This is a genomic window from Streptomyces aurantiacus, from assembly GCF_027107535.1.
In the GTDB taxonomy this organism is placed as follows: Bacteria; Actinomycetota; Actinomycetes; order Streptomycetales; family Streptomycetaceae; genus Streptomyces.
In genome coordinates this window covers 287097-401038 of the sequence record NZ_CP114283.1, presented here as the reverse complement: position 1 = coordinate 401038, position 113942 = coordinate 287097, and the positions used below count along the sequence as shown (strand labels likewise).

The following is a 113942-nucleotide window of genomic DNA, read 5'->3' as shown; positions in this document are numbered from 1 at the left end:
CGGACGAAGACCCGGGCTCCGCCCGGCGCCGCCTGCCGGGCGGTCTCCATGACCGTGCCCGGCGGTTCCTGCCGGGCCGCCGCACGGGCGCCCGCCCGGGCCGCGTCCACGCACTGGATCAGCGCGGCCGCGGCCAGCAACGCCCAGACCAGGGCCATCGTGAACGCGACCAGCACCGGCAGCACCACGGCCGCCTCCGCCGTCACGAAACCGCCGTCACCGGCCGCCGGGGGCGGGCCCGGCCCCCGGCCCCGGCCGGGATCGGCCCGCCCGGTGACCGAAGCCGTCGCCCCTGCCTCAGAACTGCCCATTGAGCGCCCGCCCCACGATGTCCTGCAGAGCACCGCGCACCTGCCCGCTGGTCAGCACCTCGTAGAGCAGCGCGGCGAACCCCACCGCCGCGATCAGTCCCATCGCGTACTCGGAGGTGACCATCCCGGCATCCCGCCGCGCCACCCGCGCCCGCCCCGCACAGGCCCTGCCCACAAGGACCCACGCCCGCACCCGCATACGTACCCGCACTGCCTTGTCCATCCGAACCCCCGTACAGCTCTGTTCCGTTGACCTTCATCACTCGTCCATGGCTCGTCGTGCAGCCCTTTCAGCCGGTCGTCAGTCGCCTCCTCCCAACACGCCGCCCGCCAGCCCGAGCACCACCGGCAGTACGCCGATCGCGATGAACGCGGGCAGGAAACACAGCCCCACGGGGGCGGTGATCAGCACGCCCGCCCGTCGCGCCCTGGCCGTGGCGGCACGCCCGCGTTCCGTGCGGGCCTCGGAGGCGAGGCGCGCCACCGGTACCGCCGCCGGCACGCCCGACTCACCGGCCCGCTCCAGCAGCCGGGCCAGTGGCCGGGCCCCGGGCAGCGCTGCCAGTCCTCGCCACGCCTCGCCCGGTTCGCCCCCGAGCCGCACCTCGGCGGCTCCCCGCGCCAGGCGCTCCCCCACGGGGCCGTCCAGCGCCTCACCCACCGCCCGGGCGGCCAGGACGGGACTCGCGCCCGCAGCGATGCAGGCGGCCAGCAGATCCGCGGCGAGCGGCAGTTGCCGCTCGGCCCGCGACGCGTCGAACTCCTCCACCGGCGCCGGTCTCCGCTGCCACCGCCACATCCCGAACCCGGCCGCAAGTCCCACCACGGCCCCGGTCGCGCCGCCGACGAAGACCCAGCAGGCGCTCACGGCACCGACCACCGGCAGCCATCGCCGCACGGCGCCACGCATCTGTGAGCGCCGCCCGGTGGAGATCCGCCCCGAGAGGATCCGTCCCCCGGAGACCGGTCCCGCGGACGATCCGGCCTCACCGGCCCACCGCGCCGACAGCGCCTTCGACCGCCTGCGCGTCCGCCGCTCCCGCCGCGCGTGGCTCAAGGCCCGGGTCAGCGCCCACACCGCCGCCACCACGCACACCGTCACCCCCAGCCTGTGGACTACCTCCGTACTCATCCCGCCTCCGCTCCCCGTACGATCCGCAGCGCCCACCACAGTCCGGCGCTCTCCAGAAGGCCGCCGACCAGCAGACAGCCGAGGCCCGCGCCGGTGTGCAGCACGACGTGCAGCGGGTCGGCCCCGAGCGCGGTGCCCAGGAGCAGCCCGAGCACCGGCAGCCCCGCGAGCAGCACCGCCGTCGACCGGGCGCCCGCCAACTGGGCACGCAGGTCGGCACGCTGGTCACGCTCCGCGCGCAGTGCCCCCTCCAGCCGGCCGAGCCCGGCCGCGAGTCCGGCGCCCCGGTCCACAGCGACGCGCCAGCACGCGGCGAGGCCCAGCAGTCCCTCGGCCCCGGGCTGCCGGGCCGCGTCGGTGAGTGCGCCCGGCACGTCCCCGCCGAACCGGGCCGCCGCCAGGACCACCGCCTGCGCGTCCCCGAGCCCTCCCGAGTCCCGGGCGGCGCCCAGCAGGGCCTCACCCGGCTGCCGCCCCGCCCGGACCTCCCCGGCGAACGCCCCGCACAGCGCGATCACCGAGTCGGCCCGCCGCTCCCTCGCCCGCCGCGCCGCTCCGGCCCGGCGGGCTCGCCGTACCAGCGGAACTCCGAGCCCGCCCAGGACCACCGGCACGACGGACGTCCCCAGCAGGGCGACCAGCACTCCGGCGACCAGTGCCCACCACTCGCCGTGCGTCGCGTGCAGCCGCCGCAGTCGCTCCCCGGTCCGTGTCGCCCGCTGCCACGAGGGCGGCCCGGCCCCCGCCTCTCCGCCACCCGCGCACAGCAGTTGAGCCCGTCGCGACCCCGGCCCCGGCCCGCCCATCAGCCAGGCCGCCGCTCCGGCACACGCCATCGCCGCGCCCATCGACACCTCGGCGATCCCCGTCACAGCCCCTCCCTCCGCCCGCCCGCGTCATCGATGCCACCGAGCAGCTCCCGCAGCCGCTCCCACCCACGCCCGTACGAGAAGGCCCTGGCGCCCCACCGCAGCGCCGGCACCGTCACGACCAGCCCGGCCGGATCGCGCTCCAGGACGTGCACCTCGGCGATCCGCCGCCGTCCGGCCCGGTCGCGCACGAGATGGAGCACCACGGACAGCGCGGCCGCCACCTGGCTGTGCAGCGCCGCCCGGTCGAGCCCCGCGGCCGTGCCCAGCGCCTCGAGCCGGGCCGGCACTCCCGAGGCCGCGTTGGCGTGCACGGTCCCGCAGCCACCTTCGTGCCCCGTGTTCAACGCGGCCAGCAGCGCCACCACTTCAGGTCCACGCACCTCACCGACGACCAGCCGGTCCGGCCGCATGCGCAGCGCCTGGCGCACCAGGTCCTGGAGCGTGACGAGCCCGGCGCCCTCCTGGTTTGGGGGTCTGGATTCGAGCCGTACGACGTGCGGATGGTCGGGGCGCAGCTCCGCCGAGTCCTCGGCGAGCACGATCCGCTCGCCCGGTCCGACGAGGCCGAGCAGGGCGCTCAGCAGCGTCGTCTTGCCGCTGCCCGTGCCGCCGCTGATCAGGAACGAGAGTCTCGCGTCGAGCAGCGCCCGCAGCAGCCGGTCCCCGCCGGGCGGTACCGTCCCCGCGGCCACCAGTTCGTCGAGCGTGAACGCCCTCGGCCGTACGACCCGCAGCGACAGGCAGGTCGAACCGACGGCGACCGGTGGCAGCACCGCGTGCAGTCGGGTGCCGTCGGGAAGCCTGGCGTCCACCCAGGGGTGCGCGTCGTCGAGCCGCCGTCCGGCCACGGTCGCGAGGCGCTGTGCCAGGCGTCGTACGGCCGCCGCGTCCGGAAAGGGCACCGCTGTCAGTTCCAGGCCGCCGCCGCGGTCCACCCACACCCGGTCGGGCGCCGAGACCAGCACGTCGGTCACCGAGGGGTCGTCGAGCAACGGCTCCAGCGGCCCGCTCCCGATCAGCTCCGACCGCAGGCGCTCGGCCGCACCGAGGACTTCGGCGTCCCCGAGCACCCGCCCCTGCTCCCGCAGAGCCTGCGCCACGCGCGCGGGGGTCGGTTCGCCGCCGCTCTCGGCGAGCCACTGCCGGACCCCGTCGAGCAGCCCCGTGTCGGCGGACACGCTCACGCCCGTCGGCCGGCCCGCCGGCGAACCGATGCCCGTGCGCCCGCCCGGCGGCCCCGCCTGCACGGGCGCCGTGCCCCGCAGGCCCGTGCCCCCGCTCATACGCCGCCTCCGGCAACCGCGGCCCGCTCCCAGAACGCCGAGCAGAAGCGCGCGAGCGGCCCGCGGCCGTCCCCGCCGGGCGGAGCGCCCCGCTCCTGGGCCGCCGGCAGCCCCGGTTCCCCGGGCACTTCGCCCATGAGGGGCAGTCCGAGGAGCCGTGCGACCTCCCGGTCGTCCAGTCCTGGCGCGTACGGCCCGCGGACCGCGACGCGCAGGTCCCGCAGGACCATGCCGACCGCGGACGCCACTCGCCCGGCCGCCGCGACGGCGCGCAGCTCGGCGGGGACCACGAGCAGCCCCAGGTCGACCTGTGCGAGGGCCTCCGCGGCCCCTTCGTCGATCCGGCGCGGCAGATCCACGACGACCGCCCCGCCGCGCCTTCTGGCGGCGGCCAGGACCGCCCGGACGGCTTCGGGCGCGATGGTGACGGAGTCGCCACGGTCCCAGCTGAGGACCCGCAGGGCGTGCAGTGAGGGCAGCGACTCCTCCAGGGCTCCGCCGCCGACCCTCCCGTGCGAGGCGGCGAAGGCCGGCCAGCGGAGTCCTTCCGCGGCTTCTCCGCCGAGCAGTACGTCGAGTCCGCCGCCCAGTGGATCCGCGTCGACGAGGAGGGTGCGCCTTCCCTGGCGCGCCGAGGTGACCGCCAGCGCGCAGGCGAGCGTGGACGATCCGGCGCCTCCGCGGCCGCCGATCACGCCGACGGTCAGGGCGGGCGGTCCGACTCCCTCGGCCACGTCGGCGATCCGGTCGACCAACCATTGTTCGCCATCCGGCAGCAGCAGCACATGGTCGGCGCCGATCTCCACGGCCCGTCGCCAGACCCCGGCGTCGTCCTGATCCCGCCCCACCAGAACCACGCCACGTCTGCGCGCGGCGCCCCGCACCCGCCGCGCCGCGTCGTCGCCGACGAGCACCAGAGGTGCCGTGTCCCAGCCGCCGCCCCGCTCCGGCACGCCGTGGTGGACTTCCGGCCGGGCGCCGGCCGCGGCGCACAGCCGCAGCAGGTCGTCCAGCAGATGCGCGTCCTCCGTGACGATCAACGGTCCGCCCTGCCGCCCCTCGGCGGCCGACGGCCGGTCGTGTGTGATGGCCCCCGTCATGCTCTCCAGCTCCCCTCGCTGCTTGCTCGCGGAGCCCCTGCGGCCCCGCGATTCCCGCTCGTGCGCGAGAACCGGCAACCGGTCCTCCATATGAACCGCCGATACGAACCGGCCATAGCCGCCGGACAAACGGAACCGGCCATGAACTTCCGCGAGCGGTACGCGCTGGAATCACGGTGCAGCGATGCTGGAAATCGTGTGGATCTTGGTCGATAACTGTGGACAACTAGACGGTTGTGAATATCGCCTTCACCCAAACAGGTGACCGTTGTACGACTTCCCTAGCGCAGTGCGTCAACTACACACAGTGACCAATCCTGTGCGGGCGCAGAGAAACGCCGGGCCCCGCAGTGCGGGGCCCGGCGTCCTGGAAAACGGAAGGGAAAACCCATCCGGACATGCGACGACCCCCGCCGGGGGGGAGAGCGGGGGTCGTCCCCACGGTCTGACTCGGGGGGGGAGGAGCCGGACCGGGTTAGCACGGTCGCGAACGATCCGTGACTTCCATGGTGTACCCGAGAGGCCTCTCAGGCAAACCCACGCGCCCCACACTAGCCCGAATGGCGGGCGCATATGCTCAACCCCGTGGAAAACCACTCCTTGCCTCGTACAGCGGCCTTCTTTGACCTGGACAAGACGGTCATTGCGAAGTCGAGCACGCTCACCTTCAGCAAGTCGTTCTACCAAGGCGGCCTGATGAACCGCCGGGCGGTGCTGCGTACCGCATATGCCCAGTTCGTCTTCCTCGCGGGCGGTGCCGACCACGACCAGATGGAGCGCATGCGCGCGTACCTGTCCGCGCTGTGCCGCGGCTGGAACGTCCGACAGGTGAAGGAGATCGTCGCCGAGACCCTGCACGACCTGATCGACCCGATCATCTACGACGAGGCCGCCTCCCTCATCGAGGAGCACCACATGGCGGGACGCGACGTCGTGATCGTCTCCACGTCCGGGGCGGAGGTCGTCGAGCCGATCGGTGAGCTGCTGGGCGCGGACCGGGTGGTGGCGACCCGCATGGTCGTGGGCGACGACGGCTGCTTCACCGGCGAGGTGGAGTACTACGCGTACGGCCCCACGAAGGCCGAGGCGATCAAGGAGCTGGCCGCGTCCGAGGGGTACGACCTCGCGCGCTGCTACGCGTACAGCGACTCGGCGACCGACGTCCCGATGCTCTCGGCGGTCGGCCATCCGCACGCCGTGAACCCGGACCGCACGCTGCGCCGCGAGGCCACCGCGCGCGGCTGGCCCATCCTCGACTTCCACCACCCGGTGCGGCTCAAGCAGCGGCTGTCCGTACCGCCGCGGCCGGCGCTCGTGGCCGCGGCGGCGATAGGAGCGGCGGCGGCCACGGCGGGCCTGGTCTGGTACGCCAGCCGCCGTCGCGCGGCGGTGGGCTGAGCCCTCCGGGGTGCCCCTGCCGCCTCCCCCGTCCGCGCCGCCCCTCCTGACACGGCCCTCAGGGCCGGGCGACCGATTCACTCCCTTTGGGCATAAAAGTAAAGAAGTACAGGGAGGGGTTCCGCTTCCTCCGGTCCAGGAGTACAAAGGGGTTAACGGCCCGCGAGACCAAGGACATCCGAAAGGATCACCTTCAAACGCAAACCGAGGCCCCACGGACCGAGCATGAACACCGGGCACCCACGCGACGTCGACCCGTCGATTACGGGCCAGCCGCACCAGGTGACGGGCAACAGTTCCCGACCTGATGGGCAAAACTACGAGGACGCTTGGTACCCCAGTGAACATGCCAGCGGCGGTACGGAAATCCGTACCGCCGCAACCCTGTTCAGGGGCCTATGCGGCGCCTCGCTGCAGCGCCTCGCACACCGCCGTCGACTCCCTGGCTCCGAGTTCGACCGCCTTGCCGCAGTGGGCGATCCAGGCCGCCATCCCCTCCGGGGTCCCGGAGGCGTAGCCGTCGAGAGCGGCGGCGTAGGCCGCCCGGCCGAGTTCCGCGTGACCGACCTCCGGCGGGCAGACCGACTTGGGGTCGAGACCGCTGCCGATCAGGACGATCCGTTCGGCCGCGCGCGCGACGAGGCCGTTGTGGGAGCCGAAGGGGCGCAGCGCGAGGAGTTCGCCGTGCACCACGGCGGCGGTCACCAGGGCGGGTGCCGAGCTTCCCGCGATGACCAGCCGCGCAAGACCGTCGAGGCGGCCCTCGACCTCCGCCGCGTCCGGCACCGGAAGCCCGATCAGCGGCGGCCCGGCGGCGCCCGCCGCGGTCTCCGTGACGGGTTCCCCGTCCTGCCGCGGACGCCCGACCGTGTCCCCGTTGTCGGCGGCGGCCACCAGGTGCAGCCTCGCCAGTACCCGTAGGGGCGACTGCCGCCAGATGGACAGGAGTTCGCCCGCCTCCGCGGTCAGCCTGAGGGCCGCGCCCACCACCCTGGCCTCGTCGTCGCCGCTGAAGTCGGTCCTCCGGCGCACCTCTTCGAGGGCCCAGTCGGCACCGGACAGCGCCGCCGATCCCCGGGAGCCCCGCAGAGCGGCCTCCCCGGTGATCTCGTTGCTGCGGCGCCGCATGATGCGGTGCCCGTAGACGCGGTCCACGGCCTTGCGCACGGACTCGACGGATTCCGCCACGCCCGGCAGCGAACCCAGCGCCGCGAGGGGGTCGGCGTTCGCACCTGTCGTACTCATGGGTACGACCCTACGCACACCCGGCCCCCACCCCGCTGACGAGTGGTCTTCTTCACGTCCGACAGCCCTCGGACGCGGGCACATCACTACGCTTCATGAACATGATGGTCACCGGCCTCCTTGAGGTGAGGCCGGCGACGACCTGCCGCCGACGGTCGGTCACTCGGACCGGGTGCGTGCCGCGGCCCCGGCCGGTCCGGGCGGATGCCCGCCCGGACGCCTGCCAGGAGCTACGGCCTGCCCGCCGGCGCGCCCGGCACGCCCTTCGGGGCCGGAGCGGGCCGGTCGGACAGGAACGACGCCCAGTCCTGCTCCGGAGCCTGGCCCACCTTGAGGGTGCGGAGCTTGTCGAGGGTCTTGGGGTCCTGGGCGTCGAGCCAGTCGGCGAGCTGCCGGAAGGAGACACAGCGCACCTCGCGCTGGGTGCAGACGCGTTCGATGGTCTCCTCGACGGCGCGCATGTACGTGCCGCCGTTCCAGGACTCGAAGTGGTTGCCGATGATCAGGGGCGCGCGGTTGCCGTTGTAGGCGCGGGAGAAGCCCGCGAGCAGGCCGTCACGCATCTGGTCGCCCCAGTACGCGTGTTTGGCGGGATCGCCCTTGGACGTGGTGCCCGACTGGTTGACCATGAAGTTGTAGTCCATGGTCAGCGTCTCGAAGGCACGGCCCGGGACCGGAACCAGCTGCAACGACAGGTCCCAGAGGCCCTTCTTCTTCTTGGGCCAGACCTGGTTGTTGACGCCGCTGGTGTCGTAGCGGAAGCCGAGCTCGCGGGCGGCGCTCATGAAGTTCTTCTGCCCCTCCAGGCAGGGCGTCCGGGCGCCGACGAGCTCCTTGTCGTAGTCGAAGGGCAGCGGGGAGGCGTCCCTCGCGCCCGTGTTGGTCTTCCAGGACTTGACGAAGGCCTTGGCCTGGGCGATCTCGTCCTTCCAGTCCTCGACCGACCATTCGCCCACTCCGCCCCCGCTGCCGCAGAAGTGGCCGTTGAAGTGCGTGCCGATCTCGTTGCCCTCGAGCCAGGCGCCGCGCAGCTGCTCCGCGGTGTCCTTGACGCCCTGCTCGTCATTGAAACCGATGTCGGAGCGGCCGGGTGAGTGCTGCGGCGGCCGGTACAGGTCGCGCTTCGCCTCCGGAAGCATGTACACGCCGCTGAGGAAGTACGTCATCGTCGCCCGGTTGTCCTTGGCCACCTTGCGGAAGTGCGAGAACAGCCGCTGGCTGTCCTCGCCGGCCCCGTCCCAGGAGAAGACCACGAACTGCGGCGGTCGCTGACCGGGCTTCAGCCGCTCGGCCCGGGGCTGCCGCGGCTGCGCGCCGGTGTACGCGGTGGAGCCGTCGCCGATCAGGCGGACCGCGTTCTTGGGCGCGGGCGCGGGTGCGCCCACGGCCTTCTTCGCGCCGTGCGCGCCTTCGTCCTGCGCGCCCTTCTTGGCACCGGTGCCGTCGAGCGCGCAACCGGCGAGCGCCGCGGCGCAGACAGCGGCGAGGGTGACGCCCGCGGTGATCCTCTGAGTGGCGGCCATGTTCCGCCCACCTTCTTCCTTCGATCGGGACAAAACAGACAGCGACGCCAAGATCGCAAGAGTCCGGGAAGAGGGCGGTGCGACAAGCCGATCAAAATGATTAATCACTCTCCGGAATGAACTGTTGACCCATTTGCGCTACTTTTTCTGAGACGTCCTTTACTCTCCATTACGATTCATTTACTGAGCGTTGATAAATCCCGCCGCTGTACGCCGTGACCCACGGCCGCGCCCCAAGCGACCGCGTAGCCCCGGAGGAGACGGGAACCATGCCTGCCTGCGTCCCCACCCGCACCGACGACTCTTCGCACACACCGGACGAGGGGCGGCCGCACAGCCCGCCCGGGCCCGGCCGCCGCGGCCCGCGCGTTCCCCGGATCCCCCGGATCGCGGCCGCCGACCTGTCCGCCTCGATCGCCGTCTTCCTGATCGCCCTGCCCCTGTCCCTGGGCATCGCCCTCGCCACCGGAGCACCACTGCAGGCGGGGCTCGTCGCCGCCGCCGCGGGCGGGCTCGTGGTCGGCCGGCTCGGCGGCGCCCCGCTCCAGGTGAGCGGACCCGCCGCGGGGCTCACCGTGGTCACCGCCGACCTCATCCAGAAGTACGGATGGCGCACGACCTGTGCCATCACCGTCCTCGCCGGACTGGCCCAACTCGGCCTCGGCCTCCTGCGGGTGGCCCGTACCGCCCTGGCCGTCAGCCCCGCGATCGTGCACGGCATGCTGGCCGGCATCGGCATCACCATCGCCGTCGCCCAGCTGCACATCGTGCTGGGCGGATCACCGAGCAGCTCGGTCGTCGACAACGTGCGGGAGCTGCCCGCCCAGCTGGCCCACCCGCAGGTGGCGGCACTTTCGATGAGCGCCCTGACACTCGCCGTCCTGCTGGTGTGGCCCCGGATCCCCGGACGCGCGGGACGGGTCCTGCGCACCGTGCCGGCCGCGCTCGTCGCCGTCACGGCGGCCACCGGGACGGCCGTCCTCGCCGGGCTCACCCTGCCCAAGGTGGACCTGCCGTCCTGGCGGAGCCACGCCCTGGCCGGACTGCCCGAGGGCCCGGCGCTCGGGCTCGTCGCCGCCGTGCTCACCACCACGCTGGTGTGCAGCGTCCAGTCGCTCCTCGGCGCCGTCGCCGTGGACAAGCTCACGGCCAGGCTGCCCGCCCAGCAGGGGCGCTCGGACCTCGACCGCGAGCTGCTCGGACAGGGCGCCGCCAACATCGTCTCGGGGTCGCTCGGCGGGCTCCCCGTCGCGGGCGTGGCCGTACGAAGCTCGGCGAACGTACAGGCCGGCGCCCTCAGCCGGAACTCCACGATGCTGCACGGCGTCTGGGTGGTGGTGGCCGCGCTGCTGATGGTCCCGCTCCTGGAGCTGATCCCCCTCGCCGCACTCGCCGCCCTGGTGATGGCCGTCGGCATCCAGATGGTGTCCCTGCACCACATCCGCACGGTCACCCGCCACCGTGAGGTGCTGGTGTACGCCGTCACCACGCTCGGCGTCGTCGTTTTCGGAGTACTGGAAGGCGTCACGCTCGGGGTCGCCATGGCCGTCGGCGTCGCCCTGCACCGCCTCACGCGTACCCGCATCACGCACGATGTGGGCCCCGACGGCGTCCACCATGTGCGGGTGCGCGGGCAGTTGACGTTCCTCGCCGTACCCCGCCTCAGCCGGGCGCTGCACCTGGTGCCACCGGGGGCCGAGGCCGTCGTCGAGCTGGACGGGTCCTTCATGGACCACGCGGCGTACGAGTCGCTGCACGACTGGCAGAGCGCGCACACCACGCGGGGCGGCACCGTCGAGCTGACCGGGCGCACCGGAGCACGGCTCACGGAACCGCACCTCAAGGACGGCCACGGGCCGACGTCGCACTGCCACTGCCGGCCCTGGACCCCCTGGCGCAACCATCACTGTGAGAACCCCGAGACACCGCCGCCCGGCAGGCGCCCCAGCGGGCATCAGCTGGCCAGCGGGATCAGCACGTTCCAGCGCAACACCGCGCCCCTGGTGCGCGACGAGCTGGCCCGGCTCGCCCGGGAGGGGCAGCGGCCCTCACAGCTCTTCCTGACCTGCGCCGACTCCCGGCTGGTGACATCGATGATCACCTCCAGCGGGCCCGGCGACCTCTTCGTCGTACGCAATGTCGGCAATCTCGTGCCGCCGCCCGGCGAGGAGAGCGGCGACGACTCCGTGGCGGCCGCGATCGAATACGCGGTGGAGGTGCTGCAGGTGCGGTCCATCACCGTGTGCGGGCACTCCGGATGCGGGGCGATGCAGGCACTGATGAACACCGAGCCGGGAGGCGCCCGGACGCCGTTGAAGCGGTGGCTGCGGCACGGACTGCCGAGCGTGGAGCGGATGTCGGCGAAGAACCGGCCCTGGACACGCATCGCGGGACGGGCGCCCGCCGACGCCGTCGAGCAGCTCTGCCTCACCAACGTGGTGCAGCAGCTGGAGCATCTGCGGGCGCACGAGGCCGTGGCGCGGGCCCTGGAGGAGGGCGCGCTCGAACTGCACGGGATGTACTTCCACGTGGGTGAGGCCCAGGCGTACCTGCTCACGGAGGCCACGCCTCACGAGGGTGAGGTCTTCGACCGGGTCGCGGCGACGGCCCTGCACGACACCCCGGCCTGAACCGCTCCCGTCCCGCGTCCGTGGAAACGAGTGGCCCCCCGTGTCCGCGGGCGGGCCACACGCACACACGACCCCGGGAACAGGTCTAAACCAATTCTCGGACGGCCCTTGTCACCAGGGGCCCGCGTCTGATGAGCTGTGGCCTGGGACACAACGGTCGCCCACCGGCCCAGCACCGTAAGGGAGATGTCGTGAGCAACGAAAGCCTGGCCAACCTGCTCAAGGAAGAACGCAGGTTCGCGCCGCCCGCCGACCTGGCCGCGAACGCCAACGTCACGGCGGAGGCGTACGAGCAGGCCAAGGCTGACAGGCTCGGCTTCTGGGCCGAGCAGGCACGCCGGCTGACCTGGGCCACCGAACCGACCGAGACCCTGGACTGGTCGAACCCGCCGTTCGCGAAGTGGTTCAAGGACGGCAAGCTCAACGTCGCGTACAACTGCGTGGACCGGCACGTCGAGGCCGGGCACGGCGACCGCGTCGCCATCCACTTCGAGGGCGAGCCGGGTGACAGCCGCACCATCACCTACGCCGAGCTCAAGGAAGAGGTCTCCAGGGCCGCCAACGCCCTGACGGAACTGGGAGTCGGGAAGGGCGACCGGGTCGCCGTCTACCTGCCGATGATTCCCGAGGCCGTCATCTCGATGCTGGCCTGCGCCCGGATCGGCGCCGCGCACTCCGTGGTCTTCGGCGGCTTCTCCGCCGACGCCATCGCCACCCGCATCCAGGACGCCGACGCCAAACTGGTCATCACCTCGGACGGCGGCTACCGGCGCGGCAAGCCGGCCGCCCTCAAGCCGGCCGTTGACGAGGCGGTCTCCCGGGTCGACGGCGTGGACAAGGTGCTCGTCGTGCGCCGTACGGGCCAGGAGGTCGCCTGGACCGAGGGGCGTGACGTCTGGTGGCACGAGATCACGCAGAAGCAGCCCGCCGAGCACACGCCCGAGGCGTTCGACGCCGAGCACCCGCTGTTCATCCTCTACACCTCGGGGACGACAGGTAAGCCGAAGGGCATCCTGCACACCTCCGGCGGATACCTCACGCAGACCGCGTACACGCACCACTCGGTCTTCGACCTCAAGCCGGAGACCGACGTCTACTGGTGCACGGCCGACATCGGCTGGGTCACCGGGCACTCCTACATCACGTACGGGCCGCTGGCGAACGGCGCGACCCAGGTGATGTACGAGGGCACGCCCGACACCCCGCACCAGGGGCGCTTCTGGGAGATCATCCAGAAGTACGGCGTGACGATCCTCTACACGGCTCCGACGGCCATTCGTACGTTCATGAAGTGGGGCGACGACATCCCCGCGAAGTTCGACCTGTCCTCGCTCAGGGTCCTCGGCTCCGTGGGTGAGCCGATCAACCCCGAGGCATGGATCTGGTACCGCAAGCACATCGGCGGCGACCGCACCCCGATCGTGGACACCTGGTGGCAGACCGAGACCGGCTCGATGATGATCTCGCCGCTGCCGGGTGTGACCGAGACCAAGCCGGGGTCCGCCCAGCGGGCACTGCCGGGCATCTCGGCGACCGTCGTCGACGACGAGGCGCGGGAAGTGCCCGACGGAGGCGGCGGCTACCTCGTCCTGACCGAGCCGTGGCCGTCGATGCTGCGCACCATCTGGGGTGACGACCAGCGGTTCATCGACACCTACTGGTCGCGCTTCGAGGGCAAGTACTTCGCGGGTGACGGCGCCAAGAAGGACGAGGACGGCGACATCTGGCTGCTCGGCCGGGTGGACGACGTGATGCTCGTGTCCGGGCACAACATCTCGACCACCGAGGTCGAGTCCGCGCTCGTCTCCCACCCCTCGGTCGCCGAGGCGGCGGTCGTGGGCGCGGCCGACGAGACGACCGGCCAGGCGATCGTGGCCTTCGTGATCCTGCGCGGCACGGCGACGGAGACCGAGACCCTCGTGGGTGAGCTGCGGAGCCACGTCGGGACGGTCCTCGGCCCCATCGCCAAGCCGAAGCGGATCCTTCCGGTGGCGGAGCTGCCCAAGACCCGTTCCGGCAAGATCATGCGCCGGCTGCTGCGCGACGTCGCCGAGAACCGCCAGCTCGGTGACGTCACCACGCTCACGGACTCGACGGTGATGGACCTCATCCAGACGAAGCTCCCGGCAGCGCCCAGCGAGGACTGACCCACAGCACTGCGGGGCACCCGGCGCAGGACGCGCCGGGTGCCCCTTCCACGTCTACCGTGAAGATCACCGGATCGACCCGGCCGTACCTTGGGTAGGCTCAGGAACGTCAACAACGCGACAGGAGAACCTCCGGGGTCCCGGAGTTCTCCAGAGCTTCATAGGTGCGCCGGGAAGTCTGGTCGGCATGTGCTCAGCCCTGCCCACCGACCGGAGGTCGACCCCGTGCCCGCGCCCGCCCCCTCCCCCACTCCCGGCGAAGACGGCCGTTCCACCAGGAACCACAAGGCCCTCGGCCGGCTCTCACTGCCCGAGCGGACCTTCGTCGCCGACGCGCTGCGCACCGAGACGGTCGGCGGCGTCCTCCTGCTCATCGCCGCCGTCGCCGCACTGATCTGGGCGAACTCCCCCGTCCGGGAGAGTTACGAGTCCGTCCGCGACCTCCATGTCGGTCCTGCCGCACTCGGCCTGAACCTCTCCGTCGAGCACTGGGCGGCCGACGGGCTCCTCGCGGTCTTCTTCTTCGTCGCCGGCGTCGAGCTCAAGCGCGAACTGGTCGCCGGTGACCTCAAGGACCCGCGGGCCGCCGCGCTCCCGGTCGTCGCCGCCCTCTGCGGGATGGCCGTGCCGGCGCTCGTCTACACCCTGGTCAACGTCACCGGCGGCGGCTCGCTCGCCGGCTGGGCCGTACCCACCGCGACCGACATCGCCTTCGCGCTGGCCGTCCTCGCCGTCCTCGGCACGTCGCTGCCGAGCGCCCTGCGCGCCTTCCTGCTCACGCTCGCCGTCGTCGACGACCTCTTCGCGATCCTGATCATCGCCGTCTTCTTCACCGACGACCTGAACTTCCCGGCGCTGGGCGGCGCCGCCGTCGGCCTCGCCGTCTTCTGGCTGCTGCTGCGCAAGGAGGTACGCGGCTGGTACGTGTACGTGCCGCTCGCCCTGGTCATCTGGGGTCTGATGTACAACAGCGGCGTCCACGCCACCGTCGCCGGCGTCGCGATGGGCCTGATGCTGCGCTGCACCACCCGCAAGGACGAGGGCGAGGAGCACTCGCCCGGCGAGCACATCGAACACCTCGTACGTCCCCTGTCGGCCGGCCTCGCCGTACCCCTGTTCGCGCTGTTCAGCGCCGGGGTCGCGGTGTCGGGCGGCGCGCTCGGCGACGTGTTCACCCATCCGGAGACCCTCGGCGTCGTCCTCGGTCTCGTCGTCGGCAAGACGGTAGGGATCTTCGGCGGTACGTGGCTGACGGCCCGCTTCACCAGGGCGTCGCTCTCCGACGACCTCGCCTGGCCGGACGTCTTCGCGGTGGCCTCACTCGCGGGCATCGGCTTCACGGTGTCGCTGCTCATCGGCGAACTCGCCTTCGCGGACGACGCCGCGCTCACCGACGAGGTCAAGGCCGCCGTCCTGACGGGCTCCCTGATCGCGGCCGTTCTGTCGGGGGTCCTGCTGAAGATGCGCAACGCCAAGTACCGCAGGCTGTGGGAGGACGAGGAGCGCGACGAGGACCTCTCCGGCGTCCCCGACATCTACGAACAGGACGACCCGGCCTACCACCTGCGCATGGCCGAGATCTACGAACGAAAAGCCGCCGAGCACCGAAGGCTTGCCGAAGTGACGGGCGGGGCAGGCGGGGAGCACGACGGTCCGGCATGATCTGACACGCACGGTCCGATACGTACGGGCGCAAGACCCGGCCCGGCACGTACGGTCCGACACGTACGCATGACGCCCACGGCGCCGAAGCGACGACGACAAGACAACGGCGACAAGACAACAGGGAGAACGCGATGAGCGCACCCGACGGCAGCCCGGTCGGCGCCGAACGCAGCATCGGCCAGCTGGTCGCCTCGGCGACAACCGAGATGTCCGCACTGGTGCACGACGAGATCGCGCTGGCGAAAGCGCAGCTCAAGCGGGACGTCAAGCGCGGGGCGGTCGGCGGTGGCGCCTTCTCGGCGGCCGGCGCGGTACTGATCTTCTCCCTGCCGATGCTGAGCTTCGCCCTGGCGTACGCCATCCGCACCTGGAGCGACTGGAACCTGGCCGTCTGCTTCCTGCTGTCGTTCGCGGCGAACGTCCTGGTCGCCGGGGTGCTCGTGCTGATCGGCGTGGTCTTCGCGAAGAAGGCCAAGAAGGGGAAGGGCCCGCAGAAGACCGCGGCCTCGGTCAAGGAATCGGCAGCCGTACTGCAGAACGTCAAGCCGCACCCCCGTCAGGTGACCGCGGCGGACCGGGTCGGTGACGGAGTCGAGGCTGTGGCACGCTCGTCCTCATGACGGGCTCCTCCCTCCCTGCGGGGCAATCACCCTCGGCGCAACCCACCTCGGTCGTACGGCTGGACGTCCCCGGCGGGCAGGTGACCCACCGGGACGTCGCCGCGAACGGCGCGCGCTTCCACATCGCCGAGATGGGCGACGGGCCCCTGGTCCTGCTGCTGCACGGCTTCCCGCAGTTCTGGTGGGCCTGGCGGCATCAGATGGTGGCGCTCGCCGACGCGGGCTTCCGCGCGGTCGCGATGGACCTGCGGGGCGTCGGCGGCAGCGACCGCACACCACGCGGCTACGACCCCGCGAACCTCGCGCTGGACGTCACCGGGGTCGTACGGTCCCTCGGCGAGCCCGACGCGGCGCTCGTCGGCCACGACCTCGGCGGCTACCTGGCGTGGACGGCGGCCGTGATGCGCCCCAAGCTGGTGCGCCGGCTCGTGGTCTCCTCGATGCCGCATCCCCGGCGCTGGCGCTCGGCGATGCTCTCGGACATGAAGCAGACCGCGGCGGGTTCGTACGTCTGGGGCTTCCAGCGGCCCTGGGTCCCGGAGCGTCAACTCGTCGCCGACGAGGGCGCCCTGGTCGGCCGGCTCGTCCGGGACTGGTCGGGGCCGCGGCTGCCGGAGGACGACGCCGTGGAGACGTACCGGCGGGCCATGCTCATCCCCTCGACCGCGCACTGCTCGGTCGAGCCGTACCGGTGGATGGTCCGCTCGATGGCCCGCCCCGACGGCATCCAGTTCAACCGGCGCATGAAGCGGCCGGTGCGGGTGCCGACGCTGCATCTGCACGGATCGCTCGACCCGGTCATGCGCACGCGGAGCGCGGCCGGGTCCGGGGAGTACGTCGAAGCGCCGTACCGCTGGCGGCTGTTCGACGGGCTCGGGCACTTTCCGCACGAGGAGGACCCGGTGGCTTTCTCCACCGAACTGGTGAACTGGCTGAAGGACCCCGAGCCGGACCGCTGAAGCCGCCGCACCGCGGGCCCGGTGCCGCTGCACCGCAGGTCCGGGGGCACCCGCGGCCGCCCTTCGTACCGTGCGTCCCACGGGCCTCAGGAACGCCTGTCCTACGAACGCCACTTGCCTCGCGCATAGGCCAATTGGGGGGCGTGGGGGCGGTTATGGACCTTGGGGCTGGGGCAGAGGTCGGGGTATGGGCTGGACGCACGACTACAGTGACGCAGCACGCAACCGCCGCTCGGCCGGCGGGCTGAGCTCCCACCGGAGGGGCGCCCCGCAGTTGCAGGGCACGGATCCCCGGCTGGGAATCCCGCGCATTCTGAGGCGCCGGGCCCGCTGGGTCTCGGCCCGCCTGCGCCATCCCCGCGACTGAGCCGCTCAGGACCTCACCCGCGTTCGCCTCGTGACCGGCGCCGGGCCGGTCCCGTCCGCCGGTGCCCGGCGGACGGCTAGAGCGCGCAACTGTCGCTGTCCACCTGCTGGTTGGCGGTGCGGCCCTTGGCGATGTCCTCCCGGACCTCGTCCACGGTGAGCGCGTACCCCGTGTCGTCGTCGTCGAGGGACTTCGCGAACACCACGCCGTACACCTTGCCGTCCGGCGTGAGCAGCGGGCCGCCCGAGTTGCCCTGGCGCACGGTCGCGAACAGCGAGTACACCTTCCGCTCCACGGTGCCCCGGTGGTAGATGTCCGGGCCGTTCGCGGTGATGGGGCCGCGGACCCGCGCCGCGTTGATCGTGTACGAGCCGTTCTCCGGGAAGCCCGCGACGATCGCGCCGTCCCCCCTCGACGCCTCCCGGGTGGCGAACTGCAGGACGGGCGCGTCCAGATCGGGCACGTCCAGCACGGCGATGTCGCGCTCCCAGTCGTAGAGCACGACCTTGGACGCGTACCGCTTGCCCTCTCCGCCTATCTGGACGTACGGCTCGTCCACGCCGCCCACCACATGGGCGTTGGTCATCACGCGGCGCTTGTCGAAGACGAAACCGGTGCCTTCGAGCACCTTGCCGCAACTCTGGGCGGTGCCGGTGACCTTGACGATGGAGCGCTGGGCGCGGGCGGCCACCGGACTCGTCGCGAGGGCCGGGTCGGGCGGGTCCACCGGGTCGATCTGCTCGTCCGAGAAGGGGCTGAAGACCTGCGGGAAGCCGTTCTGGGCGAGGACCGAGGAGAAGTCCGCGAACCAGGTGTCGGCCTGGGCGGGCAGGGCCCTGTCCACGCTGAGCATCACCTTGGAGCCGCGGACCTCCTTGCCGAGGGTCGGCAGCGTCGTGCCGGCCAGGGCCGAGCAGATCAGCCAGGCGACGAGGAGCATCGCCACGACGTTGACGAGGGCGCCGCCCGTGGCGTCCAGGGCGCGGGCCGGGGACCAGGTGATGTACCGCCGCAGTTTGTTGCCGAGGTGGGTGGTGAGGGCCTGGCCGATCGAGGCACAGACGATCACCACGACCACGGCGACGACGGCGGCGGTCGTGCCCACCTGCGCGTCGTCCGTCACCGCTCCCCAGACGACGGGCAGGAGGTAGACGGCGACGAGGCCACCACCCAGGAAACCGATCACCGACAGGATGCCGACGACGAAACCCTGGCGATAGCCCACGATCGCGAACCACACGGCGGCGACCAGCAACAGGATGTCCAGCACGTTCACTGCTTCGAGCCTCGCCTCATCACTTTGCGGTTGCCGCGTCCTGGCCGGAGGGCCGGCCGCAGGGGGGCGAAGAGCCTCCCGGGAGGACACAGCACAGGTGCCACCCTGTCATGCGCGCCAGTCGAGCGGGACCTGCTTGTCGCGGTCCCACGGTCGCTCCCAGTTCGCGTAGTGCAGCAGGCGGTCGATGATTCCGGCCGTGAAGCCCCAGACCAGGGCTGATTCGACCAGGAATGCCGGACCTCGGTGGCCGCTGGGGTGGACCGCCGTCGCGCGGTTGGCCGGGTCCGTGAGATCCGCCACGGGCACGGTGAAGACCCTCGCGGTCTCGTTCGGATCGACCACGCCGACCGGTGTCGGCTCGCGCCACCAGCCGAGGACCGGGGCGACCACGAAGCCGCTCACCGGGATGTAGAGCGTCGGGAGCACGCCGAAGAGCTGGACGCCCCGGGGGTCGAGCCCGGTCTCCTCCTCGGCCTCGCGGAGAGCGGCCCGCAGCGGCCCGTCGGTCTTCGGGTCGCCGTCCTCGGGGTCGAGGGCGCCGCCCGGGAAGGACGGCTGCCCGGCGTGCGACCTGAGGGAGCTGGCGCGCTCCATGAGCAGCAGCTCGGGGCCGCGGTCGCCCTCGCCGAACAGGATCAGTACGGCCGACTGGCGTCCCGCCCCGTCCTCCGGGGGCAGGAAGCGGCTCAGCTGGCGCGGCTGGACCGTCTCGACGGCGCGCACCACCGGGTCCAGCCACCCGGGCAGCCCGGCCTTGGTCAGGGCCAGATCGCCGTCCTGCATGTCGTGCGTGTGGCTCGCGCGCGTCATCGCCACCCCCGTTCTGCTGATCTCAACGCCCGCGGGTCCGCAGATCGTTCCGTCATCCGGTGCCCCGCGCGGGTGAACCCGACACGGGTGAACCGGCCCCGGGCGCACCGAGCGGCGGTGCGGGGATGCCGCCCGCGTCCAGGTACGCCTGCGGAGGGTTGAGGCGCTGGCCCGGGAAGCCGCCCTTCTCGTACTTCAGGAGCTTCTTCGCCTTGTCCGGGTCCGTCTCGCCCTCCCCGTACGCCGGGCAGAGCGGAGCGATCGGGCAGGCGCCGCAGGCGGGTTTGCGGGCGTGGCAGATACGGCGGCCGTGGAAGATCACGTGGTGCGACAGCATCGTCCACCCGGTCTTCGGGAAGAGCTCGCCGACGGCCGCCTCGATCTTGTCCGGCTCCTTCGCGTCGGTCCACTGCCAGCGCCGTACGAGCCGCTGGAAGTGGGTGTCCACGGTGATGCCGGGGCGGCCGAAGGCGTTCCCGAGGACCACGAAGGCGGTCTTGCGGCCGACACCGGGCAGCTTGACCAGGTCTTCGAGCCGGCCCGGGACCTCGCCCCCGAAGTCGTCCCGCAGGGCTCTGGAGAGGCCTATCACCGACTTGGTCTTGGCCCGGAAGAACCCGGTCGGCCGGAGGATCTCCTCGACCTCCTCCGGGTCGGCCGCCGCCAGGTCCTCGGGCGTGGGGTACTTCGCGAAGAGCGCCGGCGTCGTCTGGTTCACCCTCAGGTCGGTCGTCTGCGCCGACAGGACGGTGGCGATCACCAACTGGAACGGGTTCTCGAAGTCCAGCTCCGGGTGGGCGTACGGGTACACCTCGGCGAGTTCACGGTCGATACGCCGGGCCCGCCGGACGAGAGCCGTGTGCGACTCACCGCGGGGAGGCTTGGCGGGGGCGACTCGGGCGGGGCTCACTTCGGCAGGCACGGCTTTCTTCACGGAGGCGGACTTCTCGGCGGGCGCCGACTTCTTGGCCGGCGTGAGCTTCTTGGCGGGCACGGCCTTCTTGGCGGATGTGGCCTTCGCGGCGGGCGCCTTCGCAGCCGCGCTCCTCGTCACGGCCGCCTGGGGCACCGCGACCTTCTCGGCGGGCGTGAGCCCCTCGGCCGGCACGGCCTTCTTGGCGGGCGTCCTGGACGCCGGGACCTTCTTGGCGGCGGCCTTCGACGCCGCAGCCTTCCTCGCGGCCGTCCCGGATGCCGCAGTCTTCTTGGCGGCCGCCTTGGACGGTGCGCTCGTCCCGGTGCCGCTCCCGGCGCTGCCCTTGGCGGTCCTCTTCGCGGCGGCGGCCTTCTTGGCGACGGCAGCCTTCCTCGCGGCCGCGGCCATCTCCGAGGCCGCGGCCCCGACCGCCTTCCCCGCGGCCCCCGCCGCGCTCCTCGCCGGCTTCGCCGCTGCCGCTTTTGTCGTTTTCTTCGTTCCGTCGGAGCCCTGTTCGCCCACAGCGGAATTGCGACGTACAACCACCCGTCCAGCCCCCTTGGCCTGTGCTCTCACCGGCGATTTGGACACCCGGCCAGCCTAAAGCCCACCGCCGACATTGGCCCCGGCCCCAGAAGATCGGCCCCCAATTGGCCCCCTGCCGCACTGCCGGACACGCCCGTGCGGCAGACTTGTGACTGATCACACTGTTTGGACCGTCCGGCAAGATGGGGAACACGGTCCCCTGGTACACCGGGGAGCAAGATCCCCTGAGCAGGTCGACAAGGAGAGAACTCGTGGACGACGTTCTGCGGCGCGCCCCGCTCTTCGCGGCGCTCGATGACGAGCAGGCCGCGGAGCTCCGCGCCTCCATGAGTGAGGTGACCCTCGCACGTGGTGACGCCCTCTTCCATGAGGGTGACCCGGGTGACCGGCTGTATGTGGTCACCGAGGGCAAGGTGAAGCTCCACCGCACATCCCCCGACGGCCGCGAGAACATGCTGGCGGTCCTCGGCCCCGGCGAGCTCATCGGCGAGCTGTCGCTGTTCGACCCGGGCCCGCGCACGGCGACCGCCAGCGCACTGACCGAGGTGAAGCTGCTCGGCCTCGGCCACGGCGACCTCCAGCCCTGGCTGAACGTGCGGCCCGAGGTGGCCGCCGCCCTGCTGCGTGCCGTCGCCCGGCGACTGCGCAAGACCAACGACCAGATGTCCGACCTGGTCTTCTCCGATGTGCCGGGCCGGGTGGCCCGCGCGCTCCTGGACCTCTCGCGCCGCTTCGGCGTGCAGTCCGAGGAGGGCATCCACGTCGTGCACGACCTGACCCAGGAAGAGCTGGCCCAGCTGGTCGGCGCCTCCCGGGAGACGGTCAACAAGGCGCTCGCCGACTTCGCGGGCCGCGGCTGGCTCCGCCTGGAGGCCCGCGCGGTGATCCTGCTGGACGTGGAGCGCCTCGCGAAGCGCTCGCGCTAGCCGTACCTCACGACTTCTTACTGAAGGGCCCTGCCGCACGGTGGGGCCCTTCGTCGTCGTCCCGTACCGCCGGAAATGACATGACCCCGCGGCCCCGCCCGGGCACAGTGGTCCCATGCCGAACAGAGGGCTCGACACCCTGGGGTACATCGAACGCGAGGGGTCCTCGGCGCGGATCCCGCCGGCGTTCCGGCCCGTCGTGGCCGCGGCCCGCGACCGCGTGCTGGACGTCTTCGGGGCGCGGCTGCACAGCGCGTACCTGTACGGGTCGATTCCGCGCGGCACCGCGCGCGTGGGCCGCTCCGACCTCGATCTGCTGCTCGCCCTGCGGGAGGAGCCCACGGACGCGGACCGCTCGGAGGCCCGCTCGGTCGACGAGGCGCTCGACAAGGAGTTCGCGCAGATCGACGGGGCGGGGACGCTGCTGGTCAGCCGGTCGCAGGTGCTGAGCGACCTGGAGAGGCACGACCTCGGCTGGTTCGTCGCCTGCCTCTGTACGCCGCTGCTGGGCGAGGACCTCGCCGAGGAACTGCCGCGCTACCGGCCCGATGCCCTCCTCGCCCGCGAGACGAACGGCGACCTTGCGCTGCTCCTGCCGCGCTGGCGCGAGCGGATCGCCGGGGCGGGCGGCTCGGAGGCGGATCTGAGGCCCCTGGTGCGCTTCATGTCGCGCCGTCTCGTCCGGACGGGCTTCACCCTCGTCATGCCCCGCTGGAACGGCTGGACGAGCGATCTGACGGAGATGGCCGAGGCGTTCGGCACGTACTACCCGGAGCGGGCCGCGCACCTGCGGGCGGCGGCCGTCCTCGGGTACGAGCCGAAAGGCGACCCCGCCGTCCTGCGGTCGTACGTCGACGATCTGGGGCCGTGGCTGGCCGAGGAGTACGCGCGCGTGCACGGCGTCAAGAAACCGCGCCCCTAGGGAGGGCGTTCCCCACCAGTTCTCGTAGAGGTCTCCTGCGAGTTCCCGCAAGAGGCGTCCTCCGGCTTCTCACACCTCGCCGATGAGCCCGTGTTCCCGGAGGTAGTCCAGCTGCGCCCGTACGGACAGTTCCGCCGCCGGCCACAACGAGCGGTCGACGTCCGCGTAGACGTGCGCGACGACCTGGGACGGATCCGTGTAGCCGTCCTCGACGGCCGTCTCGACCTGGGCGAGGCGGTGGGCACGGTGGGCGAGGTAGAACTCGACGACTCCCTGGGCGTCCTCCAGGACGGGCCCGTGGCCCGGCAGGACCGTGTGCACGCCGTCGTCGACCGCGAGGGACCTGAGCCGCCGCAGCGAGTCCAGGTAGTCGCCCAGCCGTCCGTCGGGGTGGGCGACGACGGTGGTGCCCCGGCCCAGGATCGTGTCGCCGGTCAGGACGGCCCGGTCGGCGGGGAGATGGAAGCAGAGCGAGTCGGCGGTGTGGCCCGGCGTCGGTACGACACGCAGTTCGAGGCCGCCCGTGGTGATCACGTTCCCGGCGGCCAGGCCCTCGTCACCGAGCCGCAGCGCCGGGTCGAGGGCCCGCACCTTCGTGCCCGTCAGTTCCGCGAACCGGGCGGCGCCCTCGGCGTGGTCCGGATGCCCGTGCGTCAGCAGGGTCAGGGCCACCCGCCTGCCCGCCTTCGCGGCGGTGTCGACGACGTTGCGCAGGTGCACGTCGTCCAGGGGCCCCGGGTCGATCACCACCGCGAGTTCGGAGTCGGGCTCGGCCACGATCCAGGTGTTCGTGCCGTCCAGGGTCATCGCCGACGCGTTCGGGGCGAGGACGTTGACGGCACGCGGGGTGGCGGGGCCGGAGAGCACCCCGCCGCGTGGCTGGCCGGGGAGTGCTGCGGCGTCGGTCATGCGGGGGCTCCACCGGTCGGGATGTGCTTGGTGAACTCGTCGTGGCCCGGCCAGCTGAGGACCAGCTCGCCGTCCTCCAGCCGGGCCTGGGCCAGGACGGGTGTCATGTCCCGCCCGGGTGCCGCCGCGAGAGCCTCGGCGGCGCTCGCGTACGCGCCGAGCTGGCGCAGGGTCGCAACGGTGGGCGGCATCATCAGGAGGTCGCCCTTGTCGTAGCCGTCCATCGCGTCCGCCGGGCGGATCCAGACCGTGCGGTCGGCCTCCGTGGAGGCGTTGCGGGTGCGCTGGCCCTGCGGGAGGGCGGCCACGAAGAACCAGGTGTCGTAGCGGCGGGGTTCGAACTCCGGGGTGATCCAGCGCGTCCAGGCACCGAGGAGGTCGGAGCGCAGGACGAGGCCCCGTCGGTCGAGGAACTCCGCGAAGGAGAGGTCACGGGCGACCAGGGCCGCACGGTCGGCCTCCCAGTCGTCCCCTGTGGTGTCGCCGACCACCGTGTCGGGCGCCGGGCCGGCGAGCAGGACGCCCGCCTCCTCGTACGTCTCACGGACCGCCGCGCAGACGATCGCCTGGGCGGAGGTCTCGTCGACGCCCAGCCGGGACGCCCACCACGCGCGCGTGGGGCCCGCCCAGCGGACGTGGAGGTCGTCGTCCCTGGGGTCGACGCCGCCGCCGGGATACGCGTACGCGCCCCCGGCGAAGGCCATGGAGGCGCGTCTGCGCAGCATGTGCACGACGGGGGCGGTATCGGTGTCCTTGAGGAGCATGACGGTGGCCGCCCGCCGGGGAGTGACCGGTGTGAGCGTGCCCTCCGCGAGTGCGCGGATCCTCTCGGGCCACTCCGGGGGGTACCACTGACCGTTCGCCATGGGCGGAGGCTATCCCGGAGTGAGCTGATGTTCGAGGGGCAACAACCGGTCCCCCCGGAGAGCCGCACCAGCGCGGCGGCTCCCCGTACCGGCAGGCGGAAGCGTGCCTACGCCTGCGTGAGCTCCACCTGGATCTCGACCTCCACGGGCGCGTCGAGCGGCAGCACCGCCACGCCGACCGCGCTGCGCGCGTGCACGCCCTTGTCGCCGAGGACCTCGCCCAGCAGTTCGCTCGCGCCGTTCAGGACGGCGGGCTGGCCGGTGAAGTCGGAGGCCGAGGCGACGAAGCCGACGACCTTCACCACGCGGGCGATGCGGTCGAGGTCGCCCGCGACCGACTTGACCGCCGCGAGGGCGTTCAGCGCGCAGATGCGGGCCAGTTCCCTGGCCTCCTCCGGCGTGACCTCCGCGCCCACCTTGCCGGTGACGGGAAGCTTGCCGTCCACCATCGGGAGCTGGCCGGCCGTGTAGACGTACACGCCCGACTGCACCGCGGGCTGGTACGCGGCCAGCGGCGGGACGACGCCCGGCAGGGTCAGTCCGAGTTCGGCCAGTTTCGCCTCGACAGCGCTCACGCCGCCCTCTCCCGCTTCAGGTAGGCGACGAGCTGCTCGGGGTTCGGCCCGGGCACGACCTGGACGAGTTCCCAGCCGTCCTCGCCCCAGGTGTCGAGGATCTGCTTCGTGGCATGGACGAGCAGCGGCACAGTCGAGTATTCCCACTTGGTCATGAGGGCGACTGTATCCGCTGGCGCGCCACGGCCTCCGCTCAGCCCGCGCACGGGGTCCCCGTGCGTCCGTGGCCGCTCCCGGACGGCGGCGGAGCCCGCGGGGCGTCCGCGCGGCCCGCTGTCCGGCGCAGCGGCCGATGACTGGGAGGGGCGCTTGCTGGGCACCCGTATGCGAGGCGGGGCCGTCGGGTTTCGTGGCTCGAAGGCCTCCGTGACCCCACCCACGGCCACCGCGGCACTCAGTGAGGAATTAGGCTCGAAGACGTGAGCAGGCTTCAGGTCGTCAGCGGCAAGGGCGGTACCGGAAAGACCACGGTCGCCGCAGCACTCGCGCTCGCCCTCGCGACCGAGGGCAAGCGCGCCCTTCTGGTCGAGGTCGAGGGCAGACAGGGCATCGCGCAGCTCTTCGAGACGCAGGCGCTGCCCTACGAGGAGCGGAAGATCGCGGTCGCTCCCGGTGGCGGGGAGGTGTACGCGCTCGCCATCGACCCCGAACTGGCCCTTCTGGACTACCTCCAGATGTTCTACAAACTCGGCGGCGCCGGACGTGCCCTGAAGAAGCTGGGGGCCATCGACTTCGCGACCACCATCGCGCCCGGTCTCAGGGACGTGCTCCTCACGGGCAAGGCCTGTGAGGCCGTACGCCGCAAGGACAAGCGCGGGCGGTTCGCGTACGACTACGTCGTGATGGACGCCCCGCCGACCGGACGGATCACCCGCTTCCTGAACGTGAACGACGAGGTGGCCGGGCTCGCCAGGATCGGCCCGATACACAATCAGGCGCAGGCCGTCATGCGCGTGCTCAAGTCGCCCGAGACCGCTGTGCACCTGGTGACGCTCCTGGAGGAGATGCCCGTCCAGGAGACCGCCGACGGCATCGCCGAACTGCGTGCCGCGCGGCTCCCGGTGGGGCGGGTCATCGTGAACATGGTGCGGCCCGCGATCCTCGACGAGGCCGACCTGGACCTCACGCGCGAGGCGCCCCGTACGGCCATCGCCAAGTCGCTGTCGGCCGCCGGACTCGGCGGCGCGCGCCGCGGCGGGGTCGCCGAGCGGCTGGTGGACCCGCTGCTGGACCAGGCGCGGGAGTACGCCGAGCGGTACGCGCTGGAGCGCGACCAGCGGGCCGTGCTCCAGGACCTCGGCCTGCCGCTGCACGAACTCCCGCTGCTCGCCGAGGGAATGGACCTCGCGGGCCTGTACCAACTCGCCAAGGAACTGCGTCAGCAAGGGATCTCATGAGTCAGGACCCGGCCCGCGCAAACGATCCGGCACATCCGTCCGACCCGGCCGACGTGTCCGATCCGGCCCACGCCATCGACTCCGCCGCCGTCCTGGGCGTCGACCCGTTGATCGACGATCCCGGGACGCGCATCGTGGTCTGCTGCGGTTCGGGCGGCGTCGGCAAGACCACCACCGCGGCGGCTCTCGGGCTGCGGGCCGCCGAACGCGGCCGCAAGGTGGTCGTCCTCACCATCGACCCGGCGCGCAGGCTCGCCCAGTCGATGGGCATCGACGCGCTCGACAACACCCCGCGCCGGGTGAAGGGCATCGACGACTCCGCGAGCGGCGAACTGCACGCGATGATGCTCGACATGAAGCGCACCTTCGACGAGATCGTCGAGGCGCACGCGGACCGCGAGCGGGCGGCCACGATCCTGGCCAACCCCTTCTACCAGTCGCTCTCGGCCGGCTTCGCGGGCACGCAGGAGTACATGGCGATGGAGAAGCTGGGGCAGCTGCGGGCCCGCGAGGAGTGGGACCTCATCATCGTCGACACCCCGCCCTCGCGGTCGGCGCTCGACTTCCTGGACGCGCCGAAGAGGCTCGGTTCGTTCCTCGACGGCAAGCTGATCCGGCTGCTGACGGCACCGGCGAAGCTGGGCGGCCGCGCGGGGATGAAGTTCCTGAACGTCGGGATGTCGATGATGACCGGCACCCTCGGCAAGCTGCTGGGCGGCCAGCTCCTCAAGGACGTCCAGACGTTCGTGGCCGCCATGGACACCACCTTCGGCGGCTTCCGCACCCGCGCGGACGCCACGTACAAGCTGCTCCAGGCGCCCGGTACCGCCTTTCTCGTCGTCGCGGCCCCGGAGCGGGACGCGCTGCGCGAGGCGGCGTACTTCGTGGAGCGGCTGGCCGCCGAGGACATGCCGCTCGCCGGTCTCGTGCTGAACCGGGTGCACGGCAGCGGCGCCACCCGGCTGTCCGCCGAGCGGGCGCTCGCCGCCGCGGAAAATCTTGACGAGGCCCGCATTGTGGATCAGGTGGACGGGAAAGCTGGACTTCGTAACTCTCCCGACACGTACGGCAGTTCAGAAGCATCCGCTACCCGGACCACTGATCCCGAGGCTCCCGAATCCGACGCAGGCTCCCCCGCCGCGGACCGGAACACCGCCGACGGAGCAGGACCGGAGGACCGCACCGTCGAACAACTCACAGCAGGTCTGCTGAGGCTGCACGCCGAGCGCATGCAGCTGCTCTCCCGCGAGCAGCGCACGCGTGACCGCTTCGCCGCACTCCACCCGGAGGTGGCGGTGGCCGAGGTGGCCGCGCTGCCCGGCGACGTGCACGACCTCGCTGGGCTGCGGGACATCGGGGACCGGCTCGCGGCCGGTACCTCGCCGGCCGGAGCTTCCTGAGCCTCTCGGGGGGCCACCGAAGGCCCCTGGCGCGTACGTCGGTGACGTACGTCGCCGTACGAGGGTCGCGTGGACGTCCCGCGTAGTGCCGAGGACGCCACTCGCACCCCTGGCGCGTACGGACCCGCTGTGGGCCCGGTGCGCGCGGCGGTCCGGTCAGCCGACCGCCGCGTAGTGCTCGTACACCTCTTCCTCGTCGAGGGGCAGGATTCCCGCACCTCGCTCGTATTCGATACGCGCTGTTTCAAGCAGCCTGCGCCAAGAGGTGACGGTCGGTCGCCTGCGCAGCAGTGCGCGGCGCTCCCGCTCCGTCATTCCTCCCCACACTCCGAACTCGACGCGGTTGTCCAGCGCGTCGGCCAGGCACTCCGTGCGCACCGGGCAGCCGGTGCACACCGCCTTGGCCCGGTTCTGCGCTGCTCCTTGAACGAACAGTTCATCCGGATCGGTAGTGCGGCAGGCCGCCTGCGCACTCCAGTCGGTTACCCAGCCCATACCGGCGCCGTCCTCTCCCGAATCGAGGCTCCCCCACGGCGGCAGCGGCATATTCACCGCCGCCAGTTGAGGACGTTACGGAAGGCGGGCACAGTCAACCAGCCCCTTCGGGCCCAATCTTGAATGGCCCGAATGGACTATGGGTACGCGACAGATCACCCAACGGAGTGACCCGACGACATGCGTGACCTTCCCGGCAAACCGGGACAGTTGACTTGCGTCACAACGGACGACAGCTGACACATGAGGCGGATTCGGGCACGTCCTCAACGAAAAAGCTGAGTGCCGACCGGAACGATTCGGGGTCGCCGGACGTATTGATACGCAGCCCTACTGCTGTGACAGTTGAGAGCAGCTTAGGCCAAGGCCTATACGCGTGTCCGGCGAATGAGAACGTAGGCTGCCCTCATGCCAAAGAAGCGCTCGGGTGGTGGTCTGTCCCCTACGCAGCAGGCCGCCAAGTTCCTCGGTGTCAGCGTGCTCGCGGGTGCCGTCATGGCCGGAATCGCCGTTCCGGCGTTCGGCGCGCTCGGTCTCGCGGCCAAGGGTTCGGTCGAGGGGTTCGACGAGATCCCCGCCAACCTGAAGCGGCCGCCACTGAGCCAGCGCACCACGATCCTGGACAACCAGGGCGGCCAGATCGCCACGGTCTACTCACGTGACCGCACGGTGGTCGACCTCAAGGACATCTCGCCGTACATGCAGAAGGCGATCGTCGCGATCGAGGACGCGCGGTTCTACGAACACGGCGCGGTCGACCTCAAGGGCGTCCTGCGGGCCCTCAACAAGAACGCGCAGAGCGGCGGCGTCTCGGAGGGCGCCTCGACGCTCACGCAGCAGTACGTGAAGAACGTCTTCGTGGAGGAGGCGGGCAACGACGCGACGAAGGTCGCCCAGGCCACCCAGCAGACCCTCGGCCGTAAGGTCCGCGAGCTGAAGTTCGCGATCCAGGTCGAGGAGGAGCTCGGCAAGAAGAAGATCCTCGAGAACTACCTGAACATCACGTTCTTCGGCCAGCAGGCCTACGGCGTCGAGGCCGCGGCCCAGCGCTACTTCTCCAAGTCCGCCAAGGACCTCGAGCTGGGGCAGGCCGCGCTCCTCGCCGGCATCGTCCAGTCACCGAGCCGGTACGACCCGGTCAACGACGAGGCCGAGGCCAAGAAGCGGCGCAGCATCGTGCTGCAGCGCATGGCCGACGTGCACGACATCTCGCAGGCGGAGGCCGACAAGGCCAAGAAGGAGCCGCTCGGCCTGAAGGTCAGCAAGCCGAAGAACGGCTGCATCACGGCGGTCAAGGGCGCCGGCTTCTTCTGCGACTACGTCCGCGAGGTCTTCCTGAACGACCCGGTCTTCGGCAAGACCCAGAAGGCCCGGGCCAAGGTCTGGAACCAGGGCGGTCTCACGATCCGCACGACGCTCGACCCGCAGTCGCAGAAGTCGGTGCAGCAGTCGGTCAAGGACCACGTCTACAAGAGCGACGCCGTGGCGACCGCCGCGACCATCGTCGAGCCCGGCACCGGCAAGATCCTCGCGATGGGCCAGTCGCGCCCGTACGGCTTCGGCAAGAACGAGACGCAGCTCAACCTGTCGGTCGACGGCAGCATGGGCGGCGGCGCGGGCTACCAGCCCGGTTCGACGTTCAAGCCGATCGTGGCCGCCGCCGCCCTGGAGGGCGGCAAGCCCGCGACGCAGGTGTACTCGTCGCCGTACGAGATGGACTACCCGAGCCCGGTCTCGGCGTGCAACGGCGCCAGCTGGAACGAGAAGGGTGTCCCGGTCGCCAACGAGAACGAGAGCGAGGTCGGCCCGTACGACATGCGGGACGCGACCGCGAAGTCGGTCAACACCTACTACATCCAGCTGATCAGCGACATCGGCATCTGCCCCGTGACCGAGATGGCGGGCAAGATGGGCGTCGAGCGCGCCGACGGCAGGAAGATGAACCAGGCCCCGTCCATCGCCCTGGGCACGCAGGAGATGTCCCCGCTGACGATGGCCAACGCCTACGCGACCTTCGCCACGCGGGGCACGTACTGCTCGCCGGTCGCCATCGAGTCGATCAGCCAGACCGTCGGCGGCCAGAAGAAGTCGCTGTCCGTGCCGAAGACGAGCTGCAAGCGCGCCATGTCCGAGACGACCGCCGACACGATCAACACCCTGCTCAAGGGTGTCGTCGAGGACGGTACGGGTACGGAGGCGGGCCTCGGCAGCCGGGCGAGCGCGGGCAAGACCGGTACGACGGACGAGCGTTACGCGGCCTGGTTCGTCGGCTACACGCCGAACATGGCGGGCGCGGTCTGGGTCGGCGACCCGGCCCACAAGCGGCGGATGGTCAACATCACCATCGGCGGTGTCCCGCACGACAAGGTCTTCGGCGGCAAGGTCCCCGGACCGATCTGGCGCGACATGATGAGCGGCGCGCTGGAAGGCAAGCCCGCGCCCCCGTTCAACCTCGTCCACATCCCCAGGCCCGACACCGGCAAGGGTGACGGCGGCGGTGACGAGGACGACAACGACGACGGCAACAACGGGGACAACCGCGGCGGGAACAACGGAGGCAACGGCAACAACGGCGGGAACGGCCAGCCCGAGATCCCGACGCCGTCCTTCTCGATCCCGGACGAGTGGACGATCGGCGGGAACGACGGGAACAACGGCGGCGGAAACGGCAACGGCGGCAACTTCCCGTAGACCGGAACGCCAGGCCGACCCCGGCAGACCGAGTCCGGCAGGCCTCCTCCGCACGTACGCCGATGGGGCGCCCTTCGTCTGAAGGGCGCCCCATCGGCGTACGACGGCTACTTCTGCTTTTACTTCTACCGCTACCTCTTCGGGGACCGGAGCGGGGGCTGCGGGTGCTGCTCGCGGTGCTCGGCGCTCAGCGCTCAGCGCTCGCCGCTCAGCCCGCGAGCAACTGCTTGACGACCGAGGCGACACGGCCGCCCTCGGCCTGCCCGGCCACCTTCGGGTTCACGATCTTCATGACCTGACCCATGGCCCGGGGGCCCTCCGCGCCGGCCGCTCTCGCCTCCTCGACCGCCTGCGCGACGATCTGCCGGAGCTCGTCGTCGGAGAGCTGCTTCGGCAGGTAGTCGGCGAGGATCTCGCCCTCCGCCTTCTCGCGCTCGGCCGACTCGGCACGGCCGCCCTGCGCGAACGCGTCGGCCGCCTCGCGGCGCTTCTTGGCCTCCTTGGCGATCACCTTCTGCACCTCGTCGTCGGAGAGCTCGCGCTTCTCCTTGCCCGCGACCTCCTCCTTCTGGATCGCGGCGAGGGTCAGCCGGAGCGTCGAGGAGCGGAGCTCGTCGCGCCCCTTGATCGCGGCGTTGAGGTCAGCCTGCAGCTTCGACTTGAGCGTGGTCATGGGGTGATTGTCGCAGGTGTGGCACGACGGCCGCCCATGGATTTCGGGCGCGCGGCTCCGGTGGGGTTCGGGGTGTCCGCGGTCTGACACGATGGACGTATGCGTGCGCGATACGGAGTACCTCTGGGAATCGCGGCGGCTGGTGCCGCCGGTCTGCTCTATTCGGCGGGGTTCGAAGCCCGCTCCTTCCGTCTCCGACGAGTGACCGTCCCGGTGCTGCCGCCCGGGATGCGGCCACTGCGCGTGCTCCAGGTCTCCGACATCCACATGGTCAGCGGTCAGCGCAAGAAGCAGCGCTGGCTGCGCTCGCTGGCCGGGCTGCGCCCCGACTTCGTCATCAACACCGGGGACAACCTCTCCGACCCGGAGGGCGTACCGGAGGTCATGGACGCCCTCGGCCCCCTGATGGAGTTCCCCGGGGCGTACGTCTTCGGCTCGAACGACTACTTCGGGCCCACCCTGCGCAACCCCTTCCGCTACCTGCACGAGAAGGCGCAGGGCCGGCACGGCCTGAACGGCAACGCGCCCGCCGTCGACGTGGTCCACAACCCGTGGGAGTCGCTGCGCGACGGGTTCGACGCGGCGGGCTGGCTGAACCTGACGAACGTGCGGGGTTCGTTGAAGATCGACGGCTTCGAGATCGAGCTGACCGGGCTCGACGACCCGCACGTCAAGCGTGACCGGTACGCGCGCGTGGCCGGCGGCCCGTCCGACTCGGCCGACTTCTCGATGGGCATCGTGCACGCCCCGTACCTGCGCGCGCTCGACGCCTTCACCGCGGACGGCTACCCGCTCGTCCTGGCCGGCCACACCCACGGCGGCCAGGTCTGCATCCCCTTCTACGGCGCCCTCGTCACCAACTGCGACCTGGACACCGACCGGGTCAAGGGCCTGTCGACGTACACGGAGGCGGAGTCCGGGCGGACGGCGTTCATGCACGTCTCGGCGGGCTGCGGAACGAGCCGCTACACACCGGTGCGCTTCGCGTGCCCGCCGGAGGCGACGCTGCTCACGCTCACGGGACGGGAACCCGTCTAGCCGAGAGGTGGCGGGGCGGATCAGGCGGGCGGAGCGGCGGGGCCGAGTCCGGGGCAGGGGTTGGGCCGGAGAAAGGCTGGGGCCGGGCGGGGGGCGGGCTGGGCTCGGACGCGGGAAAGGGGGTGGGCGCGCCTCGGTCCGAGACACGACCGGCTCGGGCAGGGCGGAGCGCGAGACCCTCACGTCGGCGGGACCCCGAGACCCCGACACCCCCGACCGGTTCAATCCATCTCGCCGCTTTTGTCCGATCCGCTTAGCGTGAAGGCATGACCGCCCCCATACCTGCGGATATCCCGGACATACCCCGGATTCCCGGCATCGCGGCCAGCGCCGCCGCTGCCACAGTCTCCGTCGTGCCGGCGGACGCGGTGGTCCCACGCGTCCGTCGCCCCCTGGTCGCCGTCTACCGCCTCCTCGTCGCGCTCGCGGCAGCCGCGGGCGTGGCGCTCGACCTGGTTCTGGGCAGCCCGTCACGCGTCCTGAGCTACTTCACGATCCAGAGCAGCATCCTGGTGGCCGTGGTGTTCACCTTCTCGGCCTGGCGGGCCTGGAGCGCGCGCCGCCCGCTGCCGCCGGCCGTCACCGCCTGCACGCTGCTGTACGCGGTGGGCACGGCCCTGGTCTACCACCTGCTCCTGGCCGACAACCCGAGCACCTTCTCCATGACGGGTGACATCGAGACGCTCACCGGCTGGCACGCGCTCACGAACCAGCTCCTGCACTCGGCGATCCCCGTCGCGGTCGCGCTGGACTGGCTCCTGCTGACCCGTCCGGGGCCGCTGCGACTCCACAGCGCGGCCGCGTTCCTGGTCCTCCCCGTCGCATACCTGGCCTTCACCCTGACCCGGGGCGTACTCCTGCCGCCGAGCACGCCGGCCCGCTACCCGTACCCCTTCCTCGACGTGTCCCAGCACGGCTTCGTCGTGGTCCTGGGCAACGCCACCGTCCTTGGCCTCGCCTGCTACGCCCTGGCCGTCCTGCTCGTCGCACTGGACCACGTCAGACCGGGCCCACGCCGCCGCCGACGCCCCGAAAACCGGATTTCGTCTCCGGCCACCAGTGGGCTAAAGTAAACGACGTCGCCACGGCACACACCACGAAAGTGGCCTGCGGTAAGCGACATCGGGGTGTAGCGCAGCTTGGCAGCGCGCTTCGTTCGGGACGAAGAGGTCGTGGGTTCAAATCCCGCCACCCCGACAGCCAAAACAGCAGGTGAGGCACCTACGGATTTCCGTAGGTGCCTCACCTGTTTGTGCATGCGTGTCTATCTGCGTGACTACCGCTCTGGGACTCGCTTGAAGATGCCGTCCATGACCACGGCGCCGGTCTGGATCACAGGGCGAATCTGCTTGCGGTACACCTCCTCGGTCACAGCGGTGCCGGAGTGACCGACGAGGCGGGAGATCTCTTCCAGGGGGACGCCGCTGTCCGAGAGCAGCGAGACGAAGCTGTGCCGGAGCTCCCGAGGCGTCCACTCGTCCGCGTCGATCCCCTTGGCCCCCTTGAGCGCCGCCCGGAAGGCACGACGGACGTTGGTCGCGTCCAGCGGCTTGCCGACGGTCGAGGAGAAGACCAGCCCATGCTCCTCCCAGTCGTCACCAGCTGCGAGACGTTCCCACCCCTGATCCTCGAACTGGGCCCACAGGACCTCTACGCAGCGTGCAGGAAGAGCGAGCGTGCGCCGGGACTTCCGTGTCTTGGTGTCCCCACCACGTCGAACCGACCGCCACACAGCGATGTGCGGAGGCTGTGGCGGATTGGCGTTCGGCCTGCCCTTGAGGAACACGTGATCCCAGGTCAGCGCGCGCAGTTCCTCTGTGCGGGCGCCGGTCAACAGGGCGAGGACGATGTACGCGTACATCGAGGTTCCCTCAGCCGCCTTGAGCACAGCCTCCGCCTGGACCAGGGTGAGCGCCTTGGACGGGCGACCCGGACGGCCGGCCGGAACTGCGCACAGCTCGACGACGTTGCGCTTCACCTTGTCCCGCGCCATGGCCCGCTTGACCGAGCGGTTGAGGCAGGAGTGCAATCCCTGCAAGGTGCGCGTACTGAGCGTACGAGCCTTCACCGCCAGCCAGCGGTCAACGTCCTCAGCGCTTAGATCACGCAGCTTGCGCGCTCCCAGGCTTGGGATCACGTGAATCCGGCTCAGCCCGGTGACGGTCTCGACCGTGCGCTCGTCACGGCCCGCCAAGCCGTAAGCGAGCCAGTCGTTCACCGCGTCGGCAACGGTGTAGTTCGTAGGGGCGATGGCGAGGCCGTCTTCGTAGTCCCGCAACACCTCCTTGAGCTTGTTCTTCGCCTCCGTCTTGGTCTTGCCACTCCCCCGCCGAACGATGCGTTTGCCGCTGGGATCGAAGCCGAGGTTCGCCGTGGCGATCCACCGTTGCCTTTTCTCGTCCCAGTGCAGGCCGCCGTCACCACGGCTACGACGCTTGGTCATCAGGCGGCACGCTCCATCTGAGCAGTGATGAAGTCTCCGAGCGCGGCCGCAGGAATGCGCCGACACCGTCCAATGGCGACAGATGGCAGACGCCGCGTGCGGATCAGGTCGTAGACCGTCGACCGCCCCACCTTCAGGCGAGCCATGACATCAGCCACGGTCAACAGCTCGTCATCACGCATGAGTCGGTTCTCCTTCGGTTCCGGGGGCGGGTGCGAGGGTTTCGGCAAGCCAGGCTTCGGCGTCGGTGAGGCCGGTTCCGGCGTAGACCCAGTGGGCGAGGACGAGGGTCGTCTCGACCACCTCCGAAATTTCGGAAGTGGTCAGGCCGTCAGTGGCCGATGCACCTTGGGCTGCGCGCCATTCGGAGCGGGCCGTGCGGAGGGCACCGAGGGTGGTGGAGTACCGGCGTGACTTGGTGGAGAAGTGGCCCCGGAAGCCGAGCATGTGGGCCCAGGCCCGGAGCCGGAGTTCTTCGAGGTCCTTGCGGGCGCCGAGGGTCCAGGCGGTACGCACCAGGCGCCGGGCATGGTCGCTGATGTCGAGTTGGGCCAGTTCGGCGAGGAACTTGAGCGGGCGGTCGAGAGCTCCCGTGGCCGCTTCGGCGCCCTTGGTGGCGTACTTGGCGATGTACGCGGCGACGGCCCGGTCGGTCAGCTCCTGGCCGCCGTCGAAGTCGGCGCCGCGGATGGTACGTACGTCGAGTTGCCGCCCGAAGGCGAAGACGTGCGCGCGGCCGTCGATGGATGGGCCGTCCACACGGGCTCCGGTTGCGGCGGCGCGGATGGCGTCGGTGAGCAGCTCGGCGGTGGCCCAGGCCGGAGGCGGAGTGTCGCCGCCCTCGGGGCCGTCGATGCGGATGACCGCGTGGAAGTGAACGGCCCCGCGCTTCTGGTACTCAGCGACCTTGGCGAAGGACACCCGGGCGTATTCGCGGAACTCACGCTGTGAGAGTCCGGCCCTCTTGGCGACTTCCCGGCGCAGGTAGGTCGAGAAGCGTCGCCACAGAGGACCGGCGTGCGCGTTCCAGAGCACGGCTGCTTCGTAGTCGTAGGTGTCCGGGTCGAGCGGGGTGCCGAGTACGTCGTCGTCCTGGTCGTGGAGGACGCCGCACCGGCAGCGGCGGACCGAACCGGCGGAACCGGTGGGGCGGTTGTGGACGGGGCCGAAGCCCGGGGCGGTGAAGGTGGCGAAGACACGCGGGTGAGCGGCGACTCGTTCGGGGACGCCCTTGCCGCCGCGTAGGCCGGACGTGATCAGGTGGAAGGTGTCGCGGCGGTAGACCTCCGAGCAGGCCGCGCAGCGGGTGGTGCGGCGGTTGTTGCAGCGGACCAGGAGGTGACCGGCCGGGAGGCCGGCGGAGTCGAGACGGTGGAGGAGGGTGCCTATCTCGCCGGTACGGGTGTTCACGTCGTACTCGGCGCGGTGGCCGTCGAGGCGGATCGGCCGGGTGCAGCCGCCGAGGCCGGAGAGCTGGCGCAGGAGGCCGGGCATGGTGCCGAGAGAGGCCAGCTCGCCGAGTTCGGCCAGCGGGGGCGGGGTGGCGCGGGTGATGATGGTCTTCTCCTTCTGGCTTCGGTCAGGAGGGGCAGGGCCCCCGGGGCGGCGGATGCTTGGCGGTGTCGGTCCACCCCGGGGGCCTGGTGTCGTTGTCTGGTGTCAGCGGCGACGCTGGTCGCGGAGCATCGAGCGCAGGACCACGGCGGCGACGGCTACGGAGATGGCCGTGACGGCGACGGCGGCCAGGAGCGCGGTCAGTACGACTCCGCCGACGAGGACGGCCGCGACCGCTCCGGCACTGACGGATATCTGCGGGACCGGACGCCGTACGGGAGCCGGATCGGTCGGTGCGTGCATGTGTGCGGGCGGCGGTGTCGGGCTGTCGGGGTACTTGGGCAGGAACACGGCGAAACTCTCCTTGCCTACTCGTCTAGTCATGTGAGCCGTTTATGACGTCCACGCCGGAACGCGTACCGGATTCGATGGCGGGGGCCATGAAGGTCTGTGAGAGCCAGAAGCCGAACAGTGCGATCACGACGACGATCCAGGTACGGACGCCGAGGAACTTGACCGCTCCCCAGGCGAAGAAGCCGAGGACGACGACAAGCGGCAGGCTGACGGTCACGGGTTCGGGGTCCTTTCAGCGGGCGGGGCAGCGGTGGGTACGGGCGGCGAGTTCGGCGGCGGCACGGCTGTCGTAGTCGGCGGAGAAGCCGCAGCGAGGTGCGGTACACGCGGCGGTGTGCTTCTCACGGCCGCGACCGTCGTAGGCCGTGCCGACCTGGACGGGGCCGATGCGGGTGACGGAGCGGAAGCGGCGGTTGGCGGTCATGCGAATCTCCTTCCTGGGCTGGTCAGATCTGGGCGGAGATGGCTTCGGCCATGGGTGCGGGGACGCCGAGGCGAGCGCGGAGGGTGGGGGTGTCGATGGCTGCTCCGGTACGGGTGTGGTGCTCGGCAGCGACCTTGCGGGCGTGCTCGACCAGGGCGGCCGGAACGGATACGGCAGGCGGAGCGGACGCGGCCGTCTGAACGGGTGCCGGATCTGCGGCCGGTAGTGCGGGCGGCTCAGGGGCGAATTCGGTGTCGTCCACCTGGTCCGCGTCCTCTGCGGCGCTGTCCACGTCCTCAGCCGCTTTCGGCACAGAGTGCGCAAGGAGCGTTCCGCCGAGGAAGGCGACCGCGGGCCAGCCTGCGACGAGGATGCGCAGCCAGGCCGGCACGTCGTCGAGGTCGAGCAGCCCGGCGGTGGCGACGTTGGCCCCGAGCGACGCCGTCAGAGCGATGACGAACCAGCACCACCCGGACGCTTTGGCGTCGCCGGTCCGCAGTTGGCGCCAGGCGGCGACGAGCAGCAGGTCGACCGATACGGGGTACGCCCACGCCTTCCACCCGTCCTGACCGGCCGCAAGGGCGATGTCGTGCAGGTGGGCGAAGGACAGCGCGGCGGCGATGACCGCTTGGACGAGCACCGCGTCGACGCGGGCCAGTAGGGCGCGCACGTGCGGCTCCTTCCTGTTCCAGGCATGGCAGGGGTAGGGACGTGGCGCGAGGCGGTCACGCCGACCGAGGTGGAGCGATATGCGGCTAGCGGCTCAGTCGGTCACGGGTCGCGGCTGCAGGACCGGGGCCGGGGACTCGACCGGCCGTACGGGCACAGCGGGCCGGAAGGGCTTAAGCGCGGGCAGGTCGGGGACCAGGTCGGCCGACTCGTGGCAGATGTCGGCGGCGTCGCCGAGGGAGAGGTAGGGAGTGCGGATGCGGGACCAGCCGCCGGAGGTGTCACCGGCGACGGCGAGGCCGGGCCGTTCGGGAGCGATGGCGCAGGCGGCGGAGACCGCTTCGGAGGCGATGTCGCCGAGTGCCATTTTGGCGGAGGCTTCGTCGTTGACGCGGTGGCAGACACGTCCGGTGAGCTGGGCCCGCAGCATGGTTGCGCCCTTGCCCAGTTCGGCGCCGAAGCGCTGTCCGCAGACCTCCAGGTAGATCCCAGCGGCGCGGCCGAGCTGGGCGAGGCGGATGAGCTGGGTGACCATCTCGTCCCGCCGTTCCTCGTCCTTGCGCGTGGCGACGAGAAAGAGTTCGGCCACCTCGTCGACGAAGAGCACGACGGGCACGGGCCGTTCGTCCTCGGGCAGGCCCCAGATGTCGGAGGTGATCTCCTCGTCCGGCGTACCCGACGCGATGCCCTGCCGGGCCTTGATCAGGTCGTAGCGGTCCTCCATTTCCTTGATGAGCACGGGCAGAAGTTCGGCGGCCTGCTCGGGGTCGGTGGCAAGCGCCGAGAGCCGGGCGGCGAAGGGGGCCAGTTCCACACCGCGCTTGCAGTCGATGCCGACCAGAGCGACGGGCTGCCGGGCGAGTCCGGCGACGAGATGGCGCAGGTACATGGACTTGCCCGACAGCGTGGCGCCGAGGGTCAGTTGGTGGGGAACGGTCCGGTAGTCGCGTACAAAGGGCGTGGCGTCTTCCCGTAGCGCGACCGGTATTCGCAGGGGCCCGGTCGGGGACTTGCGCGGCATGCGGACCTTGCGCAGCACGTCGAAGCCGACGAGCCGCAGTTCGACGACACCGGGCTTGACCGTCGTCACGTACACGGCGTGGACGCCCCAGGCGTGCCGGAGCCGTTCGGCCGAGGCGGCGACGTCGGCAGGTTCCTGTCCCGGGGCGAGCCGCAGACGGAGCCGAAGCCCGGTCGAGGTGGGCCGGATGATGCCCCGACGCGGCGGAACGGGCCGGACCTCTCGCCGAGTGGTGGCCTTGACCGCCAGGACCCGCAGCCTGGAAGGGGCGACTGTCAGGCCGCAGGCTTCCATGACCGAGCTGTACGAGCTGAGCAGCCGCGCCGTGGAGAGCGGCAGCCCGACCGCGGACCAGTAGACGCCGGGGTGTTGGGCCCGGGCGTAGGCGGCCCCACCGCCGAGTGCGGCGACGGGACCACCCACCTCCAGAAGCGTTGCCAGGTCGGTCATCAGGCCGTGGCCCCCATGGCGGCCGGGAAGGCGGCCGGAGTGACGGCTGCGGCGCGGTAGGCGATGCCGTGGCGCTGCTGTCCGTTGAACACGCTCTCCCACGGCCGGGCCACCAGGCCGGGCAGCGCGACCGGAGCTCCCAGCGCCAGTCCTTCAGAGACTCCGCTCTCCGGGATGGTGACCTTGATCAGGGCCGACTCCCCTTCCTCGATGTAGACGACGCCGATCGTCATCAGTGCCTCGCCGCTGTTGACGTCCTTGGCGATCTCGCCGGTCTGCCGGTCGCGGACCTTGGGCTCGGGTGCCTCAGTCAGCAGGATCGTCGCGGCCGAGGTCTCCACACGGATGGTGCGCAAGATTTCTTCCTATCTACTCGTCTAGATGAGTTGCAGTCTGCGAACCCGGTGACTCCGGGAACGCGGCCCACTCTGACACACAACTTACCCACTCGTCTATACGAGTATGCGTGTTGGGCTATACGAGTCCGAAGAAGTGGCCTCGTGCACCGCCGGTTACGTGGCCGGAAGCTGGTACGACAGCACGTACGCGTCCGCCGCCATGACGGTGTCGCAGACCTCTACAGGCCGCTTTTCGGTGTCGTACGCGGTTCGGATGAGGTGGATCACCGGGACGCCCGAGGCGAGGTGCAGTGTCTTGACCTCGGTCGGCGAGGGCATCCGAGCTCGGATCTCTTCCTCGAAGTGGTCGAGTCGGTGGCCCAGTTCCTCAAGGCGGGCGTAGATGCCGCCGGGGCCGGGGTTGGGTTCGGCGATCTGCGTACCGCGGGCGATGTCGAGGGGAAGGTAGGAGGTGGCGAACTCGACCGGACGGCCGTCGAGGAGGTACCGGCGCCGCCGGGCGAGCACGCGTCGTACGGACCCGAGCCGGGCGGAGATGTCCTGCGTGGCCTTCTCCTCCTTGACCTCCAGGCTGTCCACCTTCGGGTGACTGCCGGCGGCGTCCGCTTCGACGATGAACGCGGACTTCCCCTGTTCACGATGACGCCTGGCGAACCGGTCGGAGGCGAGCCGCCGCACAGGCGGTCGCGGCCGGACGAACACTCCCTTCCCGTGCTCTGCGTGCACCAGGCCCTCGCCCTGGAGGACGGAGAAGGAGTTGCGGACGGTCATCCGGGACACGCCATAGTGCTCGACAAGCTCAGCTTCCGAAGGCAGCTTCTCCCCTTCGTTGAATCGCCCACGATCGATGGCCTCGCGCAGCTGGTCGGCGATCTGCCGGAACACCGCACGATCGCTCGTTGGATCCAGGCCACCGAGCAGGGACGGTAGAGAGGTCACGAGTACTCCTTTAGGTATCTAGACGAGTGGGCGAGTGTTGTTGCTACGGTTGAGAGCCTAGCGATCTGAGAGGGCCGAGGAACGTGACCGCTGACCGTCCGCACTCCGTGAGCGTTGCCGGAGTCATCATCGACGACCAGGGCCGAGCCCTCTTGATCCAGCGGCGCGACAACGGCCAGTGGGAGCCCCCGGGCGGCATCGTCGAGCCGGAGGAAACCCTCCCCGAGGCGCTTCAGAGGGAAGTCCTCGAAGAGACCGGCATCAAGATCGCACTTCCCGCGACCCTCACCGGGATCTACAAGAACATGACGGGCCTGATCGTCTCCATGGTCTTCCGCTGCGAGGCCGCCGACGGCACACCCACCACCGGGGACGAGACCCGCGCACTGCGATGGGCCACCCGCGAACAAGTCACCGACCTCGCCGACGAGGCGTACGCGATCCGTGTCCTGGACGCTCTCGACGCGTTGTCCCCGCCAGCCGTCCGCGCACACGACGGCGTCAAACTCGTCTAGCCCGAACCCGCTGCACATGGCGGCCTACCAGCACGAAGGAACTTGTATGCACGAGTATACGAGCACCGCCCGGGTCTGGGGACTCACTTGCCCAGGATTCCCCGAAGAGGTCAGCAGGGCCCGCCGCTGGACACGGGACATCCTCAGAGGCTCGCCACTGGCCGACGACGCCGCAGTGATCGTGAGCGAGCTGAGCGCGAACGCGATCCTCCACACCGCCAGCGGCCGGCAGTCGGGCAGCTTCCATCTGGCTCTCGCGATCTCACCGCAGATGATCACCCTGTCGGTCACCGATGACGGAGGCACCGGTGAGGCCCCCAAGGTCGAGCACCAGGACCAGGAGGCGGAACACGGCCGGGGACTGGGCATGGTCAGCGCGATCGCGCACCGGGTCGTGATCCACGACAGCGACGGCGGCCACACGGTCACCGCGGAACTCTTTACCGAGGTCCGCCCAGGGGGCCACCCATGCTGATGGACAAGCCGCAGTGGGGCTACTGGTGTGAGTGCTGGACGGAAGACCTCACGGAGGGAGGGGCGCCAGAGCTCCGAGCATCCTTCGATGCGCACTCAGCCCCGCAGGCCGACAGGTGGGTAGCGGTAGCTCTCCGCACGATCTCACCGGCACTCGATGCCGACGCATCCGACGAGGCTTGGGGGTGGCTGTACGAGGGCCGCATTCAGACCCGCCGAGCGCTCTTACGGATGCAGCCCTGCACAGTCTCAGTGACCCACGCCGGCACCCGCATCACTTGGACGATACGCCCAGTCGTCTTCCTGCCCCTCGCGCACAGACAGGGCATCGAACTGCCATCCTGCGCATACGACTTCAAGCCCCAGCAGACCTACTGAGTTACAACTTTCTCTACTGGTTCAAGGCGGCTCGCTCCGCTCCCCGCGCGCGGCCCGGCCCCCGGCCGGGCCTGCGCTCCTGTCTCCGCCCCGCTCCAGCCCGGCCGGGGGCCGGGCCGCGCACTGAGCATTCAGCCGCCCTATGCCAAAGAAGGGGTTCGTCGTGGCTGGGGCGGTCGGCTCCGCGGCTTTACGCAGCCACTTTGGCGCGAGCCTCGAAGATCATGGCCCCAACGTCGTGCTTTACCGGGCAGGTCCACAGACTGCCCGACGCGCCGGAAGCTTACGGGGCCATGATCACTCGCGCCAAAGCAGCTCCAGCCCAAAGCCGCTCCGCCGACCTCACCGTTTCTCTCCCCTGCTTCATATCTCAGGGATTCAAAATACTCATGAACTAAGGCTCATTCATCCCGCTCAGACAGGGCGCATCTCATTGAATGAGATCTCAGTCCAATGACTAGCCTGATAACTCAGGAGAAAGTCGTATGCGAAACGAAGATCATCGGTCCTCGGCAAGTCCCTTGCCGAGTCGATAAGGTCAACGACGAAGGAGTAGTCGCTGGGTTCCTGTCCAACCTTCATCAGAGAGAGCACCTGATGAAGCGAAAACTCTTTCTCGCCGATGCCTTGCCTCAGCACTTGCAACAACAGCCCTCTGTCGTCTCGCTCATGAGGCGGATCCATAGCCAGAACCGCCAAAGCGACGAGGCACTTGCTCACAAAGTCGGACGTGGGATCACACTTAACACGCTCCCACTCAGCCTTTATGAGGAGAGCATTTCGCTGATGAATAGGCGAAAATGAGGGCCTCGACAAAGCCATGCGTCCGAGTCCTACCTTGCTGAAATCCGCGACCCAACAATCCACCACGAATTCTGGACATCGCGGGATCCAAACGAAACCTGGTCGTAAGCCTTGTCCCTGGATGTTCAGGAGGTCTGCCCAGCCTTCGTCAGCGCCCAGAGCATCTAGCCACGACAAAAACCGTGACTGCCCATCAGGAAAGCAGTCCAAGATCCTTTCAAACATAGGCCTAGAGATGTCGATCCTGAAACGAGCACTATGCCGCACCGGCATATTCACGATTGCGTTCGCCAATTTTCGGCGCGATCTCAGATCCTGAATGGACTCTGCAATGTCGAGGAGCAGGGAAAGGTCAGTCGAATTCCAGACGCCAGAGTCGTATGCAGCTACGCTGAAGTTCGATGCCTCAAATGGAAAGAATGGCTCTCGGTCTTCACGCCAGGACTGAAAATTTGATTGAGCCAGATCCTGCAGATCATCTCGATCCCAAGCTTCTTCCAATGAGTGCCAGTCCGAAAGATCACCCATGTATCCAGATCGGATCAGGTCCGCTGCACTGTCCCCAACTTCCTCACGCAATCCAAATGCATAGAGGATCACCCATGGAAATCTTGCTGCGTGCAACATGTACTGATCCAGATCCGGGCCTTCGACACGAACCACTTCGGCCAGAGTGTCCTTGCTAGGATCCTCTGCAAATCGATGAATCTTTGCGAACCAGTGCTCCTCTGGGAAGCCCAATTCCATAGTCTCCCGGGCTCGTGAATTAACTGCATGACACGAATTTACAAGGAGTTGCAAGCCAAGACTTGGCGTATCAATTTTCAATCTGGTTGTCGGGCGCCCGATTGCACTATAGAAAGCTTGAGAGAGAGGCATTGCCCATTCGGGGAATTCGAATAAGCCACCAGAAGCGGGCAGTCCACGTCGAGCCCTAGACGGATCCGCCATCGCGCGCCTGCTTGCCGTAACCATCCGAATTGTCCGCACGGTGTCGATGGTGTTCTTAGGCTCGGTCGCGCTCGCCGTAACCCAGGCCGTGAGCGTCAAATTTTCGGCGTCTTCAGCAATGTTGACGAGGCTTCTGCGGTCGCGCTCTGTGCTTCTCCCGTAGATTTCACGCAGCACTTCGCCAGCCCACCGATCTTCATGGCCGGCACGAACGCCCAGAAAGATCAGGATGGACTCGCTAGGGATCCCACTCTTGCAGAGCTCCGGCTGCAAGAAGTCACGTGCTACTTCCATACCATCCGCGCTAATGGAGGCTGCCAGCAGCGACACGTGGCTGTTGGGCGGAAGGTGAAGGACCTTAAGTGCCTGCTCTAGAAGCATAGCTTCGTAACGAGGGGCTCTGACCATGCCGTCTCGCAGAATCTCCACTGCCAGTCGAGACCCTGTCAGAACTCGCCTTTGCAAGTGTCCGTAATGATCCGAGGCAGCGTTGAGCTCAGTCACGAGAGTAACAACCACATCGCGCAATGGCTTCCGGTTCTCGAAGATGTTGCCGAGCGCAAAGAGTAGTACGTTACGCCAGTGAGCGCTTACGGACATTGCTCTGAGGCGCTTCGGGATTTCCGCTTCAAAGCAGTTCATTATGGCATGCGCTGCCCAGAACTCCTGAAGCGAGCGGATCTCGAAACTTACCTCGTCTCTGCGCGACGGTACAAGGAAAACCAGACGATCGGTCGCCGCTCGACTGATCGCGGCTGTCAGCGAGTTTAGAGAATCACCCTTAAAACCCTCGCCCTTTAGTCGGTCGGCGATGATCATGTTGAGCTCTTCAAGAGTAAGGCGCGATGCCGTGTCACCGCTCCTCTCGCTTTTCGTCTGAAGTAACAAGCCAATATCAGCGTGAATTGAATTGATATCTGCCCGCCTGTCACGTAGCAGGTTACTCGCTGGCCCCTCTTTTTCAAGCTCCCGCTCATAAATGACTCGGTAATAATCAGCGAAGAGAGTGAACCTATCCTTCGGCGCTTTACCCATCCTGTCGAGCAGTACAGCCATGATGGTGACCTGAAGAGGAGTTGTCATGAGATGGGCTGTGGAATCTTCTGCAACAGCTTGCCGCAGCCGATCCATCAAGCGATCAACTTTATCATCCGCAGCCGACCCGTATCTTGCCTGAGCTAGTTTATGGCCATATGTAAGGGCGTTTTCGCTATCAAGCGGCATCAACGAGTAGTGCCGGTAGTGCATTGGGGAAAATTCTTCGGCATACCCTTGCGGCCTTGTAGTCGCAACAACAACAAGATCGGCATTTACTTCATCGGCGTCGAGTAGGAAATCATTGACGCAGTTGAGTACCTCATCTCGATTGCTCGATCCTGGAACCTCATCAAGGCCGTCGAGGATGAGCAACCAAGGGAAGTCTGCTAGCCAATTCTTTAGTTCACTTGACGTTACGTTGATCGCGCTTACCGCCGAAACTCGATAAGCCGCATACTCTAGAATGCTACTGAAATGCCCCTTAGCGATGCCATCCGCCAAGCTAGTCAGCGGAATCTTTAGCGGCCATCGACGAGCTTTCGGCGACAGGGATTCGCGGTCAGCTAGGGCTGTGATCCTGTTTACAGCAGTCCGAATCTCTGCGTTCCGTGAATACAGTTGCGTGTCTTTAATCAGGAGTGCTCGATAAAGCTGGCAAAGGAGCTGACTTACAGTACTCTTGCCCTGCCCCGGCCCGCCGACCAATACAAAACGATTGGCCTGATGAATCGGAGCCTCATTCTGTTTTTCATCCGGGCGATGGTTCGTGTCGCAAATAGAAATTAGTGTTTCCAGGCACTTTGCTTCGTCATCGGATTGGAAATCGTCTGCAACACTGATGGGTAGATCGACGAAGACGTCCGCCAGAGGGATGGTGCGGTCGTCCGCCGACCCAGCTTGGTCCAGATTTGCGAACCTTTCTCGTAGAATTTCTCTAGAAAGAAATCGCTTGATGGAAGTAACTACCTGCTCCCTGCGCCCCTCTTGCCCTTCATGGATGGAAGCCAGTACGTCACCAGGCAAAATCCACGCTGCATAAGATCGACGGATTCCGTCGTGAATCTCCAAAAACCTATCTAGGTTTTCAGAGTGCCAGATCATATACTCTTCGATATGAAGCCTGCGACACTCTTCTTTCATTACCTCCTGAACGCGATCAAAGCCACCAGTATTGGGCACCGCAGAAAGTTTTACATTTGAAGCAAAGATTACATATTTCGGTTTCGGCTTACGCTTTTTTGACGTATGCCATTCATTGAACTCCTTACGGATCTCCGAAATGAGCCAGTTAGCTTCCTCTGCAGGTGAGGCAGGGGTTGCCTTTTGCTTCACCTGGAGAATTCCATACCCATCCCAGACTGCGCCACCTTTTGGTGACACGGTGACTCCATCGAATGTTGCTTCTCTCCCACCGTCCGGCCCTGCCCCAAATACTGATACGCGCGGCCCTAGCTCGGCGACAGTGATTGATTGAACAAGGTTCTCGAATTCTCGCGGGCCCAGTTGGTAGAGATCAAATTTCATAGGGGGATTATGCACGCCCGCCGCCCTCGCCGTGCGGGTTTGCGTAGATTGGGTCCGGCGCCCGGCGCACTCACTGCGAGGCGCTACGAAGTGTCCCCCGACGAGCTGCCCCTGGTCAGTGAGCCAATCAGTCATACCTAGTCGCCCGGGTAGCTCGGGATGCTCTCCGGCCTACACGCTCGGCAAGCCTTCACTCCATCGGTGAGTGCTCACAGCGCCGATCGCCATGGGCTAGGGGCATCCGGTGCGACGCCGCGCTGTGTACGGGCCAGGTGCAACTGGACCCTGGCCTACCGTGCTTCTCACGTTCGCTAATGCTTCGCGGGTGTACGCGCTTGCCCACCTGCCTTCCCCGCAGCCTGTGTGACCTCGAATGATTGATCTCTGCGGAGCTACGGATCAGAAGCTTCTGACATCCACAACTGACATCAACGACGCCGGACAAGGGCGCACACCAGCAATCCTGTCGGACCATCACACCAGTCGATGACTGGTATCCGGAGTGGGCGTGGATCGAACTCCTAAAGCGGTGCTCACTCTTTACACCGCTCAGGACGAGGACGCGAAGCCAGTGGACTGGTCGAGGTGGAACGAGGAGCCCGGAGCCGTCGGAGTCCAACCCTCACGCAAGGCATGCCGAACAGCCGCGGCGACACCGGACGGCAGTACAGGCTCAGCCTCGCGGCCGATCCAGTTGCTCGGATGTGGCTGGTCGGTGATGACCACGAGCGTCATCCCCGGAGTGTTCACATGCTCCACCGCGAACGCACACGGCGACCAGGCCAGTCCCTGGCAGTACGTCGGCCGGCCCCGCACTCGCCAGCGGTAGACCGTGCCATCGACAACGATCCGTCTCGATCCTTTGCCGACCAGTGCCATGACTCCCTCCTTCAACAGCGAAGATGCTAGCGAGCCTGGCCCACCGACCGTCTCAGTTTCCGTCTCATTCAGCGCCGTTCACGGCCGTTCAGGCGGGACCCGGAGCCGTCCCCACACCGGCGGCCAGCCGCCCGTGAACCCAGGTGAACGCCCCTGCACACAGTCCAAGACCACACCACCACAGTTGGAAAGCGGGCGTCCGCCCCCGCGAGAGGGGTGCGCGGCCGGCGCTGGCAGGTCACCGCGTGGCCATCGACGAAGCCCGGCCGTCGGTTAGGTCCCGGACGAGTCTCCGAGCCGCCCCCAGACAGGCCGGGGATGAAGCCATCCCTTCAGAGCTGGAACCCCCGGAAGCCGACCGCGCGCCTGAGACCATAGACGCAAGCACTGACAACGCACCTGTCGGCGATCGACCGTTGAGCGGTGAGTGTCTAACTGAGTGACAACGCAGACGCACAACGGCGGACGCCCACGAACGTCTGCGGACCATCCGAGCAGGCCCGAGGTTCACCGGCTCAAGACCCAGCTCCCACCCAAGTTGCTTCGGGACGAAGAGGTCGTGGGTTCAAATCCCGCCACCCCGACAGCCACAACAGCAGGTGAGGCACCTACGGATTTCCGTAGGTGCCTCACCTGTTTCTGCGTGGTGGTGGGGGTCCAGGGCGGACACAACAGTGCGGATGTCAGACCCTGATGCAAGTGTGCCCGGCATGGAGACACCCAGTGCCCCTGACAACGGGGATGAGGAGCACGCCGTCATCGCGCACTTCCGGCTTGCCGGTGACGGTTTCGGTGACGTCGACCAGCGCGAGCGCGTCTTCACGGCCGAGCGGGAGATGGAGGCAGCGGCCGCAAGAGCTTGTGTCGGGGAGATCGACGGGAACGAGTTCGGAGGAGGCGAAGCTGTCGTGTATGCCTACGGGCCCGATGCTGATGCGTTGTTCAGGGTCCTGGAGCCGACTCTGCGCAGTCTGCCGTTCCGTCCGGCACACGTCGTTCTCCGGCGGGGCGACGGCGAGACACGCGTCGAGCTTTAGCTTGCCGTGGGGCGTCGCTGGGCGCACGACAGGCGTACGGTCCAGACTTCGTACGGTCCAGGACTCGATGTGGACCGGACGATCGTCGTCGATCTCTGACGAGAGGGCCCCGGACACGAGGATCTGTCGCGGCTCGGCGTGCGCGCAGGGTTCGGGGGGTGGAGCATTGGGGGTGTGCTGCCGGGGGTGGTGATACCCGGGAGGTCCGATGCGTCGTGCCGTTGGTTTCGTCCTCGCGGGGGTTCTGACCGCCGCCGTCAGCTGTTCCGGTGACAAGACGGTCACCACGGCGCCCGACAGTTCCCGGGCGACCAGTGCTCCGGCCGAGGCCGCTTCTTCCTCCGAGGCGCCCAGCCCCAGCCCCACACCCAGTCGTTCCTCCGCGGCAGCCATGGGCGAGACCCTGAATCTGACCGGCAACGAGAGCGGTGAGGCTCTCGCCGTCACCGTGGTGAAAGTCGTCGACCCCGCTGCCGCCGAGAACGAGTACTCCACTCCTGGCCCGGGCAAGAGGTTCGTCGCTGTTCAGTTCCGGTTGGAGAACACGGGTAGCGAGGTCTATTCCGACGCGCCCAGCAATGGAGCCAGGCTCGTGGACACCGAAGGGCAGCAGTTCGAGGCCACCTACCAAGGCACCTCCGCCGGCCCCGGTTTTCCCGGCAGCGTCACCATCGCGCCCGGCGACAGTGGACTGGGCTTCATCTCCTTCGAAGTTCCCGCCAACTCCGCGACGAGCAAAGTGCAGTTCACGATGAACAGCGGATTCTCCGCGAACACCGGGCAGTGGGACGTTCCGGCACCGTAAGGACCACCCAGACCGATGTGCTTGCCGGCTCGGACTGTTGATCCTCATCGTCGGCTGAGTCGGCGCGTTGTGCTTCAGAGGGGGACCGCGACCCCGTTGAACGTCGTTTCCGGGGTCTGAGGGCTCGTGAAGCGGGCGTTGACCAGGTACAGGCGGTTGCCGAAGCGGGCCGCTGTCGTGGGGACGTCGAAACGGGGGTCCGTGATCGTGCCCGTGAGGGTCGCCGTCGTGGACCCTGCGTTCAGGTGGAACACGGTGATGAGGTTCAGGCGGTTCTGGACCACGTACAACGTGCGGCCGATGCGGTAGAGGCCGTCGCCGTTGACGACGTCGGTCGCGCCGACCAGGGTGATCCTGGTGGCGTGGCCCGTCCTGAGGTTCACCTTGTAGAGCTCGCCCGGGGAGCTCTTGACCACGATCAGGGCGCGGCCGTCGGGGGTGCCGACGATGCCGTTGGCGTTGTTCACGTTGGGGGTCTGGACCCAGTCGCCGGTCAGGGGCAGGGTTCGTACGGCTCCGGCTTCAGCTCCGACTCCGGCTCGTGACCGGGGCCGGGAACCTGCTCGGCCTCGCGGGATCGCGTAGAGCGCGGCGGCGCGTGAGTCCGTGAACCAGGCCCGGTCGCCGAGAAGCGTCACGTCGTTGATGAAGTGGCCGGTTGCTTCCGTCAGTTGGTGTGTTGTGACCACTTCGCCCGTGCGGGAGTCATGGGTACGGGCCACACCCGTGTTGCCTGCCACGTACAACAGGCCGTCGTGGTCGAGTTTGAGGCCCACGGCCAGCAGGCCGGTGCCGCCCGCGAAGAGGATCCGGCCCTCGCCCGTACGCAGGTCGGTGCGGTACAGGGCGCCGTTGGCCCGCGAGCCCATGTACGCGTACGGCTTTCCGCCGATGGCTATGCCCTCGGGGAGGAAGCCGTCGGGGAGCGGGAACTCCGTCGGCCACGGGGCGGGGGAGGTGGAGGTCGTGGTGGCTGCGTTCGCCGTCCCGGCGCCGGTCGCCGCCGCGAGGGCGGTCAGAGCCGCGCCGCCCAGGAGCGCGCGCCTGGAGGGGGTGGGGTGGTTGCGGATCATGGTTCCGGGCCTCCGTGCGTGTGGGGTGGAGGGTGCGTGGGTGAGGGGGGTGGGGTTGCTGGGGCGCGTGGCTTGTGGGGCGGCCGATCCGTGCCAGGGACTGGGCCGGTGGGCCCCAACTCTGGTGACGGATCCGTTGGTTCACGGCAGCCGCTCGTTTCATCCTGGCCCAACCCCGGCCCTTCTCCCCCGCGTGTGCCCGGTATCGACAGAGGATCGACAGGTTGGCCGGCGCGTTCCGTCGTGGGCCGCCGCTCAGCCGTTCCAGCTCTCGTCGTACGGGTCCCGGGGTGCCGCGACCGGCTTCGCGGCGGTGACGTCGAGGAACGGGATGATGCCGTTGTTCACCGGGTCCTTGGTCCGTTTCGCGGTGTAGGTGCCGGTGACCTCCAGCCATGTGTCCGGTTGCAGGACGGGAGGCGTCCGGCCGGTCAGCCCTATTTTCACCGGCACGGCGTCGGCGGCGCAGCAACTGAGCGCCATACGCACCAGGTAGGGGGTGCCGTCGCGGCCCACGGCCACGAAGCCGGCGGTCTTGATGCGGCGGCCGTCGAGCGAGCGGCCGTGGTCGTAGGCCGCGCGGCCCGCGTAGTCGACGAGGCTCAGGCGGACGGTGTCCCCCGGGGGGAGGTCGGCGAAGCCCCACGGTTGTTCCTGAAGGGCGGTGCCCGCGCGCAGGGCGCTGTACGAACCGAGAGCGGGCGGGGAGACGAGGATCAGGGCGAGGAGCGGGAGGACCAGCAGCCAGGCGATACGGGGTTCGCGATGGGGATGGGGGTGGAGGTGGGGCTCCGCCTCCCTTTCCGCGTGGGCGGGCTCGTCTTCCCTGTCGCGGCAGGGGGCGGGGTCGGGTTCGCCGTCACCCTCGCGGCCCTTGTCGTCCTCGTCACCGGCGCCCAGGGCTGAAGCAGGAGTCCGGGCAGCGCTCGTGTCGGCGTGGGCCGTCCGGGTGCGTGAGTCCTTGCGTTCGTACCAGACCGTCGCGACCGCCGTGGCGATCAGGACGGCCCCCGCCGCCAGCAGCAACGGCTGCAACCCCGCCTTCACGTACCGCAGATGGAGATCTGTGAGGCCCACGTGCAGGATCGCTCCGCCGGTGAGGAGGAGCACGGCTGCCTGTGCCTGGCGGTTCACAGGAGCACCGCCCCTACCAGCGACGACACCAGGACGGCCAGCGTGAACGTGGCGGGCGCGAAGCGCAGGGCGAACTCGCGGCCGAACGTGGCGGTCTGCATGGCGAAGAGCTTCAGGTCGATCATCGGGCCGACGACCAGGAAGGTCAGCCGGGCCGTGAGCGAGAACTGGGTGAGGGACGCGGCCACGAACGCGTCCGCCTCGGAGCAGATGGAGAGGAGTACGGCCAGAACGGCCAGGGCGAGGATCGACACCACCATGTTGTCGGCGGCGAGGCTGAGCCAGTCCGCCGGGACCACCGCCTTGAGCGTGGCCGCGGCCATCGCGCCGACGACCAGGAACCCTCCCGCGTGCATCACGTCGTGCCGTACGGATCCCCAGAACGCCGCCCCTCTGCCGAGGCCCTCGGAGGAGGGGCGGGCCGGTGGGCGCAACCAGTCGGCACGGCCCAGCCGCTGCCAGAGCCAGCCCATCGCGCAGGCCACCAGCAGGCTCGCCACGAAACGGGCCAGGACCATCCGCGGCTCGCCCGGGAACGCGACGGCCGTCGCGGTCAGCACGATCGGGTTGATCGCCGGGGCCGACAGCAGGAACGCCAGCGCCGCCGCGGGCGTGACACCCCGGCGCACCAGCGCTCCGGCCACCGGCACGGACGCGCACTCGCACCCGGGCAGCACCGCCCCGGCCATGCCTGCGACCGGTACCGCGAGGGCGGGCCGGGCCGGCAGCGCGCGGGCGAAGAACGACGGCGGGACGAACACCGCGATGACCGCCGACAGCAGCACACCGAGTACGAGGAAGGGCAGCGCCTGCACGATCACCGCGACGAACACGGTCATCCAGCTCTGCATCACGGGCGCCGACAGCGCTCCGCGGATCGGGCCCTGCAGCACGACTCCCGCGAGGAGCAGCATGGTCAGGACGAGAGGCGAGTTGAACTGCCAGCCCTGCCGCTCGTCCGTCTCACGGTCCTCAACCTTGGGCGGCGCTGTGTTGGTTGTGGTCACGGGAGAGGTACCTCCGGTAGGGGAGGGCTTCGTCGGTGGATCGCCCTCCACCTTCAGTACGCCCGTTCGGGCACAGCTTCTCATCCCGGCTTCCGGCCGGGATCGGGCGTCGGCTCCGCCGCGGCAGGCCTGTGTGCAACCGTCCGTGCTCGTGAGGCACTCTGTGATGTTGTGGTGAGCCTTCCGGATCAGAGCGGGTCGGACGATCGTGCCGCGCACATGGTGGTGTGCGGAGACGATGCCCTGGCGCACCGGCTCGCGGCCGAGTTGCGCGGTGTCTACGGGGAGCGGGTCACGCTGGTCGTGCCGTCCGCCGAGCGGACCGAGCGGCCACCGGTCGTCGGCCGGGCGCGTGCCTCGACACTGCTCGACCGCGTGTCGGCGGCGATGACCCGGGCCGCGGGCAACGGCGTCACCGGCGCCGGAAGCGGAAGTGCGGTCGGCAGTGGAGGCGCAGCCGGGAGCGGAGGCGGCGGGACCAGCGGCGGAAGCAGCGGCAGTGGCGCGAGTGGCAGCGGTGGTGACGGCGCGTCCGGTCGCCGCGCCGGTGGTTCCGAAGGGCCGCGCTCCGCACGCGTGTTGGAGGCCGCGGTCCTGACCGAGGCCGTGCTCGCCGAGGCCGGCGTGGAGCACGCCGCCGCGCTGGCACTCGTCCATGACGACGACGAGACGAACATCCGCGCCGCTCTGATGGCGCGCCGGCTCAACCCGCGTCTGCGCCTGGTCGTCCGGCTCTACAACCGCCGTCTCGGCCAGCACATCGAGGCCCTGCTCGACCAGGCGTCCGCCCTGGCCATGGCGGGAGTCGGGGAGTCCGCGGACGCGCCCGTACCCGGCCTCCTGGACGCCTCCACGACCGTGCTCTCCGACGCGGACACCGCCGCGCCCGCGCTGGCGGCCACCGCGGTGGCAGGTACCAGCAAGGTCGTGCAGACCGACGGGCTGATGCTGCGGGCCGTGGAACGCCGGCCGCCGGGGCCCGGAGAGGTCGCCGACCCCGGGCTGTGCACGCTGGCCCTGCTCTCGGCCACGACCAACGACCCGGCCGGGGCGGACGGTTCGGAGAGCAGCGGTGAGCACGGGCCGCGGCTGCTGCCCGACGAGGCGTCCGTGGCCGCCGCGACCGGCCGCGGCACCATCGTCCTGGAGACCGTGTCGTACTCCGGTCCCCCGCTCCCGCCGGGCCGCAGCGTGCTGCCCATCGGCAGGCTGTTCTCCCGACGGCTGCGCTGGTCCTTCGCCGGTCTGGTGGCCTGTGTGGTCGCGCTCGCCGTCGCGTCCATGGCCATCACGGGCGCCCATCCGCTGCACGCCACCTACCTGACCCTCCTCGACCTCTTCGCGATCAACGATCCCGCGCTCGGCGACCCCCTCGGCCGGCAGATCCTCCAGCTCCTCTCCGGTCTCGTCGGGCTGCTGCTGCTTCCGGTGCTCCTCGCGGCCGTCCTGGAGGGCCTCGGTACGTTCCGCAGCGGGTCGGCGCTGCGGAAACCGCCGCGGGGGCTCTCCGGTCACGTCGTACTCCTCGGCGTCGGCAAGATCGGTACGCGCGTCCTCGCGCGCCTTCGCGAACTCGACATCCCCGTGGTGTGCGTCGAGGCGGACCCCGAAGCACGAGGGCTCGCGCTGGCACGTCGGCTGCGGGTGCCCGTCGTGCTCGGCGATGTCACCCAGGAGGGCGTCCTGGAAGCCGCCAAGATCCATCGGGCACACGCTCTGCTGGCCCTGACCAGCGCCGACACCACCAACCTCGAAGCCGCCCTGTACGCGAGGTCGGTGCGCCCCGATCTGCGCGTCGTCCTACGGCTGTACGACGACGACTTCGCCACGGCCGTCTACCGCACCCTGCGCGCCACGCACCCGCACGCGCTCACCCGCAGCCGGAGCGTCTCCCACCTGGCCGCGCCCGCGTTCGCCGGGGCGATGATGGGCCGCCAGATCCTGGGGGCGATCCCCGTGGAACGCCGGGTCCTGCTCTTCGCGGCCCTGGATGTGTCGGGGCATCCGCAGCTGGAGGGCCGTACCGTCGCCGAGGCGTTCCGTGCCGGGTCGTGGCGGGTGCTGGCCCTGGACACGGCCGCTCCGGCGGGCCGCCGCACCCGCCAGCAGCCCGTCCCGGCGCCGACAGCGCCGGACCGTACCGCGCCACCGGCCCCGCCGGCCCCGGGCCGCGACGCCTCGGTCCCGGAACGGCCGTCCGGCCTGGTCTGGGACCTGCCGCCCACCTACGTGCTCGGGTCCGGGGACCGCGTCGTCATCGCCGCCACCCGACGAGGCCTCGCCGAACTGCTGGGCCGGCGCCCCCGGGAACGCACGGGCCCGTAGCCGTCGGTGGCCTGCCGTGCGGTGCTGAGCGGCTGGTGGCTCGGCACCTGACAACCGGCCCTGACCTGCGCGGATCAGGATTCCGGCTCTTCCGCGGCGGTCTTCGCCGGGAGAGTTTTCCACAGGCTGGGGACCCCGGCGGCGGAATGTCGTCCGGGGCGTGCAGTATGGGGCCATGACTGAGAGCAACCGGGCGATCCCGCACGACGGAACCATGCCCGACTGGGAAAAGCGCTTCCGGGCGCCGCGGGTGTCCTTGCCGGACTGGGCGGAGGACGCTCCGCACCGGTCCCTGTTCGTGTCGAACGCGACAGGGACGTACGAGTTGTACGCGTGGGACCGTGAGACGGGCGCCCAGCGCCAGGTCACGGACCGCCCCAACGGGACGACGGACGGCGTGCTGTCGCCGGACGGCGAGTGGATCTGGTGGTTCGACGACAAGGACGGGGACGAGTTCGGGATCTGGCGGCGGCAGCCGTTCGCCGGGGCCGGCGGTGACGGTGGCGCGGCCGTTCCCGACGGGCCCGCGGCTCCCGGGCTCGCCCCCTCCTATCCCGCGGGCCTAGCGCTCGGCCGGGACGGGCGGACGGCGATCGTCGGCAGGTCGACCGACGAGGACGGGTCGACGATCTACGTCAGCCGGACCGGCGAGGACCCCGTCGAGGTCTACCGGCACCGGGAGTCGGCCGGGGTCGGCGACCTCTCGCACGACGGCTCGCTGATCGCGATCGAGCACACCGAGCACGGTGACGCGATGCACTCCGCGCTGCGGGTGCTGCGGATGGACGGTTCGGCGGTGGCGGAGCTGGACGACACCAAGGGCGGCACGGTCGAGCTGGGCCTGGAGGTGCTGGGCTTCGCCCCGGTCGACGGGGACACGCGACTGCTCGTCGGGCACCAGCGGCGCGGGCGCTGGGAGCCGATGGTGTGGGACGTGGCGTCCGGCGAGGAGACGGACCTGGCGCTGACCTCGCAGCTGGACGGCGACCTGAGCGCCGAGTGGTATCCGGACGGCTCCGCCCTGCTGGTGGTCAACAGCTTCGAGGCGCGCAGCGAGCTGTGGAGGTTCGACCTGGCGGCCCGTCACCTGGAGCGGGTTCCCACGCCGAAGGGCACGGTGTCGGGTGCGACGGCCCGCCCGGACGGCAGCGTGGAGTTCCTGTGGTCGTCGGCCGCGCAGCCGCCGGTGGTCCGGTCGACGTCCGGTGAGGTCGTCCTGGACCCGCCCGGCATGAAGGCACCGGAGTCGGTGCCTGTCGAGGACGTGTGGGTGACGGGCCCCGGCGGCCGCATCCACGCCCTCGTGCAGCGGCCCGCCGGAGTGAGCGGCCCCCTGCCGACCGTCTTCGACATCCACGGCGGCCCGACCTGGCACGACAGCGACTCGTTCGGGGCGGGCCCGGCGGCCTGGGTGGACCACGGGTACATGGTGGTCAGGGTCAACTACCGGGGTTCCACGGGGTACGGGAGGGAGTGGACGGACGCCCTCAAGCACCGGGTCGGTCTGATCGAGCTGGAGGACATCGAGGCCGTACGGGAGTGGGCGGTCTCGTCCGGGCTCGCCGACCCGGCCCGGCTGATCCTCACGGGCGGCTCGTGGGGCGGCTACCTGACCCTGCTCGGGCTCGGTACGCAGCCCGAGGCGTGGGCGCTCGGCATCGCCGCGGTACCGGTCGCGGACTATGTCACGGCGTACCACGACGAGATGGAGGCCCTGAAGGCGATGGACCGCACGCTGCTCGGCGGCACCCCGGAGGAGGTTCCCGAGCGTTTCGAGGCGTCGTCCCCGCTGACGTACGTCGACGCGGTGAAGGCGCCGGTCTACATCTCCGCCGGGGTCAACGACCCGCGCTGTCCGATCCGCCAGGTGGAGAACTACGTGGTCAGGCTCGCCGCGCGGGACGCGGACCACGAGGTGTACCGCTACGACGCGGGGCACGGTTCGCTGGTCGTGGACGAGCGGATCAAGCAGGTCCGGCTGGAGCTCGACTTCGCGGAGCGACACCTGGGCAGGTGACCGCGCCGGCGGCCGCGCCCGCCCCCGGCTGTCCCATGGCACCGAGCGCCCTCGCGGGAGGGCCCGGCTGAGGCACCCCCTCGACCGGGGCCTCCGCGAGGGCCCGTACCTTTGAGGTTGTGTACCGGTTCCTGCTGACGCCCCGCTGGTGGGGGATCAACGTCTTCGTGCTGTTGGCCATCCCCTTCTGCATCTTCATGGGGTCATGGCAGTTGGGGCGGTTCGAGGACCGGGTCCAGGACCATCGCGACGCCGGTGAGCAGGCCACGGCGGCCAAAACGCAGGCGGCACGGCCGCTCGCCGAGCTGCTGCCGGTGGACAAGGAGACGTCGGGCAAGCAGGCCACGGCGACGGGCCGGTACGGGAAGCAGTTGCTCGTGCCGGACCGGGAGCTGGACGACAAGCCCGGCTTCTACGTTCTGACGATGCTGCGTACCGACGACGGCAGGGCCCTGCCGGTGGTCCGGGGCTGGCTCCCCGGTGACGCCGACACCGCGAAGGCCCCGGCGGTTCCGGCCGGCGAGGTCACCGTGACCGGGGCGCTCCAGGCATCGGAGACACCCGGGTCGAACGGCGTGCCCGCTGCCGGTGGGCTCCCCGCCGGGCAGACCGGTGCGATCAGCTCGGCGTCACTGGTGAATCTCGTGCCGTACGAGGTGTACGACGCGTGGATCACTCTCGCCGAGGCGGACGCGGGCATGAAGGCCGTGCCCGCCACGGCTCCCTCGGACACGGGTCTGGACCTGAAGGCCTTCCAGAACCTGGGCTACACCGGTGAGTGGTTCGTCTTCGCGGGCTTCGTCGTCTTCATGTGGTTCCGGCTGATGCGGCGTGAGGTGGAGTTCGCCGAGGACGCGGAGCTGGGTCTCACGGAGGAGGCTCCCTCGGAGGGCGAGGCCTCCCGGGACGGCACCGGCGGCGAGGCCGCCGCGGGCCGCAGCGAGACGGCCGAAACAGCCCCGGACACCCCCGTCGGGGCCGCGGACGGCCGCGCTGACACCAACACCGCGAAGGTGTCGTCCTCTCCCACGGCCTGACGTCCCCCGGGGCTGCCGGTCCCGGAGCGACCTACTCGGCGGACCCGCCCAGCCAACGGCCCCGCCCAGTCCACGGACCCGTTCCAGGCGGGGCAGTCCCGCAGTGGTTCACGCCGCCCGGCTCGACCGCGCGGCGCGGCCTGCTCCGCCCGAGCGGCGGTCGGGACCCGGCTTCAGGCCCCGGACAGCATCCCGGTCCGGTAGACCGTCCCGGCACAGGCGTTGGACACGGTCGTCGCAGCCGTCGGTGCGCCGCCCTCGGCCGCGTAGGACACGGTGACGCTTCCGTCGACGGTCCCGTCCTCCTGCACGAGCTGCGTACCGACACCGCTGGTGCCCTCGGAGGACGTACCGCCGCTGTCACCCGCAGTGTTCTCCGAGGGGCTCGGGTCGGGCGTCGGTTCCCCGCCGCCGGTGCCGCCGGTGCCGCCGGTGGTCGGGCAGGTCGACGACGGCACCCAGGCGAACTTCACGCTGTACGACCCGCCCGGCTGCAGGACCACGTTCGTGGCGTAGCCGGCCGGGTCGGGCAGGCTGGTGGCCGGGTCGCCCGCCTGATGGAGAGTGGTGGTGACCTTGGACTGGTCCGCGGCGCCCGCCGCGCTCGAGGAGACGGAGCCGTCGCCGACTGCCGTACAGCTGGCGGTGGAAACGTTGGTGACCGTGAAGGTGCCGTAGACCGCGCCGCCCGCGTCGGGGGCTGCCGCGCCGCCGTCCACGGCGGTGAGCTGCGCCGGCGTGCAGGTGGGTGCGCCCACCATGGAGGCGGACGGCTGGGCGCCGGTCGTTCCGCTGCCGCTTCCCTTGCCCTTGCCGGGCTTGTCCTTCTTGTCGCCCTTGCCGGAGCCCTTGGAAGGGCTCGAGTCGCCGGAGCCACTGCCCGCGGAGGCCTCCTTGCCCTCGTTGGCACCGCCCTGGGTCGCCGACGCGTTGGCCGCGATGGACTGGTCGTCGCCGGAGCCCGAGGCGTTGGAGACGTGTACGAGGGCCGGGACGGCCGTGCCGATGAAGAGCGCGGCGGCGGCCATGCCGACGATGGCCTGGCGCTTGCGTGCCCGCCTGGCCGGTACCGCGCGCCGCAGGTGGTCCAGCGTGCCGTCGGTCGGCTCGATCTCCTCGACGGCCTGGTGCAGCAGCCGCCGCAGGGCCAGTTCGTCGGAGCCGAACCCGTCCGGTCCGGACCCGACCGCGCTGAGACCGAAGATGCCGACGGCCTCGGCGCCGGATCCGCCCGAGTCCCGAGACCGCGGGTCGGCGGACTCCGCGTCCGAGGCACCCGTCACGTCGGCCGGGGCATCCGGCACGTCGCGCGTGGCGTCGCCCGCGGTGTTGCCGGAGGCGTCGTCCGGCCGGCTGTCGTCCGGCGAAAGGTCCGCCGAGTTGCCCGAGGCGCTGTCCGAGCCGTGCTCCGAAGCGTCGTCCGGGGCGTTGTCCGAGGTGCCGTCCGACGCGGGATCCGGCGAGGGATCCGACGGGAGGGCTTCCGTGTCCGAGTAACCCGACCCTTCCGGGCCCGAGTTCTCCGAGGCGCCGTGATTCACAGTTCCGTTCCCAGCGTGCTGCTCATGTTCGTCGTCGTCGCCGTGGCGACCGTGTTCGTCGTGGCGTGCCCGATCGTCGTGCCCGCTCATGCCGCCGCCTCCATGGCGATGCGCAGCGCCGCGATGCCGCGCGAGCCGTACGCCTTCACCGAGCCCAGCGAGATTCCGAGGGTCTCGGCGACCTGCGCCTCGGTCATGTCCGCGAAGTATCGCAGGACCAGAACCTCGCGCTGGCGTCTCTGGAGGCCCTTCATCGCGTTGATCAGGGCGTCGCGCTCCAGCAGGTCGTACGCGCCCTCCTCGGCGCTCGCCATGTCGGGCATCGGCTTGGAGAGGAGCTTCAGACCGAGGATGCGCCGGCGCAGCGCGGAACGCGAGAGGTTGACGACGGTCTGGCGCAGATAGGCGAGCGTCTTCTCCGGGTCCCGCACGCGCTTGCGCGCCGAGTGCACCCGGATGAAGGCCTCCTGGACGACGTCCTCGCAGGACGCGGTGTCGTCGAGAAGGAGCGCCGCGAGGCCGAGGAGCGACCTGTAGTGGGCGCGGTAGGTCTCGGTGAGATGGTCGACGGTGGTGCCGGCCGCCAGTGCCTCGTCAGCGCCCTCACGCTGATTGGGGATGCGGGCCGACCGCGCTGCGGGCATGGGGGCGATCACCGGCATGCCGCCGCCGGGCGCGCCGGACGTGCGGGGTCGGCGGGGCGGACGCAGGGCCGTGCCGAGCGTCGCCGCTGGGAGCCCCCCGGCTCGAACGGAGCCGAGAGTGGGTGAGAATTCGAGTACCTCTGCCACGCCAGTTGGACACGCGTCCCCCCGTCGGGGTTGTACGCGACAGGCATCACATTTGCGTCGGACTGCATGCGAGACAGTGCGCTAAATGCCCTCATACGTAAAACTCATCCCCTATGCCCCATACCAGCGTGGCGTCCGGTCGCCCCTGAAGGGCGACCGCAAAGACGCTCCCCGCCCTCCGCGCGGTTGCGGAGAACGGGGAGAAAAATCTTCGAACGCCAGAGGCTTCGATTCAAGTGGTCCGGACCACAGTTCCGACCATGATCGAACCACCAAAGTCACACAGATCCTACAAAGGATTCAGCTTACGACCAGAAGATTTCCCGCCCGGATCGGCGAGCGCGAGGCGATATGTCGCGTATCCCCCCGCGGCTCGCGAGTCCCGGGCAGGTCAGAGGTCCGCCGCCACCAGTTCCGCGATCTGTGCCGTGTTCAGCGCGGAGCCCTTGCGGAGGTTGTCCCCGCACACGAAAAGCTCCAGCGCCGTCGGATCGTCGAGCGCTCGCCGCACCCGCCCGACCCACGTGGGGTCCGTCCCGACCACGTCGGCCGGCGTCGGGAACTCGCCCGCCGCAGGGTTGTCGAAGAGGACGACCCCCGGGGCGGTGGCGATGATCTCCCGCGCCTTGTCCACCGTCACCTCGCCCTGGAAACGGGCGTGGACGGTCAGCGAGTGCGTGGTGACGACCGGCACACGGACGCAGGTGACGGCGACAGGCAGGTTCGGGAGCCCGAGGATCTTGCGGGACTCGTCCCGCACCTCCATCTCCTCCGAGGACCAGCCGTCCTCGCGCACGGACCCGGCCCACGGCACCACGTTGAGCGCCACCGGCTCCGGGAACGGTCCGGTGTTGTCCCCCACGGCCCGCCGTACGTCGCCGGGGGCCGTCCCCAGTTCCGTACCGGCGACCAGCTTCAACTGCTGCCGCAACGTGTCGACGCCGCGCTGCCCTGCCCCGCTCACCGCCTGGTACGAGGACACCACCAGCTCGCGCAGCCCGAACTCGGCATGCAGCGCGCCCAGGGCCACGATCATGGACAGGGTCGTGCAGTTCGGGTTGGCGATGATGCCGCGCGGGCGGACCCGGGCGGCGTGCGGATTGACCTCCGGCACCACGAGCGGCACCTCGGGGTCCATCCGGAACGCGCCGGAGTTGTCGACCACGACGGCCCCCTTGGCGGCCGCGACCGGCGCCCAGCGCCCGGCCACCTCGTCGGGTACGTCGAACATGGCGACGTCGACCCCGTCGAAGGCCTCCTCCGTCAGGGCGATCACCTCGACCTGCTCGCCGCGCACGGCCAGCTTGCGGCCGGCCGAGCGCGGCGAGGCGATCAGACGGATCTCACCCCAGATGTCCGCGTGCTGGGACAGGATCTGGAGCATGACCGTGCCGACGGCTCCGGTCGCGCCCACGACCGCGAGCGTCGGTTTCGCGGCCAGGGGTCCCACGACCTTGACCATCAGCGGCCGGTGCCCCCGTAGACGACGGCCTCGTCGCTGTCGGAGTCGAGTCCGAAGGCGGTGTGCACGGCGCGCACGGCCTCGTTGACGTCGTCCTGGCGGGTCACGACCGAGATGCGGATCTCGGAGGTCGAGATGAGCTCGATGTTGACGCCCGCGTCGGACAGCGCCTGGAAGAAGGAGGCGGTGACGCCCGGGTTGGTCTTCATACCCGCGCCGACCAGGGAGATCTTGCCGATCTGGTCGTCGTAGCGCAGCGAGTCGAAGCCGATCGCGCCCTTCGCCTTCTCCAGGGCTTCGATGGCCTTGTGGCCCTCGGTCTTGGGAAGCGTGAAGGAGATGTCCGTGAGGCCCGTGGAGGCCGCGGACACGTTCTGCACGATCATGTCGATGTTGATCTCGGCGTCCGCGATGGCGCGGAAGATCACCGCGGCCTCACCCGGCTTGTCCGGAACGCCGACGACAGTGATCTTGGCTTCGGAGACGTCGTGAGCGACTCCGGAGATGATGGCGTGCTCCACCTGCGCGTCCCCTTGCGGATTCTCGTTGCTGACCCAGGTGCCCGGCAGTCCGGAGAAGGACGAGCGGACGTGGATCGGGATGTCGTAACGGCGTGCGTACTCGACGCAGCGGTGCAGCAGCACCTTGGAGCCGGAGGCGGCGAGCTCCAGCATGTCCTCGGAGGAGATCCAGTCGATCTTCCGGGCCTTCTTCACCACCCGCGGGTCGGCGGTGAACACACCGTCGACGTCCGTGTAGATCTCGCAGACCTCGGCGTCGAGGGCGGCGGCGAGGGCGACGGCCGTGGTGTCGGACCCGCCGCGCCCCAGCGTGGTGATGTCCTTCTTGTCCTGGCTGACGCCCTGGAACCCGGCGACGATCGCGATGTTGCCCTCGTCGAGCGCCGTCCGGATGCGGCCCGGCGTGACATCGATGATGCGCGCCTTGTTGTGGACGGAGTCGGTGATCACGCCTGCCTGGCTGCCGGTGAAGCTCTGGGCCTCGTGGCCCAGGTTTTTGATCGCCATGGCCAGCAGCGCCATGGAGATCCGCTCTCCTGCGGTCAGCAGCATGTCGAACTCACGCCCGGCAGGGATCGGGGATACCTGCTCGGCGAGATCGATCAGCTCGTCCGTCGTGTCACCCATCGCCGACACCACGACAACGACCTGGTGGCCGTTCTTCTTGGCGTCGACGATTCGCTTGGCGACACGCTTGATGCCTTCGGCATCGGCTACGGAGGAGCCTCCGTACTTCTGCACGACAAGGCCCACGTGCGCTCCTCGCTCAGTCCGTCTCGTACCGCACGACTGCGGTCGGCTCAGTCTAACGAGCGGCCGAATTCCACCCGGTCGATATCGCATCGTGAGATGTCCCGCTCACGTGCTGATCATCCGGGCCGGTCCGGATTCCGGTGGTCCGATTCGGTCGGTCGCCGTCGTCCGGCCCTTCGGCCGCTCCAGGACCGCATCTGCCCTGCTCGGTCGCACCTCACTCGCAAAGTGCGCCGCGTCACACCCGGCGCCCGACCCGTTAAATTTCAAGCACTAAGGTTCCGCTTGTGCGCGTACTCCTGGTGGAAGACGACGAACCGGTAGCCCAGTCGCTCCGGCGCGGGCTGCTGCGTTACGGCTTCGAGGTGGCGTGGGCCGCCACGGGCGGTGACGCCCTGGCCCACGGGGATCCGTACGACGTCGTGCTGCTCGATCTCGGTCTCCCCGACACCGACGGCCTCGACGTCTGCAAGGCGCTGCGGGCGCGTGGTGACGTGCCGATCATCGTGATCAGCGCGCGCAGCGACGAGACGGACCGCGTGGTCGGCCTGGAGCTCGGCGCCGACGACTACGTGACCAAGCCCTTCGGCGTGCGGGAGGTCATCGCGCGGATAAGGGCGGTGATGCGGCGCGCCCGGCCGCCCGCTTCGGCCGACGCGGGCCCCGACCAGTACGGGACGCGGCTGACCATCGACCGCAAGGCGGCCCGCGTACGGCTGGACGGCCAGGAAATCGCCCTCGCGCCCAAGGAGTACGACCTGCTGGCCTTCCTCACCGAGGAGCCGGGCGCGCTGATGTCCCGCGAACAGATCATGGAAGCGGTCTGGGACGCGAACTGGTTCGGGCCGACGAAGACGCTGGACGTCCATGTGGCGGCGCTGCGGCGGAAGCTGTCGGGCGCGATCACCATCGAGGCGGTCCGCGGGGTCGGCTTCCGCCTGGAGATCGCGCGGGATCCCGGGCAGAGGGCGTCCGGCTCGTGATCCGGCAGCTGATCGTCAGCTACGTCCTCCTGGTGGCCGTCGCGCTGGCCGCGTTCACCGTGCCGGTGGCCTTCACGCTGACCGCGCAGCTGCGCGGGGACACCGAGGAGTCGGTGGAACGCGAGGCCACCACCATGGCGCTGCTGCTGGGCGAGGGGGACGCGTCCTCGCGGCAGGCGCTCGCCCGGATGGCCGGGGCCTACTCCGACGACACCCCCGGCACCGTCCAGGTGGTCGGCTCCACCGGCGCGGCGGTGGCCTCGCTCCCCCTCCCCGCGGACGACGCGGCGATCACGCGGGCCCTTGAGCAGCAGAAGCCGACGGTCGACTGGGGCTCCTCCTTCGTCTGGGGCAAGCACCTCGTGGTCACCGTTCCGGCCCGGGCCGCGGACGACAAGGACCGGGTCGTCGGCGCGGTACGCATCCAGTACCTGACCTCCGACCTCAGCAAGCGGCTGTGGAGCATCTGGGGCTTCCGGGCCGTGCTCGCGGTCGGCGTACTGGCCGTGGCCGCCTTCATCGGCGCCTTCGTGGCCCGCCGCCTCACCCGGCCGCTGCGCCAGCTCAACGACATGGCGACCCGTTTCAGCGACGGCGACCTGACGGCACGCTCGCCGGTGGAGGGCCCGCACGAGACCCAGCAGCTGGCCCGCACGCTCAACTCGGCCGGTGAACGCCTCGACAGCCTGGTCGCCGCGCAGCGCATCTTCGTCGCCGACGCCTCCCACCAGCTGCGGACACCACTGACGGCTCTGCGGCTCTCCCTGGACAACATCGCGGACGGCACCGACGACGAGTTCGTACGCGAGGACGTGGAGCAGGCCACCTCCGAGGTGGTCCGGATGAGCCGGCTGGTCAACGGTCTGCTGGTGCTGGCGCGCGCGGAGGCGAAGGTGTCCGCGGCCGAGCCGCTGGCGCTCCTCGACGTGATCGAGGAGCGCTTCTCGGTGTGGAGACCGGCCGCCGACGAGCGTGGCGTCACCATCGCTCTGGGGGGAGTTGCCGGCGGCCGGCCGCTTGTGCTGGCCAGCCCGGGTCATCTCGACCAGGTACTGGACAACGTCTTGTCGAACGCTCTGGAGGTCTCGCCGGACGGCGGGACGATCACCGTGGAGGTGTCGTCCCACCCCGACGAGGTCCTGCTGTCGGTGCTGGACCAGGGGCCCGGCATGTCCGACGCGGACAAGTCCCGCGCCTTCGACCGCTTCTGGCGCGGCCAGGGCCTGACGGGCCGGTCCGGCTCGGGGCTCGGACTGGCCATCGTCAAGCAGCTGGTCACGGACGACGGCGGCACGGTGGTGCTGCGGGACGCCCCCGGCGGGGGACTGTGCGTCCGGTTCAGCTTGCGGCGGGCAGCACCGAGGAGTGGTGGTTGACGATCAGCCACGTGCCGCCGCGCTTCTCGTACTCGTACGTGTAGCGGGCCTCGACGTCCTTCTTCTCACCGGTCTTCGGGTCGGTGAGGTTGAACACGTACAGCCCCGCGTCGATCGCCGAGTTGCTGTCCAGGACGTTGATCACGGACTTGATCTTCGTGCCCTTGGGCTTGTTCAGCAGGAAGTGGTCGAAGTAGTCGACGATCCCGGCGCGGTCCGTGCGGATGACGGGGGAGGCGGTCGGCAGGAGTACGGCGTCCTTGGCGTATCTGTCGGCGACCTTCTTCGAGTCCCCGGTCTGCAGGGCCTTGTTCCAGCCGTCGAACAGCGCGGCGATCTGCTTCTTGGTCGGCTTCGCGGCCTGGCTCGCCGCGGGCTCCGACCTGTGCTCCGGCGCGGCCTGGCTGACACCGACGGTGACGGCTCCGGCGGCCACCAGGGCGACGCCGACGATCGCTGCGCGGGTACCTATGGAACGCTTCATCACAACTCCTGTGCGGTGGGGTGGACTTGCTCCCCTGGGGGAGTGATCCAACCCTCTCGTCACACGGGTAAGGGCCCGTCCAGCACAGGTCCAGCGCACGGACAAGGTTCATACAAACCGGACCGCGGAAAACCCAACTCCCCTTGATCGGCTTTGACATACGGTGATCACCTCTGACGGAGAGAGACCATCCGTCGGGATCGAACGACACCTGCAAACAACCGAATCAGGGGGAACAACAGTGAAGCACCCCATACGAAGACCGGCTCGAAGACTGACGCACGCGGGGTTCCTGGGTGTGGTCGCCGTGGCCGTCGCGGTACTCGGGCACCCGGGCACCGCCTCCGCCGACTCGCGGGGCCGCTCGTCCGTGGACAACAAGGAGATCCGCTGGGAGGACGAGACCAAGTACGACGACGCCCGGAAGTGGGCGGCGACGGCCTGGAACAACTCGCAGTACGGCCTGACCAGCATCAAGATCGCCCCGGACGAGTGGGACACGATCGCCGATCTCGAGTGGAGGGACATCAAGCGCGACGACGTCAAGTGGGTCGGGGGCTGGGCCCCCCGCAAGGGTGCCGACCGGATCCTGATGAACACGGCGTTCCTGGACAGCGGAAAGAAGTACGGAGCGAAGGGCTGGCGCCGCAAGGCCGCCGCTCACGAGCTCGGCCACGCGCTCGGCCTGTCGCACAAGCCCAACGGCACGCTGATGTCCAAGACCATCGGCTACCTCCCGGCCAACGCGCGCCCGGTCCACACCGACCGCGTGGCCTACCACGACCTCTGGGACTGATCCGATGAACAGGAAGCCCATCAGCAGGAGGACGGCCGTCGTCGTGGCCACCGCGGTGATCGCCGCGCTGGGCGTCGGCACCGCCGCTTTCGTCGCGTACCAGGAGTCGGACGAGGGCAACGCGGCCGTCGGCGGGACGGCCGAGATGCACCTGACCTTCGACGCCGACTTCTCCGTCGACACGAACCTCGCCGGAGGCGCCGAGGACCTCTTCTACGGCAAGGTCACCGCCCTGAAGGGGCAGAAGGACCTGGGCGTCGGCCCGGAGACCCAGTACGCGGTGGCCGTACAGCGGGTGTTCAAGGGGGACGTGACCGGAACCGTCGTCGTCAACCAGCTCGGCGGCACCGACGAGGAGGGCGTACTCGTCCTCCCCGAGGACGATCACCTCCTCCAGGTCGGCAAGCGCTACCTCTTCGCCACGAACTACAACGAGGAGCAGCGGTTCAACACGCTGATCCCCGTGCACGGCGACCAGCCGATCCCGGACACGGAGGCCGGCGCGCCCGGCGTGCCGGACTCCGACGGCAACGGGCAGGCGACCATGTCGGACCGCTGGGTGGCCGCGGTGCGGGACCAGGCCGACCTGTCGACCGCGCCGCCGGAGCCGGAGCCCACGGAGGAACCGGAGGAGGACCCGACGCCGGAGGCCTCTCCTACACCGGGTTCCTGAACCGGGGGTTCGGGACCGCTGAACCGGGGCCTCAGGACCGCTGAACCGGGGTCTCGGGGCCGCTGTCACGCACGAGGGCGGACGAATCGTTCGTACAACGCGTTGTGGGGCGCGGCGAGTGCGCCGCGCCCCACAACGTACGGAAAAGAACGGCTACTTGACCGTCCGCAGGCCCAGCGGTCCCGCGATCTCCTCCGCCATGACCTTTCCGGCCGCCTCCGCGAGTGCCTCCTCGCTGAGGTCCTGGTCGGTGTCCAGGCCGTCCAGCTCCTCAAGGGGCTGGTTCAGGCGGACGTGCGCCACCAGGGACTGGAGGGCGCGCAGGGTGGCCGAGGCCGTGGAGCCCCAGTTGGAGAAGTACGAGAACTGCCACCACCACATGGCCTCGGTGGTGCGGCCCGCCCGGTAGTGGGCCATGCCGTGGCGCAGGTCCGCCATGACGTCGGCCAGGTCGTCGGAGATACGGGCCGGGACCGGGGCCTTGCGCGGCTCGTACGGGTCGAAGACCTCCGAGTAGACGTCGACCGGGTCGAGCATCTCGGCGAGCCGCTCGCGCAGTTCGTCGACGTCCGGCTCCGGGCCCAGGTCCGGCTCGTAGCGCTCGTCGGGGACGATGTCCTCGTGCGCGCCGAGGCGGCCGCCGGCCAGCAGGAGCTGGGAGACCTCAAGGAGCAGGAAGGGCACGGCCGAGTCCGGCTCGTCCCCCTTCGCGACCTCTGTCACGGCGACGAGGAAGCTCTCGACCTGGTCCGCGATCTGGACCGCGAAGTCGTCGGGGTCCGGAGCGGTCGCATGCAGCGTGGCGTCAGACATCTAGAAGCCGGCCTTCCTCAAGAACTCCGTAATGAAGTTCGACAAGAACTTCGTTCCGTACATCAACCAGTCGTTCAGACATCCAGCAGCCGCCTTCCTTCGAAGGCGCGCCCCAGGGTGACCTCGTCGGCGTACTCGAGGTCGCCGCCCACCGGCAGCCCGCTGGCGAGGCGGGTGACCCGCAGGCCCATGGGCTTGATCATGCGGGCGAGATAGGTGGCCGTGGCCTCGCCCTCCAGGTTCGGGTCGGTGGCCAGGATCAGCTCCGTGACCGCGCCGTCGGCGAGCCGCGCCAGCAGCTCCCTTATGCGCAGGTCGTCCGGGCCCACGCCCTCGATCGGGCTGATCGCGCCGCCGAGCACGTGGTACTTGCCCCGGAACTCGCGTGTCCGCTCGACGGCGACCACGTCCTTGGGCTCCTCGACGACGCAGATGACCGAGAGGTCGCGGCGCGGGTCGCGGCAGATGTTGCACAGCTCCTCCTGCGCCACGTTCCCGCAGGTGGCACAGAAGCGGACCTTCGCCTTGACCTCCATCAGGCACTGCGCGAGACGGCGTACGTCCGTCGGCTCGGCCTGGAGGATGTGGAAGGCGATCCGCTGCGCGCTCTTGGGACCGACGCCGGGCAGCCGCCCCAGCTCGTCGATAAGGTCCTGGACCACGCCTTCGTACACGGATTGCCTTCCCGTTCCTGCTCGTTCTTCAGCTCGTGCTTCTGCTCGTCGTTCTGCTCGCTCGGTACGTACCGTAGTCGCGCTTGCTCTCTTCGTACGTACGGTAGTTGGCGGTCGGCCTTCTTAGAAGGGACCGCCGGGTTGACTTAGAACGGCAGACCGGGGATGCCGCTGCCGCCGCCCAGCCCCTGGGCCAGCGGGCCGAGCTTCTGCTGCTGGAGTGTCTGGGCGTTCTCGTTGGCCGCCTGGACCGCCGCGACGATCAGGTCGGCGAGGGTCTCGGTGTCCTCCGGGTCGACGGCCTTCGGGTCGATGACCAGACCGCGCAGTTCGCCCGAGCCCGTCACCGTCGCCTTCACCAGGCCGCCGCCCGCCTGGCCGTCGACCTCCGTGCGCGCCAGCTCCTCCTGGGCGTTCGCGAGGTCCTGCTGCATCTTCTGGGCCTGCTGGAGCAGCTGCTGCATGTTGGGCTGGCCACCACCGGGAATCACGATCAGCTCCTGGTTTCGTACGGCTGTGAGGACCACCGTGCGCGCTCGTGCGGGCACGGCTGTGTCCGGGCTGTCCGGCGGGTTTTCCGCCTTGGCACGAGCCTACGTGGTCTACCGGGCCGTCGCTCCAGCACTCTTTCGAGTGAGAGGACGGGTTGGCCTATACCTGACCAAGACCCACGTCCGAGCGGAAAAGCCCTGAAACCAGGGCCATCGCCACCCATTGGGAGGTAGTAAGGGTGCGGCGCATCAGCACCTCGCGCCACGTTACCGTCACGCAACGTAACGATTAGGGAGCGTCGGGTGAGCCAGCCGGACATGCAGCCCGAAGGATCGGCCCAGGACGGTCGGGGCGACGGTGCGCGGCCCGGTGGGCAGGGCCCGGGTGGGGCCGGGCCCGCGGGTCTCGTGCCCCGGGGGCTGGAACCGGGCGATCTGATGGGCCGGACCTTCCCGCTCGGCGACTGGGGGGAGCCGGGCGACCGGCTGCACGAGCTGTACCGGTGGGTGGAGGCGGGTGCGCTGACCACGGCGTCCTGGTATCTCGCCGACCGGGTGTGGAAGCGGCGGGGGGCGCGGGCGCTGCGGGCGGGGGCCGCCGCCGGCGCCCTGGCCGGGGCGGCGCTGCCGCTGCTGGATCTCGCCGGGGTGCTGGGCGGGGGCGCCGCCTGGGGATATCTGGCGTTGCTGGTGGGGGTCGCCTGTGTGGCGGGGGACCGTTTCTTCGGGGTGACCTCCGGGTGGATAAGGGACGTGGCGACGGCGCAGGCCGTGCAGCGGCGGCTGCAGGCACTGCAGTTCGACTGGGCGTCCGAGTGCGTGCGGGAGGTCCTCGGGCCCACCGAGGGGACGGCCGGGGAGGCCGCGGAGCGGTGTCTCGGTGTGTTGCGGCGGTTCTCCGAGGACGTGACGGAGCTGGTGCGGGCGGAGACCTCCGACTGGATGGTGGAGTTCCGGACCGGGTCCGCACCGCTCGCCATCCAGGCGGGGATGAACGGGGGTGCGCGGGCCGACACGGCTTCGCCCGGGCGGCCGCCGCTTCCTCCGGGAACCCGCCCGAACATGCCCCGGCAGCGCCCGCCCGAGCCCCGGTAGGCACTCCGCCCAGGCCTGCCGATCCGCGCAGGCCCACCGCTTCGTGCCGGTTCAGGCTTCGTGCCGGTTCAGGCTTCGTACCGGTCTACTGCTTCGTGTACGTCAGCTCGTCGCCGCTGCTCGTGTTCACGCGGCGCAGCCGGCCGTCCGGCAGGAGGGTCAACTCCGTTGCCGTGCCCGGCGAGCAGGACGTGGCCGGTTCGCCGACGGTGACCTCGGACGGGCCGATCTGCAGGGGGCCGCCGGCACTCGGGGCCTCGGCGAGCTCCGCCCGGAACACGCAGTGGTACGTACCGCTGCCCGCGGGCCCGTCCGCCGTGAGCGAGAGGACCGTGTCCCCCACCTCGCCCTGCTGGATGGTGAGCCTGCGGGTGTTGTGGCCCGTGTCGTTGTCGATGGACGCCGTCCAGGTGCCGAGGAACCCGGCCGGGATCGCGCCGTCCGCCGGCGTCTCCTCCGGTGAGGCGGACGGCTGTGCCGAGGCGTCCTGACCGGACGGCCCCGGGGTGGTGGGCGCGCCCGTCGGGGTGGGGCTGGAGCCTCCGTCGGCCCGGCCGTCCCCGCCGCCCTTCATGAGGGCGTACACGGAAGCACCCGCGCCGAGTGCGACGACCAGCGCCACGACGATCAGGACGGCGGTGGACCGCCCGCCCCTTCGCGGAGGCTCCGGCTGCGGTGCGGCCCCCGGACCGTACGGGGGTGTGGGGCCGTAGGGAGGGGTCGCTCCCGCGGGGGGCACGTATGCGGGGCCCCCCGACCAGGCGCCGGGCTGCGGCTGGAGCGGGTAGCCGTAGCCGGAGGGCGGGGGGTGCTGCTGGGGGTACGCGTAGGCCGGGTGGACCGGGCCCGGGGCGGGGGCGTGCCCGGGAGGCCCGGGGGGCGGGCCTGTCGGCGGGGGTGTCCCGGGCAGACTCGTGGTCATCGTGGGGAGGTGGCCGAAGGGGTCGGCCGCCGGGGTCCCCGGCTGAGGCGGCGAGGATCCGTCGGGGGTGGGGGCGTGTTCCGGGGAGGCCTCGGGTGCCGGAGCGGGGCCGGGAGGGGGTGTGGCACGGGGAGGGGTCGTGGGCGGGGGCGGCAGCGGGGGCGCCGGGGCGGGAGTGGAAGGGGGTGCGGAAGGGGGTGCGGTGGCCGGGGGCTGCGGGGGCTTCTCGGCCTCGCCGCCCTTGCTCCCGGCGTCCCCGGAGGGTGCCGTCGGACCGTCGCCGTCGGCCCGGCCGGTCTCGCCCTCCGGCGCCGGACGGGCCGAAGCCCGCTCCTCCGGGTCCTCCGCGTCGAGCAACCGCACCGCGTGACGGCCCAGTTGGGCGACCAGCATCCCCGGCAGCCAGGGGTCCCGGCTGCGTCCGTCCGAGACCGTGTCCTCCGCTCCCGTGCGCTCCAGGACGTAGTCGAGCGTCGGGCGGGCGGCCGGGTCCTTGCGCAGGCACCGGCGGACGAGATCGGCGATGCCCTCCGGCACGCCCTCCAGGTCCGGCTCCTCCTGGGCGATGCGGAACATCAGGGCGTGCACCCCGCTGTTGGCCGCGCCGAACGGAAGGTCGCCCGTGGCCGCGTACGACAGGACCGAGCCGAGGCAGAAGACGTCGCAGGCGGGCGTGATCCGGTCGCCGCGGACCTGCTCGGGGGCCATGAAACCGGGTGAGCCGACGAGCGCCCCGGTACGGGTGAGGCCGCCGTCGGTGACCGTCTCCAGGGCGCGGGCGATGCCGAAGTCGATGACGCGCGGGCCGTCGATCGTGACGAGGACGTTCGACGGTTTGAGGTCGCGGTGGATCAGTCCGGCCGCGTGGATGTCCTTCAGCGCGTGCGCGAGGCCGGCCGCGAGGATCCTTACGGAACGCTCCGGGAGCGCGCCGTGGTCGTGGCCCACGACCTCCTGGAGCGAGGGCCCGGCCACATAGCCCGTGGCGACCCACGGGATCGCGGCCTCGGTGTCCGCGTCGAGCACCGGCGCCGTCCAGTACCCGCCCACACGGCGGGCGGCCTGCACCTCCTGGCGGAAGCGTGCGCGGAACTCCTCCTGCTCGGCGAGCTCCCTGCGGACGAGCTTGACCGCGACCGTCCGCCCCCGGTCGGAACGCGCCAGATACACCTGGCCCATACCGCCCGCACCCAGCCGTGCCAGCAGCCGGTACGCGCCGATCCGGTGCGGATCCGCAGATCCGAGCTTCTCCATCGGTACGCCGCCCTCCCCCGTACGTGTGCGACACCCGAGGATAGTGCGGCCGAACGGCGAGGTGGCGGGGCCGGCGTCTACGGTTCCGTAACAGCGGAGGGCGGGTGAGCGGCCGCTTCGGTGGCCGTCTCCATCGCTGCGACCAGCCGCTCCAGCACCCGTACGGTTTCGGCCAGTCCCGCCTCGCCGAGGGCGTGGGTGAGACGGTCCGCGAAGGCCGCGTGCCCGGGGTCGATCCTCCGCACGGCGGCGAGGCCCTCCTCGGTCGGCCGGAGCAGCTTGGCACGGCGGTGGGCGGGATTGGGTACGTACTCGGCGAGCCCGCCCTCCACCAGCAGGTCGGCGATCCGCTGCACGCTCTGCCGGGTGATGCCCATGGACCGGGCGATCCCGGAGACGGGCAGGGGCTCCCGCAGGACGGCGCCGAGCACCTGCCACCGGGCGGCGGTGAGTCCGGCGGGGCCGGCCAGTTCCTCGGCCACTGCCAGGAACTGGCCGTTCAGCCGGAAGACGGAGAGCGCGCTCCGGCTGAACAGGTCCTGGCGTCGCCTTACCGCCTCGTCCGTCCCACTCACTGCCCGGCCGCCTCGAGGACCGCGTAGGCCTGCGCGTCCGAGTCGTGGAACAGCCGGTACCAGGCGTCGAGCACCTCTCCCTCGTACACGCCGAGCAGTCCGAAGACCTCCCGGGCGAACGCGACGGGGTCGGTGGGCCCGGCGGTGATCAGCTTGCCGTCCGTCACGGCGTCGGCGTCCACGTACCGCTCGCCGCCCTGGTAGCCGGTGGCGGCCAGATAGAAGGAGACGGCGCTGGTGTGGGTCCGGTCGTCGAGCAGGCCCTCGCGGGCGAGGCCCGCGGTGCCGCCGCAGATCGCGGCGACGGGCACGTCGGCGGCCAGGAACTCCCCCGCCTTGCGGGCGAAGGGCGCGAGCTCGTCGCCCGTGTCCCACAGATCGGCTCCCGGCAGGATCAGCAGCGCGCCGTCCTCGGGGCGTACGTCGTCGAGTGCGACGTCGGGCAGGACGCGCAGCCCGCCGATCGAGGTCACCGGGTCGCCGGACGCGCCGACCGTCCGGATCTCGTAGCCGGCCCGGGCGAGATACGCGGTCGTGTGGCCGGTCTCCCAGTCGGCGAACGTGTCGTAGACGGCGAGGTACACGGGCTTGCGGGTCATGGCTCCTCCTCGGTGCTGCTCCTGCTTGCGCTTGTGTAAGTATGCTGTCATCACGACAGGATGCTGTCAACAGAGGAAGGGGTCACGCGTTTTCGGCCGGGACTTCGGCGGGCGCTCCCACACACGACAACCTGTCGCGTTCCCGGCCGCACCGCAGACAGGACGCCGATGTCGCGTCCGCACCCGCGACACCTACGCTCGGGCGCATGACCCCTCAGCCCAATCCCCAGGCCGGCGCCGCCGTGAAGGCCGCGGACCGTGCGCACGTGTTCCACTCCTGGTCAGCGCAGGAGCTCATCGACCCGCTCGCCGTCGCCGGTGCGGAGGGGGCCTACTTCTGGGACTACGACGGCAAGCGGTACCTGGACTTCACCAGCGGGCTCGTCTTCACGAACATCGGGTACCAGCACCCGAAGGTCGTCGCCGCGATCCAGGAGCAGGCCGGGAAGATGACCACCTTCGCGCCCGCCTTCGCCGTCGAGGCACGGTCGGAGGCGGCACGGCTGATCGCCGAGCGGACACCGGGCGACCTGGACAAGATCTTCTTCACCAACGGCGGGGCCGAGGCCGTCGAGAACGCCACCCGGATGGCCAAGCTGCACACCGGCCGCCCGAAGGTGCTGAGCGCCTACCGCTCGTACCACGGGGCCACCGCCGCCGCGATCAACCTCACCGGCGACCCGCGCCGCTGGCCGAACGACAGCGGCACGGCCGGGGTGGTGCGCTTCTGGGCGCCCTTCCTCTACCGCTCCCCCTTCCACGCCGAGACCGAGCAGCAGGAGTGCGAGCGCGCGCTCCAGCACCTGGCCGACACCATCGCCTTCGAGGGACCGGCCACCATCGCCGCGATCATCCTGGAGACGATTCCGGGCACGGCGGGGATCATGATCCCGCCCCCGGGCTACCTGGAGGGCGTCCGCGCGCTCTGCGACGAGTACGGCATCGTCTTCGTCCTGGACGAGGTCATGGCCGGCTTCGGGCGGACGGGCCACTGGTTCGCCGCCGACCACTCCGGCGTGGTCCCGGACCTGATGACCTTCGCGAAGGGCGTGAACTCGGGATACGTGCCGCTCGGCGGTGTCGCCATCTCCGAGGCCGTCGCCGAGACCTTCGCGCGCCGCCCCTACCCCGGCGGACTCACCTACTCCGGGCACCCCCTCGCCTGCGCCGCCGCCGTCGCGACCCTGAACGTGATGGAGGAGGAGGGCGTCGTCGAGCACGCCGCCCGGATCGGCGAGAACGTCCTCGGCCCCGGGCTGCGCGAGCTCGCGGAGCGCCACCCGAGCGTCGGCGAGGTGCGCGGCACCGGTGTCTTCTGGGCCCTTGAACTCGTACGGGACAAGGAGACCCGCGAACCCCTCGTCCCCTACAACCCGGCGGGCGAGGCGAACGCCCCCATGGCGGCCTTCGGCGCGGCGGCCAAGGCCCACGGCCTGTGGCCCTTCATCAACATGAACCGCACCCACGTCGTGCCGCCCTGCAACATCACGGAGGCGGAGGCCAAGGAGGGTCTGGCCGCACTCGACGCGGCCCTCTCCGTGGCGGACGAGCACACCGTCTAGCGCAGAGACAATGTGATCCGGATGGCCCTGCCCCGAACGCGTAAGGTGACTGGCTCGTAGACATGAGCGAGTACTTACCCGATCGGGGGAGGAACCTGACGATGCCCGGCACCGGCAGCGGCAATGGCGCCGTCACCCGCAGCACCCTGCGGCAGCAGATCGCGGACGCGCTCCGCGACGAGGTGCTGGCCGGACGCCTCCAGCCGGGCCAGGAGTTCACGGTCAAGGAGATCGCCGAGCAGTACGGCGTCTCCGCGACCCCCGTCCGCGAGGCCCTGGTCGACCTGTCGGCACAGGGCCTCCTGGACGCGGACCAGCATCGCGGGTTCCGCGTCCACGAGTACTCGCTGGACGACTACCGGGGCATGATCGAGGCCCGCACCCTGGTCACGGAGAGCATCTTCCACGGGCTGCTGGACCCGGCGGCCACCACCACCCGCGGCGCCCGCGCCGTGCTCGCCACCCGCACCGACGACCCGCGCACCGCCGCCGCGCTCGCCGGGGTGCGCCGCCGCGGCGAGGAGGCCCAGCGGGCCGCCGCGGCGGGCGACCTGAACATCCTCATCGGCTACGACCTGCGCTTCTGGCGCGAGCTCAGCGGCCTGTTCGGCAACGTCCACCTCGCCGACTTCCTGCACCGGCTGCGCGTCCAGTCGTGGGTGTGCGCGGTCCAGCACCTGCGCAGGGTCGAGAACCTGCGCGGTCATCTGTGGGCCGAGCACACGGACCTCGTGGACGCCCTCACGCGCCGGGACGTCGCAGCCGCGCACGCGATCGTCACGGCGTACAACGTCCACTCGCTGGCACTGATCGAGCGGCTGGCGCAGGGCTGAGACCCGGGGGCCGCCAGTACGTCGGCGCCACCTCGGCGGTACGTATGCAGTACGGGTGCGGTCGGCGGGCGAGTGTGGGGTATCAGACCCGCACGAGGGGGACCGACCGCGCTTCCACCCATTACGCTTCCTGGACCACCGTGCTACGCGAGGAGCTCTCAGTTGGCCTGTGACCTGTGGCTGGTCCCGCTCGTCGACGTGTTGTGCCACACCCCCGACAACCCCTTCGCCGAGGAACTCGCGCTCTACGACAAGGTTCTGGGCGAGGCCGGACTTCCGCCGGTGCCGGTCTACGCGTACATGCCCGGGCTCTCCGGTGATGTGGCGCCGGTCGCGGGCTTCGACTACGACGCGCTGCACTTCCTGCGCCGCGCGTACCTGTTGCAGGTGTGCGGACTGGCGGTGACTCCGGTCGACGAGCTGGGCGGCGACTACGAGCAGCTGCTGGAGATGTTCGACACGACGGCCCAGCAGTCCCACCTGGTCTGGCACTACGACCACGCGGGCGCGTATGTGCCGGTCGACTTCCCGCATCCGCTGTCGAGCGACGAACTCCTCGCCGGGGGCGGCCCGTTGGGATCGTCCCAGACCCTGCTGCGCGAGCTGGAGTTCGTCGCCCCGTCGATCGGCATCGACCCCGCCAACCCGCCGCTCCCGCCCGAACCTCCCATGGCCCCGACGGAGTTGGAGGAACCGGCCGCGCCGGCACCCTTCGACTCCAGCCCGTTCGCCCGCGAGCGGCACGTGTGGCTCGGCCTGCACGCGGCGGCGACGCGCAGCCTGGCACAGGGCTCGATGATCATCTTCAGCTAGACCACCACGGTCGAGCGACGCGGGCGCCCGGCCTCGGCGGGCGGGCGTCCGCCCGCGAGGCGCAGCTGTGCCGGAGCCGGTCAGCGGAGCTGGGACAGGCCCTTCTGGAGGTCCTCGCCGTTCATGATCGGAATCATCTCGACCTCGGCGTTGAACATGGTGAAGAACGGCTCACCGGCGGGAGGCACCTCCGAGCTGTCCTTCATGTCGAGGACCAGCAGGGCCGTACGCCGTCCGCCCATGGGGCCGAAGTACGCCGCCTCGGGCTTGAGGTGGTCCATGGCCTCCTTCATGAGCTCCGGCATCTTGCCGCTGCGGATCGCCTCGTTCGACTTCTCCGTGTCCAGGGTCGCCTTGAGCAGGACGCGCATCGCACTCACCTTCTCCTGATCTCGCGGATCCACGCGCACGCGTACAGGCTCAGGATATGCCGGATATGCCGGACCCGGCAGGTTCTGGGGCCGCGCTGCCCGGCCCTGCCCGCCCCTCCCCACCGGCGGCCGCGGCGGCTCAGGAGCTCGCCGCCCCGACCGCCGGGACGGACCGGCCGCACCCCCGGGCCACCGTCACGGCGCGGCACCCACGGCTCGTCACCGGCAGCACCCACGGGCCGCCCAGCACGACGCCCCCGGCCGACCGAAGCCGACCGGGGGCGCGAAAGCCCTGCTGAACCGCCTACTTGAGGAACGAGTTGATCTCGATCGTCTCGGTCCGGCCGGGGCCGACGCCGATCGCGGAGATCGGCGCGCCCGACATCTCCTCCAGCGCCTTCACGTAGTCCTGCGCGTTCTTCGGCAGGTCGGCGAAGGTCTTGGCCTTGGTGATGTCCTCGGACCAGCCCGGCAGCATCTCGTAGACCGGCTTCGCGTGGTGGAAGTCCGTCTGCGAGTACGGAAGTTCCTCGACGCGCTTGCCGTCGATCTCGTACGCCACGCAGACCGGGATCTGCTCCCAGCCGGTGAGGACGTCGAGCTTGGTGAGGAAGAAGTCCGTCAGGCCGTTGACGCGTGTCGCGTACCGGGCGATGACCGCGTCGAACCAGCCGCAGCGACGGTCACGGCCGGTGGTGACACCGCGCTCGTGGCCGATGCGGCGCAGCGCCTCGCCGTCCTCGTCGAAGAGCTCCGTCGGGAACGGGCCCGCGCCGACCCGGGTCGTGTACGCCTTGAGGATGCCGATGACCCGGCTGATCTTCGTCGGACCCACGCCGGAGCCCGTGCAGGCGCCGCCCGCGGTCGGGTTCGACGACGTCACGAAGGGGTACGTGCCGTGATCGATGTCCAGCAGCGTGCCCTGGCCGCCCTCGAAGAGGACCACCTTGTCGTCCTCGAGGGCCTTGTTGAGCACGAGAACCGTGTCGGCGACGTACGGGCGCAGCTTCTCCGCGTACGTCAGCAGTTCCTCGACCACCTGCTCCGCCTCGATGGCCCGGCGGTTGAAGACCTTGGTGAGGAGCTGGTTCTTGCCGTCGAGGGCCGCCTCGACCTTCTGCGTCAGGATCGACTCGTCGTACAGATCCTGTACGCGGATGCCGACGCGGTTGATCTTGTCGGCGTAGGTCGGGCCGATGCCCCGGCCGGTCGTGCCGATCTTCCGCTTACCGAGGAAGCGTTCCGTCACCTTGTCCACCGTCACGTTGTAAGGCGTGATGATGTGCGCGTTTCCGCTGATGAGGAGTTTGGAGGTGTCGACGCCTCGCTCGTTCAGTCCGTTCAGCTCGGAGAACAGGACCGACGGGTCGACGACGACTCCGTTACCGATGACCGGAGTACACCCCGGCGAGAGGATTCCGGAAGGGAGGAGGTGGAGGGCGTACTTCTGATCGCCCACGACTACCGTATGACCGGCGTTGTTGCCGCCCTGGTAGCGCACCACATAGTCCACGGATCCACCGAGCAGGTCGGTGGCCTTTCCCTTGCCTTCGTCACCCCACTGAGCACCGAGCAGCACAAGTGCGGGCACGCGCGTACACCCCTTCCGGGCGGGGCATGTCCAAGGTCGGGGGCGTACGCGGCTGATTCTGGTACGGCTGCGTACGCCGGCGACCACCTTTGGCCGCGACCGTCGGACCGGATGCCCCGGAATAGACGAAGCCCCTGGCGCAATAGCGCAAGGGGCTCTTGCACAAAGATGCTACCCGAGGAAGCGAGGCAGGACCGAGGTGTCGACTTCCGACCAGCTCCTGGTGGTCATCGACCCGGTCGCCCGTCACGGTGACGGTGAGGCGGTACGGATCGCGAAAGACGTGCTCAGCGCGGGTGCGACGACGAAAGTGTGCCTCCCCGACGGACCCGAGGAATTCGATCGGGTGCTCGCCCGGAGGGGCTCGCGGCGGCCTGTCGTGATCGGGGACGACCGGGCGCTTCTGCGTGCTGTGTCCCTTTTGCACCGGCGGCGCGAGTTGGCCGGATGTGCGCTGTCCCTGGTGCCGGTGGGCATGAGCAGCGGGGCCCTGACCCTCTCGCGGGCCCTCGGGGTGCCCATGGGGGCCGTCGCGGCGGCGCGGGCCGTGCTCGACGGGGCCGAGCGGCGGCTCGACCTGCTGGTCGACGACAGTGACGGGGTGGTGCTGGGCGCTCTGCGGATTCCGCCGCTGGGCCGGGGTGCCGGTGGCGGCCCGGCCGGGGCGGGTTCCCCGGAGGAGGCAGGCGCGCACCACCATCCCTGGCTCCGCACCTGCCAGTCCCTCGTCCGCACGCTCGCGGCACGGCCCGCCCGGGCCGCGACGGCTTCCGCGCCCGGGCCCACCCGGCTGCGGGTCGAGGTCGACGGGGTGACGCTGGTCGATCTGGACCAGCCAGTGGAGGCCGTGTCGATCACTCCGGGGAGCAGCGGCGGTGGCGCCCGGATCCAGGTCCGGCCCGCCTCGGTCGGCGCGGAGGCGGCGCCGCTGGAGGCCACGGCCAGGACCATCACCGTGTCCGGCGCGGACTTCCGCTACCGGGCGGACGCGGTGGTCGGCGGCCCCGTCCGCACCCGGACGTGGACGGTGCGGGAGGGAGCCTGGGGGCTCATACTGCCCGGGTGAGGGGGCATGAGCGAGAGGGGTACCGCCGGACGGCGGGTGGGGCCGAGCCGGCCGGGGCGCCGGAGCTCGGCGGGGGACCGGTCCCTGCGGCAGCCGACGGGCGACCCGTCCGCGCGGCAGTCGGCGGGCGACCGGTCCGCGCTCGAGGGTGGAAAGAGAGTTGCGGCGCTGTGAGGCCGGGCGGCCGGCCACGACCCGTCGGCCGCCGGCCGTTCACATGTCCAGCTCGTTCACTCGGACCTCTGACGCCAGTGGGATCGGCTCCCCGGCCGTCGCCCTGTACGGGGTGCTCCCCACCTGGCCCCGGCCGCCTGTGCGGTGGCCGGCGCCGCCCTGCTCCCGCGGTTCCCGCGCCCCCAAGGCTGCCGTCACACCTCGACCCGCAGCCCCTCCAACCCCCGAATCACGAAGTTCGGCTTCTGCCGAGGCTCGGCCGCGAGCCGAAGCGAAGGGGCCTGTTCCAACAACGCCCCCATGGACGCGGCGAGTTCGAGACGCGCGAGCGGCGCACCGATGCAGTAGTGGATCCCCGCGCTGAACGAGATGTGCGGGTTCTCGGCGGCGGCACGCGACAGATCGAGCTCCTCCGGCCGGTCGAAGACCGCAGGGTCGTGGTTGGCGGACCCGAAGAGCAGCGCCACCTCGCTCCCCCGCGGAATCACCGTCCCGTCGACCTCGATCTCGTCCAGCACCCACCGCTCGAAGAGCTGCAACGGGGTGTCGTACCGCATCAGTTCCTCCACCGCCGTACCCACCAGCCCCCGGTCCGCGCGCAGCGCCGCCAGCTGTCGCGGATGCCGGAACAGCGCCCACCATCCGTTCACCGTGGCGTTCACCGTCGCCTCGTGCCCCGCGTTCAGCAGGAGCACGCACGTCGAGATCATCTCCTGCTCGGTGAGCCGGTCCCCCTCGTCGTACGCCTCGATCAGCCCCGAGATCAGGTCGTCGCCGGGCTCCTTGCGCCGTACGGCGATCAGCTCCTGCAGGAACTCGGTGAACTCGACCGACGCCCGCACCGCCTTCGCCGCCGTGTCCTGCGACGGACTCAGCTCGTACATCCCGCAGATGTCCGCCGACCAGGGCCTCAACTGCGCCCGCTGCGACTCGGGAATGCCCAGCATCTCCGCGATCACCGCCACCGGAAGCGGCTCGGCGACGTCCGTCAGGAGATCACCCCCGCCCGCCGCGACCAGCTGACCGACCAGCTCGGACGCCAGCCGCTCCACGTAGGGCCGCAGCCGCTCGACCGTCCGCGGGGTGAACGCCTTCGACACCAGCCGCCTGATCCGGGTGTGGTCCGGCGGCTCCAGGTCGAGCATCCCGTGGTCGTTCAGCACGTGGAACGGCTCGTGCTCGGCCGGTGGCGCCGTCCGCCCGAAGTCCTCGTGCGTGAAACGGTGCTGGTACGTCCGCCCCAGCCGCCGGTCCCGCAGCAACGCCGACACGTCCGCGTGGTGCGGCACCAGCCACTGGTCGGTGGGCTCGTAGTAGTGGACCCGGCCCTGGGCACGCAGCTCGGCGTACGCGGGGTAGGGGTCGGCCACGAAGGCCTGGTCCCAGGGGTCGAACGCCGGCGGGATATCGGTAGCTGCCATGACCGGACGCTAACCGGAGGTGTCCCCGTCTGACCAGGCCTGTCCGTGTCCGCCGGCCTGTCCGTCGCCGCGAGGCGCTCCACCTCCACGGGGAACGGAGTGGGTGAACGGGACGGGACGGGCAGGCCCGTCGGGACGCCCGGGGAAGGAGCCGTGTGATGTCCCAGCCCCGCACTCCCGGAGGGGCTCCCCGTCAGCCCGGTGTCACCAGGCGGGCCTCGTACGCGAACACCGCTGCCTGCGTGCGGTCCCGCAGACCCAGTTTCACGAGGATGCGGCTCACGTGGGTCTTGATGGTGGAGTCCGCGACGACCAGGCGGCCGGCTATCTCCGCGTTGGACAGGCCCTGGGCGATGAGGACCAGCACCTCCGTCTCCCGGTCGGTCAGATCCCCGTACGCCGCGTGGGCGGTCGCCGAGAGGCGGGGTTCGTCGGAGATTTTCGAGAACTCCGTGATCAGCCGCTTCGTCACCGAGGGCGCCAGCAGCGCCTCACCGGCCGCGACCACCCGCACCCCGTCCGCGAGCTGCCGGGCCGAGGCGTCCTTCAGGAGGAAGCCCGACGCCCCGGCGCGCAGCGCCTGGTACACGTACTCGTCGAGGTCGAACGTCGTCAGCACGAGCACCTTCGCCGCGCCGTCCGCCGCCACGATCGCTCGTGTCGCCTCGATGCCGTTCATCTCGGGCATCCGGATGTCCATCAGGACGACGTCCGGCGCGAGCTCCCGGACCCGGTCGACGGCCTCCCGGCCGTTGACCGCCTCGCCGACGACCTCGATGTCCGGCATCGCGCCGAGCAGCACCGAGAACCCCTCGCGGACCATCATCTGGTCGTCGGCGATCAGTACGCGGATGGTCATGCCGAATCCTCCGTCTGCACGGCCGCCGTGACCGGCAGGAAGACCTCGACCGCATAGCCCCCGTCGTCCGTCGCCTCCGCCGTCATCTCCCCGTCCAGCATCGACACTCTCTCCCTCATGCCCGTGATGCCGTGCCCGGCACCCGGTGACGGCTTGACGAGCCCGGTCGCCGGACCGTTCACGATCCGCAGTCCCAGTCCGCCGAGCACATAGCTGATCTCCACCTTGGCCGCGGCGCCCGGCGCATGGCGCAGGCTGTTGCTCAGGGCCTCCTGGACTATTCGGTAGGCGGACAGCTCGACGCCCTGGGGAAGCTCACGCACCGCGCCCGTGACCGTCCGGTCCACCTGAAGGCCTGCGTCCCGCACGTTCTCCAGGAGGCGGTCCAGGTCCGCGAGTTTGGGCTGCGGGGCGTCCGGGGCCTCGTAGTCCTCGGCCCGGACGACGCCGAGGACCCGGCGCAGCTCGGAGAGCGCGATGACGGCGTTCTCCCTGATCACCGAGAAGGCGTACTCCAGCTCCGGCGGGGGGTTCTCCACGCGGTAGGGCGCGGCCTCCGCCTGGATGGCGACGACCGACATGTGGTGCGCGACGACGTCGTGCAACTCGCGGGCGATGGTCGTGCGCTCTTCGAGAAGGGTGCGCTTGGAACGCTCGGTCGCGGTCACGGTCTGCTGGGCGGTCACCTTCCGCGCGGCGTCGTGCCGCACATGCCACACCGTGACGACCAGCAGCGCCAGGGCGCACACGAACAGGAAGGGCATCGTGTTCGTGTAGTAGTGGCTGCTCCCGAAGAAGACCTCGGTGAAGAGGCCGTAGGCCGCGGTCAGCCCCCACATCCACGCCGCCGTACGGGGCCTGGTCCGCAGCGCCACGACCGTGAGCACGACGAGGTGGGTCGCGAAGGCGCCGGGCAGCCAGGGCCAGTTGCTCCCATAGCCGTCGTCGAACAGGGCCACGACCGGTGTCATCGCGAGGGAGATCCAGAAGGCGGCGACCGGCCTGAGCAGCGTCAGCAGGATCGTGCCCATCGCGAGCGTGCCGGTCAGGAGCTGCGCGAGATCACCGCCGCCGTTGTTCGCGAGGGAGATGAGCAGTGTCACCACGCCGGCCAGTGCCACCAGGACGTGCGGGGTCCGGGTGGCCCACTCACGCAGGCGCGGCGGCAGCAGTCGGGTGATGGGGCCGTCCACACGCATCCGCGGAAGCGGGCGGACGGCGAAGGCGTTGTCGAACAGGTCCTGCCGCAGCCCTCGTGACGCGTCCATCACGAGCTGGTACTCGGGACTGCGCCGCAGGCCATCGCCTGGCGGCCTCGTCTGTGTCTGTGTCGTCTCGGTCACATACAGAACGGTAGGCCGAGGTGGGGGCAGCGGTCGTCAGCAGTGAGAAGGGTCATTCGGCCTCCCTCTCAGGTACTACGGGTATCTCCCGCGACCCTCATCGGTGGGTCCGGCGGTGGGCCGGGGCACCGGTCCGGGCGATGGCGGGGCGGGGCGGGCCCTCAGTAGCCGGTGGGGCGGACCAGCCCGCACTCGTACGCGAAGACGGCCGCCTGGGTGCGGTCCCGCAGGCCCAGCTTCACGAGGATGCGGCCGACGTGGGTCTTCACGGTCTGCTCGGCGACGAAGAGCCGCTCGGCGATCTCCGCGTTCGACAGGCCCTGCGCGATGAGGGCGAGAACCTCCGTCTCGCGCTCGGTCAGCTCGCCGACGCGCTGCTTGAGCGGGGCGCGGGGCGTGGAGTCCAGCCGGGAGAACTCCGCGATGAGACGCCGGGTGATCCCCGGCGCGAGCAGCGCGTCGCCGGCTGCCACGATCCTGACCGCCTCCGCCAGCTGGTCGGCGGACGCGTCCTTGAGCAGGAACCCGGAGGCACCCGCGCGCAGCGCCTCGTACACGTACTCGTCGAGGTCGAAGGTGGTCAGCACCAGGACTCTGATCTGCGGGGTCTCGTCGGTGATGCGGCGGGTGGCCTCGATGCCGCCGAGCTCGGGCATGCGGATGTCCATCAGGACGACGTCCGGGGTCAGTTCGGCGACCTTCGCGATCGCGTCCAGGCCGTCGACCGCCTGACCGACCACGTCGATGTCGGGCTGGGTGTTGAGCAGCACCGTGAAGCCCTGCCGGACCATCTGCTGGTCGTCGGCGATGAGTACGCGGATGCTGCCGCTCGTCATGAAGTGTCTCCGGTGGGGTTCTTGGGGGTCTTGGGGGTCTTAGGGCTCGTGGGATACGTGCGGTTCACTGGGTTCGTGGTGCCTGGGATGTTGCCGTCGAAGGCGCCTGGCGCCCGGTGTTCGGGTGCGTGGTCCCCCGGTGCGGAGCCGGTCGGCACGGCGACGCCGGAGCGGGGCAGGAACGCCGCCACCGTGAAGCCTCCGCAGGACGTCTCCACGGCCATGAGCGTGCCACCGAGCATCATCGCCCGCTCCCGCATCCCGAGCAGACCGTGTCCCGCACCGGGAGAGGGCGGGGCCGGTCTCCTCGGCGCGGAGTTGACGACCCGGATCTGCAGCCCGCGCGGGAAGTGGGTGAGCTCCACCCGCACCACGGACCCGGGCGCGTGCCGCAACACGTTGCTCAGCGCCTCCTGGACGATCCGGTACGCGGACAGCTCCACACCGGGCGCCAGGGGAAGCCGCTCGCCGCTGATCTCCGTGGTCACCGTCAGCCCGGCGGTGCGGGTGTTCTCGACCAGGACATCCAGGCGGTCGAGGGTGGGCTGCGGAGCGTGGGGGGCGGCACCGGTGCCGGGCGCGCCGAGACCGTACGGGTCGTCGGGGTTCTCCGAGCGCAGCACGCCGAGGACCCTGCGCAGCTCGGTGAGCGCCTCCAGGGCGTTCTGCCGGATGCCGTCGAGGTTCTCCCTCAGCTCGTCGGAGGGGTTGTCCACCAGGTGCGGGGCGACCTGGGCCTGGATGGAGATGACCGACATGTGGTGGGCGACCACGTCGTGCAGTTCGCGGGCGATGCGGTTGCGCTCCTCCAGGAGGGTGCGGCGGGAGCGCTCCTCGGCGGTCAGGGACTCCTGCTCGACGAGCTGGGTGCGGGCCTCGCGGTTGCCGCGCACGGCGGTGCCGAGGAGGACCGCGACGGCGAACACGGAGACCGCCAGCAGGCCCGTGCCCGAGTAGGGCCCTCCGCCCAGGACGCCCTGGACGAACGCCGTGATCAGCCCGGTGATCGTCAGCACCGCGAGGGCCACACTGGCGGGCATCCGCAGCGCGAGCAGAAGGAGGATGAAGGCGTGCGCGATGATCGCGGGCCCGAGCCAGGGCCAGTTGGGACCGGGCGCAACCATGTCCGCCATGTTCGACCGCGCGGCCACCGCGACCACGAAGGCCGCGGACAGCGAGAGCCACCACGCCGGAACGGGCCGCCACAGGGCGAGTACGAGGGCCACGCCCTGCGCCGTCCCGGCCAGCAGGCCGAACTCGACGTCCAGCCGGTACGCGGCGCTCATCGCGTCGGTGCGGAGCCCGACGCCGAGAGCGATCAGGCAGATCACGACGTGCGGCAGCCGGCGCAGCCAACGGGGACGGGACAGCGGCGGCAGGGGCGCCCCACCGGACGTCAGTCCCACCAGCAGGGCGCGCAGAACGCCGCGGACGCGACCGGCGCGGATCGGGCGCGCGGGGCCGGGGCCATTGTCGGCGGTCTCGGAGCGGGCGGGCAGCGGCGCGACGGGACGGGGGCCGGAGGGTGGGGCCGGGCAGGGGTCGTCCGTCCGGGCGTCGTTCGCGTCGTCGTCCACGCCGTCAACCCTAGGCACGGCGGGCCTCCTTCGATTCCACGGCGACGCGGTGGGTGCGCACGACGCGTGACGGACGGCGGGTTCGGCGGACTCGGCGGCGGTGCCCCTGTTCGTAGGAGCGGAAGGCGGCCCAGCACACGGACAGGGCGAGGGCGAAGACCGGGAGCCAGGCGAGGCGGAACGCCACCCAGCCGAGGTCGTCGGGGGTGGTGTGCAGGCCGGGGAGGCGGCCCGCGAGGAGGCCGGTCGCGGTGACCGACATCAGTGCCGTCTGGTGCCACAGGAAGATGGTCATCGCGGAGAGGTTGACGAGCGCCACCCCCGCCCAGAGCACGGGTCGTCGCATCGCCCGCCGCAGCGGGTCGCGCAGGAGCAGGGCGAGGCCGCACTGGGCCAGGCCGAAGGTGACAGCTGCCAGGGTCGGCGGGTCGAGGTTGGACACCGCGGCGCCTGGGACCCCGACCATCGACGCGGGGTAGCCGCCCCACGCAACCAGCACGGCCGTCGTCACCGCTCCTCCCGTGAGCAGCACCCAGCCGGAACGCCGGGTCAGCTCGCCCCGGGTCCAGGCCGCGCCCAGGGTGTAGGGCACCAGCCAGCCGGCTGCCACGCTCACCCAGCCGAGCCAGGGCGGGCCGCCGAGTCCGAACCGGATGAGATCCACATGGAGAACGACGGCCAGCGGCCACAGCGGGTTGATCCGCGTCACCAGCGGGGTCAGTGTCGTCAGCGCGGCGAAGACCAGCAGGAACCAGAGCGGGGACAGGACCAGCTTCAGCAGCGCGTGCACCGTCTTCAGGTCGGCGCCCGTCACGAGCAGGCCGACGGTGGCCACGGCCCACAGCCCGACGACGGCCGCCACCGGCTTGAAGAGCCGGGACAGGCGCGTACCGAGCCAGCGTCCGTACGTCGTGCCGCGGGCCCGCGCCGACCCGTAGCTCCTGGTCGCGACGTGCCCGCCCACCAGGAAGAACACGGCCAGTGTCTGGAAGACCCAGGAGACGGGCGCCAGCCACGGCATGTGCGCCAGCGGGCTGGACGTGCGCAGGGTGCCGCCGTCGGCGACCAGGGCGGTGACGAGCCAGTGACCCAGTACGACGCCGAGTATCGCGAAGGCGCGCAGGGCGTCGACGCTGCGGTCCCGGTCCGCGGGCGTCGCCGCGTCGATCCGCTTCGCTGCGGCGCCCAGGCGCCGTATCACCTCACGCACGGGTCACCGCCGATGTCTCGCCGAGGACGATCCGGGCGAGGTTGTCCAGGGACACCGAGCCCGGCCTGAGGTAGTCGCTGTGGCCGCCGCCGCCCGCCGCGAACACCCGGGCGCCGAAGGCCGGGGACACGGGGTCGGTGCCGAAGCCGATCGTCGTGCCGAAGAGGTCGGCCTCGGTGTGCGGGACGCCGGCGATCCAGTCGTCGGCGCCGCGGCCCGCCCAGACCCGGGCCTTCGTGCGGAGGCCGGCCGCGGACTCTGCGCCGGTGCCGGGGCTGCCGAAGAACACGAGGTCGGAGACGCCGGGGCCGCTCGCCGCACGGGCGCACACGACCGTCCCGTACGAGTGGCAGAGCAGGGAAATCCCGGCGCGCCCGTTCACAGTCCTCAACTCGGCTGTGAACTCACGCAGTTCGGGTGCCGCCTGCTCGGCCCGGCCCGGGGTGAGCACCTCGGGGCTGATCGTGCCGGGCGTCTCGTAGCCGAGCCAGGCGACCACCGCGGCACGTGCCCCGAGCCTCCGGTGCAGGGCGAGGGCGCCCTCACGGAAGCGGTCGTACGTGTCCAGGGTCGTGTCGGAGCCGGGCACGATGACCGCCACGTGGTCGGCCTCCGCAAGGTCGCCGAACACCTCTACGGCGAGGCCGGAACCGCGGGCGTCGAAGGAGAGGAAGTCCCGGGACGGGCTCGCCATGGCACGGACCGCGGCCGCCCGGCCCCGGTCTCCGTGGTCCGCGGCCATCCGGGAGGCCTCTTGGGCGTTCGCCCGGTTCGCCGTGTACACCCTGTCCAGCGTCGACGCGGTGACCGTGCCGACGCGGGCCGGGGCGGGAGCCGGTATCTCCGGATGCACCGCCGCGGCGGAGACCGGGACGACCACGGCGGCCGTGACCAGCGCGGCGAGCAGTCCGCGCCGCAGCCTGCCCCAGCCGGCCGGCCGCCGCAGCCGCCTCAGCGGCGGCTCCGACGTCAGCTCCGGCCACGGCTCCGGTGACGAATCCCGTGCTGACGGGTCCGTCGCCACCCGAGCGGCGTCCGCGGGCGCTCGCGTCGCGGTCTCCCCCGCTCTCCCCCACAGCCCCATGCCCCGCCCCCGTCCAGTCCGCCCGCCCATCGGGCCTCACTGGAAAGGAAGTTACGAATCCGGGCTCGTGGTCGGCGTCCCGCCAGGGAGCTCACCTGAGAGGTAGCTCTCAGGTACTACGGGTATCACCGTGACCGGCGAAGGGGCGGCAGCCGGCCCGCTGGCCGGTGAACCTCCGACTGACTGCGCACCCGGGCAGGTGAAGCCGCAGGAAGCGGGTGATGGCAGGGGGCAGGTGAAGCCGCCCGGCGGCGGACGAAGCCGCAAGGGCCCGCGGGCCCCGCGCGCGCCGCCCTCCTACCAGGCCAGCTGTGCGATCTCCTCCGCCACCACCGCGCACGCGTCCGCCGCCGGGTCGATCAGCGGGAAGTGGCCCACGTCCTCCAGGAGCGTCAGCCCCACCACCTCGCCGGCCTTCGCCGCCGCGTCCGCGTACGCCTCGGCGACCGCCTGCGGCACGACCGTGTCCGTCCTGCCCTGCACCAGCGTCGTGGCGATGCCCGTCGGGAGGAGCAGGGCCGGATCGGCGTACGGCTGCCGTTCCTCGAACTTCGCCTCGCCGCCCAGGAGTTGGAGAGACGCTCCGGAACAGACGTCCAGTTTCTCCGCGACCGTGAAGTCGGCGATCGGGGCGAGTGCCACCACACCGCGCAGCGGGGCGGGCCGGCCCAGGTACCAGGGCGCGTCGGCCGGCAGCAGGTGGCGCGCGGCGGCCCAGAGGGCCAGCTGGCCGCCCGCCGAGTGACCGGTGACCACCGTGCGGCGCGCGTCGGCCCCCGGCAGGGCCTCCCGCACGAGACCCGGCATCGCGTCGAGTGCCGCCGCGACGTCGTCGAAGGTGTCGGGCCAGCGCCCCGCGACCGGACCCGTTCCGCCCTGCGCCGGGATCGTGCTGCCGCGCCGGTACTCGACGTTGGCGACGGCGAAGCCCCGCCTGGCCAGGAAGTCCGCGAACGGAGTGATGTGCCGCCGGTCGTACGGGGCCCGCCAGGCGCCGCCGTGCAGGACGACGACGAGCGGGGCCGACTCCTCGCCGCCGCGCGGGGCGTAGAAGTCGACGACCTGGTCGGGGTGGTCGCCGTACGCGGCGGTGGCGTCGGGGTCGACGGGCGGGTGCGAGAAGGCCGACTCCTCCTCCGCGGCGTCGCGGGCGTCGTCCGGCATGCTCGAACCTCTCAGCGGTGCGGTGTGCGTTCCCCGGGCACGTGAGCTCCGGGAGCTCCCGGTCAACACATGCCGGGGCGCGGGTCGTTGGCGGGACGGTATCAGGCCGGTGACGTGCGTCAACACGAGGCCGTAACGCTCGGTGAAGGGCAAACGGTCCTGCTGTTCCGTTACGCTGGTCGAGCACCGCGCAACCCGCCACGAAACGCCGCGCCCCATCCACGGGACACCGTTCCCCGCCCACGGGACACAGTTCCCCGCCCATGAGACGCCGTCCCCGCCCGCGCAATACCGTCGACGCCCGCGCAAGGAGCCCGCATGACCGGACCGGCCGAGGCCGAGCCCGAGCCCGGCACCGTCCGTCCCGGCGGCCGTACCGCCCGGGTCCGTACGGCCGTGCTGCGGGCCGCCGGGGACGTACTGGCCGAGCAGGGGTTCGCCCATCTCGACCTGGCCGACGTGGCCCGGCGCGCCGAGGTGGGCAAGACGACCGTGTACCGGCGCTGGGGTTCGGTCACCGGCCTCGTCGCCGACCTGCTCGGCGACATGGCCGAGCAGTCGCTGCCCCGAACCGATACGGGCACCGTGCTCGGCGATCTGCGCGCCAACGCCGCGCTGGTGCGTCGTACGCTCGCCGATCCCCGCCAGGGGGCGCTGTTCCGGGCGGTGATCGCCGCCGCGACGTGCGACCGGCGCACCGCGGAAGCCCTGCGGCACTTCTACGACGTACGCGTCGCGGAGTGGGCTCCGTGCGTCGAACAGGCCGTCACCCGGGGGGAGTTGCCCCCGAGGACGGACCCGTCCGCGGTCGTGCGGGCGGTGTCCGCACCGCTGTACTACGCGCTGCTCACCACCGGGGTGGCGCCGGGGACGGCCGACGCCGAGCGCGCCGCGGAGGCGGCGGTCGCCGCGGCGGCGGCCGGGGTGTTCGTCGCCGGGCCGTGAACGGGCGAGGGCGCCCGGGGAGTCCTCGCCCCCGGCGCCCTTACCTTTCCCGCCTGGCCGGCCCCGTCCTGAACGACCCGTCCTGAACGACCCTCTCGTCAGACGCCGGACGGGCTGAGGTGCTCGGGCCGGAAGATCTCCCCCAGCACCCGTGCCGCCCGCTCCACGTCCCCGAATCCCACGTACAGCGGTGTGAAACCGAAGCGCAGGATGTCCGGTTCGCGGAAGTCGCCGACCACTCCGCGCCCGATCAGGCGGCGCATCACCTCGCCCGCGTCGGCGCAGCGCAGCGCGACCTGGCTGCCCCGCTCGGTGTGGGCGGACGGGGTCACCGACTCCACGGCCCCCTCGGGCACGTACGCCGCGACGCACTCCAGGAAGAAGTCCGTCAGTGCGAGGGACTTGGCACGGACCGCCTCGATCGAGACGTCGTCCCAGACCTCCAGAGCCGCCTCCAGGGCGAGCATGGAGAGGATGTCCGGGGTGCCGACGCGACCGCGGACGGCCCCGGGGGCCGGGGTGTAGTCCGGGTCCATGCCGAACGGGTCGGCGTGCGAGTTCCAGCCCGGCAGTGGTGAGTCGAAGCGTGCCTGGTGGTCCCGGCGGACGTAGAGGTACGCCGGTGAACCGGGGCCGCCGTTCAGGTACTTGTAGGTGCAGCCGACCGCCAGGTCCACGCCGTGTTCGTCGAGACCGACCGGCAGGGCGCCGGCACTGTGGCAGAGGTCCCAGACGGCGACGGCTCCCACGGCGTGGATCGCCGCCGTCAGGGACGGCAGGTCGTGCAGCCGGCCCGTGCGGTAGTCGACGTGGTTCAGCAGCACCGCCGCCGTACGTTCGCTCAGGGCACCCCGCACCTCGCCGGGCGCCACCGGGCGCAGCGTGCAGCCCGTGAGCCGCGCGGCCGACGCGGCGATGTAGCCGTCCGTGGGGAACGTCGTCGCGTCGACCAGGACCTCGTTGCGAAGGCCCGGGCCGTTCCCGCCCTCTTCCTGCCCGGCCGCGAGCCGGACCGCGCCCACAACCGCCTTGAACACGTTGACACTTGTCGAGTCGCCGACGACGATCTGCCCCGCCGCCGCGCCCACCAGCGGCGCGATCCGGTCGCCGATCCGCTCCGGCGCGGTCCACCAGCCGCTCTCGTCCCACGACCGGATCCGCAGCGAACCCCACTGCCGGCGCACGACGTCCTCGACCCGCCCGGGCACCGAGCGCGGCAGCGCGCCGAGCGAGTTCCCGTCCAGGTACACCGTGTCGTCCAGCACGAACTGCGCGCGCAGCTTGCCCAGTTCGTCCACGGCGTCCAGCGCGGCCGCCCTCTCGGCATACGACCCGTCCGACCTGTCCGAACCATGCGACCCGTACGGCTCAGACATGGGACCGCGCCGTCCACAGCTCGGGGAACACGTTCTTGCGGGCCCGCTTCTCCAGCCAGGCCACACCGGCCGAGCCGCCCGTGCCCGTCTTCGAGCCCATCGCCCGCCGGGTGGCGACGAGATGGTCGTTGCGCCAGCGCCACACGAGTTCGGCGACATCGGTCAACGCCTCGCCGAGCCGGGCGAGTTCGGCGCTCTCGTCCCCGGCGTACAGGTCCGTCCAGACGGCCTCGACCTCGGGCGACGGCTCGTAACGCTGGGACACGTCACGTTCGACGACCGAGGCGGGGATCGCGTGCCCGCGTCGCGCGAGCAGCCGCAGCACCTCGTCGTACAGGCCCGGTTCGTGCAGGGCCTTCTCCAGCTCGGCGTGGACGCGGGGCGCGCCCCGGTGCGGCACCAGCATGGACGCCGACTTGTCGCCGAGCAGGAACTCCATCCGCCGGTACATCGCGGACTGGAAACCGGAGCCCTCACCGAGAGCGCTGCGGTACGAGTTGAACTGGGCCGGAGTGAGCTGGCCGAGCGGCTTCCAGGAGGCGGTCAGCGCCTCCAGCTCCCGTACCGAGCGCTTGAGGGCCGCCACCGCGACCGGCACCCGGTCCTCGCGCAGCGCCTTCGCCGCGGTCTCCCACTCGTGGACGATGACGGTGAACCACAGCTCCATGACCTGGGTCGTCACCAGGAAGACCATCTCGCCGGGGTCGTCGGAGAGGGTGTGCTGGAGGTGGGTGAGGACGTCCGCCTGGACGTAGTCCTCGTACGGGGTCGTGCCCTGGAAGTCGAGATGCGGGGTCTCGGGCTCCGAAGCCTCTTGGGGCTGAGCCTGTTGGGACATCGCTGTCTCCTGCTGTACTCCGGGTAGCGGTCCGCCCCTGCCGAATTCCGACACGGGGGCCCCGGTCCCCAACGGCATACTCCACAATCCTGCCCCGAAACCGCAAGGTCCGCCTGGTCACACCAGGCGGACCTGCACAGACACGGCCCCTCGGCGGCGGGCGGGGCCGGACCCGCCCGCTCCTCGGCGGCCGGCGGAGCTAGCCCAGGGTCTGGGCCGCCGCCGGGGAGGAGTCCTTCAGGAACTGCGAGCAGCGCTCGTACTCCTCCTGCTCGCCGATCGCCTGGGCGGCGCGGGCGAGGCCGTGCAGGGCGCGCAGGAAGCCGCGGTTCGGCTCGTGCTCCCACGGCACCGGGCCGTGGCCCTTCCAGCCGCCCCGCCGCAGGGAGTCGAGGCCTCGGTGGTAGCCGGTACGGGCGTACGCGTACGACTCGACGACACTGCCGCGCTCGTACGCCTCGTCGGCCAGCTGGGCCCAGGCGAGCGAGGAGGTCGGGTACTTCGCGGCGACGTCGGCCGGTGCGGTGCCGTTCGCCAGGAGCTCGCGCGGCTCCGGGTCGTCGGGCAGGTGGGTCGGGGGCGGTCCCCCGAGGAGGTTCTCGTGAATGGACATGGGTTCCAGTCTGCCTGCCCCGGGCGCCCACGTGCGCCGCGCGGGCCGCATTACTCGAACCGCGAACGCAAACGCGACGTGAACGGGTGGGCGGACCGGGGGACCGGTGGGCGGACCGGTGGCGGGATGTCCGGATGTCCGGACGTCCGGATGGCTGGGTGCCGAGGCCGATCAGGCGGAGTGCCGAGCGGGCGAGGGCGGGCAGGCAAGGGCGAGCGGGCGAGGGCTACTCGAGACGCCCGCGCGACTGGTTCGGCTCCAGCGGCGGGGCCGTCACCCCGCCGTGCGTGAGGCATTCCGGGCGCAGGCAGCCCGGCGGCGGCTTCCGTACCGTCGCGAAGGCGATCACCGCGCCCACGAGCAGGAGGCCCGCACACAGGGGCATGGCCCGGCGGAAGGCCTCGTCGAAGGCGTCCGCCGAGCGGTACGCCTCCTCGCCCATGCCGACCAGCAGCGGCAGCGCGGCCACCGCGACAAGACCCGCGGCACGGGCCGCCGCGTTGTTGACCCCGCTGGCCAGGCCCGCCCGGCCCATGTCCACGGAGGCGAGCACGGTCGCGGTGAGGGGCGCGACCAGGGTCACCATGCCGAGGCCGAGCACCAGGACGGCGGGCAGCACGTCACGCACGTACGACGCGTCCTCGCCCACCCGCAGCATCAGCAGCATCCCGGCCGCGCACAGCAGCGGGCCCACGGTGAGCGGGATGCGGGGGCCCACGCGCTGGGCGAGCTCGCCGGAGCGGGCCGACAGGAACAGCATCAGGACCGTCGTCGGCAGCAGGGCCGTACCGGCGCCGAGGGCCGTGTATCCGGCCACGACCTGCAACTGGAGCACGGACAGGAAGAAGAAGCCGCCGAAGGCCGCGTACACGCACAGCGTGACGAGGTTGACCGCCGTGAACTGGCGCGACGCGAAGATGTCGAGCGGCATCATCGGGTCGGCCCGCCGCCGCTCCACGGCCACGAAGGCGACGCCCGCCGCGACACCGGCGGACGCCGTCACCGCCACGACGGGCACCGAGCCGCCCGGCGCCTCGATGAGGGCGTACGTCACCAGGGCCAGCGCCAGCGCGCCGAGGGCGGCGCCGAGCACGTCGAAGCCACGCCCGTGGACCCGGTCGTCCTTCGACTCCGGTACGTGACGCAGGGCGACCGGCACACACAGCAGCGCGAGCGGAACGTTGAGGAGGAACACCCAGCGCCAGCCGGGGCCGTCCACCAGCCAGCCGCCCAGAAAGGGGCCGACCGCCGCGCCGATGCCGCCGAAACCCGACCACAGGCCCACGGCCCTCGCCCGGTCGTCCGGGTGGAACGAGGCCTGGATCAGCGCGAGCGAACCGGGCGTGAGCAGCGCGCCGCCGATGCCCTGCAGCGCGCGGGCCGCGATGAGCACGCCCTCGTCGGGCGCGAGCCCGCACAGCAGCGAGGCCACCGCGAACCAGACCACGCCGACGACGAACACCTTCCGCCGTCCGAAGCGGTCACCGAGGGCTCCGCCCAGGAGGATCAGGCCCGCGAGAGTCAGCATGTAGGCGTTGGCGGTCCACTGGAGACCGGCCAGGTCCGCGTCGAGGTCGCGGCCGATCGTGGGCAGCGCGACGTTCACCACGGTCGAGTCCAGCAGCGCCATGCTCGACCCGAGCACCGTGGTCAGCAGGATCCACTTCCCGGCGGGACTGGACATCCTGACGGCCGGATTCGCCTGCGAAGGGGCAGCCATGCCCCGGATCATACGGACACCGGAGCAAACGGACACCGGGGCGGCGCAGACCGGAGCGGACGCAGACCGGGGCGGACGTCCGCCGGAACGAGAGACGCCGGAGTGACGGGACACCGGGGTGCCGGGACACCCGGGGAGTGGCAGGACGCCCGGGGGCGGGACACCGGAGCCGAGGGCGGAGCGACGCCGGAGCACAGAGGCGTGCGGACGCACGGCGGGGCCCGGCTCCCCGAAGGGAACCGGGCCCCGCCGCCGGAGGGCCGGGTGCCTACTTGATCTTCGTGCCCGTGGAGCGCAGGTTGCCGCAGGCTTCGGTGACCCGCGCGGCCATCGAGGCCTCGGCGAGCTTGCCCCAGGTGCGGGGGTCGTACGTCTTCTTGTTGCCGACCTCGCCGTCGACCTTCAGGACGCCGTCGTAGTTGCGGAACATGTGGTCCGCGACCGGGCGCGTGAACGCGTACTGCGTGTCGGTGTCCAGGTTCATCTTCACGACGCCGTTCTCCAGCGCGGTGGCGATCTCCTCGGCCGTGGAGCCGGAGCCGCCGTGGAAGACGAAGTCGAACGGGGACGGCTTGCCGTACTTGGCGCCGACGCCCTCGTTCAGCTCCTTGAGGAGCTCGGGACGGAGCACCACGTTGCCCGGCTTGTAGACGCCGTGCACGTTGCCGAAGGACGCGGCCAGGAGGTAGCGGCCCTTCTCGCCGAGACCGAGGGCCTCGGCGGTACGGATCGCGTCGTCGACCGTCGTGTAGAGGGAGTCGTTGATCTCGTGCGAGACACCGTCCTCCTCGCCACCGGTCGGGGTGATCTCGACCTCGAGGATGATCTTCGCGGCGACGGCGCGGGCCAGCAGCTCCTGGCCGATGGCGAGGTTGTCCGCGAGGGTCTCCGCCGAGCCGTCCCACATGTGGGACTGGAACAGCGGGTTCTCGCCGCGGGCCACGCGCTCCTCGGAGACCGCGATCAGCGGACGCACGTACCCGTCGAGCTTGTCCTTCGGGCAGTGGTCCGTGTGCAGGGCGACCGTGATGTCGTACTTCTTGGCGACGATGTGCGCGAACTCGGCCAGGGCGACCGAGCCGGTCACCATGTCCTTGTTGTGCTGGCCGCCCAGGAACTCCGCACCGCCGGTGGAGATCTGGATGATGCCGTCGCTCTCGGCCTCCGCGAACCCGCGCAGCGCAGCGTGCAGGGTCTGGGACGAGGTCACGTTGATGGCCGGGTAGGCGAACTTGCCTGCCTTCGCCCGGTCGAGCATCTCGTTGTAGACCTCGGGGGTTGCGATCGGCATCTGTCCGCTCCTTGTGTATGTGCGGGTGGCGTTCTGCTGCTTACGGCCCTGACCTAGGGAGTGACGTCATCGTCGTCCCCATCTTTCCAGACTTGACCGGATGCTCCGGCCTCGGTGTTCGACCCTGTGGACAACTGATCATCTGTGGACAGGCACCCGGGGCCGGGCCGGTCGGCGCCGGTCGGCCCGGTCGGGGGCCGGTTCAGTCGGGCCGGTTCAGTCGGGCCGGTTCAGTCGAGGCCCAGCTCGTCCTTGGAGTACGCGAAGAGGTACGGGACGCCGGCGCCTTCCTGGATCTTCTCCGCGGCGCCGGTGGCGCGGTCGACGATGGTCGCCACGCCGACGACCTCCGCACCGGCCTCCCGCACGGCCTCGACGGCGGTGAGCGGGGAGCCACCGGTGGTCGAGGTGTCCTCGACCACCAGGACGCGGCGGCCGCGGATCTCGGGGCCCTCCACGCGCCGCTGCAGGCCGTGCGCCTTCGCCGCCTTGCGGACCACGAAGGCGTCGAGGCGCCGGCCGCGCGTCGCAGCGGCGTGCAGCATGGACGCCGCCACCGGGTCGGCGCCCATGGTGAGGCCGCCGACCGCGTCGAAGTCCAGGTCCGCCGTCAGGTCGAGCAGTACCTGGCCGACCAGCGGGGCGGCCTCGCCGTCCAGCGTGATCCGCCGCAGGTCGACGTAGTAGTCGGCCTCCAGACCCGAGGAGAGGGTCACCCGGCCGTGCACCACGGCCTTGTCCTTGATCTGCTGCAGCAGCTCGCCGCGTGTGCCTGCCGGTCCTGCTTCGTTGACGTCGCTCATGCGTGTCAGCTTAGAGGCGCTCAGAGGTGCCGCCAGGTCCAGGTGGTGGCGGCTTCGAGGGGCTCGATCGGGGTGACCAGACGGGGCAGGGTGTTGAGCCCGTTGGGCGGGCCGGTCTGCGGTTCCACGCAGACCGCGGCCTCCTGCTCGTCGTACACGACGACCCACTTCTCGCGGCTGGTCACGTTCAGCTCCAGCTGTCCGGGCCAGGTGAGAGTGACGTCGACGCCGTCGGGCATCCCGAAGCAGTCGTCCCACGGGCTCGGCCGCGGGTCGATACGGCGGCCGGTCGGCAGGTGGTCGTCGCCCCGCTCCTCCTGCCAGGCGGCGGTGAAGTCGACGCGCGCGTCCTGGGCGCCCTCGCCGCCGAGGTTGCGGTTGAACCAGGGGTGCCAGCCGATCTGCGCCGGGAAGGAGTCGCCGTACGTCTCCACCGACATGGTCAGCGTCAGGAAGTCCTCGGTCAGCGTGACGGCCTGGGTGACGCGGCCGGTGTACGGCCACGGTTCGACGAGGTCGTACGTGATGACGGCCTCGCTCCCGCTCCTGCGGGCCGTGCGCCAGGAACCGTCGCGGGCGGTGCCGTGGATGGCGTGCGGTGGGGAGTTGAGGGGGAGCTGGTGGGGGACGGCGCCGTTCAGGAAGTGACCGTCCCTGGTGCGGCCGCACCACGGGACCATGGGGAAGCAGCCGAACTTCGCGCCCTGGCGCAGCAGTTCGACGCCGCCGATCCTCAGTCCGCCGATCCGTCCGCCGTTGCCCGGCTGCACGGTCGCCTCCGCGTTGCCGGCGGTCAGCGTGATGTCTTCGTTACTCACGCGCACGACCCTACGGGGTTGTGGGTGGGGTGGGGGCCGGAGGGGGCTGATCGTGCCCCACCGGCCCGGGACGGGCGGCCCGGGACGTGCCCCACCGGCCCGGGATGGGCAGCCCGGGGCGTGCCCCACCGGCCCGGGATGCGGCGGCTCGGGACGTGCCCCCCGGCCCGAGATGCGGGCGGCTCGGGACGTGCCTCGGCCGCAGGTGCGCGTGGGCTGGTCGCGCAGTTCCCCTCGCCCCTGGTGGACTTCCGCTCACCTGTCCCGTGCGGGTGGGCGATGGTTGAGCGCGCAGTTCCCCGCGCCCCTGGTGGGAGGATGCGGCAGTCGGTCGGCCGGGGCTGCTCGCGGGCCGAGCGTGCAGTTCCTCGCGCCCCTGGTGGGGGATGCGGCAGTCGGTCGGTTGCGTGTCCGGCGGGGGCGCAGCCCCGTCTTTCAGGGGCGCGGGCAACTGCGCGGCCCGCCCCCACCGGCCCGCAGCCGAGGCACCTCCCCACCCCGCCCCACCAAAGCGGAGCGTCTAGCGGCGCTTGCGGAGGACTCTGCCCACGACGATGGCCGAGGCCACGACGAAGGCCGCCGCGGGGGCCGCCCAGCGAAGGGCCACCCCGGTCCCCGAGGACTCGGGCGCCGGCACCGGGGCGTACCGGCCACGCGGAGGCGCGTGGTCGACCTCCTCCGCGCTGCGGCCGATCATCGTGCGCCGTGCGTGCGCCGCTTCGGCCGGGGCCCCGGGCGGCAGAGTGGCGTCGTCGTCCTCGAAACCGCCCTCGAAGTCGCCTTCCGCGAAGGGGACGGGTGCCGAGGGCGGCAACTCGGTCTCGTCGGCGGAGGCACGTTCCTCGGCGGACTCGGGCTCGTCCCCGGACACCGACTCGTCCGCAGACACGGGTTCCTTCCCGGACACCGGCTCCGCCGAGGCCGAGGGCTCCCCCGCAGCAGGCGTCTCTTCCGGAGCCTGGGGCTTCTCCGCGGGCGAGGGCTCTTCCGAACCTTGAGCCTTGCCCTCCGCCGGAGGCCTCTTCGAAGGTGAGGGCGCCTCGGGCTGCCGGGGCTTCGTGTCGGTGGGCCCGGACCCCGGCGCCGTCGTACCCGGTGTCGACGTCGACGTCGTAGCCAGGTGTTCCGCGAAACGGGTCAGCAGACGGGTCGCCGCCGAGGTCACCTCGTCCGTCGGCAGTTCGGTGACGCGGCCGTCCGCCGAGACCGTACCGGTGAAGGTGAGGGTCGAGCCGTCCTCCGCCGGGCGGAGCGCCAGGGTGAGGGCGAGCTTCACCGAACCGGTGCCGCGGGCCTCCGTGGCGTCGGCCTCGACGGAGTACGACCCGTCGTCGCGCGGAGAGACGCCGAGCGTCCCGCGGTACGTGATGCTGTGGCTGCCGATGCGCACCTTCAGACGGCCTGAGACGGGCGCCGTCCCCGCGTCCTGGTGGAGGCCGGGCAGCGCCCGCGCCACCCTCGCGGGATCGGCGAGAGCCTCGCGCAGACGCTCGACGGAAACCGGAACGAACACCTCATGCTCCATGTCGGCCGAGCCTACCCAGCCCCACCCGTACCGCACCCGGACATGAAGGGATTCCCCCGGATCCGCGCGCAGACGGACTCAGTCGGCGTACCGCGGATGTACGAGCGTGGAGGGCGGGAGGCCCGTGCGCCGGGTGCGCTCCACCGCCCGGACGCCCGCCTGGAGGGACGGCACACCCGGAGCGCCCTGCGCCGTCCGCAGGTGGGGCCGCGTGCGCGACGCGAGCACGTACCCCCAGTCGTGCGGGATCCGCGACCCGCCCGCCGTGTCGGTGTCGCGGCCGCCGACGGAGTACGGCACGGTCCGCAGCCCGGCCGCCCGGACCGTCGTGTCGACGGTCCAGAAGGCCCGCGGCCGTGACGCCACGGGACCGGCGTGCACGACGAGCCGCCCGCCGTCCGCGAGGACCCCGCGGGCCAGTCCGTAGAACTCCTGCGAGTACAGCTTCGTGCTGGACGTGTTGCCGGGGTCCGGCAGGTCGGAGACCACCACGTCGTACGCGTCCCGCGGGGCCTGCCGCAGCCAGCCGAAGGCGTCCTCGGTGACGACGCGCACCCGCGGGTCCCGGTACGCGTGCCCGTTCAGCGCGGACAGCGCGGGATCGGTGCGCGCCAGCTTCACGAACTCCGCGTCGAGTTCCACGACGTCGACGTGCCGTACGCCCCGGTGCCGCAGCACCTCGCGCAGGGCGAGTCCGTCGCCGCCGCCGAGGACGAGCACGCGCGCGTGCCGGCCGTTCATCGCGGGGTGGACGAGTGCTTCGTGGTAGCGGCGCTCGTCGCTGCCGCTGATCCGGAGGTGTCCGTCGAGGAAGAGGTCGAGCCGTCGGCCGTGCTCGTCGCCGGTGAGGACGACCTCCTGGACGTCGGTGTGCGTCGCCACGCGTACGTCCCTGCCGTAGACCGCGTGCCGCGCGGCCCGCTCGAAGTCGTCGACGAGGACGGCGGCCGACGCGAGCACCGCGAGCACGAGGAGGTTGGCGACGATCAGCAGGCGGCGGCCGCGCCGCGTCAGGTCCTGCCGGAACAGGCCGAGGACGAGTGCGCCGCCCGCGATCGCGTTGACCATGCCGGTGATCAGCGTCGCGGTCAACTGCCCGAGCAGGGGCAGCAGAAGGAAGGGGAACGCGAGTCCGCCGGCCAGGGCGCCCACGTAGTCCGCGGCGAACAGGTCGGCCACCGCGCCGCCCGCGTCCTGTCTGCGGACGCGCTGGATCAGCTCCATCAGCAGGGGGACTTCGGCGCCGATGAGCAGGCCGATGGCGAGGGAGAAGGCGACGAGGACGTAACTGGAGCCGCCCGCCCAGGCGCCGCCCCAGTCCCCGGTCCAGGCGAAGACCGCGTACAGAGCCATCGCGCTGCAGCCGCCGACCAGGGCGAGCAGGGCCTCGACGGCGCCGAAACCGGCCGCGGCGCGACAGCGCAGGCGTTTGGCGAGGAGCGAGCCGATGCCCATCGCGAAGACCATGACGGACAGGACGACGGAGGCCTGGGTGACGGAGTCGCCGATCAAGTACGAGGCGAGGGCGACCAATTCGAGTTCGTAGACGAGTCCGCAGGCCGCGCAGACGAAGACGCCGGTGAGGACGAGGAACCGGCCGGTGGCCGGCCTGACCGGCAGGCGCGCCGGGCCCGGACCACCCCGGGGCGGCGGGGCCGTGTCGGGCGGGGCGGGGGCGTGCGGCTCGATCACCCAGGGAACGCTACGTCACCGCTCCACTGCGTCCTGTCACCCACACGTGTGGAAAGTGCGGCCTCTACGCATACTTTGGCCAGGCCCCGCACGCGCCGTGAGCGGCTCTTCGGGTCAGAGGGGGGCCGGGATGCGTACCCCCACCCTCGTGCGGGTGGCGACCAGTTGGCCGTCCTGGGGATAGGCGTGCCAGGTGCGCCAGTGCACCTGGCCCTCGTGTTGTTGCGCGAGCATCGCGGTGAAGGCGTGGGGGCTGCCGGGGAAGACCCCCGCCAGACCGTTCGGATGGTCGGAGACGAGGGCGAGCAACTCCTGGGCCCGGCCCGCGAAGGAGCCGCGCGACAGCGTCTCCACGCGCGCCGCGAACTCGTACTCCCAGTCGCCCACCCGCTTGGCGACACCGAGAGGCAGCGCCGTGCTGCTTCCGGCGATGCAGGCGACGGTCTCCGAGCAGATGCCCCGGTCCTCCTCCAGGAGCACCTGGTGGGACGCTCCGAGCAGGCGCAACTGGAGCTTCGCGTCCGCGAGTTCGAGGTCGAGTGTGGCGAGCGCGGGCAGCGGTTCGCGTCCGAGTGCCCAGGCGAGGTCGGCCGCGCGCGTGTCGGTGTAGGCGGTGTTGAGGGTCGTGAGCATGGGTCGGCTCCGCTGCACGCAAGGGTGGGGGTCGATCCGTCGCACCCCGGTCGGCGCCGGGCGGGGGCTGGGCCCGGTCGGCCAGGTCAGAGAGATGTTCCGGGGTCTGCGTCGGCGATAACGAGGGAATCATGAACGGCGCGTCCGCCACAGCGTTTTTACCCAACTTCGGAGGGTTTCCATCCCCCCGAGGGCTCCACAGCTCAACTGTTCAACCAGAAGGTGCGCCCTTAGCTCACACGTGCGCCTTCACGCCCCCGTCACCCGCCGACGCTCACCGCCCCCGCACGCCTGCGCACGCCCCCGGGACCGCGCGCAGGACTCGCCGAAGCCCTTCGACGGACCCCACCGGACCCACCGGACCCACCGGGCCCGTCGACGGCGAAGCGCCCGCCGGGGGACGGCCCCGGCGGGCGCTCGTGGTGCCGGACGGTCCGGACACGGTTCCTCCGTCCGGAGCTCAGCTGCCCCGTGTCAGCTGCCTCCGCCGCATCCGCCCCCGCCGCCGCCCCCGCAGGACGACCCGCCGCCGCACGACGAGGAACTCCCCGACGAACAGCCGACGCCGCCGCCCCCGCCCGAGCCGCCTGCCCACCAGCTGTGCGCGGGCCGCCGCGAACGCCTTCTGCTGCCCCTCCTGCCGGCGGACACGAGGCCCACGACGACCACCACAACGAACACCGCCAGGATGATGCCTATGAACATGGCGCCACCCTCCTTCCGTTCCCCCGAAGCGGCCCCCCGTGGGCTCTGCTTCTCGCCTGTTTTCTGCTGTGTTTCCTGCCGTACTCCCACGTGTGCTTCCTGCGTGACAGGGGGATGCCCCTTCGGCTCACCGGCCAAAGCAGAGTTGAGCAACTCCAGAGGTTGAGCGCAGGATGGCCGCCATGACCTCCAGCGCACGCCGCCCTCTCCTGAACCGCCACCTCGCCGAGTTCGGCACGACGATCTTCGCCGAGATGTCGGCCCTCGCCCTGAGCACCGGCGCGATCAACCTCGGCCAGGGCTTCCCCGACACGGACGGCCCCGAGGAGATCCGGGAGGCCGCCGTACGGGCGCTGCGCGACGGCCGCGGCAACCAGTACCCGCCCGGCCCCGGCGTCCCCGAGCTGCGTACGGCGATCGCCGCGCACCAGGAGCGCCGGTACGGCCTGACGTACGACCCCGGCACGGAGGTCCTGGTCACGGCGGGCGCGACCGAGGCCATCGCGGCCACCCTGCTCGCCCTGGTGGAGCCCGGCGACGAGGTGATCGCCCTGGAGCCGTACTACGACTCGTACGCGGCCTGCATCGCGATGGCGGGCGGCACCCGCGTGCCGGTCACCCTGCGGCCGCACGAGGAGACCCGCGACGGGGCCGTGCACCGGCGCTTCCGCCTGGACCTGGACGAGCTGCGCGACGCGGTCACGGACAACACCCGGCTGCTGCTGATCAACACCCCGCACAACCCGACCGGCACGGTCCTGACCCGCGAGGAGCTCACGGCGATTGCCGAGCTGGCCGTCGAGCGGGACCTGCTGGTGGTCACCGACGAGGTCTACGAGCACCTGGTCTTCGACGCGGCCGAGCACATCCCGCTCGCGACACTGCCCGGCATGCGCGGCCGTACGGTCACCATCGGGAGCGCGGGCAAGACCTTCTCGTTCACCGGCTGGAAGGTCGGCTGGGTGACGGCCGCGCCGGACCTGGTGACGGCGGTGCGCTCGGCGAAGCAGTACCTGACGTATGTGGCCTCGGGGCCCTTCCAGTACGCGGTCGCCGAGGCGCTGGCGCTGCCCGACACGTACTTCGAGGCGTTCCGCGCGGACATGCACGCCAAGCGGGACCTGCTGAGCACGGGCCTCGCGGAGGCGGGCTTCGCGGTGTTCGAGCCGGCCGGGACCTACTTCGTCACCACCGACGTCCGGCCGCTCGGCGAGAGCGACGGCTTCGCGTTCTGCCGGGCCCTGCCGGAGCGCGCCGGGGTCGTCGCGATCCCGAACGCGGTCTTCTACGACCACCGGCAGGCCGGGGCGCCCTTCGTCCGGTTCGCGTTCTGCAAACAGACGGGAGTGCTGGAGGAGGCCGTGAAGCGCCTCAAGACACTCGCCGGGTGAGGTGGGCCCCGGTGGGCCGGCCGGGGGAAACGGGTGAGGCGTGCCGCTGTCACGGCGACGCGCCGCAGTGGCGGAAAACCGGTGGAATCCGGACCCACTCGGCCGCGCGCTACTCGCAAATGGCACACATTGCCCGCAATCTTCGGGTGTGACCCTCGCGCGTACCCTCACAGCCCCCACCGTCACGCCGCCCGCCTCCGGGGGCCGCGCCCGTCCTCGCCCACCGCTGGCCGCGACGATGGGCACGGCCCTCGGGCTCTTCATGGCCGTCCGGCTGCTGGGCGTCACGGCCGTGGCCATGACCGCCTGGGCGACCGGCGGGCATCCGGTCCTCCTGCTCGGGCGGTCCTGGGACTCCCTCTGGTACCTGCGGATCGCCGGAGACGGCTACGGGCGCACCTTCCACTACCACCCCACCGTCGTCCACAGCGACCTGGCGTTCTTCCCGCTCTACCCGGGGCTGCTCCGGTCCGTCACCGAGCTGACCCCGCTCAGCGGTCCCGGCGCGGGCCTGCTGGTCTCCTGGACGGCCGCGGGGGTCGCCGCCTGCGGGATCTACGCGATCGGGGCCCGGCTGCACGACCGGGCCGTCGCCACCGCCCTGGTGCTCCTGTGGGGCCTGATGCCGCACTCCGTCGTGCTGTCGATGGCGTACACGGAACCGGTGCTGACCGCCTTCGCCGCATGGTCCCTGTACGCCGTCCTCACCGGCCGCTGGGTGTGGGCGGGCGCCCTCGCGGCGGGCGCGGGACTGGCTCGGCCGAACGGGTTCGCGGTGGCGGCCGCGGTGCTCGTGGCGGCGGCGTACGAGCTGGTCCGGCGGCGCGGAAAAGTTACCCACAGGCTGTGGACGGGCGCGGCGCTCGCACCGCTCGGCTGGACGGCGTACGTGCTGTGGGTGGGGCGGCGGCAGGGCGACCTGCTCGGCGGGTACTTCGAGGTGCAGCGGCTGTGGGGCTCGCGCTTCGACTTCGGCCTGGGCGCGCTGCGCTTCGTCAAACACCTGCTCCTGGACGGCGACCGGCTCGTCTTCCCCATGTCGATGGTGGTCGTGGCGGCGGCACTGCTGCTGTACGGGCTGCTGATCGCGGACCGCGCGCCGCTGCCGCTGCTGGTCTACGCAGGTGTGCTGCTGCTCGTCGCGGTCGGCGGCGCCGGGTTCTTCGAGTGCAAGCCGCGCTTCCTGCTGCCGGCGTTCCCGCTGCTGCTGCCCCTGGCGTGCGCGCTGGTACGGACGGCGAGAGCCCGGCCGTGGCACGCGACCCTGGTGGTCGGCGCCCTGGCCGGGCTCTCGTTCGCGTACGGGGCGTATCTGGTCGTGCTCGCCCACAAGCCGCTGTGAGCCTGCGCGAGGCAGTGCCCTGCGGTGCTGTGCGCCGCGGGGTGGTGTCCGCGTGAGGACTACTCGTCCTCTTCGGGCTTCTCGGCCTCGTCGATCTCCTGCTCCAGGCCGAGCTGCTCGACGAGCCACTTGTCGAACTCGATGGCGGCCCGCACCCAGCTGACCGTCGACGACACGAAGTGCTCCAGGCTGACGCCCGTGCCGATCAGCATCTGTGCCTCGCCGATCAGGCGGACCGTGCCGTCGTCGTGCGTGTGGCTGTAGACCTTGGGCCACAGCGTGCGGCGGTTCCAGTCGTCGATGGACTCGAGAAGCTGGGGCTTCTCCTCGATCTGGTGCGGCCGGTCGTAGAACGTCCGCACCGAGAAGACCTGCTGGTCACCCTCGCCACGGAACATGAAGTACGTACGGAACTGCTCCCACGGCGCCGCGAGGTCGCCCTCGTCGTCGAGGACGTACTTCAGCTCCATCTGGTCCAGGAGCTGCTTCACAAGGTCCTGATCCGGGACGACGGGGCCCGCCGGTCCGCCGGGGTTCGGCTCTGGCTGGCCCCCGAAGTTCGGAATCGAGGACGGGTCGATGCTCACCGTGATTTTCCCTTCGTACGGATTACGCCATCCTCTCCCATCCGGGGCGGGGGCTCGCAACCCCCGCCGCCGTCAGTGACGCAATTCCGCTCAGAGCGTTTTGTCCAGCGCCGGACCTGTCGCCGGACCCTCCGGCCGGTCTGCCTCGGGGCCCGTCGCCGGCCCCACGATCAGCCCGTCGCCGAAGGCGTCCACGCGGACCGTGTCGCCGTCCTTGACCTCGCCCGCGAGGATCTCCTTGGCGAGGCGGTCGCCGATGGCGGTCTGGATGAGGCGGCGCAGGGGCCGGGCTCCGTACGCCGGGTCGTTGCCCTCGTCCGCGAGCCAGGCCAGCGCCTCGTCCGTGACCTCCAGGGTGAGCCGGCGCTCGGCGAGCCGCTTCGCGAGCCGGCCGACCTGGAGCCTGGCGATGCGCTCCAGCTCCGTCTTGTTCAGCGCCGAGAAGACCACCAGGTCGTCGAGCCGGTTGAGGAACTCCGGCTTGAACGAGGCCCTCACCACCTCCAGGACCTGTTCCTTCTTCTCGTGCTCGCTCGTCAGCGGCTCCACCAGGAACTGGCTGCCCAGGTTCGAGGTGAGGACCAGGATGGTGTTGCGGAAGTCGACCGTGCGGCCCTGACCGTCCGTCAGGCGGCCGTCGTCCAGGACCTGGAGCAGGACGTCGAAGACCTCCGGGTGCGCCTTCTCCACCTCGTCCAGGAGCACCACGCTGTACGGGCGGCGGCGGACCGACTCCGTCAGCTGGCCGCCCTCCTCGTAGCCGATGTAGCCGGGAGGCGCGCCCACCAGCCGGGCCACGCTGTGCTTCTCGCCGTACTCCGACATGTCGATGCGGATCATGGCCCGCTCGTCGTCGAAGAGGAAGTCCGCGAGGGCCTTGGCCAGTTCGGTCTTGCCGACGCCGGTCGGGCCGAGGAAGAGGAACGAGCCGGTCGGGCGGTCGGGGTCGGCGATGCCCGCGCGGGTGCGGCGCACGGCGTCCGACACGGCCTGTACGGCTTCGTGCTGGCCGATCAGGCGGCGGCCCAACTCCTCCTCCATGCGCAGGAGTTTCTGCGTCTCGCCCTCCAGGAGGCGGCCGGCGGGGATGCCGGTCCAGGCGGCGACCACGTCGGCGATGTCGTCGGGTCCGACCTCCTCCTTCACCATCGTGCCCTTGGCGGCCTCCACCTCGGCCTCGGAGGCTGCCTCCAAGTCCCTTTCCAGGGTGGGGATCTCGCCGTAGAGGAGCTTGGAGGCGGTGTCGAAGTCGCCGTCGCGCTGGGCCCGTTCGGCCTGTCCGCGCAGTTCGTCGACCTTCTCCTTCAGTTCACCGACGCGGTTGAGGGACTGCTTCTCCTTCTCCCAGCGGGCGGTGAGGCCGCGCAGTTCCTCCTCCTTGTCGGCGAGGTCGCGGCGCAGCTTCTCCAGCCGCTGCTTGGAGGCGGGGTCGGTCTCCTTGTCGAGGGCCAGCTCCTCCATGCGCAGCCGGTCGACGACCCGCTGGAGTTCGTCGATCTCGACGGGGGACGAGTCGATCTCCATCCGCAGCCGGGACGCGGACTCGTCGACGAGGTCGATGGCCTTGTCGGGCAGGAAGCGGGAGGTGATGTAGCGGTCGGAGAGGGTCGCGGCGGCGACGAGGGCGCTGTCCGCGATGACGACCTTGTGGTGCGCCTCGTAGCGTCCCTTGAGTCCGCGCAGGATGGCGATGGTGTCCTCGACGGTCGGCTCGGCGACGAGCACCTGCTGGAAGCGGCGCTCCAGCGCGGGGTCCTTCTCGATGCGCTCGCGGTACTCGTCGAGGGTGGTGGCGCCGACCATGCGCAGTTCGCCGCGGGCGAGCATGGGCTTCAGCATGTTGCCGGCGTCCATGGAGGAGTCGCCGCCGGCGCCCGCGCCCACGACGGTGTGCAGCTCGTCGATGAAGGTGATGATCTGCCCGTCGGAGTCCTTGATCTCCGCGAGCACGGTCTTGAGCCGTTCCTCGAACTCGCCGCGGTACTTGGCGCCCGCGACCATCGCGCCGAGGTCGAGGGAGACGAGCCGCTTGTTCTTGAGGGACTCCGGCACGTCGCCCTTGACGATGCGCTGGGCGAGCCCTTCCACCACGGCGGTCTTGCCGACGCCCGGCTCCCCGATGAGGACGGGGTTGTTCTTGGTGCGCCGGGACAGGACCTGGACGACGCGGCGGATCTCCTGGTCGCGGCCGATGACGGGGTCGAGCTTGCCCTCCCGTGCCGCGGCGGTGAAGTCGGTACCGAACTTTTCGAGAGCCTTGTACTGGCCCTCGGGATCCGGGGTGGTCACCCGGCGCCCTCCCCTGCTCTTCTGGAACGCGTCCAGCAGCTTCTTCGCACTGGCCCCCTGCTGGGAGAGTACGTCTCCGGCGGCGCCCCCCTTGGCGGCGATGCCGATGAGCATGTGCTCGGTGGACAGGTACTCGTCCCCGAGCTCCTTGGCCCGCTCGGCCGCGTCGGCGATGACCGCGAGCAGCTCGCGGTTGGGCTGCGGCGGGGCGACGGTGGAGCCGGTCACGCTGGGCAGCGCGCCGAGGACGCGCTCGGTGCCGGTCCGTACGGCGGCCTGGTCGGCCTCGACCGCGGCCAGCAGGTCGGTGATGTTCTCGTTCTCCTGCCCGGCCAGCAGCGCGAGCAGCAGGTGCGCGGGGGTCAGGTCCGGGTGGCCCTCGGACACGGCCGTGTTGCTGGCCGCGTTGATCGCGTCCCGGCTCCTGTTGGTCAGCTCGGCGTCCACGTTCGCGTTCTCCTCCTCGTGCGTGCTCGTCCTCGTGCTTGTGTTCCGGCGCGCGTCGGGCTCCGGTGTTGGCTGACCCAACCAACGTACACAAAGTTGAGTCTATTCCACTCAAGGGGTTCGGCGGGAGACGTACGGCCGAGTACCGGAGAGGCGGGGACGTCGGCCACCGGGGCGGGGGCTAGGTTCCCGACCATGCCCTCGTACCCCGTAAACCCGCGCGATCCCGACGACTCGTATCTCGGCTTCTGGCGGGAACGTCATCTGTGCACCCTGACCACCCTCCGCCCCGACGGCACCCCGCACGTGGTGCCGGTCGGGGTTACATACGATCCGGAGGCCGGTCTGGCTCGGGTGATCACCAACAAGTCCAGCACGAAGGTACGGAACGTGCTGGCCGCCGGGCCCGACGGGATGCGGGTCGCCGTCTGCCAGGTGGACGGGCGGCGGTGGGCGACCCTGGAGGGGCGGGCCACGGTGTCCACGGACCCCGTGCGGGTCGAGGAGGCGGTGCGCCGCTACGCCGAGCGGTACAGCAGGATGCCCTCGCCCAACCCGTCCCGGGTGGTCATCGAGATCGAACTGACGGCGGCGATGGGGCACGGCTGACGCCGACGGCGGGCGGGCGGCGGCGGCGCGCGATCCCCGCGAGGGCCCGGCACGAGACTGATTTCAGCCCTTGTGAGAACCAGGGGATAGCCTGAAATATCCCTGAAAACTGCAGCGGCGTCACCGTGTTCAGGTCACGGTGACGCCGCTGCGGGGGGGAAGCGCCTGAGCGATTTACAACGACGGGGGAATCGCTCAGGCACTGCGGGGGGTGGCTGCGATGGTTCGTACGTCCGGGGCTTCCGGCTCGTCCAGCCGATGGTCGCGCTGGTCGAGGTTCACAAAGATCATTCCGTACCTGATGGCGCACCGAACCGGCTGCGGCGCCCCCCGAGGCCGTCGCAGACACCGATACGCACGTACGTCGTCGTCATCGTCCCGGGTCACCACGACCGGCTCTCCGAAGACGGTCACCATCAACGAGTCACCGCTGTGGGGGATGGCGGTGGCCAGGTCGATGAAGTGCCAGCCCGAGCGGTAGGCCGTGGCCATCTCTCGGCGGAAGGAGCGGTCGTCGGGAGGAGTCGTCATGTCAGGCCCAAGCGCTGTCGTCCGGACCGGCCGGCGCCACCGGCCAGTAGCTGTCGCCCGGAGCCGCAACGGTCGCCGCCCTCGGCCAGAAGCTGTCGGCAGGAGCCGCAGCCGACGCGGTGGTCACCTTCGGCCAAAAGCTGTCACCCGGAGCCTCGGTAGCCACCGGCACAGCCGGCCAGTAGCTGTCCGCCTGTGCGTCACCCTTCACGTCGGAGACACCGCTCAGCGCTCCGAATGCCACAACGGCGGAGAAGGCGGCGACAAGCACCGAGCGAAGCATTTTGTTACGCATAATCGGCTTCGTCCTCACTTGAAGGTCCCCTCTTCCCCCGTCGACTACGACGATGGCTCATTCGGGCACGTCATGGCCACATAATCGATGCATCATGTTCCTGCACGTTCAGGACCCTGGGGGGTGGAGATTTGGCAACGAATCAGACTAAAGCGGCACATCCCCATTCGGTGACCGAACTGTGTGCCGAGGGTGGACGCCTCTACGCGAACGCTCTGCGCACGGGACGTATCGCCCGAGAGGACGTGAAGCCCGCACCCTGTCTGATGGAGTTCGCCCTCCTTCACCCCGATCCGGACGACCCCGACTGGCTGCGTCCCGTACCACCTTCGGTGGCCCTCGCGCAGCGTCTCAACCCCCTGGAACGTGAGATCGCCCAGCGCCGGCGGCTCACGATCGAGATGGCCGACACCTTCGAGCCCTTCATGACCCTGAGTGCTCAGAGCACGACGAGCACCCACTCCATCACGGTGCTGGAGGGCAGCGACCGGATAAACGCCGCGCTCGACCTGGCCACGGCCCAGTGCCGGACCCAGATGCTCACGGTCCAGCCGAGCGGGCGGCGCCCCGAGCAGCGGATCATCCAGGGGCTGGAGCGCGACAGGCCGCTACTCGAACGTGGTGTGAGCATCCGGACGCTGTACCAACACACGGCCCGCTACAGCCCGGAGAAGCTGGCGTACGTGGACCAGGTGGCCGGCAAGGTCGAGATACGCACCATCGACGAGCTGGTGGAACGTCTCATCATCTGCGACGAGACCGTCGCCTTCATCCCCACCCGCGACGACCAGAAGGTCGCCCTGGAGCTGCGCCACCCGGGCCTCGTCCGCTACCTGGCCAAGGTCTTCGAGTTCATGTGGGGCCGCGCGGTTCCGCTGAGCACCAGCGCTCCCTACGAGACCGCTTCGGGCGGCATCACCGACATCCAGCACTCCATCGCCAAGCTCCTCGTGGAAGGCCACGTCGACGAGGCCATAGCGCGCCGGCTCGGCATGAACGTACGGACGTGCCGCGCGCACATAGCGAAGCTGGCCACCGCCCTGGGCAGCGGCAGCCGGGCACAGCTCGGCTATCTGATCGCCGAGTCGGGGATCCTGAAGCAGGACGGGGCCTCGGAGTGACGGTTCCACACGCGGCGCACGACGTGGAGGACCTGTGCGCGGCCGGAGTCGCGCTGTACGAGCGGGCCCTGCGCGAGGGACGCGTCCCCACGGACGCGGCCGGGGAGGCCCCCTGCCTCGTCGACTCCGGGCTGCTGAACCCGGCCGTCGAGGACCTGAGCGTGCTGGAACCGGTCGCCCCGGTGGTGGCCCTCCACCGGCTGCTGCAGCTCTCCGGGAAGCGCATCGCCGACGAACGGCGGCGCGAGGCCCGGCTGGCCACGGTGTTCGAACCCCTGATGCGGGTCGCCGGCCGGCGGACGGCGACGACGGACATACCTGCGATCACCATCCTCAGCGGTACCGGACGGATCAACCAGGCCATCACCGAGGCCATGAGCGACGCGACGCGCGAGATCCTCTCCATCCAGACCAGCGCAGGACGCGCGGGCGGTCGCCAGGAGGCGTCGGATGTCGTCGCTCTGCCCCGCGACCAGGCCTTCCTGGACCGCGGGGGCCGCATCCGCGCCCTCTACCAGCACACGCTGCGCCACTCGCCCAGCGTCCTGTCACGCTACGAACAACTGCGGGGCGACGTCGAGGCACGCTCCCTCGACGAGCTCACCGACCGTCTCATCGCCATCGACGGCGAGGTCGCCTTCCTCCCAGCGAACAAGGACGGCACCCTCGCCCTGGAGGCCCGCCACCCCGCCCTCGTCGGCTACTTCGTCACGACCTTCGACCGGTTCTGGCGGCTCGCCACGCCCATGTACCCGCAAGCCGTCCGACGCCCGTCCCTGAACGGCGTCACTCCCCGCCAGAAAGCCATCGCGAGCCTCCTCGTCGAAGGGCACACCGACGCGGTCATCGCCGAGCGCCTCGGCATGAACGTCCGTACCGCCCGCGTCCACATAGCCAAACTCGCCGCCACCCTCGGCAGCGAGAGTCGCGCCCAACTCGGCTACCTCATCGGTCGGTCGGGGATTCTGGAGCAGGAGCAGTGAGCGGCTGAAGCTCCGGTGAGCGCGGGGGCCCGTCCAGGCCCGCCTGGGCGATCCGTACCCCCAGCTGCGTACGGCTGGCGGCGCCCAGCGTCTCCGACAGGCGGGCTATGTGGGCGCGGCACGTACGCACGCTGATACCGAGCCGCTCCGCGACCACCGCGTCCTGGTGGCCCTCGGCGAGCAGTGCCGCGATGGAGCGTTCGCGGTGGGTGATGCCCTCGATTCCGGTGTCCGGGAGCGGGGCGGTGAGCGGGATCGCGAGGCGCCAGAGCCGTTCGAACACGGTGACCAGGTAGTCCACGAGGGCCGGATGCCGCAGCTCCAGCGCGATCGTGCGGTCGGGGCTCGCGGGGATGAACGCGACCGTGCGGTCGAAGACGATGAGCCGCTCGGTGACCTCGTCGAGGGTGCGGGCCTCCGCCGAGTCGCCCATCAGTTCCATGTAGTTCAGCAGGCCCTGCCCGTGCCGGGCCACGTGCGTGTACAGGTCGCGCATGCGCACCCCGCGGCGGCGCAGCGCGAGCGCCCTGGGCAGGCCCTCGGAGAGTTCGTCCTCGCGGCGGATGCCGCCCGGCTGGACGGCCAGCACCTCGGACGTGCACGCCTCGGTCGCCTCGTCCATGGCGGCCCGGATGCGGGGCAGCCCGTCGAGCACCCGGATCGCCACCCCCTCGGAGGGTGAGCGCGCGTCGCCGCCGAGGGCCGCGTACCACTCGAAGGCGGACACCGCCTTGCCCATGCGGGACTGGGTCGCGGCGACGTGGTCGTGCATCTCCCGCAGCAGGCGTGTCATGACCTCCTGCGGCGAGGTCGGCACCAGCCATCCCATGTCGTCGGGGTCGGGATGCAGCAGCGCCAACTCGACCAGGCAGGGCACCGACTCGGCGTCCGCGCGGGACACCCGGCCGCGTCGTACCGCCCGGGAGTAGACCCGGTCCCCGGCATCGCACAGGCGGTCAGCACCGTGTGGATGCGCTTCCGTCCTGTGCCCGGCCATCTCCCCAACCCCCGGTTCCAGCCTCTTCCGGAGCGCAACTATGCGCGGACGCACCCGCCTCCGCAACACGGCTTCCCCGTATCCGTGCCACCTATCGGCACATTTGATCCATATTTGTCCACGCCTCCGGATGGCTCGTTGCAACAAGCTGACGGTAGCGATGGAATGAATATCGAGTGCATTCTTGGTGATCGCGGGAGATTGACCCACTCCCGCCGTTGAGAACACTCCGTCGCGGGGAATCGGCGGGACGCAGTGGCACCTTGAGCGAACCCGACCGGTTCAATTCATTCCGCCGGGGATCGATGGGGCTTGCCACGCCCGGGGGAAGGGGCACGGGGTGATACGAGTTGGGATTCTTGGACGCCATTCTCTGGAACGTGCCGGAGTGCGGCAAGCCGTAGAGGAACACGGGGACATACGTGTCGTCGGCGAAGACCAATCCAGTAACGCGCAGCACGTCGTACGGACGGTACGGCCGGACCTTCTCGTCATGAGGTCCGCCGGCGAGGACGAGGCGCTCCGCACGCTCAGGAGTCTGGAGGCGCTCAAGGCCTCGCCCGCCCGCATCATCCTGGTCGACCGTCTCTCGGAGTCCGGCACTCGCCGTCTGTTGAGGGGCGGTGCGCACGGCATCCTGCTCAGCAACGACTCCGTGAACCATCTGGCCTGGGCCGTACGAGCGGCCGTCGCGGGCAGCATCGCGCTCGCGCCCGAGGCAGCCCGTCTCATGGTCGACCGGTATCTCCAGCCGATTCACGAGCGCGAGGAAGTGGCC

At 70.6% G+C, this 113942-nt stretch carries 105 protein-coding genes and 1 tRNA gene (2 of these 106 cut by a window edge); 39 read left to right on the top strand and 67 right to left on the bottom strand.

Annotation, left to right across the window (positions count from 1 at the left end):
- From O1Q96_RS03500 to ssd, 6 genes are all read right to left on the bottom strand, one after another.
- On the bottom strand, positions 1-311 hold the 5' portion of the coding sequence (locus O1Q96_RS03500; protein ID WP_269246803.1) for a TadE family type IV pilus minor pilin. The gene continues 124 nt to the left of window position 1, outside the view; the window shows 311 of its 435 coding nt (coding positions 1-311); it begins with the start codon at positions 309-311; the stop codon falls past the left edge of the window.
- Complete coding sequence (locus tag O1Q96_RS03495) at positions 298-534, bottom strand: DUF4244 domain-containing protein (RefSeq protein WP_419586418.1); 237 nt, start codon at positions 532-534, stop codon at positions 298-300. The genes O1Q96_RS03500 and O1Q96_RS03495 overlap by 14 nt, the downstream gene beginning before the upstream one ends.
- 78 nt (positions 535-612) lie before the next feature.
- On the bottom strand, positions 613-1443 hold the full coding sequence (locus tag O1Q96_RS03490) for a type II secretion system F family protein (protein ID WP_269246802.1): 831 nt from the start codon (positions 1441-1443) through the stop codon (positions 613-615).
- Positions 1440-2291: a type II secretion system F family protein gene (locus O1Q96_RS03485; protein WP_269253456.1), complete on the bottom strand. Its 852-nt coding sequence runs from the start codon at positions 2289-2291 to the stop codon at positions 1440-1442. The genes O1Q96_RS03490 and O1Q96_RS03485 overlap by 4 nt, the downstream gene beginning before the upstream one ends.
- Before the next feature lie 20 nt (positions 2292-2311).
- The gene (locus O1Q96_RS03480) at positions 2312-3598 is read right to left on the bottom strand and encodes a TadA family conjugal transfer-associated ATPase (RefSeq protein ID WP_269246801.1); all 1287 of its coding nucleotides are present in this window, start codon (positions 3596-3598) and stop codon (positions 2312-2314) included.
- Positions 3595-4698: a septum site-determining protein Ssd gene (gene ssd, locus O1Q96_RS03475; RefSeq protein WP_269246800.1), complete on the bottom strand. Its 1104-nt coding sequence runs from the start codon at positions 4696-4698 to the stop codon at positions 3595-3597. Before ssd ends, O1Q96_RS03480 begins: the two co-directional genes overlap by 4 nt.
- A 573-nt stretch (positions 4699-5271) precedes the next feature.
- On the opposite strand from ssd, the gene O1Q96_RS03470 reads away from it, so the two are divergent.
- Complete coding sequence (locus O1Q96_RS03470) at positions 5272-6096, top strand: HAD family hydrolase (protein WP_269246799.1); 825 nt, start codon at positions 5272-5274, stop codon at positions 6094-6096.
- A gap of 396 nt (positions 6097-6492) precedes the next feature.
- Here O1Q96_RS03470 and O1Q96_RS03465 read toward each other — a convergent pair whose 3' ends face one another.
- Positions 6493-7341 carry a Fic family protein gene (locus tag O1Q96_RS03465; protein WP_269246798.1) on the bottom strand — a complete coding sequence of 283 codons (849 nt, stop codon included), beginning with the start codon at positions 7339-7341 and terminating at the stop codon, positions 6493-6495.
- A 230-nt stretch (positions 7342-7571) separates the two neighbouring features.
- Entirely contained in the window at positions 7572-8864 is a 1293-nt protein-coding gene (locus tag O1Q96_RS03460; protein ID WP_269246797.1) for a polysaccharide deacetylase family protein, read from the bottom strand.
- A gap of 269 nt (positions 8865-9133) precedes the next feature.
- On the opposite strand from O1Q96_RS03460, the gene O1Q96_RS03455 reads away from it, so the two are divergent.
- The 6 genes from O1Q96_RS03455 to O1Q96_RS03430 all read left to right on the top strand — a co-directional run bounded on the left by O1Q96_RS03455 (position 9134) and on the right by O1Q96_RS03430 (position 17252).
- Entirely contained in the window at positions 9134-11494 is a 2361-nt protein-coding gene (locus O1Q96_RS03455) for a bifunctional SulP family inorganic anion transporter/carbonic anhydrase (RefSeq protein ID WP_269246796.1), read from the top strand.
- 131 nt (positions 11495-11625) lie between these two features.
- On the top strand, positions 11626-13641 hold the full coding sequence (acs, locus tag O1Q96_RS03450; protein ID WP_269246795.1) for an acetate--CoA ligase: 2016 nt from the start codon (positions 11626-11628) through the stop codon (positions 13639-13641).
- A 225-nt stretch (positions 13642-13866) separates the two neighbouring features.
- Positions 13867-15303 (top strand): Na+/H+ antiporter NhaA, encoded by a 1437-nt coding sequence (nhaA, locus tag O1Q96_RS03445; RefSeq protein WP_419586417.1) that lies wholly within the window; start codon positions 13867-13869, stop codon positions 15301-15303.
- 134 nt (positions 15304-15437) lie between these two features.
- Positions 15438-15926 carry a phage holin family protein gene (locus tag O1Q96_RS03440; protein WP_269246794.1) on the top strand — a complete coding sequence of 163 codons (489 nt, stop codon included), beginning with the start codon at positions 15438-15440 and terminating at the stop codon, positions 15924-15926.
- Positions 15923-16885 carry an alpha/beta fold hydrolase gene (locus tag O1Q96_RS03435; RefSeq protein WP_269246793.1) on the top strand — a complete coding sequence of 321 codons (963 nt, stop codon included), beginning with the start codon at positions 15923-15925 and terminating at the stop codon, positions 16883-16885. Before O1Q96_RS03440 ends, O1Q96_RS03435 begins: the two co-directional genes overlap by 4 nt.
- A 187-nt stretch (positions 16886-17072) precedes the next feature.
- Positions 17073-17252 (top strand): hypothetical protein, encoded by a 180-nt coding sequence (locus tag O1Q96_RS03430; protein ID WP_269246792.1) that lies wholly within the window; start codon positions 17073-17075, stop codon positions 17250-17252.
- Between the two features lie 76 nt (positions 17253-17328).
- On the opposite strand, the gene O1Q96_RS03425 is transcribed toward O1Q96_RS03430, so the two are convergent.
- From O1Q96_RS03425 to nth, 3 genes are all read right to left on the bottom strand, one after another.
- Complete coding sequence (locus tag O1Q96_RS03425) at positions 17329-18528, bottom strand: MarP family serine protease (protein WP_269246791.1); 1200 nt, start codon at positions 18526-18528, stop codon at positions 17329-17331.
- A 108-nt stretch (positions 18529-18636) separates the two neighbouring features.
- A complete protein-coding gene (locus O1Q96_RS03420; RefSeq protein WP_269246790.1) occupies positions 18637-19341 on the bottom strand; it encodes an NUDIX hydrolase in 705 nt (234 codons plus the stop codon).
- Positions 19342-19393: 52 nt separating this feature from the next.
- Positions 19394-20410 (bottom strand): endonuclease III, encoded by a 1017-nt coding sequence (gene nth, locus O1Q96_RS03415; RefSeq protein ID WP_269253454.1) that lies wholly within the window; start codon positions 20408-20410, stop codon positions 19394-19396.
- A 644-nt stretch (positions 20411-21054) separates the two neighbouring features.
- On the opposite strand from nth, the gene O1Q96_RS03410 reads away from it, so the two are divergent.
- Together O1Q96_RS03410 and O1Q96_RS03405 are read left to right on the top strand one after the other, a co-directional pair.
- Complete coding sequence (locus O1Q96_RS03410) at positions 21055-21729, top strand: Crp/Fnr family transcriptional regulator (RefSeq protein WP_055515728.1); 675 nt, start codon at positions 21055-21057, stop codon at positions 21727-21729.
- Positions 21730-21844: 115 nt separating this feature from the next.
- Positions 21845-22651, top strand: a complete 807-nt coding sequence (locus tag O1Q96_RS03405; RefSeq protein ID WP_269246789.1) for a nucleotidyltransferase domain-containing protein — start codon at positions 21845-21847, stop codon at positions 22649-22651.
- Between the two features lie 69 nt (positions 22652-22720).
- On the opposite strand, the gene O1Q96_RS03400 is transcribed toward O1Q96_RS03405, so the two are convergent.
- From O1Q96_RS03400 to sp36, 4 genes are all read right to left on the bottom strand, one after another.
- Complete coding sequence (locus O1Q96_RS03400) at positions 22721-23560, bottom strand: MBL fold metallo-hydrolase (RefSeq protein ID WP_269246788.1); 840 nt, start codon at positions 23558-23560, stop codon at positions 22721-22723.
- Entirely contained in the window at positions 23557-24426 is an 870-nt protein-coding gene (locus tag O1Q96_RS03395) for an NUDIX hydrolase (RefSeq protein WP_269246787.1), read from the bottom strand. The genes O1Q96_RS03400 and O1Q96_RS03395 overlap by 4 nt, the downstream gene beginning before the upstream one ends.
- A 107-nt stretch (positions 24427-24533) precedes the next feature.
- Positions 24534-25001, bottom strand: a complete 468-nt coding sequence (locus tag O1Q96_RS03390) for a RidA family protein (protein ID WP_269246786.1) — start codon at positions 24999-25001, stop codon at positions 24534-24536.
- Entirely contained in the window at positions 24998-25156 is a 159-nt protein-coding gene (gene sp36 / locus O1Q96_RS03385) for a Sp36 family protein (protein WP_217458971.1), read from the bottom strand. The genes O1Q96_RS03390 and sp36 overlap by 4 nt, the downstream gene beginning before the upstream one ends.
- A gap of 264 nt (positions 25157-25420) precedes the next feature.
- Between sp36 and bagA the strand changes: the two genes are divergently transcribed.
- Entirely contained in the window at positions 25421-26398 is a 978-nt protein-coding gene (bagA, locus tag O1Q96_RS03380; RefSeq protein ID WP_269246785.1) for an ATPase BagA, read from the top strand.
- Positions 26395-27798 (top strand): ATPase BagB, encoded by a 1404-nt coding sequence (gene bagB, locus O1Q96_RS03375; RefSeq protein ID WP_269246784.1) that lies wholly within the window; start codon positions 26395-26397, stop codon positions 27796-27798. The genes bagA and bagB overlap by 4 nt, the downstream gene beginning before the upstream one ends.
- Before the next feature lie 156 nt (positions 27799-27954).
- Here bagB and wblA read toward each other — a convergent pair whose 3' ends face one another.
- Complete coding sequence (gene wblA / locus O1Q96_RS03370) at positions 27955-28293, bottom strand: transcriptional regulator WblA (protein ID WP_217459014.1); 339 nt, start codon at positions 28291-28293, stop codon at positions 27955-27957.
- Between the two features lie 408 nt (positions 28294-28701).
- On the opposite strand from wblA, the gene O1Q96_RS03365 reads away from it, so the two are divergent.
- Positions 28702-30984 (top strand): transglycosylase domain-containing protein, encoded by a 2283-nt coding sequence (locus O1Q96_RS03365; protein WP_269246783.1) that lies wholly within the window; start codon positions 28702-28704, stop codon positions 30982-30984.
- 208 nt (positions 30985-31192) lie between these two features.
- On the opposite strand, the gene O1Q96_RS03360 is transcribed toward O1Q96_RS03365, so the two are convergent.
- Positions 31193-31657, bottom strand: a complete 465-nt coding sequence (locus O1Q96_RS03360) for a GatB/YqeY domain-containing protein (RefSeq protein WP_269246782.1) — start codon at positions 31655-31657, stop codon at positions 31193-31195.
- Positions 31658-31756: 99 nt separating this feature from the next.
- Between O1Q96_RS03360 and O1Q96_RS03355 the strand changes: the two genes are divergently transcribed.
- From O1Q96_RS03355 to O1Q96_RS03345, 3 genes are all read left to right on the top strand, one after another.
- Positions 31757-32695: a metallophosphoesterase gene (locus tag O1Q96_RS03355; protein WP_269246781.1), complete on the top strand. Its 939-nt coding sequence runs from the start codon at positions 31757-31759 to the stop codon at positions 32693-32695.
- A gap of 266 nt (positions 32696-32961) precedes the next feature.
- Positions 32962-33768 carry a Pr6Pr family membrane protein gene (locus tag O1Q96_RS03350; RefSeq protein ID WP_331276023.1) on the top strand — a complete coding sequence of 269 codons (807 nt, stop codon included), beginning with the start codon at positions 32962-32964 and terminating at the stop codon, positions 33766-33768.
- A 50-nt stretch (positions 33769-33818) separates the two neighbouring features.
- Positions 33819-33892 (top strand) — tRNA-Pro (locus O1Q96_RS03345).
- A gap of 79 nt (positions 33893-33971) precedes the next feature.
- On the opposite strand, the gene O1Q96_RS03340 is transcribed toward O1Q96_RS03345, so the two are convergent.
- The 10 genes from O1Q96_RS03340 to O1Q96_RS03295 form a co-directional block, all read right to left on the bottom strand.
- Positions 33972-35138: a site-specific integrase gene (locus O1Q96_RS03340; RefSeq protein ID WP_269246780.1), complete on the bottom strand. Its 1167-nt coding sequence runs from the start codon at positions 35136-35138 to the stop codon at positions 33972-33974.
- Positions 35138-35320 carry a helix-turn-helix domain-containing protein gene (locus O1Q96_RS03335; RefSeq protein WP_269246779.1) on the bottom strand — a complete coding sequence of 61 codons (183 nt, stop codon included), beginning with the start codon at positions 35318-35320 and terminating at the stop codon, positions 35138-35140. Before O1Q96_RS03335 ends, O1Q96_RS03340 begins: the two co-directional genes overlap by 1 nt.
- Positions 35313-36632 (bottom strand): replication initiator, encoded by a 1320-nt coding sequence (locus O1Q96_RS03330; RefSeq protein WP_269246778.1) that lies wholly within the window; start codon positions 36630-36632, stop codon positions 35313-35315. Before O1Q96_RS03330 ends, O1Q96_RS03335 begins: the two co-directional genes overlap by 8 nt.
- A 165-nt stretch (positions 36633-36797) precedes the next feature.
- Positions 36798-37043 (bottom strand): SpdD protein, encoded by a 246-nt coding sequence (locus O1Q96_RS03325; protein WP_269253453.1) that lies wholly within the window; start codon positions 37041-37043, stop codon positions 36798-36800.
- A 25-nt stretch (positions 37044-37068) separates the two neighbouring features.
- Complete coding sequence (locus O1Q96_RS03320) at positions 37069-37263, bottom strand: hypothetical protein (RefSeq protein ID WP_143638787.1); 195 nt, start codon at positions 37261-37263, stop codon at positions 37069-37071.
- Positions 37264-37278: 15 nt separating this feature from the next.
- On the bottom strand, positions 37279-37470 hold the full coding sequence (locus O1Q96_RS03315; RefSeq protein ID WP_269246777.1) for a mobile element transfer protein: 192 nt from the start codon (positions 37468-37470) through the stop codon (positions 37279-37281).
- 22 nt (positions 37471-37492) lie between these two features.
- Complete coding sequence (locus tag O1Q96_RS03310; protein ID WP_269246776.1) at positions 37493-38140, bottom strand: DUF2637 domain-containing protein; 648 nt, start codon at positions 38138-38140, stop codon at positions 37493-37495.
- A 93-nt stretch (positions 38141-38233) separates the two neighbouring features.
- Entirely contained in the window at positions 38234-39610 is a 1377-nt protein-coding gene (locus tag O1Q96_RS03305) for an FtsK/SpoIIIE domain-containing protein (protein ID WP_269246775.1), read from the bottom strand.
- On the bottom strand, positions 39610-39966 hold the full coding sequence (locus tag O1Q96_RS03300; RefSeq protein WP_269246774.1) for an SCO3933 family regulatory protein: 357 nt from the start codon (positions 39964-39966) through the stop codon (positions 39610-39612). Before O1Q96_RS03300 ends, O1Q96_RS03305 begins: the two co-directional genes overlap by 1 nt.
- A 156-nt stretch (positions 39967-40122) precedes the next feature.
- Positions 40123-40908, bottom strand: coding sequence for a GntR family transcriptional regulator (locus O1Q96_RS03295; RefSeq protein ID WP_143638777.1), 786 nt, complete (start codon positions 40906-40908; stop codon positions 40123-40125).
- Between the two features lie 107 nt (positions 40909-41015).
- On the opposite strand from O1Q96_RS03295, the gene O1Q96_RS03290 reads away from it, so the two are divergent.
- The 3 genes from O1Q96_RS03290 to O1Q96_RS03280 are packed head-to-tail and all read left to right on the top strand — an operon-like array spanning position 41016 to position 42275.
- Complete coding sequence (locus tag O1Q96_RS03290; protein ID WP_269246773.1) at positions 41016-41423, top strand: NUDIX hydrolase; 408 nt, start codon at positions 41016-41018, stop codon at positions 41421-41423.
- Positions 41424-41469: 46 nt separating this feature from the next.
- On the top strand, positions 41470-41898 hold the full coding sequence (locus tag O1Q96_RS03285; protein WP_269246772.1) for an ATP-binding protein: 429 nt from the start codon (positions 41470-41472) through the stop codon (positions 41896-41898).
- Positions 41892-42275, top strand: a complete 384-nt coding sequence (locus O1Q96_RS03280; RefSeq protein WP_269246771.1) for a hypothetical protein — start codon at positions 41892-41894, stop codon at positions 42273-42275. The genes O1Q96_RS03285 and O1Q96_RS03280 overlap by 7 nt, the downstream gene beginning before the upstream one ends.
- 414 nt (positions 42276-42689) lie before the next feature.
- Here O1Q96_RS03280 and O1Q96_RS03275 read toward each other — a convergent pair whose 3' ends face one another.
- Positions 42690-46592 carry an NACHT domain-containing protein gene (locus O1Q96_RS03275; protein ID WP_269246770.1) on the bottom strand — a complete coding sequence of 1301 codons (3903 nt, stop codon included), beginning with the start codon at positions 46590-46592 and terminating at the stop codon, positions 42690-42692.
- Between the two features lie 549 nt (positions 46593-47141).
- Positions 47142-47471 (bottom strand): hypothetical protein, encoded by a 330-nt coding sequence (locus tag O1Q96_RS03270; protein WP_269246769.1) that lies wholly within the window; start codon positions 47469-47471, stop codon positions 47142-47144.
- 710 nt (positions 47472-48181) lie between these two features.
- Here O1Q96_RS03270 and O1Q96_RS03265 point away from each other — a divergent pair.
- Both O1Q96_RS03265 and O1Q96_RS03260 read left to right on the top strand, forming a co-directional pair.
- Positions 48182-48508, top strand: a complete 327-nt coding sequence (locus tag O1Q96_RS03265; RefSeq protein WP_269253452.1) for a hypothetical protein — start codon at positions 48182-48184, stop codon at positions 48506-48508.
- Between the two features lie 208 nt (positions 48509-48716).
- Positions 48717-49313 (top strand): DUF4352 domain-containing protein, encoded by a 597-nt coding sequence (locus tag O1Q96_RS03260; protein ID WP_269246768.1) that lies wholly within the window; start codon positions 48717-48719, stop codon positions 49311-49313.
- Positions 49314-49387: 74 nt separating this feature from the next.
- Here O1Q96_RS03260 and O1Q96_RS03255 read toward each other — a convergent pair whose 3' ends face one another.
- The 3 genes from O1Q96_RS03255 to O1Q96_RS03245 all read right to left on the bottom strand — a co-directional run bounded on the left by O1Q96_RS03255 (position 49388) and on the right by O1Q96_RS03245 (position 52527).
- Positions 49388-50386 (bottom strand): SMP-30/gluconolactonase/LRE family protein, encoded by a 999-nt coding sequence (locus tag O1Q96_RS03255; RefSeq protein ID WP_269246767.1) that lies wholly within the window; start codon positions 50384-50386, stop codon positions 49388-49390.
- Positions 50387-50641: 255 nt separating this feature from the next.
- Positions 50642-51520, bottom strand: coding sequence for a TIGR03943 family putative permease subunit (locus tag O1Q96_RS03250; RefSeq protein WP_269246766.1), 879 nt, complete (start codon positions 51518-51520; stop codon positions 50642-50644).
- Entirely contained in the window at positions 51517-52527 is a 1011-nt protein-coding gene (locus tag O1Q96_RS03245; RefSeq protein ID WP_269246765.1) for a permease, read from the bottom strand. The genes O1Q96_RS03250 and O1Q96_RS03245 overlap by 4 nt, the downstream gene beginning before the upstream one ends.
- A 219-nt stretch (positions 52528-52746) precedes the next feature.
- Between O1Q96_RS03245 and O1Q96_RS03240 the strand changes: the two genes are divergently transcribed.
- The 3 genes from O1Q96_RS03240 to O1Q96_RS03230 all read left to right on the top strand — a co-directional run bounded on the left by O1Q96_RS03240 (position 52747) and on the right by O1Q96_RS03230 (position 57906).
- Positions 52747-54852 (top strand): potassium channel family protein, encoded by a 2106-nt coding sequence (locus O1Q96_RS03240; protein WP_269253451.1) that lies wholly within the window; start codon positions 52747-52749, stop codon positions 54850-54852.
- A 175-nt stretch (positions 54853-55027) separates the two neighbouring features.
- Entirely contained in the window at positions 55028-56869 is a 1842-nt protein-coding gene (locus O1Q96_RS03235) for a S9 family peptidase (RefSeq protein ID WP_269246764.1), read from the top strand.
- A gap of 119 nt (positions 56870-56988) precedes the next feature.
- A complete protein-coding gene (locus O1Q96_RS03230) occupies positions 56989-57906 on the top strand; it encodes an SURF1 family protein (RefSeq protein WP_269246763.1) in 918 nt (305 codons plus the stop codon).
- A gap of 173 nt (positions 57907-58079) precedes the next feature.
- Here the strand turns inward: O1Q96_RS03230 and O1Q96_RS03225 are convergent, their stop codons facing one another.
- From O1Q96_RS03225 to O1Q96_RS03210, 4 genes are all read right to left on the bottom strand, one after another.
- On the bottom strand, positions 58080-59537 hold the full coding sequence (locus tag O1Q96_RS03225) for a hypothetical protein (protein ID WP_269246762.1): 1458 nt from the start codon (positions 59535-59537) through the stop codon (positions 58080-58082).
- On the bottom strand, positions 59534-60109 hold the full coding sequence (locus O1Q96_RS03220) for a SigE family RNA polymerase sigma factor (protein ID WP_269253450.1): 576 nt from the start codon (positions 60107-60109) through the stop codon (positions 59534-59536). The genes O1Q96_RS03225 and O1Q96_RS03220 overlap by 4 nt, the downstream gene beginning before the upstream one ends.
- A gap of 520 nt (positions 60110-60629) precedes the next feature.
- A complete protein-coding gene (locus O1Q96_RS03215; RefSeq protein ID WP_269246761.1) occupies positions 60630-61700 on the bottom strand; it encodes an aspartate-semialdehyde dehydrogenase in 1071 nt (356 codons plus the stop codon).
- Positions 61700-62974 (bottom strand): aspartate kinase, encoded by a 1275-nt coding sequence (locus tag O1Q96_RS03210; RefSeq protein WP_269246760.1) that lies wholly within the window; start codon positions 62972-62974, stop codon positions 61700-61702. Before O1Q96_RS03210 ends, O1Q96_RS03215 begins: the two co-directional genes overlap by 1 nt.
- Before the next feature lie 287 nt (positions 62975-63261).
- On the opposite strand from O1Q96_RS03210, the gene O1Q96_RS03205 reads away from it, so the two are divergent.
- Both O1Q96_RS03205 and O1Q96_RS03200 read left to right on the top strand, forming a co-directional pair.
- Positions 63262-63957, top strand: coding sequence for a response regulator transcription factor (locus tag O1Q96_RS03205; RefSeq protein ID WP_269246759.1), 696 nt, complete (start codon positions 63262-63264; stop codon positions 63955-63957).
- Complete coding sequence (locus O1Q96_RS03200) at positions 63954-65333, top strand: sensor histidine kinase (RefSeq protein WP_269246758.1); 1380 nt, start codon at positions 63954-63956, stop codon at positions 65331-65333. Before O1Q96_RS03205 ends, O1Q96_RS03200 begins: the two co-directional genes overlap by 4 nt.
- Here O1Q96_RS03200 and O1Q96_RS03195 read toward each other — a convergent pair.
- Positions 65296-65817: an SgcJ/EcaC family oxidoreductase gene (locus O1Q96_RS03195; RefSeq protein WP_269246757.1), complete on the bottom strand. Its 522-nt coding sequence runs from the start codon at positions 65815-65817 to the stop codon at positions 65296-65298. The genes O1Q96_RS03200 and O1Q96_RS03195 overlap by 38 nt on opposite strands.
- Before the next feature lie 241 nt (positions 65818-66058).
- On the opposite strand from O1Q96_RS03195, the gene O1Q96_RS03190 reads away from it, so the two are divergent.
- Together O1Q96_RS03190 and O1Q96_RS03185 are read left to right on the top strand one after the other, a co-directional pair.
- Complete coding sequence (locus O1Q96_RS03190) at positions 66059-66613, top strand: matrixin family metalloprotease (protein ID WP_269246756.1); 555 nt, start codon at positions 66059-66061, stop codon at positions 66611-66613.
- Positions 66614-66617: 4 nt separating this feature from the next.
- The gene (locus tag O1Q96_RS03185; RefSeq protein ID WP_269246755.1) at positions 66618-67286 is read left to right on the top strand and encodes a hypothetical protein; all 669 of its coding nucleotides are present in this window, start codon (positions 66618-66620) and stop codon (positions 67284-67286) included.
- A gap of 153 nt (positions 67287-67439) precedes the next feature.
- On the opposite strand, the gene O1Q96_RS03180 is transcribed toward O1Q96_RS03185, so the two are convergent.
- From O1Q96_RS03180 to O1Q96_RS03170, 3 genes are all read right to left on the bottom strand, one after another.
- Positions 67440-68099, bottom strand: a complete 660-nt coding sequence (locus tag O1Q96_RS03180; RefSeq protein ID WP_269246754.1) for a DUF5063 domain-containing protein — start codon at positions 68097-68099, stop codon at positions 67440-67442.
- 74 nt (positions 68100-68173) lie between these two features.
- Entirely contained in the window at positions 68174-68773 is a 600-nt protein-coding gene (gene recR, locus O1Q96_RS03175; RefSeq protein WP_189773119.1) for a recombination mediator RecR, read from the bottom strand.
- A 146-nt stretch (positions 68774-68919) separates the two neighbouring features.
- Positions 68920-69264: a YbaB/EbfC family nucleoid-associated protein gene (locus tag O1Q96_RS03170; protein ID WP_190202919.1), complete on the bottom strand. Its 345-nt coding sequence runs from the start codon at positions 69262-69264 to the stop codon at positions 68920-68922.
- A gap of 303 nt (positions 69265-69567) precedes the next feature.
- On the opposite strand from O1Q96_RS03170, the gene O1Q96_RS03165 reads away from it, so the two are divergent.
- Positions 69568-70359: an SLATT domain-containing protein gene (locus tag O1Q96_RS03165; RefSeq protein WP_269246753.1), complete on the top strand. Its 792-nt coding sequence runs from the start codon at positions 69568-69570 to the stop codon at positions 70357-70359.
- Between the two features lie 85 nt (positions 70360-70444).
- On the opposite strand, the gene O1Q96_RS03160 is transcribed toward O1Q96_RS03165, so the two are convergent.
- The 3 genes from O1Q96_RS03160 to O1Q96_RS03150 all read right to left on the bottom strand — a co-directional run bounded on the left by O1Q96_RS03160 (position 70445) and on the right by O1Q96_RS03150 (position 73709).
- Positions 70445-72535: a serine/threonine-protein kinase gene (locus O1Q96_RS03160; protein WP_269246752.1), complete on the bottom strand. Its 2091-nt coding sequence runs from the start codon at positions 72533-72535 to the stop codon at positions 70445-70447.
- Positions 72536-72612: 77 nt separating this feature from the next.
- The gene (locus tag O1Q96_RS03155) at positions 72613-73110 is read right to left on the bottom strand and encodes a MarR family winged helix-turn-helix transcriptional regulator (RefSeq protein ID WP_269246751.1); all 498 of its coding nucleotides are present in this window, start codon (positions 73108-73110) and stop codon (positions 72613-72615) included.
- Entirely contained in the window at positions 73107-73709 is a 603-nt protein-coding gene (locus tag O1Q96_RS03150) for a type 1 glutamine amidotransferase family protein (protein ID WP_269246750.1), read from the bottom strand. Before O1Q96_RS03150 ends, O1Q96_RS03155 begins: the two co-directional genes overlap by 4 nt.
- 206 nt (positions 73710-73915) lie before the next feature.
- Between O1Q96_RS03150 and O1Q96_RS03145 the strand changes: the two genes are divergently transcribed.
- From O1Q96_RS03145 to O1Q96_RS03135, 3 genes are all read left to right on the top strand, one after another.
- The gene (locus O1Q96_RS03145; protein WP_269246749.1) at positions 73916-75271 is read left to right on the top strand and encodes an aspartate aminotransferase family protein; all 1356 of its coding nucleotides are present in this window, start codon (positions 73916-73918) and stop codon (positions 75269-75271) included.
- A 101-nt stretch (positions 75272-75372) separates the two neighbouring features.
- The gene (locus tag O1Q96_RS03140) at positions 75373-76104 is read left to right on the top strand and encodes a GntR family transcriptional regulator (RefSeq protein WP_269253449.1); all 732 of its coding nucleotides are present in this window, start codon (positions 75373-75375) and stop codon (positions 76102-76104) included.
- Between the two features lie 162 nt (positions 76105-76266).
- Positions 76267-76917, top strand: coding sequence for a hypothetical protein (locus O1Q96_RS03135; RefSeq protein ID WP_217458304.1), 651 nt, complete (start codon positions 76267-76269; stop codon positions 76915-76917).
- An 80-nt stretch (positions 76918-76997) separates the two neighbouring features.
- Here the strand turns inward: O1Q96_RS03135 and O1Q96_RS03130 are convergent, their stop codons facing one another.
- Both O1Q96_RS03130 and O1Q96_RS03125 read right to left on the bottom strand, forming a co-directional pair.
- Positions 76998-77288, bottom strand: a complete 291-nt coding sequence (locus O1Q96_RS03130) for a hypothetical protein (protein WP_269246748.1) — start codon at positions 77286-77288, stop codon at positions 76998-77000.
- Positions 77289-77592: 304 nt separating this feature from the next.
- Positions 77593-78879 carry an adenylosuccinate synthase gene (locus O1Q96_RS03125; protein ID WP_269246747.1) on the bottom strand — a complete coding sequence of 429 codons (1287 nt, stop codon included), beginning with the start codon at positions 78877-78879 and terminating at the stop codon, positions 77593-77595.
- Positions 78880-79078: 199 nt separating this feature from the next.
- On the opposite strand from O1Q96_RS03125, the gene O1Q96_RS03120 reads away from it, so the two are divergent.
- Positions 79079-79945, top strand: coding sequence for a diacylglycerol kinase family protein (locus O1Q96_RS03120; protein WP_269246746.1), 867 nt, complete (start codon positions 79079-79081; stop codon positions 79943-79945).
- 368 nt (positions 79946-80313) lie between these two features.
- Here O1Q96_RS03120 and O1Q96_RS03115 read toward each other — a convergent pair whose 3' ends face one another.
- The 8 genes from O1Q96_RS03115 to O1Q96_RS03080 all read right to left on the bottom strand — a co-directional run bounded on the left by O1Q96_RS03115 (position 80314) and on the right by O1Q96_RS03080 (position 89613).
- Positions 80314-81540 (bottom strand): cytochrome P450, encoded by a 1227-nt coding sequence (locus O1Q96_RS03115; RefSeq protein WP_269246745.1) that lies wholly within the window; start codon positions 81538-81540, stop codon positions 80314-80316.
- Positions 81541-81733: 193 nt separating this feature from the next.
- A complete protein-coding gene (locus O1Q96_RS03110) occupies positions 81734-82399 on the bottom strand; it encodes a response regulator (protein ID WP_217458299.1) in 666 nt (221 codons plus the stop codon).
- The gene (locus O1Q96_RS03105) at positions 82396-83742 is read right to left on the bottom strand and encodes a sensor histidine kinase (RefSeq protein WP_269246744.1); all 1347 of its coding nucleotides are present in this window, start codon (positions 83740-83742) and stop codon (positions 82396-82398) included. The genes O1Q96_RS03110 and O1Q96_RS03105 overlap by 4 nt, the downstream gene beginning before the upstream one ends.
- 161 nt (positions 83743-83903) lie before the next feature.
- On the bottom strand, positions 83904-84578 hold the full coding sequence (locus O1Q96_RS03100; RefSeq protein ID WP_269246743.1) for a response regulator: 675 nt from the start codon (positions 84576-84578) through the stop codon (positions 83904-83906).
- Positions 84575-85984, bottom strand: coding sequence for a sensor histidine kinase (locus tag O1Q96_RS03095; RefSeq protein WP_269253448.1), 1410 nt, complete (start codon positions 85982-85984; stop codon positions 84575-84577). The genes O1Q96_RS03100 and O1Q96_RS03095 overlap by 4 nt, the downstream gene beginning before the upstream one ends.
- Before the next feature lie 181 nt (positions 85985-86165).
- A complete protein-coding gene (locus tag O1Q96_RS03090) occupies positions 86166-87365 on the bottom strand; it encodes an acyltransferase family protein (protein ID WP_269246742.1) in 1200 nt (399 codons plus the stop codon).
- Positions 87358-88389 (bottom strand): alpha/beta hydrolase, encoded by a 1032-nt coding sequence (locus O1Q96_RS03085; RefSeq protein ID WP_419586416.1) that lies wholly within the window; start codon positions 88387-88389, stop codon positions 87358-87360. Before O1Q96_RS03085 ends, O1Q96_RS03090 begins: the two co-directional genes overlap by 8 nt.
- Positions 88390-88746: 357 nt before the next feature.
- Complete coding sequence (locus O1Q96_RS03080) at positions 88747-89613, bottom strand: alpha/beta hydrolase (protein ID WP_269246741.1); 867 nt, start codon at positions 89611-89613, stop codon at positions 88747-88749.
- A gap of 318 nt (positions 89614-89931) precedes the next feature.
- Here O1Q96_RS03080 and O1Q96_RS03075 point away from each other — a divergent pair, with 318 nt between their 5' ends.
- The gene (locus O1Q96_RS03075) at positions 89932-90558 is read left to right on the top strand and encodes a TetR/AcrR family transcriptional regulator (protein ID WP_269246740.1); all 627 of its coding nucleotides are present in this window, start codon (positions 89932-89934) and stop codon (positions 90556-90558) included.
- Between the two features lie 98 nt (positions 90559-90656).
- On the opposite strand, the gene kynU is transcribed toward O1Q96_RS03075, so the two are convergent.
- From kynU to O1Q96_RS03025, 10 genes are all read right to left on the bottom strand, one after another.
- Complete coding sequence (gene kynU / locus O1Q96_RS03070) at positions 90657-91934, bottom strand: kynureninase (protein ID WP_269246739.1); 1278 nt, start codon at positions 91932-91934, stop codon at positions 90657-90659.
- Positions 91927-92772 carry a tryptophan 2,3-dioxygenase family protein gene (locus O1Q96_RS03065; protein ID WP_269246738.1) on the bottom strand — a complete coding sequence of 282 codons (846 nt, stop codon included), beginning with the start codon at positions 92770-92772 and terminating at the stop codon, positions 91927-91929. The genes kynU and O1Q96_RS03065 overlap by 8 nt, the downstream gene beginning before the upstream one ends.
- A gap of 199 nt (positions 92773-92971) precedes the next feature.
- Positions 92972-93385, bottom strand: coding sequence for a DUF3151 domain-containing protein (locus O1Q96_RS03060; RefSeq protein WP_189773089.1), 414 nt, complete (start codon positions 93383-93385; stop codon positions 92972-92974).
- A 226-nt stretch (positions 93386-93611) separates the two neighbouring features.
- Positions 93612-95105 (bottom strand): MFS transporter, encoded by a 1494-nt coding sequence (locus tag O1Q96_RS03055; RefSeq protein ID WP_269246737.1) that lies wholly within the window; start codon positions 95103-95105, stop codon positions 93612-93614.
- 268 nt (positions 95106-95373) lie between these two features.
- Positions 95374-96396 carry a class II fructose-bisphosphate aldolase gene (gene fbaA / locus O1Q96_RS03050; protein ID WP_217458291.1) on the bottom strand — a complete coding sequence of 341 codons (1023 nt, stop codon included), beginning with the start codon at positions 96394-96396 and terminating at the stop codon, positions 95374-95376.
- Positions 96397-96626: 230 nt separating this feature from the next.
- Positions 96627-97199, bottom strand: a complete 573-nt coding sequence (gene pyrE / locus O1Q96_RS03045; RefSeq protein WP_269246736.1) for an orotate phosphoribosyltransferase — start codon at positions 97197-97199, stop codon at positions 96627-96629.
- Between the two features lie 20 nt (positions 97200-97219).
- Positions 97220-98017, bottom strand: coding sequence for an aldose epimerase family protein (locus O1Q96_RS03040; RefSeq protein WP_269246735.1), 798 nt, complete (start codon positions 98015-98017; stop codon positions 97220-97222).
- A 520-nt stretch (positions 98018-98537) separates the two neighbouring features.
- Positions 98538-99542 carry an SRPBCC family protein gene (locus O1Q96_RS03035; protein ID WP_269246734.1) on the bottom strand — a complete coding sequence of 335 codons (1005 nt, stop codon included), beginning with the start codon at positions 99540-99542 and terminating at the stop codon, positions 98538-98540.
- Between the two features lie 78 nt (positions 99543-99620).
- Entirely contained in the window at positions 99621-101234 is a 1614-nt protein-coding gene (locus O1Q96_RS03030; protein WP_269246733.1) for a polyamine aminopropyltransferase, read from the bottom strand.
- A gap of 114 nt (positions 101235-101348) precedes the next feature.
- Positions 101349-101867, bottom strand: a complete 519-nt coding sequence (locus O1Q96_RS03025; RefSeq protein WP_269246732.1) for a DUF2617 family protein — start codon at positions 101865-101867, stop codon at positions 101349-101351.
- A gap of 878 nt (positions 101868-102745) precedes the next feature.
- Here O1Q96_RS03025 and O1Q96_RS03020 point away from each other — a divergent pair.
- Positions 102746-103963, top strand: coding sequence for a pyridoxal phosphate-dependent aminotransferase (locus tag O1Q96_RS03020; RefSeq protein ID WP_269246731.1), 1218 nt, complete (start codon positions 102746-102748; stop codon positions 103961-103963).
- 148 nt (positions 103964-104111) lie between these two features.
- Positions 104112-105305, top strand: a complete 1194-nt coding sequence (locus O1Q96_RS03015; protein ID WP_419586415.1) for a hypothetical protein — start codon at positions 104112-104114, stop codon at positions 105303-105305.
- A gap of 59 nt (positions 105306-105364) precedes the next feature.
- Here the strand turns inward: O1Q96_RS03015 and O1Q96_RS03010 are convergent, their stop codons facing one another.
- Positions 105365-105892 carry a YbjN domain-containing protein gene (locus O1Q96_RS03010; RefSeq protein ID WP_269246730.1) on the bottom strand — a complete coding sequence of 176 codons (528 nt, stop codon included), beginning with the start codon at positions 105890-105892 and terminating at the stop codon, positions 105365-105367.
- Positions 105893-105982: 90 nt separating this feature from the next.
- Positions 105983-108628, bottom strand: a complete 2646-nt coding sequence (clpB, locus tag O1Q96_RS03005) for an ATP-dependent chaperone ClpB (RefSeq protein ID WP_269246729.1) — start codon at positions 108626-108628, stop codon at positions 105983-105985.
- A gap of 195 nt (positions 108629-108823) precedes the next feature.
- On the opposite strand from clpB, the gene O1Q96_RS03000 reads away from it, so the two are divergent.
- Entirely contained in the window at positions 108824-109237 is a 414-nt protein-coding gene (locus O1Q96_RS03000; protein WP_269246728.1) for a pyridoxamine 5'-phosphate oxidase family protein, read from the top strand.
- Between the two features lie 195 nt (positions 109238-109432).
- Here O1Q96_RS03000 and O1Q96_RS02995 read toward each other — a convergent pair whose 3' ends face one another.
- Positions 109433-109768, bottom strand: coding sequence for a hypothetical protein (locus O1Q96_RS02995; protein ID WP_217458281.1), 336 nt, complete (start codon positions 109766-109768; stop codon positions 109433-109435).
- A gap of 426 nt (positions 109769-110194) precedes the next feature.
- Here O1Q96_RS02995 and O1Q96_RS02990 point away from each other — a divergent pair, with 426 nt between their 5' ends.
- Positions 110195-111184, top strand: coding sequence for a helix-turn-helix domain-containing protein (locus O1Q96_RS02990; RefSeq protein WP_269246727.1), 990 nt, complete (start codon positions 110195-110197; stop codon positions 111182-111184).
- Positions 111181-112167 carry a helix-turn-helix transcriptional regulator gene (locus tag O1Q96_RS02985; protein WP_269246726.1) on the top strand — a complete coding sequence of 329 codons (987 nt, stop codon included), beginning with the start codon at positions 111181-111183 and terminating at the stop codon, positions 112165-112167. The genes O1Q96_RS02990 and O1Q96_RS02985 overlap by 4 nt, the downstream gene beginning before the upstream one ends.
- Here O1Q96_RS02985 and O1Q96_RS02980 read toward each other — a convergent pair.
- The gene (locus O1Q96_RS02980; RefSeq protein WP_269246725.1) at positions 112130-113164 is read right to left on the bottom strand and encodes a helix-turn-helix transcriptional regulator; all 1035 of its coding nucleotides are present in this window, start codon (positions 113162-113164) and stop codon (positions 112130-112132) included. The two genes, O1Q96_RS02985 and O1Q96_RS02980, sit on opposite strands and share 38 nt — an antisense overlap.
- Before the next feature lie 493 nt (positions 113165-113657).
- Between O1Q96_RS02980 and O1Q96_RS02975 the strand changes: the two genes are divergently transcribed.
- On the top strand, positions 113658-113942 hold the 5' portion of the coding sequence (locus O1Q96_RS02975; protein ID WP_269246724.1) for a response regulator transcription factor. It continues 231 nt past the right edge of the window; the window shows 285 of its 516 coding nt (coding positions 1-285); it begins with the start codon at positions 113658-113660; the stop codon falls past the right edge of the window.

Excerpts from the sequence above, each read along its gene's own strand:
- O1Q96_RS03255 (WP_269246767.1), bottom strand. The coding sequence starts at position 50,386 with ATGATCCGCAACCACCCCACCCCCTCCAGGCGCGCGCTCCTGGGCGGC.
- O1Q96_RS03485 (WP_269253456.1), bottom strand. The coding sequence starts at position 2,291 with ATGGGCGCGGCGATGGCGTGTGCCGGAGCGGCGGCCTGGCTGATGGGC.
- O1Q96_RS03405 (WP_269246789.1), top strand. The coding sequence starts at position 21,845 with ATGCCGAACAGAGGGCTCGACACCCTGGGGTACATCGAACGCGAGGGG.
- O1Q96_RS03130 (WP_269246748.1), bottom strand. The coding sequence starts at position 77,288 with ATGCGCGTCCTGCTCAAGGCGACCCTGGACACGGAGAAGTCGAACGAG.
- O1Q96_RS03180 (WP_269246754.1), bottom strand. The coding sequence starts at position 68,099 with ATGTCTGACGCCACGCTGCATGCGACCGCTCCGGACCCCGACGACTTC.
- O1Q96_RS03365 (WP_269246783.1), top strand. The coding sequence starts at position 28,702 with ATGCCAAAGAAGCGCTCGGGTGGTGGTCTGTCCCCTACGCAGCAGGCC.
- O1Q96_RS03110 (WP_217458299.1), bottom strand. The coding sequence starts at position 82,399 with ATGACCATCCGCGTACTGATCGCCGACGACCAGATGATGGTCCGCGAG.
- O1Q96_RS03335 (WP_269246779.1), bottom strand. The coding sequence starts at position 35,320 with ATGCGTGATGACGAGCTGTTGACCGTGGCTGATGTCATGGCTCGCCTG.
- O1Q96_RS03285 (WP_269246772.1), top strand. The coding sequence starts at position 41,470 with ATGCACGAGTATACGAGCACCGCCCGGGTCTGGGGACTCACTTGCCCA.
- O1Q96_RS03270 (WP_269246769.1), bottom strand. The coding sequence starts at position 47,471 with ATGGCACTGGTCGGCAAAGGATCGAGACGGATCGTTGTCGATGGCACG.
- O1Q96_RS03055 (WP_269246737.1), bottom strand. The coding sequence starts at position 95,105 with ATGGCTGCCCCTTCGCAGGCGAATCCGGCCGTCAGGATGTCCAGTCCC.
- O1Q96_RS03020 (WP_269246731.1), top strand. The coding sequence starts at position 102,746 with ATGGCCGCCATGACCTCCAGCGCACGCCGCCCTCTCCTGAACCGCCAC.
- O1Q96_RS03495 (WP_419586418.1), bottom strand. The coding sequence starts at position 534 with ATGGACAAGGCAGTGCGGGTACGTATGCGGGTGCGGGCGTGGGTCCTT.
- pyrE (WP_269246736.1), bottom strand. The coding sequence starts at position 97,199 with ATGAGCGACGTCAACGAAGCAGGACCGGCAGGCACACGCGGCGAGCTG.
- O1Q96_RS03195 (WP_269246757.1), bottom strand. The coding sequence starts at position 65,817 with ATGAAGCGTTCCATAGGTACCCGCGCAGCGATCGTCGGCGTCGCCCTG.
- O1Q96_RS03235 (WP_269246764.1), top strand. The coding sequence starts at position 55,028 with ATGACTGAGAGCAACCGGGCGATCCCGCACGACGGAACCATGCCCGAC.
- O1Q96_RS03400 (WP_269246788.1), bottom strand. The coding sequence starts at position 23,560 with ATGACCGACGCCGCAGCACTCCCCGGCCAGCCACGCGGCGGGGTGCTC.
- O1Q96_RS03065 (WP_269246738.1), bottom strand. The coding sequence starts at position 92,772 with ATGTCCCAACAGGCTCAGCCCCAAGAGGCTTCGGAGCCCGAGACCCCG.
- O1Q96_RS03115 (WP_269246745.1), bottom strand. The coding sequence starts at position 81,540 with ATGGCAGCTACCGATATCCCGCCGGCGTTCGACCCCTGGGACCAGGCC.
- O1Q96_RS03350 (WP_331276023.1), top strand. The coding sequence starts at position 32,962 with ATGACCGCCCCCATACCTGCGGATATCCCGGACATACCCCGGATTCCC.
- wblA (WP_217459014.1), bottom strand. The coding sequence starts at position 28,293 with ATGGGCTGGGTAACCGACTGGAGTGCGCAGGCGGCCTGCCGCACTACC.
- O1Q96_RS03220 (WP_269253450.1), bottom strand. The coding sequence starts at position 60,109 with ATGCCGGTGATCGCCCCCATGCCCGCAGCGCGGTCGGCCCGCATCCCC.
- O1Q96_RS02980 (WP_269246725.1), bottom strand. The coding sequence starts at position 113,164 with ATGGCCGGGCACAGGACGGAAGCGCATCCACACGGTGCTGACCGCCTG.
- O1Q96_RS03280 (WP_269246771.1), top strand. The coding sequence starts at position 41,892 with ATGCTGATGGACAAGCCGCAGTGGGGCTACTGGTGTGAGTGCTGGACG.
- sp36 (WP_217458971.1), bottom strand. The coding sequence starts at position 25,156 with ATGACCAAGTGGGAATACTCGACTGTGCCGCTGCTCGTCCATGCCACG.
- O1Q96_RS03240 (WP_269253451.1), top strand. The coding sequence starts at position 52,747 with ATGGTGGTGTGCGGAGACGATGCCCTGGCGCACCGGCTCGCGGCCGAG.
- O1Q96_RS03000 (WP_269246728.1), top strand. The coding sequence starts at position 108,824 with ATGCCCTCGTACCCCGTAAACCCGCGCGATCCCGACGACTCGTATCTC.
- O1Q96_RS03075 (WP_269246740.1), top strand. The coding sequence starts at position 89,932 with ATGACCGGACCGGCCGAGGCCGAGCCCGAGCCCGGCACCGTCCGTCCC.
- O1Q96_RS03145 (WP_269246749.1), top strand. The coding sequence starts at position 73,916 with ATGACCCCTCAGCCCAATCCCCAGGCCGGCGCCGCCGTGAAGGCCGCG.
- O1Q96_RS03150 (WP_269246750.1), bottom strand. The coding sequence starts at position 73,709 with ATGACCCGCAAGCCCGTGTACCTCGCCGTCTACGACACGTTCGCCGAC.
- O1Q96_RS03140 (WP_269253449.1), top strand. The coding sequence starts at position 75,373 with ATGCCCGGCACCGGCAGCGGCAATGGCGCCGTCACCCGCAGCACCCTG.
- O1Q96_RS03465 (WP_269246798.1), bottom strand. The coding sequence starts at position 7,341 with ATGAGTACGACAGGTGCGAACGCCGACCCCCTCGCGGCGCTGGGTTCG.
- O1Q96_RS03060 (WP_189773089.1), bottom strand. The coding sequence starts at position 93,385 with ATGTCCATTCACGAGAACCTCCTCGGGGGACCGCCCCCGACCCACCTG.
- kynU (WP_269246739.1), bottom strand. The coding sequence starts at position 91,934 with ATGTCTGAGCCGTACGGGTCGCATGGTTCGGACAGGTCGGACGGGTCG.
- O1Q96_RS03225 (WP_269246762.1), bottom strand. The coding sequence starts at position 59,537 with ATGAGCGGGCACGACGATCGGGCACGCCACGACGAACACGGTCGCCAC.
- O1Q96_RS02995 (WP_217458281.1), bottom strand. The coding sequence starts at position 109,768 with ATGACGACTCCTCCCGACGACCGCTCCTTCCGCCGAGAGATGGCCACG.
- O1Q96_RS03315 (WP_269246777.1), bottom strand. The coding sequence starts at position 37,470 with ATGACCGCCAACCGCCGCTTCCGCTCCGTCACCCGCATCGGCCCCGTC.
- acs (WP_269246795.1), top strand. The coding sequence starts at position 11,626 with ATGAGCTGTGGCCTGGGACACAACGGTCGCCCACCGGCCCAGCACCGT.
- O1Q96_RS03440 (WP_269246794.1), top strand. The coding sequence starts at position 15,438 with ATGAGCGCACCCGACGGCAGCCCGGTCGGCGCCGAACGCAGCATCGGC.
- O1Q96_RS03360 (WP_269246782.1), bottom strand. The coding sequence starts at position 31,657 with ATGACCACGCTCAAGTCGAAGCTGCAGGCTGACCTCAACGCCGCGATC.
- O1Q96_RS03480 (WP_269246801.1), bottom strand. The coding sequence starts at position 3,598 with ATGAGCGGGGGCACGGGCCTGCGGGGCACGGCGCCCGTGCAGGCGGGG.
- O1Q96_RS03215 (WP_269246761.1), bottom strand. The coding sequence starts at position 61,700 with ATGGTCAAGGTCGTGGGACCCCTGGCCGCGAAACCGACGCTCGCGGTC.
- O1Q96_RS03420 (WP_269246790.1), bottom strand. The coding sequence starts at position 19,341 with ATGACGCGCGCGAGCCACACGCACGACATGCAGGACGGCGATCTGGCC.
- O1Q96_RS03185 (WP_269246755.1), top strand. The coding sequence starts at position 66,618 with ATGAACAGGAAGCCCATCAGCAGGAGGACGGCCGTCGTCGTGGCCACC.
- O1Q96_RS03455 (WP_269246796.1), top strand. The coding sequence starts at position 9,134 with ATGCCTGCCTGCGTCCCCACCCGCACCGACGACTCTTCGCACACACCG.
- O1Q96_RS03470 (WP_269246799.1), top strand. The coding sequence starts at position 5,272 with ATGCTCAACCCCGTGGAAAACCACTCCTTGCCTCGTACAGCGGCCTTC.
- O1Q96_RS03160 (WP_269246752.1), bottom strand. The coding sequence starts at position 72,535 with ATGGAGAAGCTCGGATCTGCGGATCCGCACCGGATCGGCGCGTACCGG.
- O1Q96_RS03355 (WP_269246781.1), top strand. The coding sequence starts at position 31,757 with ATGCGTGCGCGATACGGAGTACCTCTGGGAATCGCGGCGGCTGGTGCC.
- O1Q96_RS03435 (WP_269246793.1), top strand. The coding sequence starts at position 15,923 with ATGACGGGCTCCTCCCTCCCTGCGGGGCAATCACCCTCGGCGCAACCC.
- bagB (WP_269246784.1), top strand. The coding sequence starts at position 26,395 with ATGAGTCAGGACCCGGCCCGCGCAAACGATCCGGCACATCCGTCCGAC.
- O1Q96_RS03025 (WP_269246732.1), bottom strand. The coding sequence starts at position 101,867 with ATGCTCACGACCCTCAACACCGCCTACACCGACACGCGCGCGGCCGAC.
- O1Q96_RS03035 (WP_269246734.1), bottom strand. The coding sequence starts at position 99,542 with ATGGAGCATGAGGTGTTCGTTCCGGTTTCCGTCGAGCGTCTGCGCGAG.
- O1Q96_RS03340 (WP_269246780.1), bottom strand. The coding sequence starts at position 35,138 with ATGACCAAGCGTCGTAGCCGTGGTGACGGCGGCCTGCACTGGGACGAG.
- fbaA (WP_217458291.1), bottom strand. The coding sequence starts at position 96,396 with ATGCCGATCGCAACCCCCGAGGTCTACAACGAGATGCTCGACCGGGCG.
- O1Q96_RS03265 (WP_269253452.1), top strand. The coding sequence starts at position 48,182 with ATGGAGACACCCAGTGCCCCTGACAACGGGGATGAGGAGCACGCCGTC.
- O1Q96_RS03460 (WP_269246797.1), bottom strand. The coding sequence starts at position 8,864 with ATGGCCGCCACTCAGAGGATCACCGCGGGCGTCACCCTCGCCGCTGTC.
- O1Q96_RS03490 (WP_269246802.1), bottom strand. The coding sequence starts at position 1,443 with ATGAGTACGGAGGTAGTCCACAGGCTGGGGGTGACGGTGTGCGTGGTG.
- O1Q96_RS03430 (WP_269246792.1), top strand. The coding sequence starts at position 17,073 with ATGGGCTGGACGCACGACTACAGTGACGCAGCACGCAACCGCCGCTCG.
- O1Q96_RS03260 (WP_269246768.1), top strand. The coding sequence starts at position 48,717 with ATGCGTCGTGCCGTTGGTTTCGTCCTCGCGGGGGTTCTGACCGCCGCC.
- O1Q96_RS03100 (WP_269246743.1), bottom strand. The coding sequence starts at position 84,578 with ATGACGAGCGGCAGCATCCGCGTACTCATCGCCGACGACCAGCAGATG.
- ssd (WP_269246800.1), bottom strand. The coding sequence starts at position 4,698 with ATGACGGGGGCCATCACACACGACCGGCCGTCGGCCGCCGAGGGGCGG.
- O1Q96_RS03395 (WP_269246787.1), bottom strand. The coding sequence starts at position 24,426 with ATGGCGAACGGTCAGTGGTACCCCCCGGAGTGGCCCGAGAGGATCCGC.
- O1Q96_RS03080 (WP_269246741.1), bottom strand. The coding sequence starts at position 89,613 with ATGCCGGACGACGCCCGCGACGCCGCGGAGGAGGAGTCGGCCTTCTCG.
- O1Q96_RS03305 (WP_269246775.1), bottom strand. The coding sequence starts at position 39,610 with ATGACCGACCTGGCAACGCTTCTGGAGGTGGGTGGTCCCGTCGCCGCA.
- O1Q96_RS03275 (WP_269246770.1), bottom strand. The coding sequence starts at position 46,592 with ATGAAATTTGATCTCTACCAACTGGGCCCGCGAGAATTCGAGAACCTT.
- O1Q96_RS03330 (WP_269246778.1), bottom strand. The coding sequence starts at position 36,632 with ATGCCCGGCCTCCTGCGCCAGCTCTCCGGCCTCGGCGGCTGCACCCGG.